At 72.3% G+C, this 97,622-nt stretch carries 79 protein-coding genes, 1 tRNA gene and 1 pseudogene (1 of these 81 only partly in view); 54 read left to right on the top strand and 27 right to left on the bottom strand.

The features are described from left to right. Window positions 1-89 precede the first annotated feature (89 nt). From ABZ990_RS13185 to ABZ990_RS13170, 4 genes are all read left to right on the top strand, one after another. Window positions 90-815, top strand: a complete 726-nt coding sequence (locus ABZ990_RS13185; protein ID WP_361229848.1) for a sulfotransferase — start codon at window positions 90-92, stop codon at window positions 813-815. Between the two features lie 159 nt (window positions 816-974). Continuing rightward, window positions 975-2,579, top strand: a complete 1,605-nt coding sequence (locus ABZ990_RS13180) for a sugar porter family MFS transporter (protein ID WP_361229845.1) — start codon at window positions 975-977, stop codon at window positions 2,577-2,579. 128 nt (window positions 2,580-2,707) lie between these two features. Then, window positions 2,708-3,958 (top strand): acyltransferase, encoded by a 1,251-nt coding sequence (locus tag ABZ990_RS13175; protein ID WP_361229842.1) that lies wholly within the window; start codon window positions 2,708-2,710, stop codon window positions 3,956-3,958. 240 nt (window positions 3,959-4,198) lie between these two features. Then, on the top strand, window positions 4,199-4,648 hold the full coding sequence (locus ABZ990_RS13170) for a MarR family transcriptional regulator (protein WP_361229839.1): 450 nt from the start codon (window positions 4,199-4,201) through the stop codon (window positions 4,646-4,648). Window positions 4,649-4,901: 253 nt separating this feature from the next. On the opposite strand, the gene ABZ990_RS13165 is transcribed toward ABZ990_RS13170, so the two are convergent. From ABZ990_RS13165 to ABZ990_RS13150, 4 genes are all read right to left on the bottom strand, one after another. Continuing rightward, window positions 4,902-5,684, bottom strand: coding sequence for an alpha/beta hydrolase (locus ABZ990_RS13165; protein WP_361229836.1), 783 nt, complete (start codon window positions 5,682-5,684; stop codon window positions 4,902-4,904). 170 nt (window positions 5,685-5,854) lie between these two features. Next, window positions 5,855-7,504, bottom strand: coding sequence for an FAD-binding oxidoreductase (locus tag ABZ990_RS13160; protein ID WP_361229833.1), 1,650 nt, complete (start codon window positions 7,502-7,504; stop codon window positions 5,855-5,857). A gap of 23 nt (window positions 7,505-7,527) precedes the next feature. Continuing rightward, entirely contained in the window at window positions 7,528-8,808 is a 1,281-nt protein-coding gene (locus tag ABZ990_RS13155) for an MFS transporter (RefSeq protein WP_361229830.1), read from the bottom strand. 257 nt (window positions 8,809-9,065) lie between these two features. After that, window positions 9,066-9,977: an NADP-dependent oxidoreductase gene (locus tag ABZ990_RS13150; protein ID WP_361229828.1), complete on the bottom strand. Its 912-nt coding sequence runs from the start codon at window positions 9,975-9,977 to the stop codon at window positions 9,066-9,068. A 205-nt stretch (window positions 9,978-10,182) separates the two neighbouring features. Here ABZ990_RS13150 and ABZ990_RS13145 point away from each other — a divergent pair, with 205 nt between their 5' ends. From ABZ990_RS13145 to ABZ990_RS13090, 12 genes and pseudogenes are all read left to right on the top strand, one after another. Then, on the top strand, window positions 10,183-11,442 hold the full coding sequence (locus tag ABZ990_RS13145) for a sedoheptulose 7-phosphate cyclase (protein ID WP_361229825.1): 1,260 nt from the start codon (window positions 10,183-10,185) through the stop codon (window positions 11,440-11,442). Next, a complete protein-coding gene (locus ABZ990_RS13140; protein ID WP_361229823.1) occupies window positions 11,435-12,403 on the top strand; it encodes a cupin domain-containing protein in 969 nt (322 codons plus the stop codon). Before ABZ990_RS13145 ends, ABZ990_RS13140 begins: the two co-directional genes overlap by 8 nt. Continuing rightward, a complete protein-coding gene (locus ABZ990_RS13135) occupies window positions 12,400-12,918 on the top strand; it encodes a hypothetical protein (protein WP_361229820.1) in 519 nt (172 codons plus the stop codon). Before ABZ990_RS13140 ends, ABZ990_RS13135 begins: the two co-directional genes overlap by 4 nt. Window positions 12,919-12,930: 12 nt before the next feature. Then, window positions 12,931-14,028 (top strand): alcohol dehydrogenase catalytic domain-containing protein, encoded by a 1,098-nt coding sequence (locus tag ABZ990_RS13130; RefSeq protein ID WP_361229817.1) that lies wholly within the window; start codon window positions 12,931-12,933, stop codon window positions 14,026-14,028. Between the two features lie 314 nt (window positions 14,029-14,342). Then, the gene (locus tag ABZ990_RS13125) at window positions 14,343-15,128 is read left to right on the top strand and encodes an SDR family oxidoreductase (RefSeq protein ID WP_361229814.1); all 786 of its coding nucleotides are present in this window, start codon (window positions 14,343-14,345) and stop codon (window positions 15,126-15,128) included. Window positions 15,129-15,273: 145 nt separating this feature from the next. Then, window positions 15,274-16,365 carry a VOC family protein gene (locus tag ABZ990_RS13120; RefSeq protein ID WP_361229811.1) on the top strand — a complete coding sequence of 364 codons (1,092 nt, stop codon included), beginning with the start codon at window positions 15,274-15,276 and terminating at the stop codon, window positions 16,363-16,365. Window positions 16,366-16,478: 113 nt separating this feature from the next. Continuing rightward, window positions 16,479-17,489, top strand: a complete 1,011-nt coding sequence (locus ABZ990_RS13115) for a ketoacyl-ACP synthase III family protein (RefSeq protein WP_361229808.1) — start codon at window positions 16,479-16,481, stop codon at window positions 17,487-17,489. Between the two features lie 45 nt (window positions 17,490-17,534). Continuing rightward, window positions 17,535-18,704: a transaldolase family protein gene (locus ABZ990_RS13110; protein ID WP_361229805.1), complete on the top strand. Its 1,170-nt coding sequence runs from the start codon at window positions 17,535-17,537 to the stop codon at window positions 18,702-18,704. A gap of 444 nt (window positions 18,705-19,148) precedes the next feature. Then, entirely contained in the window at window positions 19,149-19,811 is a 663-nt protein-coding gene (locus ABZ990_RS13105; RefSeq protein WP_361229803.1) for a hydrolase, read from the top strand. A 223-nt stretch (window positions 19,812-20,034) separates the two neighbouring features. Beyond that, a pseudogene (locus tag ABZ990_RS13100) lies at window positions 20,035-20,517 on the top strand (DoxX family protein); the annotation flags it as partial. A gap of 103 nt (window positions 20,518-20,620) precedes the next feature. Continuing rightward, entirely contained in the window at window positions 20,621-21,412 is a 792-nt protein-coding gene (locus tag ABZ990_RS13095; RefSeq protein ID WP_361229800.1) for a DUF1275 family protein, read from the top strand. 2 nt (window positions 21,413-21,414) lie between these two features. Then, window positions 21,415-23,088: an MFS transporter gene (locus ABZ990_RS13090; protein WP_361229796.1), complete on the top strand. Its 1,674-nt coding sequence runs from the start codon at window positions 21,415-21,417 to the stop codon at window positions 23,086-23,088. 16 nt (window positions 23,089-23,104) lie between these two features. Here the strand turns inward: ABZ990_RS13090 and ABZ990_RS13085 are convergent, their stop codons facing one another. The 5 genes from ABZ990_RS13085 to ABZ990_RS13065 all read right to left on the bottom strand — a co-directional run bounded on the left by ABZ990_RS13085 (window position 23,105) and on the right by ABZ990_RS13065 (window position 30,605). After that, window positions 23,105-24,103 (bottom strand): helix-turn-helix domain-containing protein, encoded by a 999-nt coding sequence (locus tag ABZ990_RS13085; RefSeq protein WP_361229793.1) that lies wholly within the window; start codon window positions 24,101-24,103, stop codon window positions 23,105-23,107. A 146-nt stretch (window positions 24,104-24,249) separates the two neighbouring features. Further along, window positions 24,250-24,981: a carbohydrate ABC transporter permease gene (locus ABZ990_RS13080; RefSeq protein ID WP_361229887.1), complete on the bottom strand. Its 732-nt coding sequence runs from the start codon at window positions 24,979-24,981 to the stop codon at window positions 24,250-24,252. A gap of 125 nt (window positions 24,982-25,106) precedes the next feature. Continuing rightward, window positions 25,107-26,102 (bottom strand): sugar ABC transporter permease, encoded by a 996-nt coding sequence (locus ABZ990_RS13075; protein ID WP_361229790.1) that lies wholly within the window; start codon window positions 26,100-26,102, stop codon window positions 25,107-25,109. Beyond that, entirely contained in the window at window positions 26,099-27,451 is a 1,353-nt protein-coding gene (locus ABZ990_RS13070; protein ID WP_361229788.1) for an extracellular solute-binding protein, read from the bottom strand. Before ABZ990_RS13070 ends, ABZ990_RS13075 begins: the two co-directional genes overlap by 4 nt. A gap of 136 nt (window positions 27,452-27,587) precedes the next feature. After that, complete coding sequence (locus ABZ990_RS13065) at window positions 27,588-30,605, bottom strand: AAA family ATPase (RefSeq protein WP_361229785.1); 3,018 nt, start codon at window positions 30,603-30,605, stop codon at window positions 27,588-27,590. Window positions 30,606-31,039: 434 nt separating this feature from the next. On the opposite strand from ABZ990_RS13065, the gene ABZ990_RS13060 reads away from it, so the two are divergent. Continuing rightward, complete coding sequence (locus ABZ990_RS13060; RefSeq protein ID WP_361229783.1) at window positions 31,040-31,876, top strand: alpha/beta hydrolase; 837 nt, start codon at window positions 31,040-31,042, stop codon at window positions 31,874-31,876. 131 nt (window positions 31,877-32,007) lie between these two features. After that, entirely contained in the window at window positions 32,008-32,607 is a 600-nt protein-coding gene (locus ABZ990_RS13055; RefSeq protein ID WP_361229780.1) for a hypothetical protein, read from the top strand. 122 nt (window positions 32,608-32,729) lie between these two features. Here ABZ990_RS13055 and ABZ990_RS13050 read toward each other — a convergent pair whose 3' ends face one another. After that, window positions 32,730-33,320 carry a TetR/AcrR family transcriptional regulator gene (locus tag ABZ990_RS13050; RefSeq protein ID WP_361229884.1) on the bottom strand — a complete coding sequence of 197 codons (591 nt, stop codon included), beginning with the start codon at window positions 33,318-33,320 and terminating at the stop codon, window positions 32,730-32,732. A 369-nt stretch (window positions 33,321-33,689) separates the two neighbouring features. On the opposite strand from ABZ990_RS13050, the gene ABZ990_RS13045 reads away from it, so the two are divergent. The 3 genes from ABZ990_RS13045 (at window position 33,690) to ABZ990_RS13035 (ending at window position 36,720) form a co-directional block, all read left to right on the top strand. After that, window positions 33,690-35,240: an MFS transporter gene (locus ABZ990_RS13045; protein WP_361229777.1), complete on the top strand. Its 1,551-nt coding sequence runs from the start codon at window positions 33,690-33,692 to the stop codon at window positions 35,238-35,240. A gap of 80 nt (window positions 35,241-35,320) precedes the next feature. Beyond that, a complete protein-coding gene (locus tag ABZ990_RS13040) occupies window positions 35,321-36,193 on the top strand; it encodes an alpha/beta hydrolase fold domain-containing protein (protein WP_361229775.1) in 873 nt (290 codons plus the stop codon). Beyond that, window positions 36,190-36,720, top strand: a complete 531-nt coding sequence (locus ABZ990_RS13035; RefSeq protein ID WP_361229772.1) for a hypothetical protein — start codon at window positions 36,190-36,192, stop codon at window positions 36,718-36,720. Before ABZ990_RS13040 ends, ABZ990_RS13035 begins: the two co-directional genes overlap by 4 nt. Before the next feature lie 26 nt (window positions 36,721-36,746). Here ABZ990_RS13035 and ABZ990_RS13030 read toward each other — a convergent pair whose 3' ends face one another. Next, window positions 36,747-37,283: a GNAT family N-acetyltransferase gene (locus ABZ990_RS13030; RefSeq protein ID WP_361229769.1), complete on the bottom strand. Its 537-nt coding sequence runs from the start codon at window positions 37,281-37,283 to the stop codon at window positions 36,747-36,749. A 223-nt stretch (window positions 37,284-37,506) separates the two neighbouring features. Next, window positions 37,507-37,980 carry an ATP-binding protein gene (locus tag ABZ990_RS13025; protein ID WP_361229766.1) on the bottom strand — a complete coding sequence of 158 codons (474 nt, stop codon included), beginning with the start codon at window positions 37,978-37,980 and terminating at the stop codon, window positions 37,507-37,509. Window positions 37,981-38,229: 249 nt separating this feature from the next. On the opposite strand from ABZ990_RS13025, the gene ABZ990_RS13020 reads away from it, so the two are divergent. The 13 genes from ABZ990_RS13020 (at window position 38,230) to ABZ990_RS12960 (ending at window position 55,339) form a co-directional block, all read left to right on the top strand. Beyond that, a complete protein-coding gene (locus ABZ990_RS13020; protein WP_361229764.1) occupies window positions 38,230-39,072 on the top strand; it encodes a helix-turn-helix transcriptional regulator in 843 nt (280 codons plus the stop codon). A 5-nt stretch (window positions 39,073-39,077) separates the two neighbouring features. Further along, window positions 39,078-39,287: a DUF397 domain-containing protein gene (locus tag ABZ990_RS13015; protein ID WP_361229761.1), complete on the top strand. Its 210-nt coding sequence runs from the start codon at window positions 39,078-39,080 to the stop codon at window positions 39,285-39,287. A 479-nt stretch (window positions 39,288-39,766) separates the two neighbouring features. Next, window positions 39,767-39,976 (top strand): DUF397 domain-containing protein, encoded by a 210-nt coding sequence (locus tag ABZ990_RS13010; protein ID WP_361229759.1) that lies wholly within the window; start codon window positions 39,767-39,769, stop codon window positions 39,974-39,976. Between the two features lie 125 nt (window positions 39,977-40,101). Next, on the top strand, window positions 40,102-40,314 hold the full coding sequence (locus tag ABZ990_RS13005) for a DUF397 domain-containing protein (protein ID WP_361229757.1): 213 nt from the start codon (window positions 40,102-40,104) through the stop codon (window positions 40,312-40,314). A gap of 46 nt (window positions 40,315-40,360) precedes the next feature. Next, the gene (locus ABZ990_RS13000; protein ID WP_361229755.1) at window positions 40,361-41,410 is read left to right on the top strand and encodes a hypothetical protein; all 1,050 of its coding nucleotides are present in this window, start codon (window positions 40,361-40,363) and stop codon (window positions 41,408-41,410) included. Then, on the top strand, window positions 41,373-42,866 hold the full coding sequence (locus ABZ990_RS12995; RefSeq protein WP_361229752.1) for a radical SAM protein: 1,494 nt from the start codon (window positions 41,373-41,375) through the stop codon (window positions 42,864-42,866). The genes ABZ990_RS13000 and ABZ990_RS12995 overlap by 38 nt, the downstream gene beginning before the upstream one ends. Continuing rightward, window positions 42,863-43,525: a dTMP kinase gene (gene tmk, locus ABZ990_RS12990; protein ID WP_361229749.1), complete on the top strand. Its 663-nt coding sequence runs from the start codon at window positions 42,863-42,865 to the stop codon at window positions 43,523-43,525. The genes ABZ990_RS12995 and tmk overlap by 4 nt, the downstream gene beginning before the upstream one ends. Further along, a complete protein-coding gene (locus tag ABZ990_RS12985; RefSeq protein WP_361229746.1) occupies window positions 43,522-43,965 on the top strand; it encodes an NUDIX domain-containing protein in 444 nt (147 codons plus the stop codon). Before tmk ends, ABZ990_RS12985 begins: the two co-directional genes overlap by 4 nt. Window positions 43,966-44,215: 250 nt before the next feature. Then, window positions 44,216-45,283, top strand: coding sequence for a helix-turn-helix domain-containing protein (locus ABZ990_RS12980; protein WP_361229881.1), 1,068 nt, complete (start codon window positions 44,216-44,218; stop codon window positions 45,281-45,283). Between the two features lie 531 nt (window positions 45,284-45,814). Continuing rightward, a complete protein-coding gene (locus ABZ990_RS12975; protein ID WP_361229743.1) occupies window positions 45,815-47,986 on the top strand; it encodes a flotillin family protein in 2,172 nt (723 codons plus the stop codon). Window positions 47,987-48,154: 168 nt separating this feature from the next. Then, complete coding sequence (locus ABZ990_RS12970; RefSeq protein ID WP_361229740.1) at window positions 48,155-53,554, top strand: DNA repair ATPase; 5,400 nt, start codon at window positions 48,155-48,157, stop codon at window positions 53,552-53,554. 86 nt (window positions 53,555-53,640) lie between these two features. Then, window positions 53,641-54,327: a ScbR family autoregulator-binding transcription factor gene (locus tag ABZ990_RS12965; protein ID WP_361229738.1), complete on the top strand. Its 687-nt coding sequence runs from the start codon at window positions 53,641-53,643 to the stop codon at window positions 54,325-54,327. A gap of 124 nt (window positions 54,328-54,451) precedes the next feature. Next, window positions 54,452-55,339, top strand: a complete 888-nt coding sequence (locus ABZ990_RS12960) for a TetR family transcriptional regulator (protein ID WP_361229735.1) — start codon at window positions 54,452-54,454, stop codon at window positions 55,337-55,339. Window positions 55,340-55,413: 74 nt separating this feature from the next. Here the strand turns inward: ABZ990_RS12960 and ABZ990_RS12955 are convergent, their stop codons facing one another. Beyond that, window positions 55,414-56,688: a M6 family metalloprotease domain-containing protein gene (locus tag ABZ990_RS12955; protein ID WP_361229732.1), complete on the bottom strand. Its 1,275-nt coding sequence runs from the start codon at window positions 56,686-56,688 to the stop codon at window positions 55,414-55,416. Between the two features lie 289 nt (window positions 56,689-56,977). Next, the gene (locus tag ABZ990_RS12950) at window positions 56,978-57,466 is read right to left on the bottom strand and encodes a MarR family transcriptional regulator (RefSeq protein ID WP_361229729.1); all 489 of its coding nucleotides are present in this window, start codon (window positions 57,464-57,466) and stop codon (window positions 56,978-56,980) included. 220 nt (window positions 57,467-57,686) lie between these two features. On the opposite strand from ABZ990_RS12950, the gene ABZ990_RS12945 reads away from it, so the two are divergent. Further along, a complete protein-coding gene (locus ABZ990_RS12945; RefSeq protein WP_361229878.1) occupies window positions 57,687-58,478 on the top strand; it encodes a class III extradiol ring-cleavage dioxygenase in 792 nt (263 codons plus the stop codon). Window positions 58,479-58,547: 69 nt separating this feature from the next. On the opposite strand, the gene ABZ990_RS12940 is transcribed toward ABZ990_RS12945, so the two are convergent. Further along, entirely contained in the window at window positions 58,548-59,072 is a 525-nt protein-coding gene (locus ABZ990_RS12940; protein ID WP_361229726.1) for an N-acetyltransferase family protein, read from the bottom strand. Between the two features lie 164 nt (window positions 59,073-59,236). Between ABZ990_RS12940 and ABZ990_RS12935 the strand changes: the two genes are divergently transcribed. Next, the gene (locus ABZ990_RS12935) at window positions 59,237-60,238 is read left to right on the top strand and encodes a sigma-70 family RNA polymerase sigma factor (protein WP_361229723.1); all 1,002 of its coding nucleotides are present in this window, start codon (window positions 59,237-59,239) and stop codon (window positions 60,236-60,238) included. A 147-nt stretch (window positions 60,239-60,385) separates the two neighbouring features. Here the strand turns inward: ABZ990_RS12935 and ABZ990_RS12930 are convergent, their stop codons facing one another. Continuing rightward, window positions 60,386-61,348 carry a YafY family protein gene (locus ABZ990_RS12930; RefSeq protein WP_361229721.1) on the bottom strand — a complete coding sequence of 321 codons (963 nt, stop codon included), beginning with the start codon at window positions 61,346-61,348 and terminating at the stop codon, window positions 60,386-60,388. A gap of 262 nt (window positions 61,349-61,610) precedes the next feature. On the opposite strand from ABZ990_RS12930, the gene ABZ990_RS12925 reads away from it, so the two are divergent. Further along, window positions 61,611-63,080, top strand: coding sequence for an MFS transporter (locus tag ABZ990_RS12925; RefSeq protein ID WP_361229875.1), 1,470 nt, complete (start codon window positions 61,611-61,613; stop codon window positions 63,078-63,080). A gap of 261 nt (window positions 63,081-63,341) precedes the next feature. Here the strand turns inward: ABZ990_RS12925 and ABZ990_RS12920 are convergent, their stop codons facing one another. The 4 genes from ABZ990_RS12920 to ABZ990_RS12905 all read right to left on the bottom strand — a co-directional run bounded on the left by ABZ990_RS12920 (window position 63,342) and on the right by ABZ990_RS12905 (window position 70,028). Next, window positions 63,342-64,187 carry a DUF6227 family protein gene (locus ABZ990_RS12920; protein WP_361229718.1) on the bottom strand — a complete coding sequence of 282 codons (846 nt, stop codon included), beginning with the start codon at window positions 64,185-64,187 and terminating at the stop codon, window positions 63,342-63,344. Between the two features lie 774 nt (window positions 64,188-64,961). Continuing rightward, window positions 64,962-65,813 carry an SDR family oxidoreductase gene (locus ABZ990_RS12915; protein ID WP_361229715.1) on the bottom strand — a complete coding sequence of 284 codons (852 nt, stop codon included), beginning with the start codon at window positions 65,811-65,813 and terminating at the stop codon, window positions 64,962-64,964. A 208-nt stretch (window positions 65,814-66,021) separates the two neighbouring features. Continuing rightward, a complete protein-coding gene (locus tag ABZ990_RS12910; RefSeq protein ID WP_361229712.1) occupies window positions 66,022-68,793 on the bottom strand; it encodes a BTAD domain-containing putative transcriptional regulator in 2,772 nt (923 codons plus the stop codon). 29 nt (window positions 68,794-68,822) lie between these two features. After that, a complete protein-coding gene (locus ABZ990_RS12905; protein ID WP_361229709.1) occupies window positions 68,823-70,028 on the bottom strand; it encodes a low temperature requirement protein A in 1,206 nt (401 codons plus the stop codon). Window positions 70,029-70,914: 886 nt separating this feature from the next. Between ABZ990_RS12905 and ABZ990_RS12900 the strand changes: the two genes are divergently transcribed. The 9 genes from ABZ990_RS12900 to ABZ990_RS12860 all read left to right on the top strand — a co-directional run bounded on the left by ABZ990_RS12900 (window position 70,915) and on the right by ABZ990_RS12860 (window position 81,674). Next, entirely contained in the window at window positions 70,915-72,342 is a 1,428-nt protein-coding gene (locus ABZ990_RS12900; protein ID WP_361229706.1) for an MFS transporter, read from the top strand. A 430-nt stretch (window positions 72,343-72,772) separates the two neighbouring features. Next, window positions 72,773-75,022 (top strand): formate C-acetyltransferase, encoded by a 2,250-nt coding sequence (pflB, locus tag ABZ990_RS12895; protein ID WP_361229872.1) that lies wholly within the window; start codon window positions 72,773-72,775, stop codon window positions 75,020-75,022. Window positions 75,023-75,376: 354 nt separating this feature from the next. Continuing rightward, window positions 75,377-76,195, top strand: a complete 819-nt coding sequence (pflA, locus tag ABZ990_RS12890; RefSeq protein ID WP_361229703.1) for a pyruvate formate-lyase-activating protein — start codon at window positions 75,377-75,379, stop codon at window positions 76,193-76,195. 158 nt (window positions 76,196-76,353) lie between these two features. Then, window positions 76,354-77,406 (top strand): MFS transporter, encoded by a 1,053-nt coding sequence (locus tag ABZ990_RS12885; RefSeq protein ID WP_361229869.1) that lies wholly within the window; start codon window positions 76,354-76,356, stop codon window positions 77,404-77,406. Then, entirely contained in the window at window positions 77,403-79,700 is a 2,298-nt protein-coding gene (locus ABZ990_RS12880; protein WP_361229701.1) for a molybdopterin oxidoreductase family protein, read from the top strand. Before ABZ990_RS12885 ends, ABZ990_RS12880 begins: the two co-directional genes overlap by 4 nt. Window positions 79,701-79,708: 8 nt before the next feature. Then, window positions 79,709-80,308 carry a 4Fe-4S dicluster domain-containing protein gene (locus ABZ990_RS12875; RefSeq protein WP_361229698.1) on the top strand — a complete coding sequence of 200 codons (600 nt, stop codon included), beginning with the start codon at window positions 79,709-79,711 and terminating at the stop codon, window positions 80,306-80,308. Then, entirely contained in the window at window positions 80,305-80,961 is a 657-nt protein-coding gene (locus ABZ990_RS12870; protein ID WP_361229696.1) for a Rieske (2Fe-2S) protein, read from the top strand. The genes ABZ990_RS12875 and ABZ990_RS12870 overlap by 4 nt, the downstream gene beginning before the upstream one ends. Before the next feature lie 59 nt (window positions 80,962-81,020). Continuing rightward, on the top strand, window positions 81,021-81,389 hold the full coding sequence (locus ABZ990_RS12865; RefSeq protein ID WP_361229866.1) for a hypothetical protein: 369 nt from the start codon (window positions 81,021-81,023) through the stop codon (window positions 81,387-81,389). A 69-nt stretch (window positions 81,390-81,458) separates the two neighbouring features. Then, window positions 81,459-81,674, top strand: coding sequence for a hypothetical protein (locus ABZ990_RS12860; RefSeq protein ID WP_361229693.1), 216 nt, complete (start codon window positions 81,459-81,461; stop codon window positions 81,672-81,674). A 305-nt stretch (window positions 81,675-81,979) separates the two neighbouring features. On the opposite strand, the gene ABZ990_RS12855 is transcribed toward ABZ990_RS12860, so the two are convergent. The 5 genes from ABZ990_RS12855 to ABZ990_RS12835 form a co-directional block, all read right to left on the bottom strand. After that, on the bottom strand, window positions 81,980-82,516 hold the full coding sequence (locus tag ABZ990_RS12855; RefSeq protein ID WP_361229692.1) for a hypothetical protein: 537 nt from the start codon (window positions 82,514-82,516) through the stop codon (window positions 81,980-81,982). 217 nt (window positions 82,517-82,733) lie between these two features. Beyond that, complete coding sequence (locus ABZ990_RS12850; protein WP_361229689.1) at window positions 82,734-83,594, bottom strand: S-methyl-5'-thioadenosine phosphorylase; 861 nt, start codon at window positions 83,592-83,594, stop codon at window positions 82,734-82,736. A gap of 140 nt (window positions 83,595-83,734) precedes the next feature. Then, complete coding sequence (locus ABZ990_RS12845) at window positions 83,735-84,043, bottom strand: FmdB family zinc ribbon protein (protein WP_361229687.1); 309 nt, start codon at window positions 84,041-84,043, stop codon at window positions 83,735-83,737. A gap of 68 nt (window positions 84,044-84,111) precedes the next feature. Then, the gene (locus tag ABZ990_RS12840) at window positions 84,112-85,419 is read right to left on the bottom strand and encodes an MFS transporter (protein ID WP_361229684.1); all 1,308 of its coding nucleotides are present in this window, start codon (window positions 85,417-85,419) and stop codon (window positions 84,112-84,114) included. 370 nt (window positions 85,420-85,789) lie between these two features. After that, entirely contained in the window at window positions 85,790-87,343 is a 1,554-nt protein-coding gene (locus tag ABZ990_RS12835) for a potassium/proton antiporter (RefSeq protein ID WP_361229863.1), read from the bottom strand. Between the two features lie 259 nt (window positions 87,344-87,602). Between ABZ990_RS12835 and ABZ990_RS12830 the strand changes: the two genes are divergently transcribed. Continuing rightward, entirely contained in the window at window positions 87,603-90,440 is a 2,838-nt protein-coding gene (locus tag ABZ990_RS12830; protein WP_361229683.1) for a penicillin acylase family protein, read from the top strand. A gap of 42 nt (window positions 90,441-90,482) precedes the next feature. On the opposite strand, the gene ABZ990_RS12825 is transcribed toward ABZ990_RS12830, so the two are convergent. Next, a complete protein-coding gene (locus ABZ990_RS12825; protein ID WP_361229860.1) occupies window positions 90,483-91,049 on the bottom strand; it encodes a 5-formyltetrahydrofolate cyclo-ligase in 567 nt (188 codons plus the stop codon). Window positions 91,050-91,299: 250 nt separating this feature from the next. Between ABZ990_RS12825 and galU the strand changes: the two genes are divergently transcribed. The 7 genes from galU (at window position 91,300) to ABZ990_RS12790 (ending at window position 96,948) form a co-directional block, all read left to right on the top strand. Beyond that, on the top strand, window positions 91,300-92,199 hold the full coding sequence (galU, locus tag ABZ990_RS12820) for a UTP--glucose-1-phosphate uridylyltransferase GalU (RefSeq protein WP_361229681.1): 900 nt from the start codon (window positions 91,300-91,302) through the stop codon (window positions 92,197-92,199). 159 nt (window positions 92,200-92,358) lie between these two features. Beyond that, on the top strand, window positions 92,359-93,642 hold the full coding sequence (gene glp / locus ABZ990_RS12815) for a gephyrin-like molybdotransferase Glp (protein ID WP_361229858.1): 1,284 nt from the start codon (window positions 92,359-92,361) through the stop codon (window positions 93,640-93,642). A 57-nt stretch (window positions 93,643-93,699) separates the two neighbouring features. Continuing rightward, window positions 93,700-94,185, top strand: a complete 486-nt coding sequence (gene moaC, locus ABZ990_RS12810) for a cyclic pyranopterin monophosphate synthase MoaC (protein WP_361229678.1) — start codon at window positions 93,700-93,702, stop codon at window positions 94,183-94,185. Between the two features lie 164 nt (window positions 94,186-94,349). Next, window positions 94,350-94,862, top strand: coding sequence for a molybdenum cofactor synthesis domain-containing protein (locus ABZ990_RS12805; protein ID WP_361229856.1), 513 nt, complete (start codon window positions 94,350-94,352; stop codon window positions 94,860-94,862). After that, the gene (locus ABZ990_RS12800) at window positions 94,859-95,482 is read left to right on the top strand and encodes a GNAT family protein (RefSeq protein ID WP_361229675.1); all 624 of its coding nucleotides are present in this window, start codon (window positions 94,859-94,861) and stop codon (window positions 95,480-95,482) included. The genes ABZ990_RS12805 and ABZ990_RS12800 overlap by 4 nt, the downstream gene beginning before the upstream one ends. Before the next feature lie 146 nt (window positions 95,483-95,628). Further along, entirely contained in the window at window positions 95,629-96,777 is a 1,149-nt protein-coding gene (gene glpR / locus ABZ990_RS12795; RefSeq protein WP_361229673.1) for a gephyrin-like molybdotransferase receptor GlpR, read from the top strand. Window positions 96,778-96,874: 97 nt separating this feature from the next. Beyond that, window positions 96,875-96,948, top strand: a tRNA-Ala gene (locus tag ABZ990_RS12790). 188 nt (window positions 96,949-97,136) lie between these two features. Here the strand turns inward: ABZ990_RS12790 and ABZ990_RS12785 are convergent. Continuing rightward, a protein-coding gene (locus tag ABZ990_RS12785; protein WP_361229670.1) for a GNAT family N-acetyltransferase crosses the window boundary here: on the bottom strand, window positions 97,137-97,622 show its 3' portion. The gene runs 9 nt beyond the window's last position; 486 of the gene's 495 nt are visible here — the last part of the coding sequence; its start codon lies beyond the right edge, outside the window; its stop codon occupies window positions 97,137-97,139.

Raw genomic sequence — 97,622 nt, 5'->3', positions numbered from 1 at the left:
GCCCCCCCGCCCCCCCCGGGGCGCCCCCCCCCCCCCCCGCGGCCCGGCCCGCGGGCCTCCGGCAGCGCCGCGCCGCGCTGGACCGCGCCATGGGCGTCGTACGGGACCCGGCGCGCGCCACCGCCGGACGGGGCTCCGGATTGCTCCTCGGCCCCACCCGCCCCGGCGGCTGCCACCGGCTGCTCGGCAACGCCTTCCACGGCATGGCGGCGACGCTGTACTGGCGGGTGCCCGGCTACGCCGCGTGGCTGGAGACGGCGGACACGACCGAGGCGTACGCCTTCCACCGGGCCCAGATCCAGGCGGTCACCTGGCGGATCGCGGCCCCCCGGCTGGTGCTGCGCGACTCCTTCCACGCCCGCTATCTGAAGCAGCTGCTCCGCGTCTATCCCGACGCCAAGGTGATCCAGGTGCACCGCGACCCGGCGGACACCGTCGCCGCGTGCGCCGGGATCGCCACGGCCCTGCGCGCGCGCACGGCCCACCGGGTGCGGCCGGCCGGGCCGGAGTGGGCGGACCGGGTCGAGCGCCATGTCGTGGCGGCCGAGCGGGCCCGGACCGACGTCCCCCGGGGCCGGCTGCTCGACGTCCGCTTCGCCGACCTGCTCGCGGACCCGGCCGGACAGGTGCGGACCGTCCTGGCCTTCGCGGGGGTCACCGCGACACCGATGTTCGACCGCGTCGTGTCGACCTTCGTCGACGGGACGGCCCGCGAGGCACGCCGCGCACGGCTCTTCCAGCCGTCCGAATTCGGCCTGTCGCGGCGGGAGTTGACCACCCGATTCGCCCTCTACCGGGCGAGATACGGGGTGTGAGTACGACCGGGTGCCCCGAGACATGAGCCCTCGGGGCACCCGGATCTCTTCGTACGGAAAACGGCAAGCAGAGACACCAGCAGAGACGCAAGTAGAGCCACCAGCAGAGACCCAGGCAACGAACGAGACAGAGGCGAACCACACGTACTCGGAAAGCGAGTGACACCGGTGACCGTGCACATCGACGAGACGACAGGGCCGCCCGGGCGGCCACCCGCACCACCCGCGCCATCCGGCGGGAGCGAGCCGCCCGCCCCACCCGAATTCCGGCTGCCGGCATGGCGGTTGACACTAACCGTGGGCGTCGTCGTCCTCGGCGGGCTGCTCTTCGGCTTCGACACGGGCGTCGTCTCCGGCGCCCTGCTGTTCCTCAAGGACGACTTCCAGCTGACCTCCTTCCAAGAGGGCGCGGTGATCTCCTCGTTGCTCCTCGGCGCGGCGGCCGGCGCGCTGTGGAGCGGGAGGCTCGCCGACCGGTGGGGGAGGCGGCGGACGCTGATCGCCGTCGCCGTCACCTTCACCCTCGGGCTGCTGCTCGCCACGGTGTCGGCCGGCTTCTGGACCCTGGTGGCCGCGCGAGTGGTCCTCGGGCTCGCCGTGGGCTCGGCGTCCTCGCTCGTCCCGCTCTACCTGGCCGAGGTGGCCCCGGCGCGGCTGCGCGGGCGGCTCATCACCGTGAACCAGATCATGCTCACCGCGGGCATCCTGGTCTCGTACCTGATCAACCTCTGGTTCGCCGGGGACGCCGACTGGCGCGCGATGTTCGGCGCGGGCCTGGTCCCGTCCGTCGTGATGCTGATCGGCCTCTTCTTCGTACCCGAGAGCCCGGTGTGGGAGGCCCGGCGGCAGCGCGAGCGGGCGGACGGGAGCGGGAGCGGGAACGGGAACGGGGCGCCAGGGCGCGAGGCGGCCGGCGAGCCGGTCCGGTCCGCTCCGCGCGGGATGCTCTCCGAACCCGTCGTACGACGCGCCCTGTTGATCGGCCTGACGATCGGCGCGGTGCAGCAGTTCGCCGGGATCAACACGATCATCTACTACGCCCCCAGCATCATGAGCCGGGCGGGCCTGCCGGCCACCAACTCGATCATGTATTCCGTCGCCATCGGCGTGGCCAACCTGCTGATGACCGTCGCCGCGATCCCGCTGGTGGACCGGGCGGGCCGCAAGCCGCTGCTGGTGGGCTCGCTGGTGGGCATGGCGGTGGCGCTCGTCCCGCTCGGTTTCGCCCTGAACGGGGTGTTCGGCGGGGCCTCGCACCTGGTCAGCCTGGTCTCCATGGGGCTGTACGTGTCCGCGTTCGCGGTCGGCATCGGCCCGGTGTTCTGGATCCTGTCGGCGGAGGTCTTCCCGCCCGCCGTACGGGCCCGGGGGGCCGCGCTGTGCGCGCTCGTCAACTGGGCGGCCAACTTCGTCGTCGGACAGCTCTTCCTGCCCGCGGCCGATGTGCTCGGCGAGGCAGCCGTCTTCTGGTTCTTCGCGGCGGTCTGCGTCGCGGCCCTGGTGTTCGTGCTGCGCGTGGTCCCCGAGACGAAGAACCGCTCGTTCGACGCGATCCAGCGGGACCTGGAGGCGGGAACGGCGGCGGCCCGCAGGAAACGCCGCGCCGCGTCCGTACCGGCGCCGACACCGGCACCCGTACCCGCGTCCGTACCGGCGCCTACACCGGCACCCGTACCCGTACCCGTACCCGCGCCCGTACCGGCGCCCGCGCCGACACCGGCACCCGTACCCGCGCCCGGCCCTCTCCCCGTGGCGCACGACTGACTCTTGCATCGGGATGCAAGTAGAGGCGGTGAGTCGCCGCCGAGATCCCCACCTTCCCCCACCACCACCCGCTCACGTACGGGCGCACCCCTCACTCACCGACCCGACCCGACCCACCGGAGGTCCCCATGGCGGCGAACGTCGCCCCACCCCGCACCGAACTCCACGCCCCCACGCCCAGACCCGAGGGCTTCACCCGCCTCCCCTCGCTGACCGGACTGCGTTTCATCGCCGCGGTCATGGTCTTCCTCTTCCACGCGTCCCTGACGACAGAGCCGCCTCTCAACCCCTTCAGCGGCGGCGTCTCGGACTTCTTCCACGCCGCCGCGAGCAAGACGGGGTGGATGGGCGTCACCTTCTTCTTCCTGCTCAGCGGCTTCGTACTGACGTACTCGGCGCGCCCGAACGACACCCCCCGCCGGTTCTGGCGCCGCCGTCTCGTCAAGCTCTACCCGAGCCACGTGGCCGGCTGGATCGGCGCGATGGTGCTGTTCGCGGCGGCCACCGCGACCTGGCAGCAGTGGCTGCCCAACCTGCTCCTGCTGCAGACGTGGATCCCGAAGTACCACACGTACCTGAGCATCAACCCGCCCAGCTGGTCGCTGTCCTGCGAGGTCTTCTTCTACCTCTGCTTCCCGCTGCTGCACCGCTGGATCGCGCGGATACGGCCCGAGCGGCTGTGGGCCTGGGCCGCCGGGCTCGCCGTCGTGATCACCGCGATCCCGGCCCTCGGCTACCTCCTGCTGCCGAACGGCACCATGTCCAACGGCTTCCCGGTCTCCGAGATCCAGTACTGGGCCGTCTACATGCTGCCGCCGGTGCGCACCCTCGACTTCGTCCTGGGCATCGTGATGGCCCGCATCCTGATGACCGGCCGCTGGATCAACCTGGGGATGCTGCCCGCGTGCGGCCTGGTCGTCGTCGGGTACGCGATCGCCAACACCACCCCCTGGCTCTTCGGGCTCAACGCGGCGGCGCTCGTCCCGTTCGCGCTGCTCATCCCGGCCGTCGCGAGCAACGACCTGCGCGGGGAGCGCTCGCCGTTCCGGGGCCGGGTGATGGTGTGGCTCGGTGAGGTGTCGTTCGCCTTCTACATCGTGCACAACGTGCTGCTGGTGTACGTGCGTTCACTGATCGGCGAGACCCGCCACTTCGGCTTCGCCGGCGGACTCGGCGTCATGGCCCTGTACTTCGCGGTGTGCCTGGGGGCCGCGTGGCTGCTGCACAAGGGCGTCGAGATGCCGATGATGCGGCACTTCGCCAAGCCCCGGTCCGAGCGGCGGCCCGCCGCGGCCAAGGGAGCCAAGGGAGCCAAGGGAGTCGACGGGGCCAAGGGAGCCAAGGGGGCCAAGCGGCCCGTGACGGCGGGCAACGGCTGATCCCCGGGCCGGGGCCGGACCCCGGACCGGACCGACCGGGCCCGAGAACGAGCCGGCGCATCCGTACCGAGGGTGCACCGGCTCTTCTCCGGCCGTCACACTCTGTTCATGGGACACGTGCTGACCTATGCTTGCAAAGGCAAGTATTCACTGCTGTGCCGGTACGGAAGGGCGAGGCGTGGGGCCGCCTCGGCGAGGCCGATGTCCGGGCGCAGGTGAGGACAGGACGGTGAAGACGGCATGGCGACGGCCGCGCGCGGGCGACTCAGTGGCGAACTCGAACTGTGGAGGCAGCTCCTGCTCCTGGTGAACGGGGTCAGCATGAAGCTCGACAAGAAGCTCCAGCGCCAACACGGCGTCACGGCCTCCGAGTTCACCGCCCTGTCCGTCCTCGGGCGCGGAGCGCTGCGGATGCAGGAGCTCGCCGACTCGGTGGGGTCGAGCCAGTCCACGATGAGCCGGCTGGTCGGCCGTCTGGAGAACGAGGGCCTGGTCGCCCGTACGGTCGGCGAGGAGGACCGCCGGGTGATGTTCGCGCACCTCACCGCGGACGGCCGCAAGCTGGTCGCGCAGGCGCAGGACACCTTCGCCCGTGAACTCGCGCTCGCGCTCGACCTGGCCGCCTTCGAACCGGAGACGGCGTCGCTGGTCAACCGGCTGCGGCACGTCCCCGCGACCCCGGCACGCTGAGCGGCCGCTCCCTCCAAGCGCCTCCTCGTCGAAGCGCCCCCTTCCGTACCCGGCCACGCGAAAGCCCCGCCGGGGGCGGCCTGCGCCACCCCCGCCGGGGCCTCGTACGGATGGTCGCGCCCGGCCCATGCCGTACGTACGGCATACGTACGGCATACGTACGGCATACGTACGGCATACGTACGGCATACGTACGGCATACGTACGGCATGACGTACGCCCGGCCCGGCGCGCCCCGTCCCGACCCGACGCGTCAGGCCGCGTCGCCCTCCAGGAACTCCTCGAGCAGCTCGGCCAGTTCGGCCGGCTTCTCGAAGACCGCGAAGTGACCCGCGTCCAGCTCGGCGTACCGGCTGCCCTTGATCGCCGCGTGCAGCTCACGGGAGTGCGCGACCGGGATCATCCGGTCGTGCGTGGCGCCGATCACCAGGGTGGGCACGGTGATCCGGGGCAGGTGGTCGGTGAGGTCGAGCTCCAGGTTGAGCGCGATCTGCCGGCCGATGCCCGACGGGATGCCGCCCGAGACCATCTCCTCGACGCCCGCGACACCGAGGGCGTTCACCTGGGTGGTGGTCCAGCCGTTCAGCTGGAGGAAGCGGCCGAAGGTCTCATGGTCGAGCTTGTCGAGCCGGTCCCACAGGTCGAAGAACAGCTCCTGGCGGGCGTCGTTCTTGATCCAGCCGGCGAGCAGCACCAGACGGCGCACCTTCTCCGGGTGCTTGGCGGCGAAGGCGGCGACGGCGAGCGCGCCCTGCGACCAGCCGAGCAGGTCGACCGGGCCCTCGGCGCTGCTGTCCTCGATCGCGGCACCGATCTGCTCGATGAGCAGGTCCAGGGTCAGCGGGCCGCCCTCGTCCTCGGTGGCGCCGCTGCCCGAGTAGTTGGGGACGACGACGGTACGGCGGTCACTGAAGGTGTCGCGCAGGTGGTCGTAGGTACCGGCGTCGCCGCCCGTGCCGTGGACCAGGACGAGACCGGGGCCGGTGCCGGTCTCGAAGTACTCCACCTTGGAGCCGTTCGTGGAAGCGAAAGGCATGGCTCTCTCCTAGCTTGCTGTCGTGCAGGTGGGGGATGCCGCGCCGGGGGAGACCGGTGCGGCGCCGCGGCCCGCCGGACGGGCCGCGGAAGTCAGGGGGCCCGGCGGACCGCGAAGGATCGCGGGTCCGCCGGGGCGGGGACGTCACGGGCCCCGGCGGGCCTCGGGCGTCAGGAGGTCCGGAGGGTGGCCGGTTCGACGGACTGGGCGTGGCGCAGGATGCCGCGCGGGTCCCAGGCGGACTTCACCCGCTGCAGACGCGGGTAGTTGTCCTTGTAGTAGAGCGCGTACCAGGGCGTCGTCGAGGTGTTGAGCGCCGGGTCGCCGAGGTCGACGTCCGCGTAGTTGACGAAGCAGCCGTCGTTGACACGGCTCGGCGCGGGCACGCCGCCGGTCGCGGCGTAGACGTCCCGGTAGAACTCCCGTACCCAGCCGAGGTGTCGGGCGTCCTCGGCGGGGTCCTGCCAGAACGCGAGGTACTGGAGCTTCAGCACCGAGTCGCGCTGGGCCACGGCGGTCGCGCTCGGCGCGACGGCGTTGATCCGGCCGCCGTAGCCGGCGATGAGCAGCAGTGCGCCGGAGTTGGAGTAGTCGGTGCGGGTCAGGTGGTGGTACGCCGCGGTCAGCTGGTCGTCGGGGAAACTCGCCCGCATATAGGCGGACTTGTCCTCGAACCGCAGCGTCGGATCGCCGCCCGCGAAGCCCGGCCACTTGGTGGCGTGCAGGAACGGGAGCCGCTGGGTGACACCCTGCGGGGTGACGGGCACACCCGCGCCGACCGCCGCGATGAACGCGTCGAGGTCGGCCTGGGCACCGGGCCGGGTGGCGTCGATCTGGGTGACCATGGTGATCACGCCGGCCGACTTGTGGGAGACCTTGAGCTGGCTGAACAGGTCGAGGCAGGAGGCGTCCGGCCCGCCGTGGGCGACGAACCAGTCGCCGTAGTTCTGCACCAGCCGCTTGAAGCCGGCCTGCGTCAGGCCGTCCCAGGACCAGGTGACGGTGCTGGTGAGCAGCTCCGACGGCGGCCGGGGGAGCAGCGTCGACGGGTCGGTGCCGGTCGCGCCGGGCGTACGCAGCAGGTACTTGGTGACGATGCCGAAGTTGCCGCCGCCCCCGCCGGTGTGCGCCCACCACAGGTCGCGCAGGCTCGCGTCGGCGGAGTCCCGGGTGGCGACGACCTTGCGGACGGTGCCGTCCTGGGCGACGGTCACGACCTCGACGCCGTGCAGATGGTCGACGGTGAGCCCGAACATCCGCGACAGCGCGCCGTATCCGCCGCCGACGATGTGACCGCCGGCCGCGACCGACGGGCAGGAACCGCCGGGCAAGGTGACGCCCCAGCGCTTGAACAGGATGCTGTAGACGTTGGACAGCCAGGCGCCGGGCTCCACCACGAAGACCCGCTGGTCGGCGTCGTAGCTCACGTCCGTCAGCTGCGACAGGTCGATGAGGACCTTGACGTCGGAGTTGGTGGTGAAGTCCTCGTAGCAGTGGCCGCCGCTGCGCACCGCGACCCGCTTGCCGGCGGCGACGGCCTCCCGTACCGCCTCGACGACCTGGTCGGCGGAGGAGACGAGCCGGACGTAGTCGGGGGTGCCGACCCAGCGCTGGTTGGTGCCGCGTATCAGCTCCGGGTAGCGGGCGTCGGCGGGTCTTATGGTGACCGCCGGGAGATCGGGGGCTCCGTTGGGCATGGTGGGCCGGGGGCGGGCGGGCGCGGCCTGGGCGAGGCCCATGGCCGGGACCGAGGCGCCGAGGGCCAGACCGCCCGCCACGGCGGAACGCCGCAGGACCTTGCGCCGGGTGAGCTCACTCATCGTGCTACTCCTTCAGTGGGTCGTCAGTCGTGGGAGACGTCGGCCGCGGCGGGAACGGCCGTGGCGGGGACGGGAGTCGGAGTGGTGGTGGATACGCCGGCCGGGGCGGACACACCGGCGCCGGCGCCGGCGGTGGCGGTGGCGAGGGCGGTACGGGCGGCGCGCCGGTCCTTGCGCAGCTCACTGGCCGCGACGGTCATCGCGAGCCAGGACAGGACCGCGGAGGCGGCGATGACCGTCCGCAACCCGAAGTCCAGACCGAGGAGTTGACCGCCGAACCAGGCGCCGAAGGCGATGCCGATGTTGAAGGCGCCGATGTTGATGGCGACGGCGAGCGTGGGGGCTCCGTCGCCGGCCGCCGTGAGGATCCGCGCCTGGAGGCCCGGCATCACGGCGAAGTACGCGGCGCCGAAGGCGACGAGGAGGACGACGAGCAGCCAGCCGATCCGGCCGCCGATCGCCATCAGGGCGAGGACGCCGCCGAGCACCGCGAGGACACCGACGAGGGACGGCATCAGCGCCCGGTCGGCCAGCCGGCCGCCGACGAGGTTGCCGACGAGCGAGCCGCAGCCGACGAGCAGCAGCAGCCAGCTGACGGCCTTGGGGTCGAAGCCGCCGATGTCGGTGAGGATCGGGTTCACGAAGGTGTACGCGGTGAAGACGCCCGCCATCGCCAACGCGGTGATGACGATGGCGAGTTGCACCCGGCGGTTGCGCAGCACGCGCAGCTCGTCGGCGGCTCCGGCGTCGCTCGGCACGGGGACGGCGGGCTGCAGCCAGGCCACCAGGGCGAGCGCGATCAGGCTCAGGGCGGCGATGCTCCAGAACGCCGACCGCCACCCGAAGTGCTCCTCCAGGAGGACGCCGAGCGGCACACCGAGCACGGTGGCGAGGTTGAGGCCGACGGCGACCCGGGAGACCGCGGACGCCTCCTTGCCCTTCGGCGCCAGCGAGCCGGCCACGACGATGCAGACCGCGAACAGGGTGCAGTGGGTGATCGCCGACAGGACGCGGGCGGTCATCAGGACCCCGTAGTTCGGGGCCACCGCGGCGAGCACGTTGCTCGCCGTGAACAGGCCCATCAGGCCGAGCAGCAGCGGCTTGCGGGGAGTCCGGCTGCTGAGGAGGGTGACGATCGGGCCGAGGACCACGACGCCGAGCGCGTACGCCGTGACGAGCAGACCCGCGTCGGACAGGGAGACGTCCAGGTCGCCGGCGATGGCGGGCAGGACACCGGCCACGACCAGTTCCGCGCTGCCGACGCTGAAGACGCAGAGCATCAAGGGGAAGAGGGCAAACGGCATGGCTGTTTCCAAGTCACGGGTCGGGTCACGCGCCGCGTCGCGGAGGGGGTGCGGCGAGGCGCGTCACGAGTCGGGGCGTGGGGCGGAGCGTGGGGCTTCCGGAGCGGTCGGGCGGGACCCGGTCGTCCCGGAGCGGCCGGTTCGCGATCACCGCGCGGCGGTGGGGCGGGGCGCGGTGATCACGAGGCCGATCAGGGCCGGTCACCCTCGGCCGACCGAGGCCGGTCAGGACCGGCCGGGTCGGGCCCGGGGACCGGTCAGGCCCAGGGGTCGATCAGCAGCTTTCCGCGCGCGCCGCCCGCCGCGAGCCGCCGGTGCGCCTCGCCGGCCTCGGCCAGCGGGAACGTCTCGGCGACGCGCAGGGTGAGCACGCCCTTGTCGACCAGGCCGGACAGCTCTTCGAGACGCCGCCCGTCCTGCTCGACGTACGACATGCGCACCTCGATGCCGCGCTCCGCCACGGGCGGGGCCGTCGGCACGATCGAGACGGCGCGCCCGCCGTCGCGCACCCCGGCGATCGCCGCGGGCATGCCGGCGGTCTCCAGGAGCGAGGCGGCGGCCCCCGCCGGGACGGGGTGCTCGCTGGAGTACACCTCGTGGGCGCCCAGCGCGCGCAGCCGCTCGGCGTCGCCGGGACGGCCGTAGGCGAGCACGCGCAGGCCCCGGTGGACGGCCAGCTGGACGGCGAACCCGCCCACCGAGCCGGTCGCGCCGGTGACGAGCAGCGGGCCGTCGGCCGGCGGGTCGAGGACCTCCAGCGCCTGGTGGGCGGTGAGCCCGCCGAGCGGCAGTGCCGCCGCGTGGGCGAGTTCGGCCTCCCGGGGGGCCGGCGCGGCCAGGGCGGCGTCGAGGGCGACGTACTGCGCGTACGTCCCGACACCGGTGGCCATCTGGGCGGACATGGCGACGACCCGGTCCCCGGCGGCGAAGCGGTCGACCCCGGGGCCGCACTCCTCCACGGTGCCGGAGAGGTCCCAGCCGAGGGTCATCGGGAAGTCGAGGCGGATGTGATCGGCCTTGGAGCCCGAACGGACCTGGAGGTCGACCGGGTTCACGGCCGCCGCGGCCACCTTGACCAGGATCTGTCCGGGGCCGGCGGCGGGGCGGGGGAGTTCGGCCACGGTGAGCTCTTCGGGGCCCCCGTACCGGGGAAGAGTGCTGGCGCGCACGCAGGTGCCTCCTACAGATATGTGATTACGGGCAGAACGTAGCAGCCGTTCGGTTCTCGCCTCCTGCCTGTGCATACAAGGGAGTTCTACTTCGCCAAGTCCAGAAAATGGTCCATCGAGGCTTGCTGTTGATTGCTTGAGAATGCATAGATTAAGACCGCTCTCCGCACCCGAGAGGCTCTCTCCGAACCAGTTGAGGTGATCTGTGTCCGGGAACAATTCGGCACTTCTGGGCCGACCCAGCGAGCGCACCCAGACCGTCGCGGCACAGCCCGGCGCGGGTCTGTACGCCTACAGCGAGCGCATCGACGCCTGGGTGGTCCGTACCGCCAAGCCCGTCAGCTATGAAGTACGCGTCGCCGACGGCCTGTTCGACTTCGGCCGCACGGACCTGCTGGAGCCGGCCGCGGCTCCCGGCACCCGGCTGCGCCGGTTCGTGGTGATCGACTCGGACGTGGACCTGCTGCACGGCAGCCGGATCCGCGCCTACTTCGACTACCACGACGTGGACTACACCCTGTGCGTCGTCCCCGCCGACGAGACGGTCAAGAGCTTCGAGACCGCCGCCCGGATCGTCGAGGACCTCGACGCGTTCGGCGTCGACCGGCGCCGGGAGCCCCTCATCGTCATCGGCGGCGGCGTCCTGATGGACATCGTCGGCCTGGCGAGCAGCCTCTACCGCCGGGGCACCCCCTTCATCCGCGTCCCCACGACCCTGATCGGCCTGGTCGACGCGGGTGTGGGCGCCAAGACCGGGGTCAACTTCAACGGGCACAAGAACCGGCTCGGCACCTACTTCCCGGCCGATCTCACCCTCCTGGACCGCAGCTTCCTCGCCACGGTCGGCCGCCGCCACATCGGCAACGGCATGGCCGAGATCCTGAAGATCGCCCTGATCAAGGACGCGCGGCTGTTCGATCTCCTGGAGAGCCACGGACCGCTGCTCCTCGACGAGAAGTTCCAGGGTGAGACCGACGGCGGCGAGGAAGCCGCGCGCGAGGTCGTCCGCCGCGCCATCCAGGGCATGCTGGAGGAACTCCAGCCCAACCTCTGGGAGGCCAAGCTGGAGCGCTCGGTCGACTACGGGCACACCTTCAGCCCGACCGTCGAGATGAGCGCGTTGCCGGCCCTGCTGCACGGCGAGGCGGTCTGTGTCGACATGGCGCTGACCACGGCCATCGCCCGGCGCCGCGGGCTGATCGACGACGTCGACGCCCAGCGGGTGTACGACGTGATGCGCTCGCTCGAACTGCCCGCCTGGGACGACCTGCTCGACCAGCCGGAACTCCTCACGGCGGCGCTGCGCGACACCGTCCGCCACCGCGACGGCATGCAGCGCCTCCCGCTCCCGGTCGGCATCGGCGACGTCACCTTCGTCAACGACCTCGGCGAGCAGGAACTGCTCGACGCCGTCTCCGAGTTGAAGGTCGTCGGACAGCGTGCCGGGAGCCCCGAGCATGTCTGAGACGGCCTACGCCCCCGCCCCGGCGCGGGCATCGGAGTCGGCGCCGGAGTCGGCACCGGAGTCCATGGGTGCGGCCATGGACCCGATGGCCCCGATGGACTCGGTGGACCCGATGGCCTCGGTGCCGGCGTACGGCGCCGAAGTGATCGTCGGTGACGTCAGCGGCCCCGCCCACATCCACGGGGTGCACGGCACCACCGGGCTCACCCGCTGGAAGGCCCTCGCGTCCGGCGCGGATCTGCGCGGGGGCTGGGAGGCCGTCGAGTGGGCGAGCGTCCCGCCGGGCGGGGTCAGCGGGGAGCACCTGCACACCCGGACCGAGGAGGTCTACTTCATCCTCTCCGGCACCGGCGAGATCTATCTGAACGGCGAGGGCCACCCGGTCGCGCCCGGCACGCTGATCCTCACCGGGCTCGGCACCGTGCACGGTCTGCGCAACACCGGCGACACCGATCTGGACTGGCTCGTCATCGAGATGCGCTCGCCCCGCTTCGACCGGGCGCTCGCCGCCCGCGTCCCCGCCGGTGTCCCCACCCCGGCCCATGCTTCCGCCCCCGCTTCCGCCCCCGCCCCCGTCCCCGTCCCCGCCACGGAGGAGCCCCCGGTGTCATCCGCGCGCCTGCACGATCTGCGAGCCGAGCGTTCCGTCTCCCCGTCCGGGGTCTTCACCGGCCCGCTGCGCTCGATCGCGCTGCGGACGGTCGACGCCGCGGGCACCGCCGAGCTGGCGGCCGAGGGGTGCGAGCACATGGTGTTCGTGCTCTCCGGCACGGGCTGGGTCGAGGGCGGCAGCGGTACGGCGGAGCTCCACCCGGGCACGGCCGTGACGCTGCCCCTGGGCACCCGGGCCCGGATCGGCGCGGACCGCGAGCAGGGTCTGGAGTTCTTCCACGCCGAGGTCGCGGTCGCGGTCGCACCGGCGCCCGCGACCGCGCTGCCGGAACCGGAGCCGGTCCGGTGATCGTCAGCGAACCCGCTTCCCCCTCCCTCCGACTGCGGTCGGGCACCTTGGACGCCGGCACCCCCGGCACCCAGGGTGCCCCCGGAGGCACCTGGCGGTGCCTCTCCCGCCGCGGCATGCTGCACAGCGAGTGCGAGTCCTTCGAACAGATCCGGCTGGGTCCCGGCGCCACCTGGGCGCACGCCCCGTCGCACGGCACCGAGGCGGCCCTGTACGCCGTCTCCGGGTCGGCGTCGGTGCACACGGGAGCCTTCGCCGATGGTGACGGCCCCGGCGACACGGGTGACGCGGACGGCGACGGCGCAGGTGTACGGGCGCTCGGCGCCGGTGGCGCGCTGCTCGTCGCGGCCCGCGCCGCCGTCCGCCTCACCGCCGGATCCGAAGGACTCGACCTGCTCGCGGTGCGGCTCCTGCCGGCCGACGTCATCTCCCAACTGCCTTCGCGCGTACCGGAGTTGCCGTCGCACCTGCAGGCCCCGATTTTCCGCCCGGCGACCTCGGCGGGCGCCGATTGAGGAGGGGATATTTTGGCTGAACACCACGAAAAGGTGCTCCCGCCCACGGACGACCTGCTGTGCGGCCGCTGGCCGAACGGGTCCATGAGCGCCGCGGCGATCCTGGACAAGGGCAAGGTCGGCCAGGTGGAGCTGGAGATACCGGGACCCGAGCTGGGGTACGTCCTGGTGGCTCCCACCACGGTCGGCATCTGCGGCACCGACCTCGAACTCCTGCACGGGACGGCCAGTTACGTGCAGGACGGGCGGGCCACGCTGCCCCATGTGTTCGGCCACGAGTGGGTCGGACGCGTGGTGGCGATCGCCGGAAACTGCCAGTACTCCCGGCAGTTGAAGATCGGCGACCGTGTCGTCGGACAGACCATGCTCTCCTGCGGGGGCTGCCGCGCGTGTCAGCGGGGTCACCGCAACGAGTGCTCCGAGCTCAAGGAGGTCGGTCTCTACGGTCAGCAGGGCGCGGCGGCGGAGTTCATCCGGCTGCCGGCCCAGTCCCTGACCAAGGTTCCGCCGGGCGTCGACGATTTCGCGGCGGCTCTCGCGGAACCCGCGGTCACGGTGCTCGCGGCGATGGACAAGGTCGGGGTCTTCCCCGGCGAACGCGTCCTCGTCTTCGGTACCGGCACCATGGGTCTGCTGGCCGTGCAGATGGCCCGCCGGGTGGCGGGCACGGTCGACGTCGTGGGGATCGACGACGCCGGCATCGGGGCCGCGCTGCGCATGGGGGCGGAACACGCCTTCCTGCCCGGCGAGGCGCCCGACGGAGACTACGACGTCGTCATCGAGGCGTCCGGGGCGGTTCCGGCTCTGCTGGAGGCGCTGCGGGTCGCCGACATCGGCGGACGGATCGCGGCGGTCGGTGTGCCGAGCGATCCGCTGCCGGCCGTCGACGCCTCCGAACTGGTCCTGCGCGGGGTCACCATGACCGGCGTACGGCACGGGCTCGACTACTACGAGCGCGCGCTGCGGCTGTTCTCGGACGGCGTCCTGACGGCGAAGGGCATGATCGCCGACGTCTTCGAGCCGTCGGACGTCGACAAGGCGTTCGAACTGCTGGAGAGAGGACGCCGGGCCGCCCCCAAGGTGGCCCTGTCGCTGACCCCCCGTTCCTGAAGGGGGTCGGACGTCGCGGGCCGACGCCCCTGACGCCTTGCCCCGGGCGTCAGGGGCACCCGCGGGGCCCGTCCGGGGTCCGCCCCCCCGTACGGACACCGCCCCGCACCATCCCCCACACCGCACCATCCCCCGGTACCGAACAACCCCCGAACCAAGCAACCCCCCACCCCCACCCCCACCCCCCCACCCCCCCACTTCACGAACTTCACGAACGTCCCGGTCCTTCCCGGCACTTCCTCGGTTCCTCTCGCTTCTCCCCGGTCCTTCCGGCCGTCCCGGCCTCCCCGGTCCCCATCAGAAAGGGCACACCCATGAATCGCCCCATCGCCGTTGTCACCGGCGCCAGTTCGGGCATCGGCGTGGCCGTGGCCGAGGCGCTCGCCGCGGCCGGCTTCGACCTCGTCGTGGGTTACGGGCGGCAGGCCGCCGCCGCGAAGGAGGTCGCGGACAAGATCGCCGCGCGCCACGGCGTACGGGCCGAGACCCTCGGGCTCGACCTGACCGACCCGGCGGGCGCCGGCGAGGCCCTGCGCACCTGTATCGACGCGTTCGGCGGCATCGACGTCCTGGTCAACAACGCGGGCCTGAACCGGCGCGCGAGCGTCGTCGAGGAGACCCTGGAGGACTGGCAGCGCATCCTCGACGTCAACCTGACCAGCCCGTTCCGGCTGAGCCAGATCGCCGTCGCGCGCATGCTGGAGCAGGGCCGGGGCGGCCGGATCGTCAACATCACCAGCATCCACGAGCACATCCCGATCGGGGAGGGCAGCACCTACTGCGCCGCCAAGGGCGGCCTGGGCGCGCTGACCAAGGCGATGGCGCTCGACCTCGCCCCGCACGGCATCACGGTGAACGCCGTGGCCCCCGGCGAGACCGCCACCCCGATGAACAACGTCCCCGTGGGCGTGGACGCCGCCGAGATCGCCCGCCCGGCCATCCCCGCGGGCCGCCCCGGCCGCCCGGACGAGGTCGCCGCCCTCGTCGCGTACCTGGCCTCGCCCGCCGCCGCGTACACCACCGGCACCTCGATCCTGATCGACGGCGGCATGGCGCTGAGCGCGGCCGTCGCCAACGCCGCGCGGGCCGGCACCGTCTGAGGCCACCCGGCCCCCGGCGCGGCCCGGGGGCCGACCCCTCCCGTACGACGAGGGGAACCGCCGGCACCGCCCGCCCGCCCCGTCCCGGCCGTCCGCGTCCGGCAGCCCGCTTCCGCACCCGCGTGCCCCGACCTTGGAGCTGAGCATGTCCCGCACCACCGCGACCGGCACGGCCGTCGCCATCCCCACCGCCCGCAACGTCGACCACTACGCCTACACCGTCGCGGACCTGGAGACGGCGGTGGACTTCTGCACCACGGTGCTCGGCGCCGAGGTCCTCTACCGGCTCGGCCCCGTCGAGGAGCCGGGCAGCGACTGGATGACCCGCCAGCTCGGCGTCCACCCGCGCGCCAGCGCGCAGATCGCGATGCTGCGCTTCGGACCGGACGCCAACCTGGAGCTGTTCCAGTACACCGCGCCCGAACAGAACACCCAGGCGCCGGAGTTCACCGACGTCGGCGGCCACCTCATCGGCGTCCACGTGTGCGACCTGGACGAGGCGCTCGACGCGGCCCGCCGCTCCGGCCGTGTCCGCGTGCTCGGCGAGCCCCGCACGGACGAGGACGGCCCGACGAAGGGCAACCGCTGGATCCACCTCCTCACCGACTGGGGCATGCGCGTCGAACTGCGCCAGCTCGCCGCGTGGCTGCCGTACGAGGGAGACACGGACGCGCGGGTCTACCGGCCCGTCGGCGACTGGAAGGGCGGCCTGCCCGGCGCCCTCGGCATCGGCCACGTCGGCTACACCGTCGCCGACCTGGACGAGGCCGTCGCCTTCTTCACCGGCCCGATGGGCGGCGAACTCGTCTACCGCGTCGGCGAGTCGGTGGACGAGGAGACGGCCCGCGTCCAGTACGCGGCCTCCGGCGCCTTCCACAAGGACACCGCGGCGATCCGGCTCGGCCCCGTCACCACCGTCGAGCTCAGCGCCATCGCGATCGAGGGCGGTCGCGTGGAGCGCCCCCGCAACAGCGACGTGGGCGGCCACCACTTCGCGTTCTTCGTCGAGGACGTCGAGCGCGCCGCCGCCTGGCTCGCGGGCATCGAGGGTGCCGAAGTCCTCGGCGAGCCCCAGCTGATCGTGGACGGCGGACCGATCCACGGCGACCGCTGGGTCTACTTCCGCGGCGTCGGCGGCTTCCAGCTGGAGGTGCTGAACATGCCGCCCGGCATGCCGTACGAGGCCCACACCGCCTCCCGCCGGTTCGGCCCGAGCCCGGAGTGGACCAACCGCTAGACACCTCCCCCGTGTTGGGCGCGCGCCGACCGGACCCGGAAGCACCGGACGCGCCGGCGCGCGGACAGGAACGGGACCTAGGACCAGGATCAGGATCAGGAAGGGGAGCGCGCGTGCGCTGGGACGAGATCTACGTGGAGAGCGCGGCCGCCGAGTTCGGGGAGTCGCAGACCGGTGAAGAGGCCGTGACGGAAGGGCTGTTGCCGGTCGAGGAATGGGAGAAGAGCCGACAGCGCTCCGTGTCGGTGAGCACCACGCGCGCCGCGCCCGAACTCGCCGTCGCCGCGGGGCGCACGGCCCTCGCCCGCAGCGGGCGGGACCCCAGGGACGTCGGACTGCTGATCCACGCCGACTGCTGGTACCAGGGGCTGGAGTTCTGGAACACGGCCGCGTATCTCCAGGACCGGATCCTCGGTCACGACGACTGCGTGTCGTACGAGCTGCGCCAGATGTCCAACGGCGGCATGAGCGCCCTGGAGAACGCGGCGGCCCGGCTCGCCGCGATTCCCTCCACCAAGGCGGCCCTGGTCACCACCGGCGACCGGTTCGCCTCCCCGGCCTTCCCCCGCTGGAGCACCGACCGGGGCCTCGCGTTCGGCGACGCGGGAACGGCCGTCGTGCTGTCCCGCACCCCGGGCCCGCTGCGGCTGATCGCCACCGCGGCCTACTCGCAGCCGATGCTGGAGGGGCTGCACCGGGGCGACGAACCGTTCCTGGCGAGCGGATCCGAGTCCGGGGTGCTCGACCTCGTGGCGCGCAAGAAGGGCTTCATGCGCGGGTATTCCTCGGAGGAGGTCACCACGCGCAACGAGGAAGGCATGATGTCGGCGGTCAGGAGCTGTCTCGCGGAGGCCGGCAGCGACATCCAGGAGATGGCCGTCGTGATCGTGCCCTTCTTCGGGGCCCGGCTCTCCCAGTTCCAGTGCCTCGGCCCGCTCGGCATAAAGCCCGAGGTCACCCTCCAGGAATTCGGCCTGACCGTCGGCCACTTGGGCGCCGGAGACCAGGCGGCGGGCGTCGCCAAGCTCCTGGAGGACGACACCCTGAAGAGCGGCGACCGGGTGCTCCTCGTGGGCGTCGGCGCGGGCTTCAGCTGGACGTGCGCGGTCCTGGAGAGGAGCTGACCGATGGCGCCGACACGAGGCGTAACGGCGAAAGAGGCGGACCGGATGAGCCAGGCATGGCGGCTCCTGGAACGCGAGGGCGTCGACGTGTGGATCGACGTCACGGCCCTCGGCGGGGGAGCGGCGCACGAGGTGCGCCGCGCGCTCGCGCAGGGCGAGGTGGCGGGCGCGCGCATGGGCGCGCCGCGCGGCCGGTCCGCCGACGCGATCCGGCAGGCCTGTGACAGCCTGCTCCCGCTGTACCGGCGCAGCGGAGGCAGCCAGGGCCTGGTCTCGGTACAGCCGGCCGAGGTGACGGCGAAGGGCGGGGACGCGGCGAAGACCTCGGAGCCGTCCGAATCCGGTGCCGAGGGCGCGCCCGGTGCGGAGGGGACGTCCGGTGCCGAGGGCGCGTCCGGCGCCGCGCCGGGGGCCGGGCCCGGGAGCTGGGTCGCGCGGGCCCGTGCCCTGCGCGAGGAGATCGGGCGGCCCAACCTGGTCGTACGCATCCCCGTCCAGGCGGCCGACCCGGCGACCCTGCGGGCCCTGTTCGCCCTGGGGATCCCGGTGGAGGTGTGCCGGGTGCGTTCGCCGCGCCAGTACGGGCAGGCGGCCACCGCCCTCGTGGCGGCCCTGGACCGGCCCCGTCCCGTCCCCGGCGCCCCGTCCGGCACCCCGGTCGCGCCGGTCACCCTGGTCTCGTTCATCTCCTTCGACCTCACCGGTCTCGACCAGCGGGTCGACGCCCGGCTCGATCTCATCGGCTCCGACGAGGCCAAGGCGCTGCGCGGCCGGGCCGGACTCGCGGCCGCCCGGCTCGCGCACCGGGTGCACGAGATGACGTTCTCCTCCGCGCGCTGGGGAGCGCTCGCGGCGGCCGGCACCCCCGAGCCGAAGCAGCTCTGGGTGGCCGACGCCCCGACCCCGCGCCGCTCCGCGCACTACGTACAGGAACTCGTCACCGAGGGCACGGCCACGGCCATGACCCCGGCGGCGGCGCACGCGCTCGCGGACGCCGGCGTGGTGGCCGGCGACCGGGTGTGGCGGCAGTACGCCGACGCGGAGCGGACGCTGAAGTTCCTCGACTGGTTCGACATCTCGGTCGAGGCCGTGGCCGCGGAAGGAGCGACGGCGCGCGGTGGCACGGTGCTCCCGTCCCCGCGGGCCGCCTGGCCGGCGCCTCCGGGCACCCTCGCGGTCCCGGCCTCCGCCGCGGCCCCCGCGATGGTGCCGTAGCCGGTCCGCCGTCCCGCCCTCGTACGGCCCCCGCACCGCCTTCCGTCCCCGGACCGCCCTCGTCGCGGTCCGGGGACGCGGTCGTTTCCGGCGCGGGCGGGGGAGCGGTCCGTACACCGCGTACGGAGGCGGGCGGAAGGGCAGTGCACGGGGGGACCGTTCGCTGTGCGCCTCGGGGCCACCCTGGAATCCGGGCCGTCCATAGCGTGGCGGAGCCGAGGGCGAGGAGTCGCCGGAAGGAACGCGATCCGTGAGGTGAATCGTGCGGGCCGCCAGGGAGCGGCCGAGCCGATGCCCGTCGCGTATCGCGTTCCTTCCGGTCTCCCGTTCCTCGCGAACTCCCGGGAAGGGCCCGGCCTTCGCGTCGCCCTTCCCGGGACACCACCGCTGTTCGCCCCGCCATCGCGCGGCCGCGTTCGTCCCCGTTTCCGGAAAGGCACCACCATGGTCAACATCTCCGAGGTCACCGCGTCCCCGAGCCCCGACCTGCTCACCCCGGACAACTGCGCGGTGCTCTTCGTCGACCACCAGCCGCAGATGTTCTTCGGCACCGGCAGCGGCGACCGCACCGCGATCATCAACGCGACGGTCGGCCTGGCGAAGTCGGCCAAGGCGTTCGGCGTCCCGACCGTGCTCAGCACCGTCGCCGCCGAGTCGTTCTCCGGCCCGATCATGCCGCAGCTCGCCGAGGTCTTCCCCGGCCAGGAGATCGTCGACCGTACGACGATGAACGCCTGGGAGGACGAGGCATTCGTCGAGGCCGTCAAGGCCACCGGCCGCAAGAAGCTGGTCATCGCCGGTCTGTGGACCGAGGTCTGCGTCGTCCTGCCCGCGCTCTCCGCGCTCGCCCAGGACTACGAGGTCTACGTCGTCACCGACGCGTCCGGTGGCGTCAGCCCGCAGGCCCACGAGCACGCCATCCAGCGCATGGTCCAGGCCGGCGTCGTCCCCGTCACCTGGGTGCAGGTGCTCCTGGAGCTCCAGCGCGACTGGGCCCGCGGCGAGACCTACATGTCGGTCATGGACGTCGTGAAGGAGCACGCCGGCGCCTACGGCCTCGGCGTGGTCTACGCGCAGGCTGTCATCGGCGCGCACGCCGCCGGCTGACCCGCTCCCGCTCGACAGCGGTGCGCACGCGGTCCGTTCGCGGACCGTGTGCGCACCGGTCGAGGGCCGCGCGCGGACTGAGTGAGGGCAGGACGGTTCGCGCGGGGGCGGGACGGTTCGCGGTTCGCGTATCTCGGGTAGCGGGGCAGCGGGGTAGCGGGGTAGCGGATCGCGGACGACGGACAACGGACAGACGAGTCGGGAACAGGCGGGCAATCGGATGATGGACGCGGGACTGCTGGTCCTCCGCGCGGTGGTGGGACTTCTCGTCGCCGGGCACGGGGTCCAGAAGGTGAGTTTCCGCCTCGGGGGCCACGGACTGGCGGGCGGGACCGAGGAGTTCCGCCACGACGGCTTCCTCGGCGGGCGGCTGACCGCGGTCGTCGCCGGCACCAGCCAGATCGGTGCCGGCCTGTTCCTGGCCGCCGGCCTGCTCACCCCCCTCGCGGCGATGGCCGCGATGGGTGTGATGACGGTCGCGGCCACCGTGAAGTGGCGCAAGGGCCTGTGGGTGCAGAACGACGGGTACGAGTACCCGCTGGTCCTCGTCGTCGTCTCCGCCGCGCTCGCGCTCACCGGGCCCGGCCGGTGGTCGGTCGACCAGCAACTGGGCCTTGGAACCTGGCCGTTGTGGGTGGTGCTGCCCGCGATCGTGGCCGGGCCGGTGAGCGGACTGCTCACCCGGGCCGTACTCCACCGCTCTCCGGCCGCCAGTGCGGCGGACGGCTCGGAATCGGCGGACGGCTCGGAGACGGCGAGCAGCCCGGGGGCGGCGGGCGGTGTCGCCGGGCAGCCGGAAGGGGCGCGGGATGCACGGGCCGCTGAGTGACCTGCGACGCACCCTCGTACCGCCGCCGGGGGACCGCCACGGCCCGCTGCCTCCCCTCCTGTTGACGCTGACGGTGGTCACCGGCCTGGTCGACGCGGTGAGTTATCTGGCACTTGGACAGGTCTTCGTCGCCAACATGACGGGCAACGTGGTGTTCCTCGGCTTCGCCCTGGCCCACGCGCCGGGCCTGTCCCTCCTCGCCTCCGTCGTCGCGCTCGCCGCCTTCCTGGCCGGCGCGTTCGGCGGGGGCCGCCTGGCGTCCGCCCGGTTCGCGGCGCACCGGGGCCGACTCCTCGCCAGGTCCACCGCCGTGCAGTCGGCACTGGTCGCCGTCGCGGTGACGGCCGCCGCGGTCTTTGGCGACAGCGGAGGCGCCGGAGACACCGGCGGGCGTGTCACCCCGGTGGTCCGCTACACCCTCGTCGTCGCCCTCGGACTCGCGATGGGCCTCCAGAACGCGGTCGCCCGCCGCCTCGCCGTCCCCGACCTCACCACGACCGTGCTCACCCTGACGCTGACCGGCCTCGCCGCCGACTCCGCCCCGGCGGGCGGATCGGCGGGCGGTCAGGCAGGCGGCCCGTCACCGAGCCCCGGCCGCCGTCTGCTCTCGGTGACGGCGATGCTCCTCGGGGCGTACGGGGGAGCCCAGTTGGTGCTGCGCGGCCATCTCGTCCTCACGCTGAGCCTGGTCCTGGCCCTGCTCGCCGCCACCTCCCTGATCACCCACCGCCTCTCGGCCGGCGACCCGGCCTGGACCCGTACCCCGGCCTGAACATGCACCTGCGCTCCAAGACGCCCAAGATGCCCAAGACGCTGACGATGCCCGCCTCCCCCTCCGCCTGGGCCCCGCTCGCGGCGCGCGTCTTCCGCGCGCTGTGGATCGCGCAACTCGCCTCCAACGTCGGCAGTTGGATGCAGACCGTGGGCGCGCAGTGGCTGCTCGTCGGCGAGAGCGCCACGCTGGTCACCCTCGTCCAGACGGCGTCCAGCCTCCCCGTGATGCTCCTCGCCCTCCCCTCCGGCGTCCTGGCGGACCGCTTCGACCGCCGAGGGGTGCTGCTGGCCGCCCAGTTCGCGATGCTCGGGGTGTCCACCGCGCTGACCGTCCTCGCGTTCACCGGCCGGCTGACGCCCGGACTGCTGCTCGGCCTCACCTTCCTCATGGGCTGCGGCACCGCCCTGATGGGCCCGGCGTGGCAGGCGATCCAGCCGGAGCTGGTGGAACGCGGCCAGCTCGGGCAGGCCGCCGCGCTCGGCGCGGTCAACATGAACCTGGCCCGGGCGGCCGGCCCGGCCCTCGGCGGCGTGGTGGTCGCGGCGGCGGGCGTCGGCTGGGTCTTCGCCTTCAACGCCGTGTCCTACCTCGGCATCGCGGCCGTCCTCATCCTGTGGAAGCGCCCCGAAGTCCCCGTGGACGGCGGCGAGAAGCTGCTGACGGCGCTGCGCACCGGCCGCCGTTACGTCCGGCACGCGCCCGGGGTCCGCCGGGTCCTGCTGCGCACGATGCTGTTCATCCCCGGCGGCGCGGCCCTGTGGGCGCTGCTCCCGCTGGTCGCGAGCCGCTCCCTGCACCTGGGCCCGGGCGGGTACGGCCTGCTGCTCGGCGCGGTCGGCGTCGGTGCCGTCGCCGGCGCCTTCGTCCTGCCCGCCGTGCGGCGCACGCTCGGTGCCAACGGCACCCTCGCCGCGGGCGGTGTCCTCTACGCGGGCGTCCTCGCGGTCCTGGCGACGGCCCCCGCCCCCTGGCTCGCGGTGCTCGTGCTGCTGCCCGCCGGACTGGCCTGGGTCGGCGTCCTGTCGACCCTCAACGCCACCCTTCAGACCCGGCTGCCCGGCTGGGTGCGGGCCCGCGGGCTCGCCGTGTACCTGCTGTTCTTCCAGGGCGGGCAGGCCCTCGCGGCCCCCGTGTGGGGCGCGCTGGCCTCGCACTGGGGGCCGGCCGTCTCGCTCCTGGCAGCGGGCGGGCTGCTCGTGGCCGGCGCGGTGAGTGTGCGCTGGTGGCCGCTGTACGACGGGGACGCCATCGATCCGAGGCCGTCCGGCCACTGGCCCGAGCCACCGCTGGTGTTCGAGCCGGGCCCGGCCGACGGACCCGTGCGGATCTCCGTGTCCTACCGGGTCGCGCCGGAGCACCGCGCCGCGTTCACCGGGCACATGGCGCACGTGGCCCGGTCCCGGCGGCGCACCGGAGCCCTCGACTGGGGACTCTTCCAGGACGGCAACGACCCGGCGGAGTTCGTCGAGACCTATCTGGTCGGCTCGTGGGCGGAACACCTCGCCCAGCACCACCGCAGGCTCACCGTCACCGACCGGGTCCACGAGGAACGCGCCCGTGGCCTGCTGATACCCGGCACCGCACCGACCGTCACGCACTCCTTCGACGTGACGGCCGGTCCGGTGGTGGGGGTACGGGACGGCGCCGGGCCGAGCGGACCGGACCCGGCCTGAGGGGGCCAGGCCCGGCCTAAGCGCGGCCTCGCGGGGCCGGCACCCGTCGGCTGGCCGCCTCGGTTGCGCCGGTTGTTCTGGTCGCCCCGGTCGCCCCGGTCGCCCCGGTCGTTCCGGCCGCCCGTACGGACAGCGCCGCCGCCTCCTCGCCCGTACGCCACTGCCTCGGGGACATCCCGTACGCCGTCCGGAACACCCGGCTGAAGTGCGCGGCGCTCGCGAAGCCCCAGCGGTGCGCCACCGCGCCGATCGTGACGTGCGGATAGCGCGCCAGGTCGCGCCGGGACCGTTCGAGCCGGCGCCGCTGGATCCACCGGCTGACGGTGGCGTCCTCGCCCTCGAAGAGCTTGTGCAGGTAGCGCAGGGATATGTGATGGGCCCGGGCGATGGACTGCGGGGTCAGATCGGCGTCGGTGAGATGACGGTCGATGTACGCCTGGATCCGCGCGCGCAGCGCCCGGTTGCCGGCGGACGGGTCCACGGGCGTGTCCACGGCCGTGCCGGTCGCGAGGGAAGTCGCGAGGTCAGGCGCGGTGTTGGGCGGGGGCGCGGGTGCGGGCTCCTTGGCGGCGGCCGCCCGGTCGGCCCGGTCGGAACGGTCGGCGCGCGCGAGGTCGTAGACGACGACGTCCCCCGGCCCGAGAAGGACCTCCCGGTCGTCGTGTTCCAGCTGGGCGATGCCCTGTTCCAGCATGGTGAAGACGACGTACCGGGGCTGCCCGTCCGGCCGGATGAGGCGGCGGGCGCGCGGGGCGTGCGGGAAGTCGCCGGGCAGGGTGACGGCCTGGGTCGCGGACACGAGCGGGCCGAGCAGGTCGCGCGGGGGCGTGCCGTCCGGGCCCGGGCCCGAGTTCGGGACCGTGGTGCGGGACGCCCGCGCGGGGACCGGGAAGCGTACGGCACCGCAGGTCTGGGGCAGGATCGCGCGCCGGAACGCCCGCTCGGCCGGGCCGCGCGGCGCGTCGGTGACGTCGACGGGGGCGGGGGCGACGCGCTCCGGAATGTCCGAGGCCATGCTCGTGCCTTTCGACTCGGGTGCCTTCCGCACCCCACCGTGCCAGCCGGACCGGGCCGGCACATCGCGTGAACCCGCTAGATCGGCGGATTGTTCCGGAGCGCCGCCCGCCTGCCGGAGGGCTTGCCCGGGCCCGCGCGCGGGCCTCAGTCGAGGGCGCCGCCGGTCGCTCCGGAGGTGACGCGGCGCTGGGCGAGGACGAGCAGCAGGGCGGCCGGCAGGGACGCGAGGACGGCGGTCGCCATGACGGCGTTCCATTGACTGGTGTGGGCGCCGAGGTACTCGTACACGCCCAGGGTGATCGGCCGGACGGTGTCCGTCGTGGTCAGGGCGAGCGCGAAGAGGAAGTCGCCCCAGGTGAGGAGGAAGGTGAAGACCGCCGCGGTGACCAGCGCGTTGACGTTCAGGGGGAGCACCACGGACCACAGGACGCGCAGCCTGCCGGCGCCGTCCAGCCGGGCCGCCTCGACGATCTCCCGGGGGATGGTCCGCATGGACGTGTGCAGGACGACGAGCGCGAAGGGCACCCCGGCGGTGGCGTCGGCGAGGACGAGTCCGAGATACGAGTTCAGCAGCCCCAGTTCGGCATATGCCCCGTAGAGCGCGTTCGCGAGGACGATGCCCGGCACCATCTGGGTGACCAGGACCCCGAGCAGAATGGGCCGGGTGCCGCGCAGACCGAGCAGCGCCAGTCCGTACGCGGCGGGCGCGGCGAGTCCGAGGCTGAGCACCACGCTGCCCAGGCATATGACAAGGCTGGTGAGGAGATTGCGCCCCTGGTCGCGCAGCGCGGTCGCGTACCCGCCGAGATCAGGGGAGGAGGGGAACCAGTCGCCGCGCACGATGCCGCCGGCGGGCTGGAGCGAGGCGTTCACCATCCAGTACACGGGGAACAGCAGCACGGCGAGCAGGACGATCCCGACGACCGTGGACAACGGCCCCCGGCTCCGGCTCCGGCCCCGGCCCCGGCCCCGGCGCCTGCCGTGTCGTTGCTGTACGCCCGTCACGCCGGCACCTCCCGTACGCGTATGGGCTCCGTGTGCCGTACGGGCTCCGCTCGCCGCCGCCCCGCCCGCAGATGGAGGAGGGCGAACACGGTCGAGACGGCGACGAGGACGTTGCCGAGCACCGCGCCGCGCCCGAACTCGTACTGCTGGAAGGACAGCTCGTACGCGCGCGTGGCGAGCGTCTGTGTGGCGCCCGCCGGGCCTCCGCCCGTCAGGACGAGGATCAGGTCCACCGACTTGAGGGTGTAGACGACGCTCAGCAGCAGGACGACGCCCGCCACCGGCCGCAGCAGGGGCCAGGTGAGATGGCGGAACGTCCGCACGGCACCGGCGCCGTCGAGCCGCGCCGCCTCGTACAGACACGGCGGGATGTCCTGGAGTCCGCCGTACAGGACGGCGGTGGTGAAGGGGACCCCCACCCAGATGTTGACGAGCACGACGGACACCAGCGCGTGGGTGGTGCCGGTGAGCCAGGGGACGCCGGACGACGTGAGGTGGAGGGCGCGCAGCACCGCGTCGACCGGTCCCGTGTCGGGGTCGAGCATCCACCGCCAGACCGTTCCGGAGACGACGAGCGGCAGCAGCCAGGGCAGCAGCAGGAGGGAGCGCAGCAGCCCGCCGAGGGGGAAGCGGCGCTGGAAGAACACGGCGAGGGCGAGCCCGATCGCGAACTGTCCGAGGACCGATCCGGTGGTGAACAGGACCGTGTTCACCACCGCCTCCCGGAACATGCCGGAGCCGAGGACCTTCGTGTGGTTGCGCAGGCCGGTGAACGGTGCGTCGCCCGTGAAGAACGTCGCGGCCGTGTACCGGCGCAGGCTCATCGAGACGTTCGCGGCGAGCGGGTAGCCGAAGAAGAGCAGCAGATACGCGGCGGCGGGCAGCACGAACAGCCACCCGGTCAGCCGCTGCCCGGAGCCCCGGGGGCCCGCCTTCCGGACCCCGGCGGGCTCGGCGGGGTCCGGAAAGCGCGCGACCTCGGGCCCCGTCATTCGTCGGTCGCGATCCGCTGTGCGTCCTCCAGGGCTTCCTCTGGCGTCTGCCGCCCCGCCAGGGCCGACTGGATCGCGGTGTAGATCCCCGTGGCCGCCTTGGGCCAGCGGACGCCGAGCCGCGCGGTCCGTACGCGCGCGTCCCCGACGCTGTCGACGAACACGCTCATCGACGGATTCCGCTCCGCGTACCGCGCGGCGACCGCCGTGCGTGAGGGAACCGTGTGGTGCTGGGTGGCGAGGGCGAGGGAGTGCGAGGAATCGTTCAGGCAGCCCAGTACCTCGGCGGCCTTCCGCTGCCGGGCCGGGGAATCGCTCCGGGGCACGGTCCACACCTCGCCGCCGAGCGGGGTGACCGGCCGCTGCCCGGCCCGGGGTACGGGGACGGGGGCCACGCCCCACTTCAACTTCCCGTCCTTCCCGTCCTTCCGGTCCTTCCCGTCCTTGTCGAACTCGTCGAGCTCGTCGAGCGCCGGGATACGCCAGGGGCCGTTGAGCATCATGGCCGTCCGGCCGGCGGCGAACTGGTCGTGGACATCACCCTGGTCCCAGGTGAGCACCGACTTCGACATGGACCCGCTCCGCACGAGGTCGGTCCACAGCCGCAGCGCCCCGGCCGCCTCGGGGGTGTCGAGCTTCGTCTCGTCCCCGCCGTTCGACCACAGGAAGGGCAGGAACTGCCAGGTGCCCTCGAAGGTCGGGTTCGCGTCGACGGCCATGCCGTAACGCCCGGGCCGGGTCAGCCGGGCCGCCGCCGTCCGCAGCTCGTCCCACGTCCTCGGCACGGCCACCCCGGCCTCGGCGAGCATGTCCTTGTTGTAGAAGAGGGCGACGGTGCTGACGTACGGGGCGAGCCCGTACACCTTCCCGTCGTACGTGCCCGCCGACAGGATGCCCTCGGTGACGCCCCGGGTGTCGACGCCGAACTCGTCCAGCGGGGCCAGCGCCCCGGTCGAGGCGATCTGCTGGAGGTCGGGGTTGTCCAGCATCAGCAGGTCGGGGAGGGTCCGCGACGACGCCTGCCGCAGGACCCGGGGGACGAGCGACGCGGGCGGCACGCTGGTGTGCTCGATCCCGACGCCCGCCGCCTTGCCACAGGAGGTGAGGACCTCCTCCCACTGCTGGTGCTCGGGAGTGTCGGTGTAGTAGTCGAGGACGGTGAGGGAGGAGACGGCGGCCTTGTCGCCGGTGCTGGTGCCGGGTCCGGAGCCGGTACCGGTGCCCGCGCCCGTACCGCCGGCGCATCCGGTGACGGTGGCCAGGACCAGGGCCAGAGTCATGGACAGGGTGGCGGTCGCGGTCGAGCGGGCGGCGGCGCGCCGCGCCGGTCTGCGGGCCGGTGCATTCATGGTGGTGCCTTTGTCGAGGGAGAGGGACGGAGTACGGGGGGTGGCGGCCCGGGGCCGGACGCATCTTAGGCACGGCCGCCGGGCCACCCCGGGGACGAGTGCCCGGGGGTGAGCCGACGTCGACGGTGGTGCTGCCTCAGCCGTCGGGCAGGGCCGCGACCAGATTGGCCAGCTGTACCCGGGAGTTGATCGACAGCTTGCGGAACGCCGAGGTCAGATGAGTGTTGACGGTGTGCGGGGAGAGGACGAGCAGCTCGGCGGCCGATCGGTTGGTGTGCCCCTGGGCGATCAGCCGCGCGATCTTCTTCTCCGAGGCCGTGAGCGCCTCCCAGCCCTGGACGGGGCGCTGGACGACCTGGACGACGGCTCGGACGGCCGGGTGGACGGCCGTCGCCGTCGCCGTCCCGCGCCCGCCGCCCGGCCCGGCGGCCCCGCGCCCCGCACCGTCCAGGGCGCGCTGGGCCCGGGCCGCGGCGGCATGGGCCCCGGCCTCGGCGAACGCGTCGCGAGCCCAGGCCAGTTCCTCCACCGCCCGCCGTTCCTCTCGCGAGCCCGAGCCCGAGCCCGAGGCCAGCAGCGTCTCGCCCAGATCGGTCCGCGCGGCGGCCCCGAGCAGCGGGCGCGGGCCCGCGCCGAGCAGCTCCACGGCGCGTTCGAGGAGAGCGGGATCGTTCCGTACGAGCCCGAGGGCCTGCGCGGCGAGCCCGGTGGCGGTCGGTACGGCCGGGTTGCGGTCCGCGTACGCCGCGGCCTGTGCGGCCAGGCCCTCGGCGAGCGCCCGATCCCCGCCGCGCAGGGCCGTCGCCACGGCGGCGGCCACGCTGTCGCGCAGCAGCCGCCAGCGCATGAACGCCCCGTCCTGCTCCGCCTGTTGGATTCGCTCGACGGCACGGTCGAGGTCCCCGTCGGCCTCGGCGTGGACCGCTTCCAGATGGCGTACGGCGGCAGTGTTGCCCGGGTTCGGCTTGGCCGCGAGCCGGGTGCGCGCCACGTCCAGGTGCTCCCCCGCCGCGTCCCGGTCGCCGCGCAGCAGTGCGATCCGGGAGCGCAGTACGCGCGCGTTCAACTGCTGGACGGATACCCGTACTTCATTCTCCAGGCGTTCCATGGTCGCGAGGACGGCGTCGGCGTCGTCGAGTCGGCCCAGCCCGAGGTCGTGCTGGCTCTGGGCCCACAGGAGCATCGCCTGACGGGTCGCCGTCGCGTCGTCGGCGTCCATCGCGCGCCGCAGCAGCCGGGCGCCGGAGGCGAAGTCGTCCAGGTGCAGATGCGCGACGACCGCCTCGGGGAGGAAGGCGGCGTCGAGGGTGCTCAGGGCGGTGAAACGGCAGAGCGCCACGGTGCTTTCGCCCGCGTTCTGCGCGATCTCGCCGAGTCCGGACAGCGCGCGGACGTGGGCCTCCCGGTCGCCGGTGGCGACGGCGGCGGCGAGCGCGCTCTCGCCCGTCTCGCGCGCGAGGACCAGGTCCTGTTCCCGGGACAGGGCGAGCGCGCGCAGGGCGGTCAGCCGCGCGGCGATCTCGGGTGCCGCGCTGCCCGTGGCGAGGGCGGCCTCGGTCCGGCGGCACAGTTCGCCGGCGAGGTCCATGCTCCACAGGGTCTCGCCGAGGGCCGACTGGAGCCGGCCGAAGGTCGCGAGCGGCGGCCGTGCGGCGAGCAGCCGGTCGCCGGTGGCCAGGGCCTCCTGGTTCCGGCCCGCCCGGGTCAGACAGAGGATCGCCTGCTCGCCCACCGCGAACCACAACGGGCGTGCCGGCGGGACGAGTTCCAGGGCACGGGCCGCCAGATCGGCGGCGACGTCCGGGGTGACCGGCAGGACGTCGGCGGCGGCGCTCCGCAGCAGCGCCACGGCCTCCTCGTCGCCGGGCAGCGCGCCCCGCAACAGGTGCGGGGTGGCGTCGATCGGCGGGTGTCCGGCGGCGACCAGGCTCCGGGCGGCCTCCCGGTGCAGGGCCTTGCGGGCCGACGGCGGGATGTCGGCGTAGACCGCCTGGCGCAGCAGATCGTGCCGGAAGGCCAGCCGGTCGCCGTCGTCGTCCAGCAGACCGGTGCGTACGGCCTCGTCGAGCGCCCCGATCAGCTCTGCGGCCGGCCGGCCGCAGAGCGCGGCGGCCTCGTGGAAGCCGAACCGGCGGCCCAGCACCGCTCCCATCTGGAGGAGGCGCAGGGTGTCGGGACGCAGGGGGCGGAGCCTGGCGCGTACGCCCGCGACGAGCCCGGGGGACACCGCTTCGTGGCCCGTCTGGCCCGTGCTGGCCGACCCCGCACCGCTCGCCGATCCGCCGGAAGCCGCGCCGCCGCCCGACGTGCCGGTGTCCGCGCGGGCGAAGCCGTCCGAGGCGCCGGCGGTCCGTAGGCCCGTAAGCAACTCGACGGCCAAGAAAGGATTTCCGCCCGCTCCGTCGAGCAGTTGCCGTACGCGCGCGTCGACTTCGTCGCCGTGGATGTCCTCGCCGTAGACGTCTCGGGCGAGTTGGCCGACGGCCGCGCCGGGGAGGGGGCCCAGGGGGAGGGTGACCGTCGGAAGGTGGTCCTCCGCCGCGGCGGCGATCTCCGCCGCCGGGCCCGCGGGTTCCCGCCGGCTGGTCAGGATCCACAGCACCGGGGAGGTGCCCAGGCGGGTGGGAAGCTGCTGGAGGACGAACCGGCTCAACGGGTCGGCCCACTGGACGTCGTCCAGACCGAACAGCACCGGCCGGTCGCCGGTCCGGCTCTCGACCGCCTCCGCCAGCCGTTCGACCAGCCCGATGCCCTGGTCGTGCACCCGGGCAGGCTCCGCGATCGCGGGGAGGGACATCAGCGGCCGGGAACCCGCGCCCGCGCCGGAGCCCGTACCTGTGCCCGCACCCGTACCCGTACCTGCACTCGCCCCCGGGCCGTCACCGCGCAGGACGCAGGATCCCAGCGAGGAGAGCGGTACCAGGTGGTGCAGTTCGTCGGCCCGGCCGGAGCAGACGGCGAACCCCGCCGCGCCCGCCCTGGCGGCCGTTTCCGCGAGGAGGGTGGTCTTGCCGATGCCCGGTTCGCCCTGGATCAGGGCGAGCGCGCCGCTTCCGGTACGGGCGACGGTGGCGATCAGTTCGTCGAGCGCGCGGAGTTCGGCTTTCCGGCCGCGCAGACCCCTACGGGACAGGGCACCGTCCGTTCCCGCCATGCCCGTTCCGATCCGTTCCGTTCTGTTTCGCCCTGCTCCGCCGAAGCCGGGGCCTGAGGGGGTGGGGCCGGTCCGGACTTGTCTGTCCGTGCACTCTAACTGTTCCCTCCGTGCACTCGGCAGGTGGTCGCCGCCCAGGTCAGGGCATACGCGGGCGGGCTCGCGAGCCCGCTTTCGCGCTGCCAGGCAAGAAGCGTGCGCGTGCGAGCAACCCGGGGTGGACCAACGGCCCTAGCGTGAGCCACCGGTGCCGTCCGTGCCGTAAATGCCGCGATTGCCCGGACCCCGACCGCCGGCGAGCCCGCCCCGTTCCCACGGTGCCCGGCCCGCCGGACCGGAACGCCGCCCCGCGTACGTACGCGCACCTCTCACCGAACCACCGAACCGCCGAACCGCCGAACCACCGCACCACGAAACGAACGAAGGAAGAGACCATGCCGTACATCACCGTGGGCCAGGAGAACACCACCTCCATCGACCTCTATTACGAGGACCACGGCGCCGGCCAGCCGGTCGTCCTCATCCACGGCTTCCCGCTCGACGGCCACTCCTGGGAGCGCCAGACCGCCGCGCTGCTCGACGCCGGCTACCGCGTGATCACCTACGACCGCCGCGGCTTCGGCCAGTCGAGCCAGCCGACGACCGGCTACGACTACGACACCTTCGCGGCCGACCTCGACACCGTGATGGAGACCCTCGACCTGAACGACGCCGTTCTGGTCGGCTTCTCCATGGGCACCGGCGAGGTCGCCCGTTACGTGTCCACGTACGGCTCCGCCCGCGTCGCCAAGGTCGCCTTCCTGGCCTCCCTGGAGCCGTACCTGCTCCAGACCGACGACAACCCCGAGGGTGTCGCGCCGAAGGAGTTCTTCGACGGCGTCGTCGCGGCCGTCAAGGCCGACCGCTACGCCTACTACACCGCCTTCTACCAGGACTTCTACAACCTGGACGAGACCCTCGGCTCCCGCATCAGCGAGGAGGCCGTGCGCAACAGCTGGAACGTCGCCGCGGGCGGCGGCTTCTTCGCCGCGGCCGCCGCGCCGACCACCTGGTACACCGACTTCCGGGCCGACATCCCGGCCGTCGACGTGCCCGCGCTGATCCTGCACGGCACGGCCGACCGCATCCTGCCGGTCGAGGGCACCGCGCGCCCCTTCCACAAGGCGCTGCCGTCCGCCGACTACGTCGAGATCGAGGGCGCCCCGCACGGTCTGCTGTGGACGCACGCGGCCGAGGTGAACGAGGCGCTGCTCGCCTTCCTGGCGAAGTGACCCCGCTCGCGGGCCCGTTGGGGAAGCTCCGCCCCGACGGGCCCGCGGGGCGTTCCGGCCCGGCCCGACCGGCCCCGACCTGGCATGATCGGGTGCGCCCGCAGGTGCGACGGTGACGACGGGGGAGCGCGATGAAGGACGAGAACCGGAAGTGGATCCCGCTGGGCGCCGTGCTCGGCATCGCCGCGGGCGGGGTTCTCCTGGCGGCGCTCCCGCCCTCGTTCGCGCACCGCGAGGTGCGCCCTCCGCAGGTGATCTGCTTCGGCGCCCTGACCACGAAGACGGCGGCCCTCCTCGGCGACCCCAGTGGCGGGGGCGGGGCGGGAAGCGGCATGGTCACCGCGGGGCAGTGGGAGCGCAGGGGGAAGGGCGACTACGCCTTCTTCCAGTCGTGCCAGATCGAGCGGGCCGCGTCGGCCGGTGCGCCCCGCGTGGTGTCCGGGCTGATGGTCCAGGACACCAAGGCCGCCGCGATCCGTACGAAGGACACCGTGCCGGTCGGGGGCGGGATCACCGGCTGGATCCGCCCGGACCAGGCCGAGGCCGCGCTGCCGGATGGGTGTGTGGCGGCGATGGGGTCGACGGCGCCGTACATCGTGGTGAGCGTCAGCGCCCGCTCCCAGGAGAAGAAGGAAAAACTGGTGGAGCCGGAGATCGCGATCCGCAACAACCGGGCCGCGCTGCGCGAGGCCGTGACGCGGCTCGCCGAGCTGTACGGCTGCAAGGCGTAGGACAGGCCCTGGACTCTTGAGGTCCCGGGCGCCGCCCTCCCTCCCCTGCGAAGTGAGGGCTGGGGCGCCCGCCCCTCACCCGTGTGGGATAGATCTCCAAATCTCCTTATTCCACGTGGGGTTCAGTCGGATTCGGGGCTCCACACCCCGGCGCGGGCCGCTTCGGCGACGCTCCGGGCCGCCGCTCGCGCGTCCCGGTCGTCCGGTGTGCGGCCGGTGTTGAGCAGGGCGTAGTAGAGCGGCGCGGAGACGGCGGCGATGGCGGCGTGCGGGTCGGTGCCGGCCGGGATCTCGCCTCGTGCGATCGCGTCGGTGACGCAGCCGGACCACTCGGCGATGCGTACCTCGTAGAACCGGTGGAGGGCCGTCGCCGCCTGCTCGTCGCAGAGGGAAGCGGCGATCAGGGAGGTGAACAGGGGCCCCTGGCGCGGGTCGGTGAGGGTCTTGACGACGAGCCGGGCGTTCGCGAGGAGGTCGCCGTCGAGGGTGCCGGTGTCGGCGCGCGGCAGGGAGGTCTCCGCCATCTCGGTGAGGAGGTCGGCGGCGAGCGCGCCGGGGGTGCCCCAGCGGCGGTAGACGGTGGTCTTGCCGACGTCGGCGCGGCGCGCGATCTCGGCGAGGTCGAGGGCGGCGAAGCCCTCGGCGGCGAGGGTGTCGCCCGCCGCCTTGAGTACGGCTTCGCGGACGCGGGCGGTCCGGCCGCCGGGCCGCACGGTGCCGGCGGGGGGCGTGGCGCCTGTGGTGGCGGTGGTGCGCTCGTCGGCCGGCGGGGGAGTGGAGGGCGTGGGCACGAGGAACTCCTGGGGTCGGCTGAGACGGATCGAGCGAATCGGGCGGCTCGGGTGGAGCGTTGCGACCAGCTTATCGGAACTGGGGTTCCCATTGCATTCGACGGGTGCTACTTTCGTGGTCGTAACGGAACGCCAGGCCCGTTAGCGAGGTTCCGGGTCCCGGCGACCTCCGCTCCGCCGCGACGCCGCACGCCCGCTGTCGTACTCCTCGCCGTCCTCACCGTTCTCGCCGTTCTCCCGCTTACCGCCCCGGCCTGCTGGTGGGCGGCGGGAAGGAAAGGTCTCCCCGTCATGGCCATGTCCCGCACCAAGCCCGCCCCTGCTCCCACCCCCACCCCCGCTCCCGCCCTCGCTGCCGAGAAGCGGCAGCCCTCCTCGCGACCCGCACCCCGCCCCGGACCTCTCATCTCGACGGATCAACCCCCGCTCCTCACCGGCCGGTTGAAACTGATCCTCGCGGTCCTGCTGGTCACCCAGTTCATGCTGGCCGTCGACTTCTCGATCCTGAACGTCGCGCTCCCCGCGATCGGCGACGGCCTCGGCTTCTCGCTCTCCAACCTCCAGTGGATCGCGACCACGTTCGCGCTCTCGGCGGCCGGCTTCACCCTCTTCTTCGGGCGGATCGGCGACCTGATCGGCCGCAAGAAGATCTTCATCGGCAGCCTGGCGCTGCTCGGTCTCGCGTCCCTCGCCGGCGGCCTCGCGTCCCTCGCCGGCGGCCTCGCCACCTCGCCCGAGGTCTTGCTGATCGCCCGTGTCGCCCAGGGCCTCGCCACGGCCGCCGCCACCCCGGCCGGCCTCGCGCTCCTCACCACCTCCTTCCCCGAGGGCCCGCTCCGCCAGAAGGCGCTCGGCATCAACGGGGCGTTGATGTCAGCCGGGTTCACCGCCGGAGCGATCCTCGGCGGCGTCCTGACCGATGTGCTCTCGTGGCGCTGGGCGTTCTTCATCAACGTGCCCGTCGCGCTCGCCGTCGTCCTCATCGCGCCCGCCGTCATCAAGGAGTCCCGCCCCGCCGCCCGGCCGAAGCTGGACCTGCCCGGCGCCCTCACCGTCACCCTCGGTCTGCTCGGCCTCGTCTACGGCCTCACCCGGGCCGGCGAGCACGGCTGGTCCGACGCCCACGCCCTGGCCGGTCTGATCGGCGGCGCCGTCCTGTTCGCCGCGTTCTTCCTCGTCGAGCGCAAGGTGGACGAGCCGCTCGTCCCGCTGAAGACCCTCGGCCGCCGCAACGTCGCCTGGGGCAACCTGCTCGGCATGCTCGCGTTCGTCACCGAGACCTCGCTCGTCTACCTCCTCACCCTCTACCTCCAGAAGACCCTCGGCTTCTCGCCGCTGAGCGCCGGCATCTCCTTCGGTGTCCTCGGCATCGGCACCGTCGTCGGCGGACTCGTCGCCCCCAGGGTCATCGCCCGCACCTCCACCCTCACCGCGCTGATCGCGGGCGGTGTCATCCAGGCCGTGTTCACCGGGGTGCTGCTCTTCCTCGGTACGACGACCGGCGCGGCCATGGGCCTGCTGCTGCCCGCCACCTTCCTCGGCGGCATCGGCAACATGCTGGTGATCGTCGGCTTCATGGTCACCGCCACCAGCGGCCTGCCGGACAAGGAACAGGGCCTGGCCACCGGGCTCGCGTCGATGGCGCAGCAGGTCGGCATCACTCTCGGTACGCCGATCATGTCGACCGTCGTCACCGCCACCACCGCCGGAGTGGCCACCGCCTCCGCCATCCACCATGGCGTCACGGTCGCCATCGCGGTCAACACGGCCCTCGTGCTCGTCGGAGTCGTCATCGCGGCGGTCTTCCTGCGGACGCGGAAGACCGAGGCCGCGCCGCGCTAGGCGTACGGCCAACCAGCGGGACCCGCACCAGAGTTCACCGGTCGACGGGCCCCGCCCCCTTCTCCCCCTGAGGAGTTCCGATGGACGCCGCGAACCCCACCTGGCACGACCTGACCCTCCCGGCCCCCACCCCCGTCCGCGCTCGCCTCCACACCCCTGCGTCTGATGCGAACGGCCTTGTCATCAGAGGCGGTTGGCTGGTCTGGGCGCACGGTGGAAGCTGGCAGTACGGCTCGGCCGCCGACTGGCACCCGGTCACCCAGCGGCTGGCCGGCCTGTCCGGCTGGCGGGTGCTGAGCGTCGACTACCGACTCGCCCCGGCCCACCGGCACCCCGCCGTCCTGGAGGACGTCCTCACCGCAGTCGACTGGGCCCGCGCGAGGGCGGGGGAGGATGGTCTGCCGCTGGCGGTGGGCGGCGACAGCGCCGGCGCCACCCTCGCGGCGTCGGCGGCGCTCGCCGACCGGGATCGGGACCGGGACCGGCCGGCGGGGGCGCGGACCCCTCTGGCCGCGCAGGTGCTCGCCTACCCGCCGCTCGACCCGTCCTGCTCTGCGGCCGGGTACCACCGGGACCCCGACGTCTTCCCCCGCCCCGCCGAGTTACGTCGCGCCTGGCGCGCCCTGCGCTGTAGCGCCCCGCCCCCGACGGAGCCGGTCGGGACGGAGGCGCCCGGCACGGGCCCGGTCCGCTACCTCACCCCGCTCGACGCCCCGGACCTGCGCCACGTACCGCCCGCCGTCCTCGCCGTCGGCGGTCTGGACCCGGTGGCGGACGACGTCCTCGCCTACGCGGACCGGCTGCGCGCCGCGGACGTCCCCGTGGACCTGATCCACCCGCCGGGCGTCGCCCACGCCGACCTTCTGCGGCCCGACAGCCACCTCTTGCCCCGGCTCGCCGAGCACCTGCGCGCCCTGGGACCCGTACCGCACCGAACGGAATCCGCCTCATGACGCACCACACCCCGGCCCCCGATACCTCAGCCCCCGAGGCCCCCGCCCCGCTCGCCGCGCTCGTCCGCCACTTCACCGATCTGCGCGAGGGCACGCACGCGGGGCATGCCGAACGCCCGGACAAAGACCGGGCGTTCGCCACGGCGGCCGGTCTGCTCGACGGTCCGGCCCGCCGGGTCCTGGCCGAGTTCGACACCCATCTGCTCCTGGGAACCGGGACCGTGCAGGCCACCGGACCGCGCCCGGACGGAACGGGCGGGCAGTTCGCGGCCTGGACCCTGAGCTGGCCCGAACAGCGCCGTGCGGGCCTTCCCGTGCTCGCCCTGCACGCCCACTACGGCGTCGGTTTCCACCATCCGCATCTGCGCGGGGCGACCGTGGCCGAGTGGCCGTTGAACGTCTTCACACCCGCCCAGGCCGAGGAACTCGTCCCCACCTTCCGCGCGATCGTCGCCGCCGACCTGCACAACCTGGTCTTCGAGCGCGACTGGCGCATCGTCCCGGCCCTCCGCCCGGCAGGCGCCTGACCCGGCGCCGGAGCCCGCTCGGCCACTCAGCCGCGCAGCACGAGGGCCATCTCCACTTCCTTCTGGGCCTCGTCGAGCGGATACGGCTCCTCGTGACCGGTCGGGACGAAGCCGCTGCGGCGGTAGAAGGAGATGGCGCGGTGGTTGTCCTCGTGGACGAGCAGGGTCAGCCGCTCCGCCTCTGTCTCCTCGCGGGCCCAGCGCACGATCTCGTCCAGCATGAGCGCGGCGGGCCCGGGCCCGCCGGCGCCACCGGCGCGCGCCGCGCCCGGCCCCCGGTGATCCGGACGCAGCCAGACGCCGACGAGCTTGGCGGTGTCCGGCGCGGGCAGGAAGCCGTTCATGACGCCGATCCAGGTGCCGTCGGCGGCGACGGCCGCGACCCCGACATTGCCGGGGCTCGCGGCCCGAGTCGTACGGAACCGCCACTCGGACTCCGGGTGGCCGAGCGCGTCCTCGACGGTCTCCAGATAGGCGAGCGGGGTGTCCCGCAGCATCGCCAGCCGTATCTCCCGGTACGCGGGCCAGTCCTCGGGGCGCACACGGCGCAGGGTGAAGTCCATGGCGAGCGATCTTCGCAGAGCCTCTCCGCCCACGTCAGCCGGACTCGGCCCGGGCCCCGGCCCGCGCGCTCGCCCGGCTCGACGCCGCCTCTCCTGGCCGGTCCCGGGCGGCGGCGTCTCGGGTCGGAGGGGACGGAGATCGGTGCGTAGCTCGCCACGAGCGTGACCACCGCGAGGAGTACGAGGATGATCGCGAGCCCCGACAGGGTGCGATCGAGGTAGGTCACGGAGCTTCCCCGGGCGAGGGGAGGGGCGGCTTCTGCTCGGTTCCGTGGGTGTGGAGCACGAACCACACCCTCTTCGAAGCCTCGTGGTACTCGATCTTCCAGATGTCCGCGAGCGCGTCCACCAGCCCGAGCCCCCTTCCGCCGACCGCCTTGGGGTCCGCCCAGGCCGGCCGTGGCTGCGGTTCGCGGTCCGGAGCGTCGTCCTGAACGCAGACGAACACACTCTCGGCCAGGAAGGCCACCTCGACCGTGATCAGCGGAGAGGCCGTGTACTTGTGGGCGTTCGTCACCAGCTCGGAGGTGCAGAGTTCGGCGCGGTCCGCGAGGGGAAGGTGCCCGTGGCTGCGCAGCAGATCGACCACCCAGTGCCGGGCGAGGCTGGCGGAGTTGGGCAGGTTCGGCCCGGTGAACCGGTACCTCATGCCTTGGTCAGGGGAGGGTGCGGAGAGCAGCAGTGTTGCGGTCGTCATCAGATCGTCTCCCAACGCAACAGTTGGCGCAGGTCAGGGGCGCGAGTCCGTGGCTCCGGCCATCTTTCGGGAAATCCTCAAACGGCTTGTGGATGGCTGCACTTCGGACCGACGCGGCGGCGTGCCGCTGCCCAGAAGCTAGGGCACAACGTAGGGACGGCGCAACGTTGTGACTGTCGTACCAACCTTTCGAGTGGACCGGCGGGCCGCAAGAGCGGCACACTCTAGGCACACAGGAGGGAGGGGCTCGTGCCACCAAGGTCGTATCCGACCGCCCGGCAAAAGCGGTTGGGCGCAGAGCTTCGCAAGATGAGGGAGCGCGCCGGCCTTTCCGGCGCCGACATCGCCCGCTTTCTCGGCGGCGAGCGCGCTACGGCGAGTCACATAGAGTCCGGCCGGTACGGCGTCAGCGCGGAGCGCGTGCGCCATCTCGCCGCCCACTGTTCGGCCACCGACAAGCGCTTGGTCAACGCACTCGCGGCGATGGCCGAGGAGCGAGGTAAGGGTTGGTGGGAGGAGTATCGGGGTCGCCTGTCGCCGGGCTTCCTGGATCTCGCCGAGCTTGAGCATCACGCCCTGTACATGCGTGCGATAGACATGCTGTACGTGCCTGGTCTGCTCCAGACCCCGGCGTATGCGAAAGAGCTGATTCTTGGCAGGGTTTCCCGCCTTCCCGAGGTCGAGATACGAGTCGAGCACAGGATGCGGCGGCGCGAGATCTTCGACCGTCCGCAGCCGCCGGAGTTCCAGGCGCTCATCCATGAGGCCGCGCTTCGGATGCGCTACTGCCGACCGGAAACCATGCGCGAGCAGCTCGACTTCCTGATCGACGCCTCTTCGTGGCCCGGTGTCTCCATCCAGGTGGTGCCGTTCAGCAGGCAGATCACGGGCTCTGTTCATTCCATGCTCTACGCCGGTGCGGCCATCCCGCAGCTGGACACGGTGCAGATCGACAGCGCCTTCGACGGCGAGTTCCTGGACGCCGAGCCGTACCTGGTCAAATACCGCGCCCTCTGGGATTCGGTCGAGGAGATCTCGCTCGACGCCGACGAATCACGCAAGTTCATCCATCGGATCGCGCAGGAAATGTGAGAGAGATGACCGCTCCTACCGCATGGCAGAAGTCCTCGTTCTCGGGGCCGGAAGACAACCAGAACTGCGTACACGTCCGCCTGGCCGCAAGCGGCGAGATCGAGCTTGTCGAGAGCGAGACGCCCGAGACGGTCATGTCCACGACCCGCGCGAACTTCGCCGCCTTCGTCAAGGGCGTCAAGGCGGGCGAGTTCGATCACCTGGTCGAGAGCTGATTTCTTCGGTCGATCAAGGTTGAGTCCCAAGTGCCCCCGTCGAACTGGGCGGGGGCGCTTGGCATATGTCAATTTTCCTAGACGGCGTCACGCTGTTGAGGCGCGCGCCCCAGGATGGATACAGTCCCACTGTTGCGACGCAGGCGCTGTGTGCTGCCTCCTCCCTTTGAGCGCCTGTGGGAGGCTCGCGGGCTACTCGCAGTCGGCGCCCTTGGCTCCATTGCGCCGACGAGTGAACGCCCGACCTCGGACGTGGAAGGCGAGGAGCTGTGCGTGCCAGTCGAACTCGGCATCGGGAGGGCGAAGTTCGGGTCGGATCGCGTGTCGGCGCAGGTGCCGGTCGATCAGCTGTGGTTCGCGCGACCTGTGTGCTACCTCGAACTGCTTGTAGCCCCAGGCGAGGCCGCTCGGCTGTCGGCGCCGGGCGGCAGTTTGTCACTGGCAAGTTCATCCATCGGATCGCGCAGGAAGTGAGAGAGATGATCGCCCCTACCGCATGGCAGAAGTCCTCATTCTCTGGAGCGGATAACAACCAGAACTGCGTACACGTCCGCCTGGCCGCGAGCGGCAGCATTGAGCTCGTCGAGAGCGAGTCGCCCGAGACGGTCATGGCCACGACCCGCGCGAACTTCGCTGCTTTCGTCAAGGGCGTCAAGGCCGGCGAGTTCGATCATCTGATCGGGAGCTGATCCCGGCGGCGCCCCTTCGTCCGGTCGAGGATGGGGCTCAAGTTCCCTACCCAACCGGGCAGGAGCGCTTGGCTGGGGCGCGGGGACTCATCCACCACATCGCGTGAGGACTGTGAGGAGAGAACATGAGCGCAGAGCAGATCGAGTGGCAGAGGTCCTCGTTCTCAGGTGGGAACGGACCGAACTGCGTCGAGGTCGGAGCGCATGACGGTCAGATCGTGATGCGCGAGAGTGACGATCCGAGCATCGTCGTCACCACGAGCAGGGAGAAGCTGGCCGCCTTCATCCTCGGAGTGAAGGCCGGCGAGTTCGATCACCTCGTCAAGGCTTGCCAGTAGGCAGTAGCGATGCCTCTCGTCCATCAGGGCCGAGGGGCATCCGCATATGCCGATCGATCTGATCCGTAGAGGACGGGCACTTTCTGAGCCGCTTGCGCTGCTCGAAGCCGCCGAGCGGGTCGGGTTCACGTTCGCCCTTGAGGGCGACGAGGTCGCCGAGTGGTCCGCGCGACCCGTGCGCTACCTCGAACTGCTTGTAGCCCCGGGGCGAGGCCGCCCGACCCCAACCAGAGTGAATGCGAACGGAATTGAGCAAGTGGGCACAACTCTGATCAGCGAACATCCCGCGTGGCGCACGACCGCCGAGGGGGCGCGAGCCAGGCTTGTCGAGCACGACGGAGCCATGTGGCTGGCCGCATGGAATCAGCGAAGCCGGCACCTCGACCTGCGGCCCGTCGTGGGGAACTCCCTTGCCGAGCCGCCGACTCTCGCCTACACGTCGTCGATCGAACTTCCCGACACCCCCAAGCGCGCCGAGCCGCTACTTGACGAGCTGGTACGTCTGGGCACCGTGGTGCGCCTTAGGAATCCTTCGCTGTGGGACTCGATGGTGACCGCGATCCTCCGGCAAGTCGTGAGCGCGAAGCAGGCCGTGCGGAAACATGAGACCTTCTACTCCGCGTACGGGCGCCGGTTCGACACCTCGGCCGGTGAGCTGGCCCTCGCGCCGACTCCCGAGGGCGTACTTGCCCTATCGGACGACGAGTTCGCCATCGTCGGAGCGAAGTTCAACCGCACCGCGCTGCGCGCGGCCGCCAAGGCGTACCTCGACCGGGGTGAGCAGTGGGCCTCCCTCGCCCCGGAGACCCTGGTCAAGGAGCTCGTTGAGGTGCCCCGCATTGGTCCGTGGACGGCCGCAGCGGCGACAGCCGACTACACGGGCGACTTCTCCGTCTACCCGCACGGTGATCTCGCCGTACGTACCTGGGCGCGCAAAGCGGCCCCTGATCTCGATCTTCCGTGCACTGATGGTGAGTTCGAGGAACTCTGGCGCCGATGGGCGCCGTCCCGTTCCCAGCTTCATGCCCTGACCCTTTTCACTCTCACGTGGGGGAGCAATGCCGTTAACGGCCACGGAGGACAGCACCGCCCCTGACCTGATCGCCGGCGCCGACCCGACCCGGGTACTCGACGCCCTGTTCGTGAACGCCCCGCTCCGCGACTACACCTCGCGCCCCAGGACGAACGACTACACCCTGCCCGTTCTCGGGATGGCGTACATCGCCACGTACGCGCAGCAGGCCGGCTCCAACGTCGGCTTGCTGGACGCCGAGGCTCACGGCCTCGGCGTCACCGAGACCGCCCGTCTGATCAACTCCGTCCGGCCCCGGTGGGTGGGGATGAACCTGCTCGCCCCCACCTACGAGATGTCGGCCCGGATCGCCGCCCAACTAGACCCCGGGATCGCGCTCATGGTCGGCGGGCACCACGCCCGCGCGATGCCCGCCCGCGTCCTCGACGATCCGCGCATGGGCAACCTGCGCGCCCTGGTCGTCGGCGAGGGCGAGACCCGCGTCGCCGCACTGCTCGCCGACGAGCACCGCCGTACCGAGCTGCCCGGGGTCTTGTGGCGCGACCGGCTGCTCGGCACTCACGCCGCCGGCATCGCGCGCGGCGACACCGCCCACTGGCTGAGCCCGGACATCGACGCCCTGCCGCTCGTGAACCGCGACTTCCTGCCGCAAGACCCGTACGTCGCCGACGACGGCCGGATCGAGGCCAACATCGTCGGCTCGCGCGGGTGCCCGTACGACTGCGGCTTCTGCGGCGCCGCCGTCTCGGCTAACCCCGACGTCAAGATCCGCCCCCGGCTCCCCGAGGGCATCGTCGCCGAACTCGACCACCTGCACGAGACCTACGGGACAACCGCGTACCGGTTCGTCGACGACCTGTTCCTCGGCGCCAACCGGGTGATCGTCCCGCAGATGGAAGCGTTCACCCGACACCGGATCGGCGACCGGTACGTGTGGGACGCCACCGGTCGGATCAATGTCCTCGACCGCCTCGACGACGCCATGCTCGACACGCTCAAGACGAACGGGCTGCGCGAGGTCGCCCTCGGCATCGAGTCGGGCAGTGACCGGGTGCTCGCCGGGATGGACAAACGGATCACTGCGGAGATGACCGAGAAGGTCGCCGCCCGGCTGCTCGCCCGTGGCATCGGCGTGAAGGGGTACTTCATCCTCGGCTACCCCGGGGAAGAGCAGACCGACCTCGACGCCACTGTGCGCCACATCCACAACCTGTGGGACATCGCCGACCGGTACGGCGCCGGCCGCTTCCGGGCGAGCGTGTTCGAGTTCCGGCCTTACCCCGGTACGCCGATCTGGCAGCGACTCACCGCCGCCGGGTACGAGCCCGACGCCCTGCTCGCGTACTCCGACGTCGACCTCACCGCCGACGGTGCCGACGAGTCCATGCGGCAGCGCGACGAGTTCAATTTCTCCGTCGGCCTCCAGTTCGGGACGGTTCCCCTTCCCACCCTGCGGGCGACGCTCGCCGAGCTCACCCGCGAGCAGCACGACCGCAACCGTCCGGGGGTCGCCGTATGAGCGCGTACCCCGGCTTGTTCATCAGCCTCGACGGCCCGAGCGGCGTCGGGAAGTCGACCACCGTCGCCGAGCTCGGCCGCCTGCTCGGCGATCGTGGCCGCGGCGTCCACACGACGACGGAGCCCTCGACGAGCGAGCTCGGCCGGTTCACCCGGGCCGAGGCCGACCACATCCACGGACGCGCTCTCGCCTGCCTCGTCGCCGCCAACCGGTACGAGCACATTGAGACCGAACTCGCCCCCCGGCTCAAGGCCGGTGAGACCGTCGTCTGCGACCGCTACCTCGCGTCGAGTCTCGTTCTCCAGCCGCTCGACGGAGTCCCCGAGCAGTTCGTGCTCGCGCTGAACCGGCACATCCTGCTGCCCGACCTGGCGGTGATCCTCACCGCCGAGCCCGAGGACATATCGGCCCGTCTCGCCGAGCGCGGGAGGCGCCACCGCTTCCATGACGACCCCGACGGCCCCGCCCGCGAGGTCGAGCTCTACCACCGGGCCGCGCAGACCATGACGACCCTCGGCGTGGAGGTGCTGGTGCTCGACTCCACCGATGCCACCCCCACGGACGTAGCGAAGCGAATCGCCAACACCCTGCCGTGGCGCGGCGGTAACGTCGAACCGCTCCACCCGCACACGCACGACGACCCCACGGTGAACCCATGAACGCAACACCCGCGACACCCGTGATCGACACGCACGTGATCCTCCGCGACGGCGACAAGGTGCTGCTGTCGCAGCGCGGCGGCCCGTACGGCTACGGCCGCTGGCACGCACCCTCCGGCAAGCTCGACGCCGGCGAGCCGCTCACCGCCGGCGCCGCGCGCGAGTTGCGCGAAGAGACCGGCGTCGAGGTCGACCCCGGACATCTGCGGCTCGTGCACGTTGTCCACCACAAGCAGAGCCCCGAGACCGAGCGAATCGGCCTGTTCTTCGAGGCCACCAAGTGGGAGGGCGAACCGGTCAACCGCGAGCCCGACAAATGCCTCGACCTGCGTTGGTGGGCCGTGCACGACCTGCCTGACGACATCATCGAGTACCCGGCCGCCGGACTGCTCGGCTACCTCAAGGGCAGCGAGCCGCTCACCGAACACGGCTGGTCGTAGGCGGAGGGACAGGGGCTGTCATCGTCCGCCGTGCCCCGCTCTCCGAGGGCCCGGCGGGCGGGCGCGAGTGCAGGCTTGGGGCACCGTTCCCGAGCTGGTGCCGCCTGCCCCGCCCCCACCCCACCCCCTCCCGGTTTGCCCCCGACCACGTGCATCCATTACGACTGCTGAGCGGTCCCGTACAGCGAACCGCGTGGACAACGGCGGGGAGAAGGCGGGCCGGGGCATGGGCGGGGAGATGGGCGGGGACATGGCGGACGAGGCGACGGCGGACACGTACGAGCACGACTACGGGCCGCTGCTGGCGGACGTCGCGGGGAGCGGGCGCCGGTTGAACCGGGACGAGTTGCAGCGGCTGCGCGACTCCGGGGAGCGGGCCGCCGGGGACGGCGAGGCGCTGCGGGCGCTGATCGGCCGGCATCTGGCCGAGGTGCGCACCGCGTGGCCCGAGCAGTCGCTGTCGCGGCGGACCACGCTCGATCTGCTCGCGGTCGTCGAGCAGTCCATCGATGCCCTGTCCGGTGGCTTCGAGCGCGCCCAGCGGCTCGCCGTGCGCCAAGAGGAGGCGGAACGCCGGGAGTTCATCGACGACCTGCTGCACGGACGCAGCGACCTGGGGCGGATAGCCGCCCGGGCCGAACGCTTCGGCCTGTGGCTCTCGCACGCCCACGCCGTCGCCGTGGCGCGCGGCCCCCAGCCGTACGGCGAGGCCGACCCCGTACCGCAGCAGGTGGAACGGGCGATGTTCGGACGGTTCGGCGACCGCAACATCCTGCTGACCACCAAGGACGGCCGGATGGTGTGCGTCGCGCCGGGCGACCAGCGCGAAGTCCTCGCGTACTTCGCCAAGCAGGCGTTCGCCGCCACCGGCGGCGGCCAGGCGGCGATCGGCCGTTCCCGGTCCGGGGCCGGCGGCGTCGTCCACTCGTACGAGGAAGCCCTGCGCGCCCTCGAACTCGCCGACCGGCTCGAACTCGACGGGCCCGTCCTGTACGCGGCCGACCTGCTCGTCTATCCGGTCCTCACCCGGGACCGGCAGGCCATGGAGGACCTGGTGCTCAGCGTTCTCGGCCCGCTGCGGACGGCGCGCGGCGGGGCCGGGCCGCTGCTCGACACGCTCACGGCCTTCTTCGACAGCGGCTGCGTCACCACCCAGACCGCCCAGCGGCTCAATCTGTCCGTCCGGGCGGTCACGTACCGGCTCGACCGCATCCACCGGCTCACCGGCGCCGATCTCGCCGACCCGACGAGCCGCTACACGCTCCAGACCGCCGTGATCGGCGCGCGCTTCCTGGGCTGGCCCGCCAAGGAGATGTAAGCGCGGGCTCCAGGGAGCGCGGGATCCCCCCGGCCCCGCCCCCCGGCCCCGCCCCCGGCCCCGCGCCTCGGCCCCGCCCCCGGACCTCCGGACCTGCCCCCGGACCTCCGGAGCCGGCCCCATCCCCACCCCTCCCGTGTTGCCTGCAAGCCACCCCAGGGGTGTGAGGTCGGCATAAAGAGTCGGCGATAACTGCCGGAGTCCGGCAATGCGGCAGAGGGTGTCGGCACGTCAGAATGGTGGAAGCGGGGGTACGGAACTGCCTTCGCTGCCGGGCTCCGGAAGCGTGTGGGGGGAAGAGGGAAACACGCCGACGACGAGCCGGTCGCCGCCTTCGCGTCGCGTCCGTCCGTCCTCGCGCCCTCGCCGTGTCGTCAGCTGTGACGCCGGCACGCACGCTTCCGTTCCCGCCCCGGCTCGGTTCCCGTCGTCTTCCCCGTGCCCCGCGCTCTTCCGCGCGGGGCACGGGGACGGCGCAGGGACGCCCGTCCTCTTCGCTCGTCAGCTCGTCAGCTCGCTAGGGGGTTTCCTATGGATGCCATCACCTCAGGCATCGGTGTCGTCGTCGCCGTGGTCCTGATCCTCGCCCTCGCCGTCCTGTTCACGATCAGCCGGCTGTTCCGCAAGGTGGAACAGGGCAAGGCGCTGATCGTGTCCAAGATGCGCAAGGTCGACGTCACCTTCACCGGGCAGGTCGTGCTGCCGGTCCTGCACAAGGCCGAGGTCATGGACATCTCGGTGAAGACCATCGAGATCTCCCGCACCGGCCGCGACGGCCTGATCTGCAAGGACAACATCCGGGCCGACATCCGGATCTCGTTCTTCGTCCGGGTCAACAAGACCGCCCAGGACGTCGTCAAGGTCGCCCAGGCGATCGGCACGGCGCGGGCCAGCGACCAGCACACGCTCCAGGAACTGTTCAACGCCAAGTTCTCCGAGGCGCTGAAGACCGTCGGCAAGCAGATGGACTTCACCGACCTCTACACGATGCGCGAGGAACTGCGCTTCCGGATCATCGAGATCATCGGCGTCGACCTCAACGGCTACAGCCTGGAGGACGCGGCGATCGACTACCTGGAGCAGACGCCGCTGACCCAGCTCGACCCCGACAACGTCCTCGACGCGCAGGGCATCCGGAAGATCACCGAGCTGACCTCGGTCGAGCACGTGCGGACGAACGAGTTCCGGCGCACCGAGGAGAAGGAGATCACCCGGCAGAACGTCGACGCCCGGGAGGCCATCCTGGAGCTGGAGCGCCGCCAGGCCGACGCCGAGATCAAGCAGAAGCGCGAGATCGACACCGTCCGGGCCCGCGAGGAGGCCGAGACGGCGCGGGTGATGGAGGAGGAGCGGCTGCGCGCGCAGAGCGCCTTCCTGCGCACCGAGGAGCAGTTGGGCGTCCAGCGCGAGAACCAGGCCCGCGAGGTCGCCGTCGCGCAGAAGAACCGCGAGCGCGTCATCGCCGTCGAGAACGAGCGGATCGAGAAGGACCGCGTCCTCGAGGTCATCGCCCGCGACCGGGAGACCGAACTGACCCGGATCGCCGCCGAGAAGGAGCTGGAGGCCGAGCGCCGGGAGATCGCCGAGGTCATCCGCGAGCGGGTCGCGGTGGACCGTACGGTCGCCGAGCAGGAGGAGTCGATCAAGCGGCTGCGCGCGGTCGAGGAGGCCGAGCGCGACCGGGCCGCCCTCGTCATCGCCGCCGAGGCCGAGGCGCAGGAGAAGCTGGTCAAGGACATCAAGGCGGCCGAGGCCGCCGAGCAGGCCGCCGTCCACCGCGCGGCCGAGGAGCTGACGCTCGCCGAGGCCCGCAACCAGGCCGCCGAACTGGAGGCCCGCGCCAAGATCCGTCTCGCCGAGGGCATCCAGGCCGAGGCCGCAGCCGAGGGTCTCGCCGCCGCCCGGGTCCGCGAGCAGGAGGCCGCCGCGATCGAGAAGACCGGCCGCGCGGAGGCCGAGGCCACCGAGGCCCGGCTGCGCGCGGAGGCCGAGGGGCTGCGGGTCATGGCGCTCGCCGAGGCCGAGGGCCTCACGGAGAAGGCCGCCGCCCTGGAGAAGACCGGCCGCGCCGAGGCCGGGGCGACCGAGGCCCGGCTGCGTGCCGAGGCCGAGGGACTGCGGGCCAAGTCGCTCGCCGAGGCCGAGGCGATCGGCGAGAAGCTGAAGTCGGAGGCCGCCGGTCTCACCGAGAAGGCCGCCGCCATGGCCGCCCTCGACGAGGCATCGCGCACCCACGAGGAGTACCGGCTCCGCCTGGAGGCCGAGAAGGACATCCGGCTCGCCGGGCTCGACGTCCAGCGGCAGGTCGCCGAGGCGCAGGCCACGGTCCTCGCCACCGGTCTGGAGCACGCCGACATCAACATCGTGGGCGGCGAGTCGGTCTTCCTCGACCGGCTGGTGCAGTCCGTCTCGATGGGCAAGGCGGTCGACGGGTTCGTCGGCAGCTCGCAGACGGCCCAGAGCCTCGCGGGGCCGTGGCTGAACGGGGACCGGCCGTTCACCGAGGACCTGACGAAGGTGCTCGGCTCGCTGTCCACCGCCGATGTCCAGAACCTCAGCGTCTCGGCGCTGCTGTCGAAGGTCATGCGGTCCGGCGTCCTCGACGCGGGAGCGCTCGTCCCGGCCGCCCCGGCCGGCGTCACCCCGGCCGCCTCCGCCGCCCCGGCGGTCGAGGTGAACGGAACGGCCACCGCGGCCAATTGATCGCCGCTCCCCTTGGCCCGAGGGGGGATCAAGGGGAGCGGACACCCCCCGGGGGGAAATCGGGGGAAGCGGGGGGAATCGGGGGAGGGGGGCCGCGAGGGGCCGGTGCCGGGTACGGGGGTCCCGGCGCCGGCCCCTCGCGGAGGGTTACGAGAGAGGTACGGCCAGATGGACACCACCACCACCGTCACCGCCACCCAGGCGCGGGACACCCGTCAGCAGGATGCCCGTCAGCAGGGCAGCCGTCAGCAGGACGCCCGCCACCGGGGCGCCGGGCAGCAGGACCGGAACGGCGCGCGCGCCCAGGCGCCCGGCGTCGACGAGGACGCGTACGCGGTGCTCCGCGACCGGCTCGTCGCCCAGGCCGCCGAACTCGCCTCCCGCGCCGAGGCGTTGAACGAGGCCCGGACCCGGACCTTCGGCTCCGGTGACCTCGAACTCACCGGCACCGGACAGTTGCGGACCGCCGACCCGTGCGTCCTGACGGACCTGGTGACCGTCGACCCCGCCGCCGGTCTGCTGCTGGCCGGCCGCACCCGCCCGGCCGCCGCCCGCAGCGGCGGCGAGCCGCGCGTCTCCGACGTCTTCGCCCTGTACGACCGGGAGTTCGAGGACCTGCCCGAGGACGCCGTGCCCGGGCTGCTCGACGACCCGGCCTTCGTCCGCGAGTTCACCGCGCTGCACCGCTACTTCCAGGGCGCCCGGCTGGTCCGGCTGCGCCGTGCCGAGGGGCGGCTGCTCGCCGTCTTCCGTACCGCGAAGGGCGGTTCGGCACCGACGGCCGGGTCCGCCTCCGCCTCCACCTCCGCATCCGGTTCAGGCTCCGGTTCAGGCTCCGGTGAGGGCGCCGAGGATCTGCGGGTGCTGCGCTGGGAGGCCGGCCCGTCCGGTACGTACCGCTTCCTCGACGCCCAGGGCGAGCGCGATCTCGCCGCCCTCACCCCGCCCGCCCAGGACGTCGAGTGGCGGCGCACCGGCCGCGACGACCAGGTGCCCGGCCGGCACCCCCATGTCTCCCTCGGCGGACGGCTGTTCGTCTCCACCGTCGGCGGCACGCTGACCCTCAAGACGGTGGACGACACCGAGACCCGCGAGGGCGTGTACACCGAGCCGGTCGACGAGCCGCTCCAGTCGCTCGCCGACGCCGAGGTCGCGTACGCCGCCGTGGGCCCGCTGCTCCTGGTGCGGGTCCGCCCGTACAAGGAGGAGACCGTCCGCCACCTGGTCTTCCACACCCTCACCGGCGAGACGGTCCGGCTCGACGGGCTCGGCCAGGCGTGTCTGCGGCTGCCCGACGACCGGGGCGTGGTGTTCCCGGGCGGCTACTGCCTGGCCGACGGCACCGTGCGGACCTTCGACACGGACACCACCGGGCTCGTGTACGACGGCTCGGTCGCCTCCCCGCACGGCGAGGACGTCCTGTACGCGTTCCGCTCGCCGGACGACGGGCGCAGCCTGCTGCTCCCGTACAACAGGGTCCGCGAGACGTCACCCCGCCCGGTCACCGGGCGCGGGCACGCGCTGCTCGACGACGGCACCATGGTGGTGCTGCGCGCGGGCGGCACCGAGGCGGGCCGGGTGCACACCGCGCAGGTGTGGCGGACCCCGTTCACGGCCGACACGTACGCGGCCCACCCGGCCGGCGCCGAGGCCGACGCCGAGGCCGACGGGCCGCTCGTCCGGATCGGCAACGCCGACCTGGTCCGGGGCATCTCCGACTGTCTCGCCATCGCCCGCCTGGCCACGGAGACCAGCCCGGCGGCCCCCGCCCCCACCACCGACCCGTCCGAGGCCGCGAGTCCGGCAGGTCCAGCAGGTGCCACGGGTGCCGCGGGTCCGGCATCCGGCCAGGCGTACGAGGCGCTGGCCGCCGCCTGCGCCCGCGCCGCCGACCTCCACCACTGGCTCGGCGACCCCGGCACCGGCGATCTCGCCGCCCCGCTCGACGCGGTGCGCGTCACCGCCGCCCAGGTGCTCGCCGAGTTCGAGACGGTGACCGCCCTCGCGGGCCGGGCCGCCGACGCGCTCGCCGAGGCCGAGCGCGACCTCACCCGGCTCGTCCGGCAGGTCCGGGGCGAGTCCCCGGCCACCGCCGGGGAGTGGATCTCCCGGCTCACCGCCCTGCGCCGCGCCCAGGGCCGGCTGCTCACCGTCCGCGAACTGCGCTACGCCGACACCGACGCCGTCGACGCCCTGGCCCGCCGCACCGACGACGACCTGGCCTCGGCCGCCCAGCGCGCCGTCTCCTTCCTCCGCCGCGACGACGCCTTCACCGAGCAGGCCGCCGAGGCGGACCGGCTCACCGACGCCGCGGCCGGGGCGGGGACCGTCGCCGAGACCCGCGCGCTCGGCGAGCGCGTCGACGAGCACACCGCCGGGCTGCGCACCCTCAGCGAGGTCGTCGCGGGCCTCGACATCGCCGACGCCACCGTCCGCACCGGGATCCTGGAGCGGATCGCGGACGTCCTCGGCGGGGTCAACCGGGCCCGGGCCACGCTCGCTTCGCGCCGCGCCGAACTCCTGGACCAGGAAGGGCGGGCCGAGTTCACCGCCGAGTTCGCACTGCTCGCGGAGTCCGTCACCGGCGCGCTCGCCGACGCCGCCACCCCCGAGGACTGCGACACCCGGCTCGGCGGACTGCTGCTCCAACTGGAGAACCTGGAGTCCCGCTTCGCCGAGCACGACGGCTTCCTCGGTGAACTCGGCGACAAGCGCGTCGAGATCCACGACGCGTTCGCCGCCCGCCGGCAGACCCTCACCGACGCCCGCGCCCGCCGTGCCGAACGTCTCGCCGAATCGGCCGTCCGCGTCCTCGAGTCGGTGACCCGGCGGGCCGCGCAGCTCGGCAGCGACGAGGACGTCCATACGTACTTCGCCTCCGACCCGATGGTCGCCAAGGTCCGCCGGACCGCCGACGAATTGCGTGAACTCGGCGACCAGGTACGGGCCGAGGAGCTTGCCGGCCGGCTGGCCGCCGCGCGGCAGGAGGCCGGGCGGGCGCTGCGCGACCGGGCCGATCTGTACGACGGCGGCGGCGACACCATCCGGCTCGGCCGGCACCGTTTCGCCGTCCAGCGCCAGACGCCCGAACTCACCCTGGTCCCGCAGGGCGACGCCCTCGCCTTCGCGCTGACCGGCACCGACTACCGCGCGCCCGTCGACGACCCGGAGCTGACGGCGGCCCGCCCGTACTGGAGCCGGTCCCTGCCGTCGGAGTCGCCGGACGTCTACCGCGCCGAGTACCTGGCGGCCCGGCTGCTCGCCGAGCACGGCGCCGACGCCCTGGCCGCCCTGGCCCTGGCGGATGCCGAGGGTGGTACGCAGGCCGGCGAGCCGGGCACCAAGGAAGCCGGTACCTCGGGCGGTACGGCGGACAGCGCGTCGGGCGGCGGTCTCGCGGCGCTCGTCCGGCAGGCCGCCGAGGCCGCGTACGACGAGGGGTACGAGCGTGGGGTCCACGACCACGACGCGACGGCCGTCCTGCGCGCCGTGCTGCGGCTCGGCGAGGGGGCCGGAGTGCTGCGCCACCCGGCGGCGGCCCGCGCCGCCGCCCGGTTCTTCTGGGCGCACACGGCCGGCGAGGAGTCCCGCGCCCGCTGGCAGCGCAGCGCCGTCTCGCTGACCCGGGCCCGCGATCTGTTCGGTACGGCCCCGGCGCTCGACGTGCTGCGCGCCGAACTCGCCGAGGAGATCGGCGACCCTGCCGCCGCCGCGTACCTGGTGGAAGAACTGGCCGTGCCGCGCGAAGGGTTCGCGGTCTCGGCCGAGGCCCGTACCCTCCTGGAGAAGTTCCGCCGGGCGGTCGGCAGCACCGCGTACGACGAGGACGTCCGCGCCCTGGCGGACCCCGCCGCCCGCCGCCGGCTCGTCGAGGGCTGGCTGCACGCCTACGCGACCGCGTCCGGCGAGCCGGCCGGGGACACCGCGAACGGCGTCCTCGCCGAAGCCGCCGCCGTCGAACTCTGCCCGGAACTCGGCCAGTACGACGTCGAGAGCACGACCACGACGACCGTCACCGGCCTGCTCGGCGCCCACCCGCGCCTGAACGGGCGGACGCTCGACCTCGACCTCGCCGAATTCCTGCACCGCACCGCCGAGTTCACCGCGAACGACGTCCCGGCCTTCCGTGCCTACCAGCGCCGCCGCGCCGAACTCGTCACCGCCACCCGCGCCCGGCTGCGACTGGACGAGCACAAGCCGCGTGTCATGTCGTCCTTCGTCCGGGGCAGGCTCGTCGACGAGGTCTACCTGCCGCTGATCGGCGACAACCTCGCCAAGCAGCTCGGCGCGGCGGGCGATGCCAAGCGCTCCGACACCCACGGCCTGCTGATGCTGCTGTCGCCGCCCGGCTACGGCAAGACGACCCTGGTCGAGTACGTCGCCGACCGCCTCGGCCTGCTCCTGGTCAAGGTCGACGGCCCGGCCCTCGGCCGCGCCACCACCTCCCTGGACCCGGCCGAGGCGCCCGACTCGGCGGCCCGGCGCGAGCTGGAGAAGATCGCCTTCGCGCTGGCGGCGGGCAACAACGTGATGCTGTACGTGGACGACATCCAGCACTGCTCGCCGGACTTCCTGCAGAAGTTCATCCCGCTGTGCGACGCCACCCGCACCCTCGCCGGGCACGACCTGCGCGGCAAGCGCTTCGCCGTCTGCATGGCCGGCAACCCCTACACCGAGTCCGGCGGCCGTTTCCGCGTCCCCGACATGCTCGCCAACCGTGCCGACGTGTGGAACCTCGGCGACGTCCTGACCGGCAAGGAGGACGCGTTCGCGTTCAGCTTCGTCGAGAACGCCCTCACCTCCCACCCCGACCTCGCCCCGCTCGCGGGCCGCGACCGCGCCGACACCGCCCTCCTCACCCGGCTCGCCGCCGGTGACCCGCTCGCCGACCGGACCCGGCTCCAGCACCCGTACGCACCCGTCGAGTTGGACCGCCTCCTGGCCGTGCTGCGGCATCTGCTCACGGCCCGCTCCACGGTGCTCGCCGTCAACGAGGCGTACATCGCCTCCGCCGCGCAGGCCGACGAGGCGCGCACCGAACCGCCGTTCCGGCTCCAGGGCTCGTACCGCAACATGAACAAGATCGTGGCCCGGATCTCCCCGGCCATGAACGACGCCGAACTCGCCGCCGTCGTCGACGACCACTACACCGCGGAGGCCCAGACGCTCACCGGCGGCGCCGAGGCCAATCTGCTCCGGCTGGCCGCGCTGCGTGGCACCCGTACTCCCGAACAGGAGGCCCGCTGGCGGGACATCGTCGCCGCGGACGCCCGCGGCCGCGCGCTCGGCGGCTCGCCCGACGACCCGCTGGGCCGCGCGGTCGCCGCCCTCGGTCTGCTCGCCGACCGCATCGCGGCCGTCGAGACCGCGATCACCCGCGCGGCCGACCCGCGCCACCTCCTCGCGCGGCCCGCGTCGCCCGCACGGCACGCGCGGGGCCCGGCGGGGACGGGCGGGGTGAACTCCGGGACGGACCACGGGGCGAACCCTGGGACGGACCCCGGTGCGCCGCCCGGTGCGCACCCTTGGGCGGACCCCGGGGAGGGGGAGGCGGGCGGCGCGGCCTGACCCGGCGGTGGCCTTATCGTGGCTTCGGATCGTGAGGTGCAAAGGGGCACGCGGGGGCACGAAGGGCATGAGGGGGAGGGGTCACCGTGGCACGACAGGAACGGGCCGTGCGCACACGGCGGAAGATCCTGCTCGCCGCGGCCGGACTGTTCGACGAGGTCGGCTACGAGGCGGCGACGATCGCGGAGGTGCTGCGGCGGTGCGGGGTCACCAAGGGGGCCCTGTACTTCCACTTCTCCTCCAAGGAGGAGCTGGCCCAGGAGGTCCTCGCCTGGCAGGCCGCCCTGTTCCCCCCGGTGCCGCCGCGTCCGCTGCTGCTCCAGACGCTGATCGACGAGGCGCTGGTGCTGGCCCATCTCCTGGGCACCGGCGACCCGTTGACCTGCGGCAGCGTACGGCTCGTCGTCGACCAGGGCTCGCCCCACGACGGCCTCGACCGCCGGGCCCCGATGCGCGCGTGGATCGACCGCATCGCGGATCTGTTCACCCGCGCCCGGACGGCCGGTGAGCTGCTGCCCCATGTGGACGTGTCGGCCACGGCCCATCTGCTCGCGGCCTCGTTCACCGGCGTGCAGGTGTTCTCCAAGGTCATGACGGGGCACGCCGACATGGTGGAGCGGGTCTCCGATCTGCTGCGGACCACGATGGGTTCCGTCGCCGTGCCGGGCGTCCTCGTCCGGCTCGACTTCTCCCCGTCCCGCGCCCGGCCCGCGCACGAGGAGGCGCTGTGGGCCGTCGGCGTCTGGCCGATATCCCCGGATATCCCGGCGTAGTGACGGAGTATCAACTTTCTCGGAACCTTCCGGGTCGGAGTCGACTGGGGTGGTTTGTTACAGTTCGCGCAATGTCCGCGTGAACAGGCGCGGCCATTCCCAACGGCGCAGCGACGGAGTCCTCTTGGCCAGGCAGAAGCGGGCGATCCGGACGCGTGAGGCCCTGGTCGAGTCGGCTGCCGCGCTCTTCGACCGGGACGGCTTCGACATCGCCTCGCTCGCGACCATCAGCGCCCGCGCCGGAGTCAGCAGCGGCGCCCTGAACTTCCACTTCCCGAGCAAGGTGGAGCTGGCCGAGGCGGTCGTCGAGGCCGCCGCCGAACGGCTCGTACGGATCATGCGGGACCGCGAAGTGCCGTCCCTCCAGGCCGTGATCGACGCCAGCCACGAACTCGTCCGGGGCCTTCGCGCCGACGCCGTCCTGCGCGCGGGCTTCGCGCTGAGCGGCTGCCGCCGGGCCCGCCGCCGCGCCTGCGCGCCGGAGCCGGCCGACGGGCCCCGTACCGCCGCCGGTTACGGCCCTGCTTCCGGCCTCGGATCCGACCTCGCCGCCGATTCCGCCGCCTACGCCGGTCCCGGCACGGATCTGCGGCGGCTGTGGTGTGGCTGGGTGGAGTCGGTCGTGGCCCGCGCCGAACGCGAGGGTCAGCTCGCGCCGGACGTGACGGCCGAGGAGGTCGCCGAGACGGTCGTCACGGTCGCCACCGGGCACATGGTCCTCGCCCACCACGACCCGCGCTGGCTGGAGACCGCCCCGCTGACCCGCTTCTGGGCGCTTCTGCTGCCGCGCGTGGTGGGCACGGCGCGAGCCGGGCTCTTCGTGGCCTCGGGCCGGCGGGAGCGTGAACAGGGGCTGGAGCCGGAGCCGGGGCCGGGGCTGGAGCCGGGGCCGAGGCCGGAGCCCGGATGGGAGCGGCGGCCGGAGTGGGAACGGGGGCCCGAGCCGGAGGCGCCCTGGCGGTACGGCGGGCGCGGGGTGCCGGTGGCGGTGACGGTGGGTGGCGAGGTCTGACCTGCCGGGATCGTCGCGCCAGGCGCAAAGATTCAAGTCCGTTGTGTCAGACCTGAGTCGAGGAGATCGGGAGTTCAGCGCCGGGACACCCGGACCCGGTAGCCGCCCGACGCCTCGTCCTTGTCGGCGACGCTGACCCGGACGCCCGCGGCGCGGTCGGTGAAGGACTCGCCCGGCCCGTAGGGGGCGTCCGACAACTCCGAGTGGACGTTGGGTCGTCGGGTGCAGCCGTTGCTGCCGCGGGTGCTGTCGGTGACGGTGACCGGCCCGTGTCCGGTGTCCACGTCCGTGTCGACGCGGTAGACGAGGACACCGGGCTTGCAGACCGCCTCGTCGTTGCCTCCGCGGGTGCGGACCTCGATCGCGTACCCGGAGGTGGCGGAGAGCGGTACGAAGACGAGTTTGGGGCCGCCCGCGACGGCCAACGGGGTGAGCGTGTACTCGAATTCGCCGGTCCGGGCGGCGCAGCCGACCTGTTCGTTGTCGAGCCAGCCCAGCTTCCACTTGTGCCAGCCCAGCATGTCGTTGTTGGCCCCCCAGTCCTCCGACATGATGTCCCAGTGTCCGACGGTGCCGCCGCCGTCCGCCGTGTAGAGGTCGGGCAGTCCGAAGACATGGCCGTTCTCGTGCGGGAGCACGCGGTAGCCGGTCTCGTCGTAGGCGCCGGAGCCGTCGTCCTGACGGCTGTAGACGAAGGACGTGTTGGAGAGCGCGACGCCGTCGGCGTAGGGCGCCTCGTCGTTGCCGGAGAAGGTCACGGACAGGACGGTGTCCAGGGCTGACGGGCCGGCGTTCGGCGTCATGAGGACGTTGACCAGGTCGTACGCGCTGAAGTCCACCCGCGAGTCGGCCGCCTTGACGATGTCCTCGACGAGCGAGCGGTAGCCCGGCTCGTAGGGGGAGCCGCGCCCGACCGCGTACGAGCTGAAGGGGTGGGGCATCCGCAGCCAGTCGGGTATCGGGGCCTCGGGCCGGTAGACGAGCCGGCCGTAGGAGCTGACCTTGAACCACTCGGCGGTCTGCGGGAAGAACTCGCGGTAGCGGCTCATGGCCGTGCCCTGACCGGGCGCGTCGGGGAAGTCGACCATCAGGTTGAGGGCCCGGACCGGCCCGGTGGAGTGCACGTACCCCGGCGCCGTGGGCACTCCCTCCGACATCTGCACACCCATCGTCGTGGCGATCCGGCACGGTACGAGGGACTGCTTCCTGTGTCCGGCGGCCACCGGCCCCGACGAGGCGGGCGCCGGGCCGGCCGGCGTGCCGCTGGCCGTCGCGAGGGCGGCGAGCAGGAGCGTGGCGGCCGAGGCCAGGACGACGGGCCTGCGTATCCGCCGGGGGCTGTCCTGCATCCGGTCGCCTCTCGCCTGTCACACAGCCGGTCGACCGCGTGCAGCGCGTGCGGGAGGTGCGGGGTGGGCGGTACGCGCGTGCCGCGGGTGCCGCGCGGGACGCGGCGCTTCGATCAGCCTGTGACGAGGGGGCCGGGTACGCGCGCGGGGTGGGCCGACCAGGTGATGCGGGTGAGGCGGGCGGGCCGGCCGGTCGGGCGGTGCAGGGGGTACGGGCGGGCCAGGCCGACCGTGGGATACGGCCCGGCCCCGGCCTCCGGACCTTCGGCGCGAAGGCCGGTGCTCCGGGTCAGCGCAGCCAGGGCAGGTCGGCGTCCGGCCCCTGCGGCTGGAGCCCCTCGGCGACCGTCCGCATGATCGCGCCGAGCTGCTCGGCCTGTTCGGGTGTGAGCCGGTCGAAGAGCGCCTGCCGTACGGCGTCGACGTGCCCGGGCGCGGCACGGCGCAGCACCGCCTCGCCCTCGTCCGTCAGCACGGCGAGCTGGCCGCGCTTGTCGGCGGGGCAGTCCTCGCGGCGGACCCAGCCGTGCCGTTCCAGGCGGGCGACGGCGTGTGAGAGCCGGGACCGGGTGATCTTCAGGTCCTTGGCCAGCTGTGTCATCCGCAACCGGTGTTCCGGCGCCTGGGAGAGCTGGACGAGCAGGCCGTAGTAGACGTGGGGCATCCCGGCGTCGCGCTGCAGCTGGCGGTCGAGATGGTCCTCCAGGAGGGTGGTGGCGTGGAGGTAGGCGCGCCAGGTGCGCTGCTCCTCGTCGCTGAGCCAGCGGAGTTCCGTCATGATCCCACCGTACAGGCTTTCCTTGAAGATTGAACTAGATCCGGCCTAAGGTGGACCCGAAAGCTTGAATGTTCAAGGATGAAGCCGCGGATCGCGGATCGCGGAACAACGAATCGCGGATCACGGATCACGCCCGAGTCGAAGCCCAAGGAGGCGGACGCCCGCCATGGACGCAGCAACCGGCGCCACGCTCGACCAGCCCACCCCGGCCCCCGTCGGGATGCCCACCCCCGCCCCGGCCCCGGCCCGGATGCCGGCTCTCTACCTCTCGCACGGCGCCCCGCCGCTCGCCGACGACCCCGTCTGGCCCGGCGAGCTGGCCGCCTGGTCGGCCGGACTGCCCCGCCCCACCGCCGTCCTCATGGTCTCCGCGCACTGGGAGGAGGCCCCGCTGGCCCTCGGCGCCACCGAGACCGTGCCGCTCGTGTACGACTTCTGGGGCTTCCCCGAGCACTACTACCAGGTCCAGTACGCGGCCCCCGGCGCGCCCGCGCTCGCCGAGTCCGTCCGCAAGCTGCTGCGCGCCCCCGGTGCGCCGGTCCAGGACACCCCCGACCGGGGGCTCGACCACGGTGCGTACGTCCCGCTCGTCGAGATGTACCCGGACGCCGACATCCCCGTCCTCCAGATCTCCCTCCCCACCCTCGACCCGCGCCGGCTCATGGACATCGGCCGCAAGCTCGCCCCGCTGCGCGACGAGGGCGTCCTGATCGTCGGCAGCGGCTTCTTCACCCACAACCTGGCCGCCCTGCGGCACCAGGGGGTGCCCGGCTGGTCGGCCGAGTTCGACGCGTGGGGGCACGAGGCGCTCACCGCGCGCGACATCGACGCCCTGCTCGACTTCGCGCACAAGTCCCCGTCCGGCCGCCTCGCCCACCCGCGCACCGAACACTTCGCCCCGCTCTTCGTCACCCTGGGCGCGGCCGACGCGGCGGGCGACCTCGACGCGCAGCGCAGCGTCATCGACGGCTTCTGGATGGGTCTGGCGAAGCGCTCGGTGCAGTTCGGCTGACGGCCCCGTCGGCCGGACCGGACGTCCCTCGGCGCTCCGGCCCGCCCCGCCGGCGCTCCTCAGTGCTTCTCAGTGTTTTTCGTCGAGTCGTTTCTCGTACCAGGCCACATCCCAGTAGCGGCCGAATTTCCGACCCGCCTCCCCGAACGTGCCGACGAGGCGGAAACCGAAGCGCGCGTGCAGACGGTCCGAGGCATCGTTCGGCCGGGCGATCCCCGCGTACGCCCGATGCACGTCCTCGGTGGCCAGGGCGGTGAACAGCTCCTCGTACAAAAGTGTCCCGATGCCACGCCCGCCCGCGGCGGGGGAGAGATACACGCTCACCTCCACCGAGGTGTCGTACGCCGCCTTCGCCCGGAAGGGGCCGCTGGTCGCGTAGCCCAGGATCTCGCCGGTCCCGCGGTCCTGGGCAACCAGAAGACGGTGCGGGCCGTCTTCGAGACGGGAGCGGAGCCAAGGAAGCCGCTGCTCCGGAGTGAAGGGCTCCGTGTCGAATGTGACCGCAGTCTCACGCACATAGTGGTTGTAGAGATCCGTCAGAGCGCCGAGATCATCCTCCACGCCCGCTCTGACCTGCACATCCTTTGACGGCATGACCCGTTCCTCCAGTCGTTCGGCGACGCGATGGCCGCGCAGGATACTGCATGATCACGAAAATCCTGTGCCGCGTGGGAATTCTGTCCTGATTCCAGTCGTTGTTTCCGTCGGATGCAGGGCACCCGAAAGGGTGTCGCGACCTACTCAGCAAGGGAGCACGCATGGCAACCCGTGCCGTCGCCCGTCGCCAGACCTCCGCCAAGAGCGGAGCAAGCCGGGCCAGCAGCGTTCGCGTCGTGGGCGGGGAGATCGCCGACCGCGACCTGGTCGGCATGTACCTCGACGAGATCGCGCGTACGCCCCTGCTCGACGCCGCCAAGGAGGTCGACCTCTCCCAGGCCATCGAGGCGGGCGTCTACGCCCGGCAGATCCTCGACGGTGAGGCCGAGACCAAGGCGGGTGGAGCCTCCCGCGAGGAACTGGAAGCCCTGGTCGCCGAGGGCGAGCGCGCCAAGGACCTCTTCATCAAGTCCAACCTCCGGCTGGTCGTCGCCGTCGCCCGGCGCTACCCGCGCAGCGGCCTGCCGCTGCTCGACCTGATCCAGGAGGGGAACGCGGGCCTGGTGCGCGCGGTCGAAAAGTTCGACTACGCCAAGGGCTTCAAGTTCTCCACCTACGCCACCTGGTGGATCCGCCAGGCCATCACCCGCTCCATAGCCGACCAGTCCCGCACCATCCGGCTCCCCGTCCACCTGGTGGAGGAGCTGGGCCGGATCCGCCGCGTCCAGCGCGAGTTCAACCGCGAGCACGGCCGGGAGCCCGAGCCCGCCGAGATCGCCGCCGAGCTGGATTCCACCCCGGCGCGGGTCACCGACGTCCTCGACTGGGCGCGCGACCCGGTCTCCCTCAACATGTCCGTGGACGACGAGGGCGAGACGCAGTTCGGCGACCTCCTGGAGGACACCTCGGCGGTCTCGCCGGAGCAGTCCGTCCTCACGCTGCTCCGCAGCGAGGAACTGGAGGACCTCATCGGCAAGCTCGACCACCGCACCGCCTCCATCATCCGGATGCGTTACGGCATCGAGGACGGCCGCGAGCGCACCCTCACGGAGGTCGGCAAGGAGCACGGTCTGACCCGTGAGCGCATCCGCCAGATCGAGAAGCACGCGCTGCTGGAACTGAAGAAGATGGCGACGGACACGGGCTTCGACGCGGTGGCCTGAGCCTGGGTGGGCCCCCTGCAAAGGGGGCCGGAGCCCGTGTTCCTTCCTCTCACCACCCTCGAATCCGCGGCCGGAGAGGCCCCTCCACCCACGTACCACCCCGTAACCCTGAACGCGCCCCCGCGCCCCCGCCCGCACAGCGCACCGCTACCCCACCGCCGCCCCCAACCGCCCCGCCACCTCCCTCGCATACGTCACCAGCGACTCCGGCCCATGCACCCGGAACCCCACCCCCACCAGCGCCAACCGCACCACCAGCCACTCCGCCGAGTCCACGGTCCGCACCCGCACCCTGCACCGCCCTCCGTCCTCCCCCTCGGCCACCGGCGCCAGGTGTGACGGCAGCCGCGCCGCCACCACCTCCACCGGCGCGTCGAAGGTGACGTCCAGGTCCAGTTCCGGCTTGGCCCGGGACATGGAGCGCGTCATGTACGCCGCCGCGTCCCCCGCGGGCAGTTCGCGCGGCGTGAAGCGCGCGCCCGTGGCGAAGGGGTCGCTGATCCGGTCGACGCGGAAGGTCCGCCAGTCCTCGCGCCCGAGGTCGTAGGCGACGAGGTACCAGCGGTATCCGGTGGACACGAGCCGGGACGGTTCCACGAGCCGTTTCGTCTCGGCGCCGTCGCCCGCCTGGTAGCCGAACCGCAGCCGTTCCTGTCCGGTCACGGCGCCGGCGAGGGTGGTGAGGGTCTGGGGCGCGACGGTGGCGCCGTCTCCGCGGGTGAGGGGGATCGTGGCGTTCTGGAGGGTGGAGACGCGGTGCCGGAGCCGGGACGGCAGGACCTGTTCCAGTTTGGCGAGGGCGCGGACGGACGCCTCTTCGACGCCTTCGATGGCGTGTCCGGCGCCCGCGCGCAGTCCGACGGCGATGGCGACGGCTTCCTCGTCGTCGAGGAGGAGCGGGGGCAGGGCGGTGCCGGCGACGAGCCGGTAACCGCCGAGGGCGCCTTTGGTCGCTTCGACGGGGTAGCCGAGGTCGCGGAGCCGGTCGATGTCCCGCCGGATGGTGCGCGGGGAGACGTCGAGCCGGTCGGCCAGTTCGCTGCCGGGCCACTCGCGCGGGGTCTGGAGGAGGGACAGCAGATTGAGGAGTCGTGCCGGAGTGTCCGTCATGCGTCCAGGATGCGGTCGAACGAGGACACGAGCTGACCTATATGGCCTTTAGATTCTTCGTATGAGTTCACACGCCGCCGCTCAGGCGCCGGACCCCGCGACCACCGCCACCGCCTCTGGCGGCGCTCCCGCACCTGCCACCGCTTCTGTCACCGCTTCTGTCACCGCTTCCGCCACCGCCTCGTCTTCTGCCACGGCCGCCGCTGCCGCCTCCTCGGCCGATCCTGCCGATCGCCGCCGCTGGATAGCCCTCGCGATCGTCATGACGGCCGCGTTCATGGACCTGGTCGACGCCACGATCGTCAACATCGCGATCCCGAGCATCGAGCGCGACCTGGGCGCGACCTTCGGCGCGATCCAGTGGATCACCGCCGGTTACGCGCTCGCGTTCGCCGCGGGCCTGATCACCGGCGGCCGCCTCGGCGACATCTACGGCCGCAAGCGGCTCTTCCTCGCCGGCACCGCCGGCTTCACCCTGGCGTCCGCGCTGTGCGGTGTCGCCGCGAACCAGGAGATGCTGGTCGGCTCGCGTCTGCTCCAGGGCGCGGCGGCGGCGATGATGGTGCCGCAGGTGCTGTCGATCGTGCACGTCACGTTCCCGGCGCACGAGCGCGGCAAGGTCTTCGGCCTGTTCGGCGCGATCATCGGCCTGGGCGCGGTGTCCGGTCCGCTGCTCGGCGCGCTGCTGACCCAGTGGAACATCGCGGGCCTGGAGTGGCGCCCGATCTTCCTCATCAACCTGCCGGTCGGCGTCGCGGCCCTGATCCTGGGCCGCCGTTTCATCACCGAGTCCAAGGCCCCGAAGGCGCTCCGCCTGGACCTGGTGGGCGTGGTCCTGGTGACGGGCGCGCTGCTGATGCTGATCTACCCGCTGACCCGCGGCCGCGAGCTGGGCTGGCCGCTGTGGGGTCATCTGATGATGGCGGGCAGCCTGGTCGTGTTCGGTGTGCTGATCGCGTACGAGAAGTACAAGGCGCGCAAGGACGGCTCGCCGCTCGTCGAGCTGTCGCTGTTCCGGGTGCCGTCGTTCGCGGCCGGCATCGCGGTGCAGCTGACGTTCGGTGTCGTGATGGGCATCTTCTTCCTGGTGTGGACCCTCTACATGCAGATCGGCCTGGGCTGGAGCCCGCTGAAGGCGGGCCTGACCGGGGTGCCGTTCTCGGTGGCCGTGTCCACGGCGGCGGGTCTGTCGGTGCAGCAGCTGGTGCCGCGCTTCGGCCGCAAGGTGCTGCAGACGGGTGCGCTGACCATGGCGGCGGGCATCCTGCTCTACCTGTTCGAGGCGGGCCGCTACGGCACCGGCATCCAGCCCTGGCAGATGATCCCGCCGCTGGTGGTGATGGGTCTCGGCATGGGCCTGATCGTGGCTCCGCTGACGGACGCGGTGCTGTCGGGGGTGCCGCGCGAGCACGCCGGCTCGGCCTCCGGCCTGATCAACACCACCGGGCAGATGGGCAACGCGCTCGGCCTCGGTCTGGTGTCGGTGGTGTTCTTCGGGTCGATCGACGAGAAGCGACTGGCGGCGGTGCCGGCGGAGACGGGCGACGCGTTCGTCGGGGCGTTCCGGAACTCGCTGGGCTGGACGGTGGCGGTGCTCGCCGCCATCTTCCTGGTGATGTTCGCGCTGCCGGCCAAGACGCAGCAGCACCTGGAGGGCGGCGAGGACGAGCCGGGCGCGGAGCCGGGTGCGGCGAGCGCCGAGGAGCCGAAGGCGCCGGCGCTGGTCTCCTGAACGGGAACGGGAACGGGAGCAGGTCCGGCGTCCTGAACGGGAACGGCTGAGCGGCCGATAAGTCGAGGGAAACCGAGGGGCGGTGCGCCAACAAAGGCGCGCCGCCCCTCACTCGTTCCCGGACCTCTTGTGCGCCCCATGCGCCCCACGTGCCCCGGGCACCCCCTGCGCCCCGGGCATCCACTCCGTCCCGTCCCGCCCCACGCGGCGCGGGACGGGACGGGGCGAGTCGCGGCGCGGGACGAGCCGGGATGCGGGGTGTCAGCGGACCCGGGCGCGGGACTCCATGGCCTCGCGGGCGGCGCGCTCGCTCTCGTACACCTCGCACATGTGCCGGCCGTCGGGGGTCGCCGTGTGCTCGACCTCCCACAGGCTGACCTCGCTGCCGTCGAGCAGCAGGAACTGGTGCTCGTAGAGGGTGAAGCCGGCGTCCCGGCCGCCCTCCACGGGGCACTGGCGCCCGAGAGCCTGGGTGATGTGGTGCGCGAACGCGAGCCGCAGCCGGCGCGCGGTCGCCTCGCCCGGCCGGTCCGCGTTCTCCGCGCGACGCAGCACCCGGCGGGCGTGGTCGTCGGAGTTGTCCGGCACGTACATGCGCGGCTGAGCCTGTATCGGGTGGGTGAACAGCGAGTTCAGCGACTCGAGGCCGTCGTCCTCGTCCGCCGGCGCGCCGTCGGAGTGCTCCACCGACCAGTGCGGCGACGGGCCGTCCGGCAGCCGGGACGCGGCGAGCCGCACCTCGGCCTCCTCCGTGTACAGCTCGTGCTGCTCGGCGCCGTCCCGGCCGCAGTTGTGCACCAGCTCCCACAGCCCGAGCGCCGAGCCGTCGGGGAGCAGGTAGGTGTGGCGGTACGTCGTGCGGTGCAGCGTCGCGCTGTGGTGCGAGGAGTACAGCGCGCTGGAGTGGGCCAGGGCCGTCTCCAGGCGCTCGATCACGGAGTCGGGCAGATCGAAGGAGTTGAGCGCCCGGCCGAGGAGTCGCTCAAGCTGGGTCTCGGTCGTCTCGTACGGATCGGGGGAAGGATCCTTCGGATCGTTCAAGAGGGTCTCCAGGCCGTCGCCGCATGTCACTTGGTGCTTGCTCAACGTAGCCCTTGGGGCTGACATCGTGTCCGGCGTTCGGAAAAACGAGGGGGGCACACGATGAGTTCCCGCGCCCCCCGTGCGTCTTCTTCAACTTCCCTTGGTATACCCCCAGTCGGCTTCCGCGGCTAGTCGCCGGACAGTGTGCCGCGCGTGTCGACGGCGTGTCGCCCGGACGGAACCCGTCGTTCCGCCGTCTCGCGCGATCCGGCCCCGGCCCGGGAATCGGCCGCCGCATCACCGCCCAGCTCGCGATACGCGGTGCGGGGCACCGCTCGCGCCCACTCCCTGGTGACGAGGGCGGGCGGGGCGCGGAGTAGAGCGCGAACGGCCCTGTGTGCGCCCGCCGCGAGAGCCTCGGAGTGCGCCGACTGCCTTCGTATCGCGGGTAGTTCAGGCGTGTCGGGCCGTGTGGGTGAAGCCCGCGCCCCGTCGTGGAGGGGGTCGGGAGGGCGCGCACGGCGCGCGTGATGCCGTCGTGCGCCGTCCCTGCGACCTTCTGCGCCTGTGCGCGGGCCCCCGCTTCGCGCCGGGGTGCGCGGTGGGCCTCCCCGTGCGCCGGTTCGGGCCCCGCTCCGTGCCCCGCTCCGTGCCTCGACCCGTACCCGGCGTCCCGCTCCGTGTCGCGCCCCGCCGCGCCCCGCGCGCCCGGTCGACCCGAAGGCCAGCGGCGTCCGCCGGTTCACTCCGGGGCCGCTCCCGGGTCCGCTCGCCGGCCACTCCCCGGTCCGTTGTTCGGTCCACTTCCGGGTCCGTCATTGTGCGGATGCCCGGTCATGCCATTCGCGTACGGAGATATCAGAACTTGGGCCCCAGATACGTACCGCCTGAGGCGTCGATCACGGTACCGGTGATCCAGCGCCCGTCCGGCGAGGCCAGGAACGCCACCGGGTCGGCGATGTCCTCCGGCTGCCCCACCCACGGCAGCGCCTGCCCGGCGAGCAGCATCCGCTCCAGTTCCGGCATCGCGGCCAGCCGTGCCGTGAGCCCGGCGGTCTCCGTGGGTCCCGGGGCGACCGTGTTGACGGTGATCCGCCGGCCGCCGACGACGTTCGCGAGCGTGCGGGTGAAGGTCTCCATCGCGCCCTTCGTCATGGCGTACGCCAGCTCGTCGGCGAGCGCGATCCGGGTGACGCCCGAGCCGATGTTGACGATGCTTCCCCCGTCCCGCAGCACCGGCAGAAGCTGCTGCACGAGGAAGAACGGGGCCCGGACGTTGACCGCGAAGAGCCGGTCGAACTGCTCGGGGGTCTCGTCCCGGAGGTGTCCGCCGGAGGTGGTGACGGCGGCGTTGTTGACGAGCACGTCCAGGAGCGGGGCGCCGTCCGCCGCACGCCCGGCGTGGGCGGCGAACCCGGCCCGTACGCCCTCCACGAGCGCCGTCACCCCGTCGTACGCCGCCAGATCGGCCCCCACCGCGAACGCCCGTCCGCCGGCCGCGGCGATCAGTTCCACGGTCTCGTGCGCGGCCGCCGCGTCCGACCCGTAGTGGACGGCGACGACCATCCCGTCCCGGGCCAGCCGCCGCGCGATGGCCCGCCCGATCCCGCGCGAGGCGCCGGTGACGAGGGCGGTGCGCGGGGTGGGGTTGTCGGTGGTGGGGGTGGTGCCGGTGGTGGTGGCGGTGGTGGTGCTGCTGTCGTTCCGCATGATGAAGTCCTCTGTTCTGTCACGGTCGTTCGCCGTGGCAGAACAGAGAGTCGCGAGACCCGCTGACGGCCCGCGCACGAACGGCTGACGGGCGCTGACGGGCACTGACGGCCGCGACGAGGTCCCGGACTTCCCGCCGTTGATCGGGCAGGGCAGGGCAGGGGAGTGGGTCGGGGCGGTGCTTGGTGCTCGGTGCGCGGGGTGGGGCTCAGGCCCGGGTCGGCAGTCCCGCGCGGCGGGCGACCAGGGCCGCCCGCGCCCGGTCCGTCGCCGCGCTCCCCGTATCTCCGGCGGCCTCGTGGACGGCGGCGCGGCGGCGGAGCAGGTCCACGATGTCCTCGGCGACGCCCAGCGTTTCGAAGAGTGCGAGCGCCTCGCCGAGGAGCGGCAGTGGATCGGGGGAGAGCGCGGCCAGGCCCTCCAGCGCGGTCGCCGTGCCCCAGCGTTCCCCGAGCGCCCGGAAGCCGGTGAGCGCCTCGGTGAGCGCGGCCCGCGCCGTCTCCAAGTCGCCCCGTTCGAGCGCCAGATGCCCCCGGCCCGCCTGCCCGAGCGCCCGCGACCAGGCGTCGTCCGGGACGGGGAGGCGCGCCTCGGGCCCGACCGTCGTGGCCCACAGGAAGGCGGTGAACGGCTGCCGCAACGGCTCCACGCGCGAGCCGAGCAGTGCACGGGCCCGCGCGAGCCGGTCCGGGCGCGTTCCACCGGCGGCGGCGGGGTCGGTCGGGACGGGGGCGGTCGGGGCGGCCGGGGCAGTGGGGGCAGTGGGGGCGTTCGCCGCGAGGGCACACAGCACGTACTCCTCCCCGAGTCCGGCAGCCGCCGGATCGAGAACGGTCCGCTCGACCACGTCGAGGAGCGCCGTCGCGAGCCCGGCGACATGACCGCGCAGTCCGCGGAGCCACCAGTACGAGGTGAGGGCGGCCACCAGACGGAGCGCGTCCTCGGGGGCGTGCGCCACGGCCCGGCGCAGGGCGGCGCGGAGGTTCGGCTCCTCGGCGTCGAGAAGGGCGAGCCGCCCGAGCTGGTCGGGACCCCGCAGCGCGGGCTCGGCCTCGCGCGCCAAGGCCAGGAAATGCGCGGTGTGCGCGGCGGGCGCCGGGTCTCCGGCTGGCAACTGTCCAGCCGCGTAGGCCCGTACGGTCTCCAGCATCCGATAACGGACCGGCCCCGCCCCGCCGTCCGCGACCGCCGCTTCCATCAGCGACTTCTCGGTCAGAGACGCCAGCAGATCCTCCGCGTCGGCGTGTTCCACACCGCAGACCGAGGCCACGGCACCGGACGTCGCCCCGCCCTGGAACACCGAGAACCGTGCCGCCAGCCGCCGTTCGGCCGGGTCGAGAAGTTCCCAGCTCCACTCCACGACCGCCGCGAGCGTCCGGTGCCGTGCGGGCGCGGTGCGATCGCCCCGGGACAGCAGCCGGAAGCGATCGTCGCGGTCGTCGAGCGGCCCACCTGGCGACCCGCCCGGCAGTCCATTCGGCGGTCCGCTCGGCCTCGGGTCCCGCCGGCCGTCCCACGGCCCACCCAGTCGCTCGCCCAACCGGTCCGCCAGCTCTTCGACGGACAGGGTCCGTAGCCGCGCCGCCGCCAGTTCGAGAGCCAGCGGCAGCCCGTCCAGGGCCGCGCAGACGTCCGTCACCCGCGGGTGCCCCGTGAAGCCGGGCCGGGCGGCGGCCCCGCGGCGTACGAACAGTTCCACCGCCGCCTCCGGCGCGAGCGCGCCGAGCGGCAGCAGTGACTCGCCCGTGAGACCGAGCGCCTCACGGCTGGTGGCGAGGGCCCGCAGCGCGAGGCATTCGGTCAGCAACGTCCGTACCAGCAAAGCGACTTCCGCCACCACGTGCTCGCAGTTGTCGACGACGAGCAGCACCGGCCGGTCCGCGAGGGCCCGCGCGAGCGCGTCGGGCGTCGCGTCCCGTACCCCCAGAGCGCGGGCGAACGCCCCCGCCGCCTCACCGGCCCCCACCGCTCCCACATCCACGAACACCGCGTCGCACCGCCCGCCCCCTGCCCCGGTTCCGACCCCGGCCGCCTCCCGTGCGCCTTCGAGCGCGAGCCGGGTCTTGCCCGCGCCGCCCGGCCCGACCAGGGTGACCAGACGGGCGACGGCCAACAGTCCACGCAGCCGCTCCCGTTCGGGCGTGCGGCCGATGAACTCGGTGAGCGGTGCGGGCAGTGGACGGGCGGTGGCCGGCCGGCTCTTGGCGTCCCGCTCACCCCGCAGGACGGCCAGATGCGCCGCGGCCAGCTCCGGTGACGGATCCGCGCCGAGCTCGTCGGCGAGCGCCGCGCGTACCTCCTCGTACGCGGCGAGCGCCCGTGCCTGCCGCCCCGCGCCCGCGAGCGCCCGTATCTGGAGCGCGCGCAGCCGCTCGCGCAGCGGATGGGCGGCCGAGACAGCTTCCAACTCCCGTGCGAGCGAGGTGGGGTCGCCGCCCGAGGCGAGCAGTGCGGCGGCCCACTCCTCCAGTGCGTCGAGCCGGAGGGCGTCCAGCCGGGCGGTCTGGCCCGGGGCGTACGGGGCGTCCTGGACGTCCGCGAGAGCGGGGCCGCGCCACAGCTCCAGGGCTTCACGCAACAAGGCTTCGGCCCGTACGGGTTCGCCGGCCGAGGCGGCCCGGGCACCCTCCCGGGCCAGCCGTTCGAAGAGAAGCACGTCCACCATCTCGGCGGAGACGGCGGTGCCGAGACCGGTGCCGCCTCCGGGCCCGGCGCCGGGTGCGGTCAGGCGGTATCCGGCGGGGGAGTGCTCGACGTCGAACCCGTCCGGGAGGGCCCGGCGCAGCCGTGAGACCTGGGACTGCAGGGCGCTCGCGGCACCGGCCGGGGGAGTGTCGCCGTACAGACCGTCGACCAGCCGTCCGGCGGCGACCGCTCGCCCCGCGTCGAGCAGCAGCAGCGCGAGCAACGCCCGGACCCGGGGCCCGCCGGCGACGGGGGACCCCGAAACGGTGAGCGGACCCAGCAGTCGGAACATCATGCGCGGCATTCTCGCCGACGCCCCGCCCCTCAGGAGGGGGTGCGGGAATCGGAACCAGCGGTGGACCCGGACCCGGACCCCGCCCCGGAGGCGGTCAGCCAGACGCCCAGTGCGACGGCCGACGCGGCGACGAGCCCCGCGGCGAGCACGGCCCAGCGCCCGGCGAACGTACACAGCAGGATCGCGCACGCGGCGGCCGGCAGAACGGCCTGCTCGGCGAAGCCCTTCTTGAAGTAACGGGCGTGCAGGAGCCATACGCAGAGAAGGAAGAGAGCCGACGGGATCGTCACCGCGGAGGCCGCGGCGAAGGCCGAGAGATGCGTCCCGCCGACGGCCTGCTCGACCGTGACCTCGATGCCCGCGCCGATGGCGGCGGCCGAGGCGAAGATCAGGAAGTGGCCGTACCCCCACAGGAATCCCTGCCGGCTGGAGGTGAGCCGGTCGTGGGCGGGGACGAGGAAGTAGATCCACCAGGCGGCGAAGACCAGCAGCAGCCCGCCGGCCGCGATCGGCAGGACCTCGCCGAGGGCGTCGTGCTCCCGTACGCCCGACTTCACGGCGACGGTCGCCGCCGCGATCGTCTCGCCGAGCACGATGATCGTGAACAGGCCGTAGCGCTCGGCGATGTGGTGCGGGTGCCACTGGCTGGGCAGGTCCTTCTCCGCGTACACCGGTACGGCCATCTCGGCGAGCGCCATCACCAGGAACACCCACGGCCGCGCGCCGACCGGGGCCAGCACGAGCCCCGTCCAGCCGACCTGACAGGCCAGGACACCGGTCGCGTAACGGCGGCACAGCCTCCGCTCGGCGGGATCGACGGCATGACGCGCGGCCCGCAGCCACTGGGAGGCGAGAGCGAGCCGCATGATCACATAGCCGATGTAGACGACGAGGAAGTCGTGCGACTCGAAGGCGCTCGGCACTCCGGCGGCGAAGACGAGGACACCGGCGATCTGGACGAGGGTGACGAGGCGGTAGACGACATCGTCGTTGTCGTACGCGGAGGCGAACCAGGTGAAGTTCATCCAGGCCCACCAGATGCCCCAGAAGATCATCACGTAATTGCCGATCCCGGACCTGGCGTGCCCCTCGACGACCGCGTGGACGAGTTCGACCCCGGCCTGCGCGACGGCGACCACGAAACAGAGGTCGAAGATCAGCTCCAGCGGAGTGGAGACCCGGTGTGCCTCGTCGCGAGGCCGGGCGGTGAGGGGAAGCAGGGGCGGAAACGTCATTCCCCCATGGAACATCAGCGCCGCCCGTACCCCCTCACCTGCGGGATCGGCGTTTCACGGTGTCGGGCCCCAAGCGCCTTGCTCTGCCGCCGGGCCCGGGCTCTGTGGTCGGGCCCCGGTTTTGTAGTTGAGCCCTGCGGGCGTCCGCCCTACCGTCGAGCCCTGCCCGCCGACTCCCTGGCCTGGCCTGACCCAGCCCGATCCGGCCCTATTCAAGCCAACCCAAACCAATCCGGTCCGGCCGAGCGCCTGAGTGATGTGGCCTCCGCCCGCCGGTACTCGCCGCGCGGGCCTGGCTTCCTACGGTCGAGGAGTGCGGCTCCCCTTCCTCGCCGGGGCTGTGGCCTGGGGCCGTGACGCCGGTGTCGTACGGCGCCACGGCCCCCCGTGCCACGTTTCACGTTACGCCCGCCCCACCGACCGCCGCCCCCGCCGCTAGGCCCTCCCCGCAGGGCCACAAGTCCCTTTCCCCGGGGGCCCTTACGTACCCGAGCCCCGCGCCCGCACCCCACCGGCACCCTGACTCCGCTCCGCTGTGGCGCCGTCGCCGTCACGCCTCCGCCCGGGGTGAGGCGGAGCGGGCCGCCCGCGCGAACCCGCCGCGAGAGGCGCGCGCGGCACGCGCCGGCAGCGGGCACCGCTCCCCACTCCCGCCAGAGCCGACCGGCCCGTCCCCGGAACCGTCCGCGCACCACGTCCCGGGCCGTCCTGCCCGAGCCGTCCGCCCCCGAACGGCCGCCCTACGTCCCGGATTTCACAGGACCTACGCCCGCGCCCGATGACGTCGATCGACTCTCTCGGCCCTCGGCTACCAGGCGGAGCCTGAAGGGCAGAGCCAGCCCCGCCCCGGGGATGTTCGGGAAGTCAGGGAAGCCAGGGAAACGCCATGAGTTCCGCAGTCCATCACACCCCGACGAAAGACGGCCCCGTATCCGTCTCCTACGACACGGAGCAGTACCGGCCCGGCAGGACGATCACGGACTGGGAGCCGGAGAACGAACTCTTCTGGCGGTCCTTCGGCAAGCGGGTCGCCACCCGCAACCTGTGGATCGCGGTGCCCGCACTGCTCGTCGCCTTCGTGGTGTGGCAGGTGTGGTCGGTCACCGCGACCAACCTGAAGGACGTCGGCTTCTCCTACTCCACCTCCCAGCTCTTCTGGCTGACGGCCATCCCCGGCCTGACCGGCGGCACGGCCCGGATCTTCTACACCTTCCTCGGCCCGATGGTCGGCCAGCGCCGGTTCACCGCCCTGTCCACGGCGGTCCTGGTCGTCCCGCTGATCTGGCTGGGCATCGCGATCCAGGACGCGGACACCCCGTACGCCGTGATGGTGGCCATCGCCGCGCTGTGCGGCATCGGCGGCGCCAACTTCGCTTCCTCCCTCGCCAACATCGGCTTCTTCTTCCCCAAGACGAAGAAGGGCAGCGCCGCCGGCATCAACGGCGGTCTCGGCAACCTCGGCGTCTCGGTCGTCCAGCTGCTCACCCCGATCGTCATCACCTGGTCGGTGATCGCGATCGGATCCGCCCAGCACAAGGCGGACGGCACCGAGGTCCATCTGCAGAACGCGGCCTTCCTCTGGGTGCCTGTCCTGCTCGTCCTCGCCGCCGTCGCCTGGTTCGGCCAGAACGACCTGAAGGTGGCCGCCACCCCGTTCAGCCGACAGAAGGTCATCTTCCGGCGCAAGCACACCTGGCTGATGACCTGGCTGTACGTCGGCACCTTCGGCTCCTTCATCGGCTTCGCCGCCGGCCTGCCGATGCTGATCAAGACGACCTTCCCGGACTACTCCGTCGCCACCTACGCCTGGATGGGCCCGGCGGTGGGCGCCCTTTCCCGCTGGGCGGGCGGCTGGATCGCCGACAAGTGGGGCGGCGCGCGGGTGACCATCCTGTCCTTCGTGGGCATGGCGGGCGCCATCGTCGGTGTCATCTCGTTCCTCCCTCCCTCGGGCGGTGACGGCGGTTCGTTCCCCGGTTTCTTCCTCTGTTTCCTCGCGGCCTTCTTCTTCTCGGGCATCGGCAACGGCTCGACCTTCCGCCAGATCCCGGTGATCTTCCGCAGCACCGGACTGAAGGGCCTGACCGAGGGCACCCCGGAGTACGCCCGGGCCCTGAAGCAGGCGGAGATGGAGTCGGGCGCGGTCACCGGCTTCACCTCGGCCATCGCCGCCTACGGTTTCTTCTTCATCCCGGCCCTCTTCGGCTCCGTGGCCGTGACCAGCGCGATGTGGGGCTTCGTCGCCTTCTACCTCAGCTGTGTGCTCGTGGCCTGGTGGTTCTACGCCCGCAGGAACGCCGAGGCCCCCAGCTGACCATCCCGCCCCGACAGGACGCCGGGGCGAGCCGGGGCGGGGCGGGCATCGGCCCCGCCCCGCCCCGTCGTCCCCTCCCTGGCCCCCCTGGCCCCCGCCCCCGTCCTGCCGTACGACCTGGCGACGGTCCGCGAACGGCCCCACCCGAGCGGGGCCTTCGCACAGGTCCGGGACAGGACCAACGGCCATCCACTGGTGACCATTGCCGACCTTCTCCGATCGATCGAACGGAGTGCAATGGACCCAGGCAACGAGCCGGAGCGTACGTCCTCGCACCGGTGTCCGCACCCGTGCGCACCACACTCGTGCGGGCATCGGCCCTCGCCCCGCCGGCGCTCTCGGGCACCGACCGGGCGGCGGGCGACACGGCGACGCGACGGCGATCGAGAGCGAGAAGGCGGTGCGGGCAGTGACTGCGACCCCTGCGGCGATGACGGTGAACGAGCGGGCCTGGAAAGGCTTCAAGGGCGGTCTGTGGCGGGACGCCATCGACATACGCGACTTCATCCAGCAGAACTACACCCCCTACGAAGGCGATTCCTCCTTCCTCGCCGGGCCCACCGAGCGGACCACCGCCGTCTGGAAGACGATCACGGACAAGTTCCCGGAAGAACGGGCCAAGGGCGTCCTCGACATCGCGTACGACATCCCTTCCACCATCACCGCCCACGCTCCCGGCTACATCGATCGCGACAAGGAACTGATCGTCGGCCTCCAGACGGATGCCCCGCTCAAGCGCGCGATCATGCCGAACGGCGGCTGGCGCCTGGTCGCCGGCGCCCTGCGGACCTACGGCTACCCGGTCTCCGCACAACTGGAGAAGGTCTTCACCGAGTACCGCAAGACCCACAACGCCGGCGTCTTCGACGCCTACACCCCCGAGATACGCGCCGCCCGCAAAGCGGGCATCGTCACCGGACTCCCCGACGCCTACGGCCGGGGCCGCATCATCGGCGACTACCGCCGCGTCGCGCTCTACGGCGTCGACCGCCTCATCGAGGTGAAGCACGAGGAGAAGGCAGAACTCGACTCCCCTCCCGCCGACGGCCGTTCACTGGAGGAGACCCTCCGGCTGCGCGAGGAACTGGCCGAACAGATCCGCGCCCTCGGCGAGCTGAAGACCATGGCCGCCGCGTACGGTCACGACATCTCCGGCCCCGCCACGACCGGCCGCGAAGCCATCCAGTGGCTCTACTTCGCCTACCTCGCCGCCGTGAAGGAGCAGAACGGCGCCGCGATGTCCCTGGGCCGCACCTCCACCTTCCTCGACGTCTATCTCCAGCGCGATCTCGACGCCGGCCGCCTCACCGAGGAACAGGCCCAGGAACTCGTCGACGACTTCATCGTCAAACTGCGTATCGTCCGCTTCCTGCGCACCCCCGAGTACGACGAGCTCTTCTCCGGCGACCCGACCTGGGTCACCGAGTCCCTCGCCGGCCTCGGCGAGGACGGCCGTCCTCTGGTCACCCGGACCTCCTTCCGCTATCTGCAGACCCTGTACAACCTCGGCCCGGCCCCCGAGCCGAACATGACCGTCTTCTGGTCGCCCCGACTTCCCCGGGGCTTCAAGGAGTTCTGCGCCCGGGTCTCCATCGACACCTCCTCCGTGCAGTACGAGTCGGACGAGCTGATGCGGCCCCGCTTCGGCGACGACACCGCCATCGCCTGCTGCGTCTCCGCGATGCCCGTCGGCAAGCAGATGCAGTTCTTCGGCGCCCGGGTGAACCTCGCCAAGACCCTCCTCTACGCGATCAACGGCGGCCGCGACGAACGGTCCGGCCTCCAGGTCGGCCCCGACACCGGCGCCGTCACCTCCGACGTGCTCGACCACGACGAGGTGCTGCGCAAGTTCGACGCGCAGCTGGAGTGGCTGGCCGGCGTGTACGTCCACGCGCTGAACGTCATCCACTACATGCACGACAAGTACGCCTACGAGCGGCTCGAGATGGCGCTCCACGACCGCGACGTACGCCGCACCATGGCCTGTGGGATCGCCGGCCTCTCGGTGGCCGTCGACTCCCTGTCCGCCATCAAGTACGCCCGGGTCACCGCCTTGCGCGACGAGACCGGCCTGGTCACCGACTACGACATCGAGGGCGACTACCCGGCGTACGGCAACAACGACGAACGCGCCGACGAGATCGCGGTCCGGCTGGTCGAAGAGTTCATGCGGAAGGTCCGCAAGCACCCGGCCTACCGGAACGCCGAACACACCCAGTCCGTCCTGACCATCACCTCCAATGTCGTCTACGGCAAGAAGACGGGGAACACCCCCGACGGGCGCCGCGCCGGCGAGCCGTTCTCCCCAGGCGCCAACCCGATGAACGGCCGCGACACCCACGGCTGGGTCGCCTCGGCTCTGTCCGTCGCCAAGCTTCCCTACGAGCACGCCGAGGACGGCATCTCGCTGACCAGCACCGTCACCCCGGATGGCCTCGGCCGCACTCCCGAGGAACGGATCGCCAACCTCGCCGGCATCCTCGACGGCTACACGGCGGCCGACGGCTTCCATATGAACGTCAACGTCCTCGACCGCGAGGTGCTGACGGACGCCATGGAACACCCGGAGAAGTATCCGCAGCTCACCATCCGGGTCTCCGGATACGCGGTGAACTTCGTCCGACTCACCCGCGAGCAGCAGCTCGACGTCCTGAACCGCACCTTCCACGGCTCCCTGTGACCCCGGACGAAACCATGCCGATCACACCGGGCTCCCGGTATCCCGGCCCACGGCCGCCGGTCTCGTCACCGGCCGCCCCGGCCACGTACCTCTCCCTTCGCCGCCTGGGACCCGGAGCATCAGGATCCCGCTCCCTGATCCGGCCCAGACGGCCCAGGTGGCCCGGCCGGCGCGGCACCCGAAGGCGCCCCGGCCGGCCCTCACACCGGCCGGTCCCCGGCCCGCCCGCGCGGCTCCGAGCCCCGTATGTCCCGGCCCTCACCCGGGCCCCGGAGCCGCGCGAGCCTCCCCGTCACATCCCGCACGCTCTCGTCCTTCACGTCTCTCGCTCCTCTCTGGACAGGAGGCCCTGCCATGACCGCACCGACCCGCTCGGACCTGCCACCCCTCCCTGCGACACCCGCAACACCGGCGACACCGGCTGCCGCCGCGACCCACCGGACCTCCTCGGGATTCCTCCACTCCTGGGACCTGTCCACGGGCGTCGACGGTCCCGGCACCCGCTTCGTCACCTTTCTCTCCGGCTGTCCGCTGACCTGCCTGTACTGCCACAACCCCGACACCTGGCGGATGCGTGACGGCACCCGCACCTCCGCCGACGACGTGATCGCCGAAGCGGGCGAGTACACCCGCTTCATCGCGGCCTCCGGCGGCGGGGCCACCGTCTCGGGCGGCGAACCCCTGCTCCAGCCCGTCTTCACCGGCGAACTGCTGCACCGGCTGAAGCACGAACTCGGACTGCACACCGCCCTCGACACCTCGGGCTTCCTCGGCGCCCGTGCCACCGACGCCCTGCTGCGCGACACCGACCTGGTGCTTCTCGACATCAAGTCCTGGGACCCGGACACGTACAAGAAGATCACCGGCCGTCCGGTCCAGCCGACCCTGGACTTCGCACGCCGTCTCGCCGGTCTCGGCAAGGAGATCCACGTCCGCTTCGTCCTCGTACCCGGACTGACCGACGCCGCCGCCAACCTCGAGGGAATCGCCGCCTTCGCGAGCGCCCTCGGAAATGTCTCCCGTGTGGACATTCTGCCCTTTCACAAGCTCGGTGAGGCGAAATGGCGAGCACTCGCCAGACCTTTTCCCCTCCGTAACATTCCGTCGCCGACTCCGGCGCAACTGAGCACCGCGCGCGCCGTCTTCCAGTCGCACGGGCTCTACGCCGTCTGAGCACCTCCGCTCACTCGCCCGCACCTCAAAACGGGCGAAAGGGTGATCTATCGCCCTAGTGTGGCTGCGTGATCGAGTCACAGCAGGCCCCCTCGGATCCCCCGCCCACCCCGGCCGAATCCCCGCCCGCCCACGGGGACCGGCCGCCGCGGACCCCCGTGCACGTGCGCCGCCGGGCCGTTCTCGCCGGAGCCGCCGTCGCCGTCCTGCTGATCCTCGCGATCGTCTTCGGCAGCCGGCTGCTCAGCGACTTCGACTCCGCCCTCCTTCCGTACGCGGTCGCCACCGTCTTCCTCGCCTTCGGTGTGGCCTACCGCTACACCGTCTGGGTCTCCGCCCCGGGCGCCCGGCGGTTGTTCACCCAGGGCTGGCGCGCTCTCTTCTCGGCCCGGAACTTCCGCAAGGCGCCCACCGCGCTGCCCAGGATGATCGCCACCTACCTCGGCTTCCAGAAGTTCCTCGGTGCCCGCTCCCACGCCCGCTGGGCCGCCCACCAGCTGATCTTCTGGGGCTGCGTCCTGGCCGCCCTGATCACCTTCCCGCTGACCTGGGGCTGGTTCACCTTCACCTCGTCCACCGGCGCGGGGCCCGGCTACGAGATGCGGATCTGGGGCTTCAAGATCATCGGCTTCGACTCGCTGAGCGTCGTCGGCTGGCTCATGTTCCACGGCCTGGACATCGCCGCCGTCCTCGTCATCCCCGGCGCCTGCTACTTCCTGTGGCGCCGTATGAAGGACCGCGGCGCCGTCACCGGCCAGCGCTTCGCGTACGACATGGTCCCCCTCATCGCTCTCATCGTCATCGCCGTCACCGGACTGCTGCTCACCTTCTCCGCGATCTTCCTGCACGGCGGCGGCTACCAGGTCCTGGCGATCCTGCACATGGCGGCGGTGGTCTTCACCCTCATCTACATCCCCTTCGGGAAGTTCTTCCACATCGTCCAGCGCCCGGCGGCCGTGGGCATGCAGCTGTTCAAGTACACCGCCCACACCAAGGACGGCACGCTCATCGCCGACGAGACCGGCGCCGGGCTCCTGTCCTGCCGCCGCTGCGGCGAACCCATCGACACCGCCCCCTACGTCGAGAATCTCCGGGGCACCATGCGCGACCTGCGGCTCGACTTCGACGAATGGGCCGAGTACTGCCCCCGCTGCAAGCGCGTCCTGCGGGGCGGCGCCTACCTCTCCCACGTCAAGGAGGGCTACAAGTGAACTCCCCGCCCCCTCTCGGCCCGTCCGTCGCGCCACCCGGCACCCGGGACTTCCGCGAGGCCGGCGGCATCCCCGCCGACCGCTGGCACGCCGACCAGAACGGCGAGACCCTCGTCCCCACCCACTGCTGCTTCTGCGGCGTGCAGTGCGGCATGTATCTCCGCGTCGACAGCGGCGGGAAGGTCTTCGGCGTCGAACCGCGCAACCACGACATCAACCGGATGCGCCTCTGCCCCAAGGGCATCAACGCCTACCAGCAGGTCAACCACCCCGACCGGCTCACCTCCCCACTGCTGCGGCAGAGCCGCGACCAGCCCTTCCGCGAGGTCGGCTGGGACGAGGCGCTCGACTTCACCGTCTCCGAGATCCGCCGCATCCAGTCCGCGCACGGCAACGACGCCTTCGGACTGCTCGGCGGGGCCAGCCTCTTCTCCGAGAAGACCTACCTGGTCGGCAAGTTCGGCCGGGTCGCCCTCAAGACCCGGCACGTCGACTACAACGGCCGGCTGTGCATGGTCTCCGCCGCCGGAGCCAACAAACTCGCCTTCGGCATCGACCGGGCCGGCAACCCGTTCTCCGACATGCTCCGCACCGAATGCCTGCTCATCGCCGGCTCCAACGTCGGCGAGTGCTTCCCCGTGATGACCCAGTACGTGTGGGGAGCCCGGGACCGCGGCGCGACCCTGATCATCGTCGACCCCCGCGAGACGGCCGTCGCCCGCACCGCCGACATCCATGTGGCGCTCAAGCCCGGAACCGATTCCGCCTTCTTCAACTCCGTCCTGCACGTCATCGTCGCCGAGGGCCTCACCGACGAGGCGTACCTGGCCGCCCACACCACCGGCTGGGAGGAGGTGAAACGGACCGTCGCCGCGTACCCGCCCTCCCGCGCCGCCGAGATCTGCGGTGTCCCCGAAGAACAGATCGTCCAGGTCGCCCGCGCCTTCGGCAGCGTCGACCGCGCCATGGCCTGGCACGCCCGAGGCGTCGAACACCACTCCCAGGGCGTCGAGAACTGTCTGTCGATCATCAACCTGTGCGTCGCCACCGGGAACATCGGCCGCCCCGGCGCCGGCTACGGCACCCTCACCGGCCAGGGCAACGGCCAAGGCGGGCGCGAGCACGGCCAGAAGGCCGACCTGCTGCCCGGCGGCCGCTCCATCACCAACCCCGAACACCGCCGCCAGATCTGCGAGATCTGGGGCATCGAGGAATCCGAACTCCCGCCCGCCGGCACCTCCATGATGGAAATGGTGTGGCAGATGCAGCGCCAGGAGATCCGCGGCCTCATCGGCATCTGCAACAACCCCTTCGTGTCCCTTCCCCACTACGCCACCGTGAAGGACGGATACGACACCCTCGAGTTCCACGCTCAATTCGACTTCTTCCTCTCCGAGACCGCCGCCAACGCGCACGTCGTCTTCCCCGTCACCGTCTGGGCCGAGGACGACGGCGTCATGGCCAACGCCGAAGCCCGGGTCGTCAAGCACAACAAGGCCCAGGAACCCCCCGCCGGAGTCCGCACCGACACCTGGGTCATGTGCGAGCTCGCCAGACGGCTCGGCTCCGGCGACAAGTTCGACTTCCCCGACTCCCGCACCCTCTTCGACGAGCTGCGCACCGCCTCCGCCGGCACGGTCAACGACTACTTCGGCATCACCTACGAACGCCTGGAGGAGACCGGCGGCATGGTCTGGCCCTGCCCGTCCCTCGACCACCCCGGCACACCCCGCCTCTTCGAGGACGGCCGCTCCTACCACCCCGACGGCAAGATCCATATGCAGGTCGTCGAATGGCACCCGCCCATGGACCCGTACAGCGAGGAGTACCCCCTCTCCCTCACCACCGGACGCACCGTCGCCCACTACCTCTCCGGCAACCAGACCCGCCGCCTGGGCGCCCTCGTCGAACAGACCCCCCGCCCCTGGGTCGAGGTCCACCCCGCCCACGGCTTCCGCAACGGCGACCCGGTCCGCGTCGTCACCCGCCGGGGCAGCGAGGTCTTCCCCGCCCTGGTCACCGAGGCGATCCGGCCCGACACCGTCTTCATCCCCTACCACTGGCCCGTGCCCACCTCCGCCAACGCGCTGACCATCGACGCCCTCGACCCCCGCTCCAAGATCCCCGAGTACAAGGTCTGCGCCGCCCGCATCGAAGCCGCCGAGCGGGTCGACTTCGTCCCCGAACCGCCCACCGGCCCCGGCCAGGTCGCCTACCCAGAGGCCCAGGTCTCCCGCGACGACCCCCTGCCGCCCACGTCCTCCCAGGGCCGTGGCACCTCGGAGAGGAGCTGACGCCGCACATGATGGGCCGCACGATCTTCATCGACCCTGGCCGCTGCATCGGCTGCCAGGCATGTGTCTCCGCCTGCCGCGAATGCGACTCCCACCGCGGCAAGTCGATGATCCACCTCGACTACACCGACGAAGGACGCTCCGTCGCCTCCCTTCCCACCGTCTGCATGCACTGCGAGGACCCGGTCGCCCCCTGCGCCGAGGTCTGCCCCGCCGACGCGATCCTGGTGACCGCCGACGGCGTGGTGCAGCAGGCCGACACCACCCGCTGCATCGGCTGCGCCAACTGCGTCAACGCCTGCCCCTTCGGGGTCCCGAAGATCGACCTCCAGGCGAAGCTCCAGATGAAGTGCAACCTCTGCTACGACCGCACCGCCCACGGTCTCGCCCCCATGTGCGCCACCGTCTGCCCCACCGGCGCCCTCTTCTACGGGACCCTCGACGAGCTCCGCTCCGAACGACCCGGTGTGCAGGTCGCCGACTCCTTCACCTTCGGGGCCTCGACCGTCTCCACCGGAGTGGCGATGGTCGTCCCCGCCGACAAGGTCCAGTGGCCCGTGCCCGGAGGTCTGCCCATCGTCGAAGTCAACGGAGTGGATGTCCGATGAGCACCACCGAACAGCCGCCCGCCGACCCTGACCCCGGCCCGGGATCCGGCGCCGGCCCGGAGCGGACCGACACGGCCCGGCAGGCCCTGCGCGACCGGATCTCCGCCGACTCCCTCTCCACCCGCCGCGACTACCTGCGCATCGTCGCCACCGTCTCCGGCGGCCTGGCCGTCGGCGGGATCGCCGTAGCCTCCGGCATCCTCCACCGGCACGGCGACAGTGAGACCCGACCCGAACCGAAGAAGGTGACCGACCGTCTCCTGCCCGGCGAATCCCTCGCCTTCCGCTACCCCGGCGACGAGGACCGGGCCATCGCCTTCCGGATGACCGACGGCACCCTCAAGGGCTACTCGGCCGTCTGCACCCACCTGGCGTGCGCGGTCCTGTGGCGCAAGGACCGGGGCAGCGAGGGCGAGCTGTACTGCCCCTGCCACGAGGGGATCTTCGACGCCCGTACGGGAGAAGTCGCCGCCGGCCCGCCGCCGCGACCGCTGCCGAAGGTGGTCCTGCTCGAACAGGCCGACGGCAGCGTGTGGGCCATCGGCACCGCACGGTCCGGCGAGAGCGTCGAGGAGGGTCTGTGCCGCGAACAGGACAATGCCTTCCGCTTCTGCCCGGGTGCCGCCCGAACCGAGAGGAGCGAGCGGACGTGACCGACACCCCCTTTCCCAAGGACCCGGGTGCCCCCGAACCTGTCCCCGAGCCGCCGCGTGTGCCCGCGGGCGACACCGCACCGAGCCCCGCGTACACCCCCGGCAGCGCCCAGCCCCGGCTGAACCGGCCGGTCCGCGAGCGCTACCCCCAGATCCGTCCCACCAGTGGATACGGGGACCCGAGGATCCGGCACACCGGCCCGGGCCCCGGCGCCGGATTCGAGCAGGAACCCGAGCGCTCCGCGAAGCTCTCCGCCCGTCTGACCCTTGCCCTCACCGTGGTCGTCGGACAGCTGTGGGGCCTGACGATCCTCGTCGACGAATGGATGATCGGAAACACCGGTACGGCCTGGTGGGGGGCCGGATTCCTCGTCCTGTCGTTCCTCGTGGTCCTCGGCCTGTGGCTGCTCGACCCCAAGGACCGGTGACCCGACCGGTGACCGGAAGCACCCGGATCGGGCCGGGGCGGGCCGGGCGGTCCGGCGTACCCTGAGTACATGAGCACCGCCCCCGCACACGGTCCGCGAGCAGAGAATCGGACCGGCTCCGCTCCCGCATCGCGGCCGAAGCCGAAACTGATCTTCGACGATCCGCTGGACCAGCAGTCCGCGGACGACACGGACCGCGGGTGGGGCGAGCGGCCTCCGGCCGGCGACGCAGGCGCCGCCGACCTCGCGCGCTTCCTCGACGAGAAGCCGCCGCACCACCTCTGACACCGACGCGAGCCGCCGGTCACGAGGTGGGGTGCGTCCCTTTGTCCCCAGTGTCCCCAGCGGGACCACTCCCGCCGCCATCACCGCCGGGGCCGGGACCCGCGACCGGGCCGCGCGACCAGGTCGTTCACGTTCCCGCACGTCAGGAAGGCATGGCGGCCTCCCGGCACCTTTTCCTTCCTCTCGGCCCGCACGAGGCCTTGCGTCATGTGCCCACCGGCATGCGGAGCCATGGGACCGCGACCGGCGCGGCGGCATCCGGTCCGTGCACACGGGACGATCGTGCGGCCTGCGGCCGGCGTGCGTCAGCACAGCGTCACCGCCAATGAAGAGGTGATGCCCGCCCCGGCGAGCGCGGCCGCCGTCGCCCGCGGAACGGAGAGGACGATCAGCGCCCCGCCGTCCGGACGGGTCCCGCCCGCCCGCGGCACTTCGGTCACCCGGGCGCCCGAGGCCACGACCCGGGCCTCGCCCCCGCCTCCCATCGGCCCGGCGGGCGCGGCGATCACGTCCACCCGGTCGCCCGGCCGCAGCAGCCGGACGGTCTCGGCGTCGGCGATCCGCACCGGGGCGGACACCAGCGGCACCGGGGCCGGCCGATGCCGCTCGCGCACGGGTGGGGGAGTGGACCGTGGGGCCAGGCCCTCGGCACCGGTCGCGCCGGTGGCCGCGAGGGCGGCCGCGGTCACCGCCAGGACCGTGGCGGAAGCTCGGCGCCGGCGCCGCAGCGCCCGGCTCAGCCGGAGCCGTGTGCCGCGTACCCGCAGCGGATCGAAGGGCGGCACCCCGAGGGGCGCGGGCACCGAGGTGCCGGTGTGAGGGGAGCAGGAGTCCGTGGTCATCGCGCAACCGCCTGTCGTGGACGAGCCGTTCACCGGAATCTCCGGCGAACCGCACTCACCGTCCCGCATTCGTCGAGATCCCGCGCGGGCCTGTGGACGACCACGCGATTGTGGATAACTTCCTCACCCTGGCGAGCGATTGCCGACGCGAGGCGGGATCGGTGACGCTTGAGCCAGTCCGGTTCCCGCGGGCCGGCTCGAATCCCGGCCCGCGTGATCACGGCAGTTCGATGCCCAGGTCCCATCCGTCGTGTGCCCGTGTGCACAGGCAGTCCCGGTCGACGGTCGCGGGCAGTGCTCCGACCGCGTCGAAGAGCACCTCGCGCAGCCGGCCCATGTTCTCGCCGAACACGCGAAGCACCTCGGCGTGCGAGACGCCGTCCCCCGTCTCCGCGCCCGCGTCCAGATCCGTCACCAGAGCGAGGGAGGTGTAGCAGAGTCCCAGTTCCCGGGCGAGTACGGCCTCGGGGTGGCCGGTCATGCCGACCACCGACCAGCCCGCGGCCGCATGCCACCGCGACTCGGCGCGTGTGGAGAAGCGGGGCCCTTCGACGACGACCAGTGTGCCGCCGTCCACCGGGTCCCAGCCTCGTCCCCGGGCGGCTTTCAGGGCCACCTGGCGCCCGTCCGGGCAGTAGGGGTCGGCGAAGGTCACGTGCACCACGTTCGGTACGGCCCCGCCCCAGGCCGCCGGAAGCGGTGCGCCGTCGAAATAGGTCTGCGCGCGGCTCTTCGTCCGGTCGACGAGCTGGTCGGGCACGACGAGGGTGCCGGGACCGTGTTCCTCGCGCAGTCCGCCCACCGCGCACGGCCCGAGGACCTGGCGCACGCCCACGGAGCGCAGGGCCCAGAGGTTGGCGCGGTAGTTGATCCGGTGCGGTGGCACACGGTGGTCGCGGCCGTGCCGGGGCAGGAAGGCGACCCGTCTGCCGGCGAGCTCGCCGAGGAAGAGGGAGTCGCTGGGACTGCCGTACGGGGTGTCGACCGACACCTCCGTCACATCGTCCAGGAAGGAGTAGAACCCTGAGCCGCCGATCACACCGATGTCCGCGAACGAGTCCGCCGTCTGCGCCGTCATGCGGTCACCCTAGGCGGGTTCCGGGGAACGGTGGCGTGTTTCCGGCGGGCCGGGAGCCGGAATCGGACAGGACCGCGGGAATGCCGAATGCCCCGCCGCGCGGGGCGGCAGGGCATCGGATGGATCGGGCGAGCGGCGGGTCAGGCCGCCGAGGTGCTCGACGAGGTCGCGGGCTTCGAGTCCGAGGACGAGGAAGGCGTCGACGACGTGGAGGTGGACGACGAGGTCGAAGAGGTGGACTTCGACGAGGCCGGCGTGCTGCTGGACGACGAGCCGCGGCTGTCGTTGCGGTAGAAGCCGGAACCCTTGAACACGATGCCGACCGCGGAGAACACCTTCTTCAGGCGTCCCTTGCAGTTCGGGCACTCGGTCAGAGCGTCATCCGTGAACTTCTGCACCGCCTCGAGGCCCTCGCCGCACTCGGTGCACTGGTACTGGTAGGTCGGCACTTGTCTTCCTCCTGGCACTCACACTCATCGAGTGCTAACGACGATCCATAGTGACGTATTCCGTCGGTTCAGTCCACCGACACCGGGACTCGGTGACCGATGCCATGTGCCGTGACCCGGCCCGATTCCCGGGGTTCCAGGTGCGAGCGGAGGGCGACAAGGGTGGCGAGGGCGAGCAGTGTGCCCGCCATCGGCACCAGGAATCCGGTGCTCGCGCCGTGGGCGTCGGCGAGCTGTCCGGCGACGGTGACGGCACCGGCCTGGCCCAGTGCCACGGCGCCGGTCAGCCAGGTGAAGGCCTCGGTGCGGGCGGAGGCCGGGACCAGGGTCTCGATGATCGTGAAGCCACTGATCAGGGCCGGGGCGATGAAGAGACCCACGACCAGACCGAGCGCGCCGAGCAGCGGGGCCGAGTGCGCGGACCAGAGAAGGGAGGCAGTGATGGCCAGACCGGTGTAGCCGAGGAGCAGTCGGCGGCGCGGGCCGACGTTCCAGGCGATGGCGCCCATGGCGATGCCGGCGAGCATGTTGCCGGCGGCGAAGACGCCGTAAAGCACACCGTTGATGCCCGGGTTGCCGATCTCCCCGGCGAAGGCGGTGACGGACACCTGCATGCCGCCGAAGACCGAGCCGATTCCCAGGAAGGCGATGGCGAGAACACGGACACCCGGCACCGAGAGGGCCGAGCGGCGCGGCTCGGCGTCGCCCTGGCCGGTGAGGGTGAGGCCGTGCGGGGGCTGGGTGGAGTGCTGGGCGGCGAAGAGCAGACCGCCGACCAGGGTGAGCGTGGCCTCGGTGACGAGACCGGCGGCCGGGTGGACGCCGGTGCACAGGGCGGTGGCGAGGACAGGGCCGATGACGAAGGTGAACTCGTCGGTCACCGACTCGAAGGCGGCGGCCGTCGGAAGCAGCGACATGCCCTTTCCGGAGGTCTCCCCCGGGGCGGTTCCTCCGAGGACGGCCGCCCAGCGGGCCCGGACCATCGGTCCGACCTGGGGCACCGAGGCGCCGGCGGGCACGGCCGCGAGGAACAGGCCCCACAGCGGGGCGCCGGCGAGCGCGAGTGCGACGAGAAAAGAGACGGAGGCGGCGTGGACGAGCACACCGGGGAGGAGTACGGCCCGCTGGCCGAAACGGTCGGCCAGCTTGCCGCTCTGCGGGGCGAACAGCGCCATGGAGACGCCGGTCACGGCGGCGACGGCACCGGCGCTGCCGTAGGAGCCGGTGGTGTGCTGGACGAGTAGCACGATGCCGATGGTCAGCATCGCGAACGGCTGCCGGGCGGCGAAGCCGGGGAGCAGGAAGGAGAGTGCGCCGGGAGTGCGCAGCAGCTGCCCGTAACCGGGCCGCTTCTCGGAGACGACCGTGGACGCCACGGTCCATGCCTTTCTGCCGCCTGGTAGCGGTCCGTGCACGCGTGGCGCGGGCTCGCCGAGAGCTGTCCTCTTGCGCGGAACTGCGGTAGATACCGGGCTCCACGGTGGAGACGCCTCGGCCGCCATACGGTCGCGCCAGCTCTGCGTCAGGCAGAGTTGGTTCGATCAGGTGTTGCTTGCATGGTACAGCCGGGTGGGGTCCCCGAGAGGGGAAAACGTTCAAGGCCGTACCCGGCGGACGGCACCGTCCGTCCGGGGGACAGGGGCGCGGGGGCCGCTCTCACCGGGCCGGGGCGACTGCCGTGTGAAGACCCGGGAGAGGGCTTCATACGACAGGCACCCCGGGGGGCGTCCGGAGAGCTGTCCGAGGTCAGCCGGCCTTCCGGAGCGGGTTCCGGAAGGGGCCCTCGTGTTCCTGGATGGTGAGCGCGGTGGCCCCGCTGGTGCCGAGCCAGCCGGCGAGCTTGCCGCCCTGGTCGACCGCGCGCAGCCGGTTCTCGGCGGCGTCGCGGACCGGGTCGGTGGCGACGACGAGCAGTTCGTCGCCCCGGCGCAGCATGGTGTCGGTGGCGGGGACGAAGCTCTTCTCGTCGCGGACGACCAGGGTGACGGCGGCGCCGGCGGGCAGCCGGAGTTCGGAGATCTCGACACCGTGCATCCGGGAGCCTTCCGGGATCGCCACGGACAGCAGGTGGCCGCGCAGCCGCTCCAGGGGTGCGGACTCGACGCCGAGGTCGGCGGCGTCGGCCCGGCGGCCGAGCTTGAGGGCCTTGGCCAGCCAGGGCAGGGTCGGGCCCTGGATCAGGGTGTAGACGACGACCAGCACGAAGACGATGTTGAAGATCCGCTCGCTGCCCGCGACCCCGGACACCATCGGAATGGTGGCGAGGATGATCGGAACGGCTCCGCGCAGGCCGGCCCAGGACATCAGGGCCTGCTCCTGCCAGGGGATACGGAAGGGAAGGAGGCTGACGAAGACCTCCATGGGCCGCGCGAGCATGGTGAGGACGAGACCGATGATGATGGCCGGCCAGAAGTCGTTGATCAGCTCGTGCGGGGCGACGAGCAGACCGAGCAGGACGAACATGCCGATCTGGGCGATCCAGCCGAGGCCCTCGGCGAAGCCGCGGTTGGCGGGGGCGTGCGGCAGCTTGGCGTTGCCGAGCACCATCGAGGCCAGATAGACGGCCAGGAAGCCCGAACCGTGGGCGATGGCCCCGGCGGCGTACGCGGTGATGGCGATGGCCATGACAGCGATCGGGTAGAGGCCCGAGGCCGGCAGGGCGATACGGCGCAGTCCGAAGGCGCCGATGATGCCGACGGCCAGGCCGATGGCGGCGCCGATGGCCAGTTCGAGGGCGATCTCGCCGACGAGGACGTACCAGGAGGTGATGGGTCCGACGGTGGAGAAGGCGACGACGAGGATGACGACCGGGGCGTCGTTGAAGCCGGACTCGGCCTCCAGGACGCCGGTGACCCGGGTGGGCAGCGGGACCTTGCGCAGAACGGAGAAGACGGCGGCGGCATCGGTGGAGGAGACGACGGCACCGATGATGAGGGCCGGCTGCCAGTCCAGGCCGACGAGATAGTGCGCGGCCGTCGCCGTGATGCCCACGCTCACCGCGACGCCGACGGTCGACAGCATGACCGCCGCGGGCAACGCGGGCTTGATCTCCTTCCACTTGGTGCCCAGACCGCCCTCGGCCAGGATCACCACGAGTGCGGCGTAGCCGATCACCTGGGTCAGTTCGGCGTTGTCGAAGGCGACGTTGCCGATGCCGTCCTGCCCCATGGCGACCCCGATCCCGAGGTAGAGCAGCAGGCTGGGCAGCCCGCTCCGGGACGAGATCCGCACCGCCGCGACAGCGATGAGCAGCACGAGCGAGCAGATGAGCAGGAGTTCATTGAGCTGGTGGACAGTCAGTGGCCGTTCCTTCCCCTCGGGCGCAGCCCGGCCTCCGCCGGATCGTTCCTCCGGCGCCGGGGACGGGTACTTCGTTACCTTACCTAAACTTTAACGCGTTCTTGATGCCTTCCCGATGGCTGATCGCACATCAGTACCGGTGAGTACGGTTCTCTTCCTGATACCGCGTCCGGGGCCTCCCGGCGCTGCGCCTAAGGTTGCTCCCGTACTCCAGGACCACCCTGTACTCCAGGACCACCCTGCCCCTCGAAGGACAGCGATGCCCTCCAACACGACCGCGCCCCCTGCCAAGAAGAAGGGGCGGCGCGCCCGTCTGATCGTTCTCGCCCTGGTTCTCGCGCTGGTCGCGGGCGTCGGGTACGGCGCGTACTGGGGCGTCGACACCGTCCGGGGCTCGTACCCGCAGACCACCGGCACCCTCAGGCTCGACAAGCTCTCCGCCCCCGTCGAGGTCAAGCGCGACTCCTACGGGGTCCCGCAGATCTACGCCGACAACGAGGCCGACCTCTTCCGCGCCCAGGGCTACGTCCAGGCGCAGGACCGCTTCTACGAGATGGACGTCCGCCGCCACCTGACGGCCGGTCGTCTGTCCGAGATGTTCGGCAAGAGCCAGGTCGACACCGACGCCTTCCTCCGCACCCTGGGCTGGCGCCGGGTCGCCCAGGAGGAATACGACAAGGTCCTGTCGGCGGACACCAAGAAGAACCTCCAGTCCTACGCCGAGGGTGTCAACGCGTACCTCAAGGACCGTGCCCCGTCCGACATCTCCGTCGAGTACGCGGCGCTGGCCCTCACCAACGACTACGCCATCGAGCCCTGGACCCCGGTCGACTCGGTGGCCTGGCTCAAGGCCATGGCCTGGGACCTGCGCGGCAACATGCAGGACGAGATCGATCGCTCCCTGATGGCCAGCCGGCTGGGGACGGACGAGATCGCGCAGCTGTACCCGGACTACCCGTACGGGCTGCACCAGCCGATCGTCGGCAAGGGCGCCGTGGACCCGGTCACCCGCACGTTCGACCCCAAGGCCGAGCCGACGACCCAGGACACCGGCACGGGCACTGGCACCACTGACACCGGCACGGGCGTCGGCACCGGTACCGGCACGGGCGTCGGTACCGGCGCCGTCGGCACGGGCACGGGCACCGTCGGGACCGGGACCGGAACCGGCACGGGCACCGGCACGCAGGGCGTCCAGTCCCAGCTCTCCGGCCTCTCCGACGCCCTCGACCAGATCCCGGCCCTGCTCGGCCCGAACGGCAACGGCATCGGCTCGAACTCCTGGGTCGTCTCCGGCAAGTACACGACGTCCGGCAAGCCGCTGCTCGCCAACGACCCGCACCTCGCCCCGATGCTGCCGTCCCTCTGGTACCAGATGGGCCTGCACTGCCGTTCCGTGTCGGCCACCTGCCGCTACGACGTCGCCGGCTACACCTTCTCCGGAATGCCCGGCGTCGTCATCGGCCACAACGACTCCATCGCCTGGGGCTTCACCAACCTCGGCGCGGACGTCACCGACCTCTACCTGGAGAAGGTCGGCCCCGAGGGATACGTGGTCGACGGCAAGACCAAGCCGTTCACGTCCCGCGAGGAGACCATCAAGGTCGCCGGCGGCTCGGACCGCAAGATCACCGTCCGCTCCACCGAGCACGGTCCGCTCGTCTCCGACCGCTCCTCCGAACTGGAGCAGGTCGGCAAGACCGCTCCCGTCGGCAACGCCGCGCCGGACCGCGGCACCGGCTACGGCGTCTCCCTGCGCTGGACGGCGCTGGAGCCCGGCAAGTCGATGGACGCCGTCTTCGAGCTCAACCGCGCCAAGGACTTCAAGAGCTTCCGGGCCGCGGCCAAGCACTTCGAGGTCCCGTCCCAGAACCTCGTCTACGCCGACACCGCCGGCCACATCGGCTACCAGTCGCCCGGCAAGATCCCGGTCCGCAGCGACGCCAAGGGCAACGACGGCACCCTGCCCGTACCCGGCTGGAACTCCGCGTACGACTGGAAGGGCTACATCCCCTTCGACGAGCTGCCCTACGAGTACGACCCGGCGCGCGGCTACATCGTTACCGCCAACCAGTCCGTCATAGACGAGAAGAAGTACCCCTACCTCCTCACCCGTGACTGGGGCTTCGGCTCGCGCAGCCAGCGGATCAACGACCTCATCGAGTCGAAGATCAAGGACGGCGGCAAGGTGTCGCCCGACGACATGGTCTCCCTGCAGATGGACAACCGCAGCGAGATCGCGACCCTGCTCAACCCGCTCCTGCTGAAGATCGACATCGCCGACCCGCAGGTCCGCGAGGCCCAGAAGCTCCTCGAAGGCTGGGACTACACCCAGGAGCCGGACTCGGCGCCCGCCGCGTACTTCAACGCGGTCTGGCGCAACGTTCTCAAGCTCGCCTTCGGCAACAAGCTGCCCAAGGAACTGCGCGTCCAGGGCGAGTGCATCAACGTCCGGGTCGCCGACGAGACCGGTCCGGTCGACAAGCAGAACAAGCTGGTCCGCGAGTGCGGCCGGCGCGATGCGAGCTCGGCGCAGCCGGACGGCGGCGACCGCTGGTTCGAGGTGGTCCGCCCGCTGCTCAAGCAGGAGAAGAACTCCTGGTGGAAGACGCCGGGCGACCGGCTCAACGCCCCCACCGAGACCCGTGACCAGCTGCTCGCGCAGGCTATGAAGGACGCCCGCTGGGAGCTGACCGCCAAGCTTGGCAAGGACGTCTCCAGCTGGAGCTGGGGCCGGCTGCACCAGCTGACCCTGAAGAACCAGACCCTCGGCACCGCCGGCCCCGGTGTCGTCCAGGCCCTGCTCAACCGTGGTCCGTGGAACCTGGGCGGTGGCGAGGCGGCCGTCAACGCGACCGGCTGGAACGCGGCCGGCGGCTACGACGTCATCTGGGTCCCGTCGATGCGGATGGTCGTCAACGTCGGCGACTGGGACAAGTCCCGCTGGATAAATCTCAGCGGTGCCTCCGGTCACGCCTTCAACGCCCACTACACCGACCAGACGGACAAGTGGGCCAAGGGCGAGATGCTCGACTGGGCGTACGGGAAGGCGGCGGTCGGCGCCGCCACCCAGGACACCCTGCGGCTGGAGCCCTGAGGGCTCACGGCCCGTCGGCCTAGGGCCTGACGGCCCCAGGCCCTACGGCCTGAAACGCCGGACCCCCTCCGGGGTCACCACCGCGTGCACGGGGTGGTCGTGCGGTTCCTCCGGGACCCGCGCGACCACCTCGTTCGCGTAGAGGAGCACGACGAGCGCCGGATCCGTTCCGGCGCGTGCGAGCCGGGCGAGGACCCGGTCGTACGAACCGCCGCCCCGCCCCAGCCGCATGCCGCGCGCGTCGACCGCGAGCCCGGGCAGCAGCACCGCGCCGGCCTCGCGCACCGCCTCGGGGCCGAGCCGCTCGCCGACCGGTTCGAGCAGTCCGCGGCCCGCCTTCGCGAGGCGGTCGGCGCCCTCGTACACGGCCCAGTCGAGGTCGTTGTCCGGCAGCAGGACCGGCAGCAGGACCCGTACGCCCCGAGCGCGCAGCGCGTCGAGGAGCGCGCGCGTGCCCGGTTCGCGCCCCACCGAGACATAGGCGGCGACGGTGGTGCCGGGGTCGGTGAGTTCGGGGAGTTCCAGGGCGTGTTCCGCCAGCGCCGCGGCATGGCGGTCACGGTCGCCGGCGTCCAGTTCCGCACGGGCGTCGAGCAGGGCGCGCCGCAGCGATGCCTTCCGGGCGGCGAGTTCGGGCGCCGCGTCCGAGGGCGTACCGGCAGGCGTGTCGGCGGCGGAATCGGCGGCGGATTCAGCGATGGATTCGGCGGAGGGGCCGGTGGAGGGGTCGACGCTGTTCACAGCGGAGGCGTGTTCCTTTCCCTCGGTTCGTCTGAAATCGGACGGTAGTGGTGCGAGCGCCGGGAAAGCTCATCGGAGCCCCGCCTTCCGCCCATACCGAACGGCTAGGGTGCTCCGCATGACTCAGACGCCTTCTCTCACCAAGGCTGTCATCCCGGCCGCCGGCCTTGGCACCCGGTTCCTGCCGGCCACCAAGGCGACGCCGAAGGAGATGCTGCCGGTCGTCGACAAGCCGGCCATCCAGTACGTCGTGGAGGAGGCCGTCGCCGCGGGCCTCTCCGACGTTCTGATGATCACCGGCCGTAACAAGCGCCCGCTCGAGGACCACTTCGACCGCAACTACGAGCTGGAGGAGGCCCTGACCCGCAAGGGCGACGGCCAACGCCTCGCCCGGGTCCGGGAATCCAGCGATCTGGCCACCATGCACTACGTCCGCCAGGGCGCCCCGCGCGGCCTCGGCCACGCCGTGCTCTGCGCCGCGCCGCACGTCGGCGATCAGCCCTTCGCGGTCCTCCTCGGCGACGACCTCATCGACCCGCGCGACCCGCTGCTCGCCCGCATGGTCGAGGTGCGCGAGCGGTTCGGCGGCAGCGTGATCGCGCTGCTGGAGGTCGACCCGTCCCAGATCCACCTCTACGGCTGCGCCGCCGTCGCCCCCACCAGTGAAGCGGACGTCGTGAAGGTGACGGACTTGGTGGAGAAGCCGGAGCGGACCGACGCGCCCAGCAACCTCGCGATCATCGGCCGGTACGTCCTCGACCCGGCCGTCTTCGGGATACTGCGGGAGACCGAGCCGGGCCGCGGCGGCGAGATCCAGCTGACGGACGCGCTGCAGAAGCTCGTCCAGGACGAGCGGGCCGGCGGCCCGGTCCACGGGGTCGTCTTCAAGGGCCGCCGCTACGACACCGGCGATCGAGGGGACTATCTGCGCGCCATTGTCAGACTGGCGTGCGAACGTGATGATCTGGGACCGGACTTCCGCACCTGGCTCCGCGGTTACGTCAGCGAGGAGATGTAGCACTTGAGCAGCACCACGGCACCGTCGGGCCACGGCCCCGGCGACGGCGCTCCCGACGGCCCGACCGGCGACGACACCACGGCCACGGGCGCCGCAGGTACCAACGGCGCCGCCGGGCCCGGCCCCGCCGGCGACCCCTGCGCGGGCCCGGCCCGGGACCTGTGGACCGTCGACGAACACCTCGCCGACATCCTGGCCGCGGTCTCCCCGCTGGAGCCCATCGAGCTGCAACTGCCCGACGCCCAGGGCTGCGTCCTCGTCGAGGACGTCACGGTGCCGGTCGCGCTGCCGCCCTTCGACAACAGTTCCATGGACGGCTACGCCGTCCGCGTCGCCGATGTGGCCGGGGCGAGCGAGGAGTTCCCGGCTGTCCTGACCGTGATCGGCGACGTCGCGGCGGGCGCGGGCGGGCTGCCCGAGGTCGGCCCCGGCCAGGCCGCCCGGATCATGACCGGCGCCCCGCTGCCGCCCGGCGCCGAGGCCGTCGTCCCGGTCGAGTGGACCGACGGCGGTACGGGCGCGGACGCGGGCGCGACGGGCACCATGCGCCCGGCGAGCGTCGCCCCGGAGGGCGCGGCAGGCGAGGTCCGCGTACACCGCCCCGCCGAGGCCCGCGCCCATGTCCGGGCCCGCGGCAGCGACGTGAAGGCGGGCGAGCTGGCCCTCGCGGCCGGCACGGTCCTCGGCCCGCCGCAGCTCGGTCTGCTCGCGGCGATCGGCCGCGGCCGCGTACGGGTCCACCCGCGTCCGCGCGTGGTGGTCCTGTCCACCGGCAGTGAACTGGCCCAGCCCGGCGAGCCGCTGGCCGAAGGACAGATCTACGACTCCAACAGCTTCGCGCTGGCCGCCGCCGCCCGCGACGCCGGAGCCCTCTCCTTCCGGGTCGGCGCGGTCGCCGACGACGCCGAGTCGCTGCGCGCCGCCATCGAGGACCAGTTGGTCCGGGCGGACCTGATCGTCACCACGGGCGGGGTCAGCGTCGGGGCATATGACGTGGTGAAGGAGGCGCTGACGGCGGACGGCGAGGTCGACTTCCGCCGGCTGGCGATGCAGCCGGGCAAGCCGCAGGGCTTCGGCATGATCGGCCCCGATCACACCCCGCTGCTCGCGCTGCCGGGCAATCCGGTCTCCTCGTACGTCTCCTTCGAGCTGTTCGTACGGCCCGCGATCCGCGCCCTCATGGGCCTCGCGGACCGGCCGGACGAGCGACGGCCGTGGCTGCGGGCCGCCCTGGCGGGGGACCGGGTGCTGTCCTCGCCGGCCGGGCGGCGGCAGTTCCTGAGGGGGACGTACGACGCCGGGTCGGGCACGGTGACGCCGGTGGGCGGTGCGGGCTCCCACCTGGTCGCCGCGCTCGCGCACGCCGACGCGTTGCTCGTCGTGCCCGAGGAGGTGACGGATGTGAAGCCGGGGGCGGAGCTCGAAGTGGTCCTCCTCGGCTGAGGGGCGCATCGTGGGGGTACGGTGTCGTCCCACACAGCGACCGGGAGTGTCACCGCCATGAGTACGCAGCAAGGACTCACCCACATCGACGAGGCGGGGGCGGCCCGCATGGTCGACGTCTCCGCGAAGGACGTCACGGCCCGCACCGCCCGCGCCAGCGGGCGTGTCCTGGTGTCGCCGCGTGTGGTCGAGCTGCTGCGCGGCGAGGGCGTGCCCAAGGGCGACGCGCTCGCCACGGCCCGGATCGCCGGGATCATGGGCGCGAAGCGGACCCCGGACCTGATCCCGCTCTGCCACCCGCTGGCGGTCTCGGGCGTGAAGCTGGACCTGGCGGTCGCGGACGACGCGGTGGAGATCCTCGCGACGGTGAAGACCACGGACCGTACGGGCGTCGAGATGGAGGCCCTGACGGCGGTGTCGGTGGCGGCCCTGACCGTCGTCGACATGGTGAAGGCGGTCGACAAGGGCGCGGTCATCTCCGACGTACGGGTGGAGGAGAAGACCGGCGGCAAGTCCGGCCACTGGACGAGGAGCGAGGCGTGACCGGCGCGGACCGGAGCGCGGAACGGGGCGTGGACCGGAGCGCGGGCCAGGGCCAGGCGCGCGGACAGGAAACGGGCGCCGGGGCGCACGCGAAGCATGAAGGGCAGGGGCCGCACGGGGCGCACGCTCCGGCGGAGCCCGGCGCCGACACGGCCGGCGGCGCTCTGCTCGCCCCGTACGCCGCCCTCGTCGTCACCGCCTCCAACCGGGCGGCGGCCGGGGTGTACGAGGACAAGGGTGGTCCGCTGATCGCCGACGGCCTGCGCCGGACGGGCTTCGCCGTGGACGGCCCGCGGGTGGTGCCCGACGGCGCGCCGGTCGCGGCGGCGCTGCGTGCCGGGATCGAGGCCGGTTACGACGTGATCGTCACGACGGGCGGTACGGGCATCTCGCCCACCGACGAGACCCCCGAGGTGACCCGGAGCCTGCTCGACCGGGAGATCCCGGGCATCGCGGAGGCGATCCGGGCGTACGGCCGGGACAAGGTGCCCACGGCGGCGCTCTCGCGCGGCCTCGCCGGCGTCGCGCGGACCACGCTGATCGTCAATCTGCCGGGGTCGACGGGCGGGGTACGGGACGGGCTCGCCGTCCTGGAGCCGCTCCTCGTCCACGCCGTGGACCAGATCCGCGGCGGCGACCACCCGAGACCGGCGGCGGAAGCGGGCCCGGCGTCATGATGCCGTCCTGGCCCGTGGTCCTTGTGGACGGGGACGTGCTGCTCCGTCCGATGAAGATGCGTGACCAGCGGGCCTGGCGCGAGGTGAACCGGCGCAACCGCGAATGGCTGCGTCCCTGGGAGGCGACCGTCCCGCCGCCCGGTCCGGGCGGCCCGGTGGCCCAGCGTCCGACGTACCGTCAGATGGTGCGCCATTTGCGGGCGGAGGCGAACGCCGGCCGGATGATGCCGTTCGTCATCGAATACCAGGGGAATCTCGTCGGCCAGTTGACGGTCGCGGGCATCACCTGGGGCTCGATGTGTTCGGGGCACGTGGGTTATTGGGTCGACAGCGCGGTGGCCGGTCGGGGTGTCATGCCGACGGCGGTCGCGCTCGCCGTCGATCACTGCTTCCGTACGGTCGGACTGCACCGCGTCGAGGTCTGTATCCGGCCGGAGAACGGCCCTTCACGGCGTGTCGTGGAGAAGCTGGGGTTCCGGGAGGAGGGGCTGCGGCCCCGCTATCTGCACATCGACGGCGCCTGGCGGGACCATCTGGTCTTCGCGCTGACGGCGGAGGAGGTGCCGGAGGGTCTGCTGCGCCGTTGGCATCAGACACAGAAGCGCCGTCAGCATCAGTAATTCAAATAAATGTTCGAATTCCAGAGGTGATTGACGGTCGGTCGAACTGAATAATCTGAAAAAAGTTCAGTGATATCAGCCAGATCGTGCGACACACCGGCCCAATTGGGCGATCCTCTCACCCGAACCCCTCTACCGTGTGAGGCGTGAGCAGCAGCGGCCTCATCTACGCAGTCATCGTCGGAGCCTGGGCCGCCTACCTGGTGCCGATGTGGCTCCGCAGGCAGGACGAGCTGAACGAGGCCCGTCCGACGGAACGCTTCAGCACCGCCATCCGGCTGTTGTCCGGACGGGCGGGCATGGAGCGTCGTTACGCCAAGGAGCTACGGGACCGGGAAAAGGCGGCGGACGGCACGGTGTCCGACGTGGACCCGGACGCGGCGACGGAGCATTTGAGCTCGGTCGACGTCCGGGGCTTCTGCGCGCCCGCGGCCAGGACGGAAGCCCGTCTGGAGGTCCCGGGAACGGGTCCCGCGGCCAAGGGGGCCCCGGCGGCCTCCTCCTCGTCTCCGTCCCCGTCGTCCGCGGACGGCCCGGTCCCGGCGGCGGCGTCGAAGCAGGCGGGACCGTCGGGACCAGCGGGACCGGCGAAGTCCGCCCGGGGAGCGAAGCCGCACGCGGCGGCGGCCGAGCGGGCCCGCCGCGGCAAGGTCCTGGCCCGCCGCCGGCGCACCACGGTGAGCCTCTTCTTCGCGTTCACGATCGGCGCGATCGTCGCGGCCGTCGGCGGTCTCGCCTTCCTGTGGGCCCCCGCGGTCCCGGCCCTGCTGCTGAGCGCGTACATCGTCTATCTGCGGGTCCAGGAGCGTCGGCGCTTCGTCTACGTGATGGACCGCCGCAACGCCGAGGCCGCCGCGGCCCGGTTGCGCGAGAGCCGCCGTCCCGCCCCGATCCCCGAGCCGGAACCCGCCCCGGCGGCGCCCCCGGCGCCCGAGCCGTCGGTCTCCCCGCAGGAGGCGGACCGGCGCGCGCTGGTGGAGCAGACCGACCACGCGGAGTGGGTCGACCAGCAGCGTGAGCGCGGCCCGGCCCGCGGGGACAGCTGGAACCCGGTGCCGGTCCCGCTCCCCACGTACGTCACCGCCCCGGTCGCCCCGCGCGCGCCGGGCGGCGTGGACGTGACGGACCCGGAGACCTGGAGCGCGGCCCGCTCCTCCGCGGCGGCCCCCGAGCCCACCCCGGCTCCGGTCCCGCGCCGCCGCAGCGGTCCCCACCGCCCGCGCCGCGACCACGGCCGCACCCCGCTCTTCGACCAGTACGCGGACGACGACCGCCCCCGCGCGGCCAACGAATGACCCGGCGGCCCGGGCCCGCGACAGCCCCCCGGCTGACCAGGGAGGGAGCGGATTTCCGAGTCCGCCACTCGGGATGCTAATGTTTCACACGTCGCAAGGGCCTGTGGCGCAGTCTGGTAGCGCACCTCGTTCGCATCGAGGGGGTCAGGGGTTCGAATCCCCTCAGGTCCACAGACACCAAGAATCCCGCCCGATCATCTGATCGGGCGGGATTCTTGTCATTCCAGGGGCTGTTCGAGTCTTCGCCGGCATCCGCCCATCTTCGCGGCGGGGCATCCACGCGCGGTGGCGGTCCAGGTGATCGGGCGACCCGGTGACGCGGCTTCCGCCGCGTCACCGCGCCCGATCGCCCGATCCCGCTAGAGCTGCTTCGCGAAGCAGAGGCTGCTCTCGTACGCGCGGTAGTAGCCGAACTTCGGGCGGGAGGGTGCGTAGCCGCTGGACGTGTAGAGGGCGACGGCTTCGGGCTGGGCCGTGCCCGTCTCCAGGACCATGCGGGTGCGGCCGGCCGCGCGGGCGTCGGCTTCCAGGAGGGCCAGGATGCGGCGGGCGAGGCCCAGGCCGCGGGCGTCCGGGGTGACGTACATGCGCTTCAGTTCGGCGTCGCCGTCGGAGTAGCCCTCGGGATTGGCGTCCTGGGTGCGCCAGCCGCCCGAGGCGACCGGGCTGTCGGATGTGTCATATGCCAGCAGGTACAGGCCCCGCGGCGGGACGAACATCGTGGCGTCGAGCGGAGTGAGATCGCCCTCGCCGACCTCGTCCTCGTCCGCGTATCGCTCCGCGTACTCCAGCTGGACGGCGTCATTGAGCTTGATCGCGTCGGGGTGATCGAAAGGTGTCGGGCG

The organism is Streptomyces sp. NPDC046203, from assembly GCF_040646255.1.
Taxonomy (GTDB): Bacteria; Actinomycetota; Actinomycetes; order Streptomycetales; family Streptomycetaceae; genus Streptomyces.
The sequence above is the reverse complement of the archived record's forward strand: the minus strand, read 5'-3'. Positions and strand labels throughout refer to the sequence as shown.

Coding starts and splice junctions, on each gene's coding strand:
- ABZ990_RS13185 (WP_361229848.1), top strand. CDS start 90: ATGGGCGTCGTACGGGACCCGGCGCGCGCCACCGCCGGACGGGGCTCC.
- ABZ990_RS13175 (WP_361229842.1), top strand. CDS start 2,708: ATGGCGGCGAACGTCGCCCCACCCCGCACCGAACTCCACGCCCCCACG.
- ABZ990_RS13170 (WP_361229839.1), top strand. CDS start 4,199: ATGGCGACGGCCGCGCGCGGGCGACTCAGTGGCGAACTCGAACTGTGG.
- ABZ990_RS13165 (WP_361229836.1), bottom strand. CDS start 5,684: ATGCCTTTCGCTTCCACGAACGGCTCCAAGGTGGAGTACTTCGAGACC.
- ABZ990_RS13160 (WP_361229833.1), bottom strand. CDS start 7,504: ATGAGTGAGCTCACCCGGCGCAAGGTCCTGCGGCGTTCCGCCGTGGCG.
- ABZ990_RS13155 (WP_361229830.1), bottom strand. CDS start 8,808: ATGCCGTTTGCCCTCTTCCCCTTGATGCTCTGCGTCTTCAGCGTCGGC.
- ABZ990_RS13140 (WP_361229823.1), top strand. CDS start 11,435: ATGTCTGAGACGGCCTACGCCCCCGCCCCGGCGCGGGCATCGGAGTCG.
- ABZ990_RS13125 (WP_361229814.1), top strand. CDS start 14,343: ATGAATCGCCCCATCGCCGTTGTCACCGGCGCCAGTTCGGGCATCGGC.
- ABZ990_RS13120 (WP_361229811.1), top strand. CDS start 15,274: ATGTCCCGCACCACCGCGACCGGCACGGCCGTCGCCATCCCCACCGCC.
- ABZ990_RS13110 (WP_361229805.1), top strand. CDS start 17,535: ATGAGCCAGGCATGGCGGCTCCTGGAACGCGAGGGCGTCGACGTGTGG.
- ABZ990_RS13105 (WP_361229803.1), top strand. CDS start 19,149: ATGGTCAACATCTCCGAGGTCACCGCGTCCCCGAGCCCCGACCTGCTC.
- ABZ990_RS13095 (WP_361229800.1), top strand. CDS start 20,621: ATGCACGGGCCGCTGAGTGACCTGCGACGCACCCTCGTACCGCCGCCG.
- ABZ990_RS13090 (WP_361229796.1), top strand. CDS start 21,415: ATGCACCTGCGCTCCAAGACGCCCAAGATGCCCAAGACGCTGACGATG.
- ABZ990_RS13085 (WP_361229793.1), bottom strand. CDS start 24,103: ATGGCCTCGGACATTCCGGAGCGCGTCGCCCCCGCCCCCGTCGACGTC.
- ABZ990_RS13080 (WP_361229887.1), bottom strand. CDS start 24,981: ATGGTGAACGCCTCGCTCCAGCCCGCCGGCGGCATCGTGCGCGGCGAC.
- ABZ990_RS13075 (WP_361229790.1), bottom strand. CDS start 26,102: ATGACGGGGCCCGAGGTCGCGCGCTTTCCGGACCCCGCCGAGCCCGCC.
- ABZ990_RS13070 (WP_361229788.1), bottom strand. CDS start 27,451: ATGAATGCACCGGCCCGCAGACCGGCGCGGCGCGCCGCCGCCCGCTCG.
- ABZ990_RS13065 (WP_361229785.1), bottom strand. CDS start 30,605: ATGGCGGGAACGGACGGTGCCCTGTCCCGTAGGGGTCTGCGCGGCCGG.
- ABZ990_RS13060 (WP_361229783.1), top strand. CDS start 31,040: ATGCCGTACATCACCGTGGGCCAGGAGAACACCACCTCCATCGACCTC.
- ABZ990_RS13055 (WP_361229780.1), top strand. CDS start 32,008: ATGAAGGACGAGAACCGGAAGTGGATCCCGCTGGGCGCCGTGCTCGGC.
- ABZ990_RS13045 (WP_361229777.1), top strand. CDS start 33,690: ATGGCCATGTCCCGCACCAAGCCCGCCCCTGCTCCCACCCCCACCCCC.
- ABZ990_RS13040 (WP_361229775.1), top strand. CDS start 35,321: ATGGACGCCGCGAACCCCACCTGGCACGACCTGACCCTCCCGGCCCCC.
- ABZ990_RS13035 (WP_361229772.1), top strand. CDS start 36,190: ATGACGCACCACACCCCGGCCCCCGATACCTCAGCCCCCGAGGCCCCC.
- ABZ990_RS13030 (WP_361229769.1), bottom strand. CDS start 37,283: ATGGACTTCACCCTGCGCCGTGTGCGCCCCGAGGACTGGCCCGCGTAC.
- ABZ990_RS13025 (WP_361229766.1), bottom strand. CDS start 37,980: ATGACGACCGCAACACTGCTGCTCTCCGCACCCTCCCCTGACCAAGGC.
- ABZ990_RS13015 (WP_361229761.1), top strand. CDS start 39,078: ATGACCGCTCCTACCGCATGGCAGAAGTCCTCGTTCTCGGGGCCGGAA.
- ABZ990_RS13010 (WP_361229759.1), top strand. CDS start 39,767: ATGATCGCCCCTACCGCATGGCAGAAGTCCTCATTCTCTGGAGCGGAT.
- ABZ990_RS13005 (WP_361229757.1), top strand. CDS start 40,102: ATGAGCGCAGAGCAGATCGAGTGGCAGAGGTCCTCGTTCTCAGGTGGG.
- ABZ990_RS13000 (WP_361229755.1), top strand. CDS start 40,361: ATGCCGATCGATCTGATCCGTAGAGGACGGGCACTTTCTGAGCCGCTT.
- ABZ990_RS12995 (WP_361229752.1), top strand. CDS start 41,373: ATGCCGTTAACGGCCACGGAGGACAGCACCGCCCCTGACCTGATCGCC.
- tmk (WP_361229749.1), top strand. CDS start 42,863: ATGAGCGCGTACCCCGGCTTGTTCATCAGCCTCGACGGCCCGAGCGGC.
- ABZ990_RS12985 (WP_361229746.1), top strand. CDS start 43,522: ATGAACGCAACACCCGCGACACCCGTGATCGACACGCACGTGATCCTC.
- ABZ990_RS12980 (WP_361229881.1), top strand. CDS start 44,216: ATGGCGGACGAGGCGACGGCGGACACGTACGAGCACGACTACGGGCCG.
- ABZ990_RS12975 (WP_361229743.1), top strand. CDS start 45,815: ATGGATGCCATCACCTCAGGCATCGGTGTCGTCGTCGCCGTGGTCCTG.
- ABZ990_RS12970 (WP_361229740.1), top strand. CDS start 48,155: ATGGACACCACCACCACCGTCACCGCCACCCAGGCGCGGGACACCCGT.
- ABZ990_RS12955 (WP_361229732.1), bottom strand. CDS start 56,688: ATGCAGGACAGCCCCCGGCGGATACGCAGGCCCGTCGTCCTGGCCTCG.
- ABZ990_RS12950 (WP_361229729.1), bottom strand. CDS start 57,466: ATGACGGAACTCCGCTGGCTCAGCGACGAGGAGCAGCGCACCTGGCGC.
- ABZ990_RS12945 (WP_361229878.1), top strand. CDS start 57,687: ATGCCCACCCCCGCCCCGGCCCCGGCCCGGATGCCGGCTCTCTACCTC.
- ABZ990_RS12940 (WP_361229726.1), bottom strand. CDS start 59,072: ATGCCGTCAAAGGATGTGCAGGTCAGAGCGGGCGTGGAGGATGATCTC.
- ABZ990_RS12935 (WP_361229723.1), top strand. CDS start 59,237: ATGGCAACCCGTGCCGTCGCCCGTCGCCAGACCTCCGCCAAGAGCGGA.
- ABZ990_RS12930 (WP_361229721.1), bottom strand. CDS start 61,348: ATGACGGACACTCCGGCACGACTCCTCAATCTGCTGTCCCTCCTCCAG.
- ABZ990_RS12925 (WP_361229875.1), top strand. CDS start 61,611: ATGACGGCCGCGTTCATGGACCTGGTCGACGCCACGATCGTCAACATC.
- ABZ990_RS12920 (WP_361229718.1), bottom strand. CDS start 64,187: ATGTCAGCCCCAAGGGCTACGTTGAGCAAGCACCAAGTGACATGCGGC.
- ABZ990_RS12915 (WP_361229715.1), bottom strand. CDS start 65,813: ATGCGGAACGACAGCAGCACCACCACCGCCACCACCACCGGCACCACC.
- ABZ990_RS12910 (WP_361229712.1), bottom strand. CDS start 68,793: ATGATGTTCCGACTGCTGGGTCCGCTCACCGTTTCGGGGTCCCCCGTC.
- ABZ990_RS12905 (WP_361229709.1), bottom strand. CDS start 70,028: ATGACGTTTCCGCCCCTGCTTCCCCTCACCGCCCGGCCTCGCGACGAG.
- ABZ990_RS12900 (WP_361229706.1), top strand. CDS start 70,915: ATGAGTTCCGCAGTCCATCACACCCCGACGAAAGACGGCCCCGTATCC.
- pflB (WP_361229872.1), top strand. CDS start 72,773: ATGACGGTGAACGAGCGGGCCTGGAAAGGCTTCAAGGGCGGTCTGTGG.
- pflA (WP_361229703.1), top strand. CDS start 75,377: ATGACCGCACCGACCCGCTCGGACCTGCCACCCCTCCCTGCGACACCC.
- ABZ990_RS12875 (WP_361229698.1), top strand. CDS start 79,709: ATGATGGGCCGCACGATCTTCATCGACCCTGGCCGCTGCATCGGCTGC.
- ABZ990_RS12870 (WP_361229696.1), top strand. CDS start 80,305: ATGAGCACCACCGAACAGCCGCCCGCCGACCCTGACCCCGGCCCGGGA.
- ABZ990_RS12860 (WP_361229693.1), top strand. CDS start 81,459: ATGAGCACCGCCCCCGCACACGGTCCGCGAGCAGAGAATCGGACCGGC.
- ABZ990_RS12855 (WP_361229692.1), bottom strand. CDS start 82,516: ATGACCACGGACTCCTGCTCCCCTCACACCGGCACCTCGGTGCCCGCG.
- ABZ990_RS12850 (WP_361229689.1), bottom strand. CDS start 83,594: ATGACGGCGCAGACGGCGGACTCGTTCGCGGACATCGGTGTGATCGGC.
- ABZ990_RS12830 (WP_361229683.1), top strand. CDS start 87,603: ATGCCCTCCAACACGACCGCGCCCCCTGCCAAGAAGAAGGGGCGGCGC.
- galU (WP_361229681.1), top strand. CDS start 91,300: ATGACTCAGACGCCTTCTCTCACCAAGGCTGTCATCCCGGCCGCCGGC.
- moaC (WP_361229678.1), top strand. CDS start 93,700: ATGAGTACGCAGCAAGGACTCACCCACATCGACGAGGCGGGGGCGGCC.
- ABZ990_RS12800 (WP_361229675.1), top strand. CDS start 94,859: ATGATGCCGTCCTGGCCCGTGGTCCTTGTGGACGGGGACGTGCTGCTC.